At 59.2% G+C, this 114,664-nt stretch carries 105 protein-coding genes, 2 tRNA genes, 1 other RNA gene, 1 pseudogene and 1 riboswitch (1 of these 110 cut by a window edge); of the genes and pseudogenes, 62 read left to right on the top strand and 47 right to left on the bottom strand.

Annotated elements, in window-relative coordinates; all coding sequences use genetic code 11:
- Positions 1–168: pseudogene (locus KP703_RS05805) on the bottom strand (IS5/IS1182 family transposase); the annotation flags it as partial.
- Positions 169–296: 128 nt separating this feature from the next.
- A complete protein-coding gene (locus tag KP703_RS05810; protein ID WP_215754105.1) occupies positions 297–1,280 on the bottom strand; it encodes a hypothetical protein in 984 nt (327 codons plus the stop codon).
- Between the two features lie 249 nt (positions 1,281–1,529).
- On the opposite strand from KP703_RS05810, the gene KP703_RS05815 reads away from it, so the two are divergent.
- Positions 1,530–2,069 (top strand): recombinase family protein, encoded by a 540-nt coding sequence (locus tag KP703_RS05815; protein WP_215754106.1) that lies wholly within the window; start codon positions 1,530–1,532, stop codon positions 2,067–2,069.
- Positions 2,070–2,215: 146 nt separating this feature from the next.
- On the opposite strand, the gene KP703_RS05820 is transcribed toward KP703_RS05815, so the two are convergent.
- Positions 2,216–2,305 (bottom strand) — tRNA-Ser (locus tag KP703_RS05820).
- A 221-nt stretch (positions 2,306–2,526) separates the two neighbouring features.
- Here KP703_RS05820 and rplU point away from each other — a divergent pair.
- From rplU to proB, 4 genes are all read left to right on the top strand, one after another.
- Positions 2,527–2,841: a 50S ribosomal protein L21 gene (gene rplU, locus KP703_RS05825; RefSeq protein WP_006559166.1), complete on the top strand. Its 315-nt coding sequence runs from the start codon at positions 2,527–2,529 to the stop codon at positions 2,839–2,841.
- Between the two features lie 43 nt (positions 2,842–2,884).
- Positions 2,885–3,154: a 50S ribosomal protein L27 gene (gene rpmA, locus KP703_RS05830; RefSeq protein ID WP_043553668.1), complete on the top strand. Its 270-nt coding sequence runs from the start codon at positions 2,885–2,887 to the stop codon at positions 3,152–3,154.
- Positions 3,155–3,258: 104 nt separating this feature from the next.
- On the top strand, positions 3,259–4,275 hold the full coding sequence (obgE, locus tag KP703_RS05835; RefSeq protein ID WP_062271583.1) for a GTPase ObgE: 1,017 nt from the start codon (positions 3,259–3,261) through the stop codon (positions 4,273–4,275).
- A gap of 47 nt (positions 4,276–4,322) precedes the next feature.
- A complete protein-coding gene (gene proB / locus KP703_RS05840; protein WP_215754107.1) occupies positions 4,323–5,453 on the top strand; it encodes a glutamate 5-kinase in 1,131 nt (376 codons plus the stop codon).
- 24 nt (positions 5,454–5,477) lie between these two features.
- Here proB and KP703_RS05845 read toward each other — a convergent pair whose 3' ends face one another.
- Both KP703_RS05845 and KP703_RS05850 read right to left on the bottom strand, forming a co-directional pair.
- Positions 5,478–6,146, bottom strand: coding sequence for a hypothetical protein (locus KP703_RS05845; RefSeq protein ID WP_215754108.1), 669 nt, complete (start codon positions 6,144–6,146; stop codon positions 5,478–5,480).
- Between the two features lie 70 nt (positions 6,147–6,216).
- Positions 6,217–6,489, bottom strand: a complete 273-nt coding sequence (locus KP703_RS05850; RefSeq protein WP_025825221.1) for a DUF2312 domain-containing protein — start codon at positions 6,487–6,489, stop codon at positions 6,217–6,219.
- A 261-nt stretch (positions 6,490–6,750) separates the two neighbouring features.
- Here KP703_RS05850 and zwf point away from each other — a divergent pair, with 261 nt between their 5' ends.
- Both zwf and KP703_RS05860 read left to right on the top strand, forming a co-directional pair.
- The gene (gene zwf / locus KP703_RS05855; RefSeq protein WP_215754109.1) at positions 6,751–8,223 is read left to right on the top strand and encodes a glucose-6-phosphate dehydrogenase; all 1,473 of its coding nucleotides are present in this window, start codon (positions 6,751–6,753) and stop codon (positions 8,221–8,223) included.
- The gene (locus tag KP703_RS05860; RefSeq protein ID WP_062271577.1) at positions 8,220–8,675 is read left to right on the top strand and encodes a hypothetical protein; all 456 of its coding nucleotides are present in this window, start codon (positions 8,220–8,222) and stop codon (positions 8,673–8,675) included. Before zwf ends, KP703_RS05860 begins: the two co-directional genes overlap by 4 nt.
- On the opposite strand, the gene KP703_RS05865 is transcribed toward KP703_RS05860, so the two are convergent.
- A complete protein-coding gene (locus KP703_RS05865) occupies positions 8,672–9,757 on the bottom strand; it encodes an alpha/beta hydrolase (protein ID WP_215754110.1) in 1,086 nt (361 codons plus the stop codon). The two genes, KP703_RS05860 and KP703_RS05865, sit on opposite strands and share 4 nt — an antisense overlap.
- A 45-nt stretch (positions 9,758–9,802) precedes the next feature.
- On the opposite strand from KP703_RS05865, the gene rnpB reads away from it, so the two are divergent.
- From rnpB to KP703_RS05980, 23 genes are all read left to right on the top strand, one after another.
- Positions 9,803–10,216: RNase P RNA component class A (rnpB, locus tag KP703_RS05870), an RNA gene on the top strand.
- 312 nt (positions 10,217–10,528) lie between these two features.
- On the top strand, positions 10,529–11,011 hold the full coding sequence (mraZ, locus tag KP703_RS05875) for a division/cell wall cluster transcriptional repressor MraZ (protein WP_062141681.1): 483 nt from the start codon (positions 10,529–10,531) through the stop codon (positions 11,009–11,011).
- Positions 11,008–12,039: a 16S rRNA (cytosine(1402)-N(4))-methyltransferase RsmH gene (gene rsmH / locus KP703_RS05880; protein ID WP_215754111.1), complete on the top strand. Its 1,032-nt coding sequence runs from the start codon at positions 11,008–11,010 to the stop codon at positions 12,037–12,039. Before mraZ ends, rsmH begins: the two co-directional genes overlap by 4 nt.
- Complete coding sequence (locus KP703_RS05885; protein WP_215754112.1) at positions 12,036–13,043, top strand: hypothetical protein; 1,008 nt, start codon at positions 12,036–12,038, stop codon at positions 13,041–13,043. Before rsmH ends, KP703_RS05885 begins: the two co-directional genes overlap by 4 nt.
- 32 nt (positions 13,044–13,075) lie before the next feature.
- Positions 13,076–15,112 (top strand): penicillin-binding protein 2, encoded by a 2,037-nt coding sequence (locus tag KP703_RS05890; RefSeq protein ID WP_043553659.1) that lies wholly within the window; start codon positions 13,076–13,078, stop codon positions 15,110–15,112.
- Positions 15,109–16,617, top strand: coding sequence for a UDP-N-acetylmuramoyl-L-alanyl-D-glutamate--2,6-diaminopimelate ligase (locus KP703_RS05895; protein ID WP_215754113.1), 1,509 nt, complete (start codon positions 15,109–15,111; stop codon positions 16,615–16,617). Before KP703_RS05890 ends, KP703_RS05895 begins: the two co-directional genes overlap by 4 nt.
- Complete coding sequence (gene murF / locus KP703_RS05900; protein WP_215754114.1) at positions 16,614–17,999, top strand: UDP-N-acetylmuramoyl-tripeptide--D-alanyl-D-alanine ligase; 1,386 nt, start codon at positions 16,614–16,616, stop codon at positions 17,997–17,999. The genes KP703_RS05895 and murF overlap by 4 nt, the downstream gene beginning before the upstream one ends.
- Positions 17,999–19,093: a phospho-N-acetylmuramoyl-pentapeptide-transferase gene (mraY, locus tag KP703_RS05905; protein ID WP_215754115.1), complete on the top strand. Its 1,095-nt coding sequence runs from the start codon at positions 17,999–18,001 to the stop codon at positions 19,091–19,093. Before murF ends, mraY begins: the two co-directional genes overlap by 1 nt.
- Positions 19,090–20,505: a UDP-N-acetylmuramoyl-L-alanine--D-glutamate ligase gene (gene murD / locus KP703_RS05910; RefSeq protein ID WP_215754116.1), complete on the top strand. Its 1,416-nt coding sequence runs from the start codon at positions 19,090–19,092 to the stop codon at positions 20,503–20,505. Before mraY ends, murD begins: the two co-directional genes overlap by 4 nt.
- Positions 20,505–21,668 carry an FtsW/RodA/SpoVE family cell cycle protein gene (locus tag KP703_RS05915; protein ID WP_215754117.1) on the top strand — a complete coding sequence of 388 codons (1,164 nt, stop codon included), beginning with the start codon at positions 20,505–20,507 and terminating at the stop codon, positions 21,666–21,668. Before murD ends, KP703_RS05915 begins: the two co-directional genes overlap by 1 nt.
- Positions 21,665–22,813, top strand: coding sequence for an undecaprenyldiphospho-muramoylpentapeptide beta-N-acetylglucosaminyltransferase (murG, locus tag KP703_RS05920; RefSeq protein ID WP_215754118.1), 1,149 nt, complete (start codon positions 21,665–21,667; stop codon positions 22,811–22,813). The genes KP703_RS05915 and murG overlap by 4 nt, the downstream gene beginning before the upstream one ends.
- Complete coding sequence (gene murC, locus KP703_RS05925) at positions 22,810–24,240, top strand: UDP-N-acetylmuramate--L-alanine ligase (RefSeq protein ID WP_215754119.1); 1,431 nt, start codon at positions 22,810–22,812, stop codon at positions 24,238–24,240. Before murG ends, murC begins: the two co-directional genes overlap by 4 nt.
- A complete protein-coding gene (gene murB / locus KP703_RS05930) occupies positions 24,237–25,184 on the top strand; it encodes a UDP-N-acetylmuramate dehydrogenase (RefSeq protein ID WP_215754120.1) in 948 nt (315 codons plus the stop codon). The genes murC and murB overlap by 4 nt, the downstream gene beginning before the upstream one ends.
- Positions 25,181–26,122 carry a D-alanine--D-alanine ligase gene (locus tag KP703_RS05935; RefSeq protein WP_215754121.1) on the top strand — a complete coding sequence of 314 codons (942 nt, stop codon included), beginning with the start codon at positions 25,181–25,183 and terminating at the stop codon, positions 26,120–26,122. The genes murB and KP703_RS05935 overlap by 4 nt, the downstream gene beginning before the upstream one ends.
- On the top strand, positions 26,119–27,021 hold the full coding sequence (locus KP703_RS05940) for a cell division protein FtsQ/DivIB (protein WP_215754122.1): 903 nt from the start codon (positions 26,119–26,121) through the stop codon (positions 27,019–27,021). Before KP703_RS05935 ends, KP703_RS05940 begins: the two co-directional genes overlap by 4 nt.
- Positions 27,018–28,454: a cell division protein FtsA gene (gene ftsA, locus KP703_RS05945; RefSeq protein ID WP_062141668.1), complete on the top strand. Its 1,437-nt coding sequence runs from the start codon at positions 27,018–27,020 to the stop codon at positions 28,452–28,454. The genes KP703_RS05940 and ftsA overlap by 4 nt, the downstream gene beginning before the upstream one ends.
- Before the next feature lie 84 nt (positions 28,455–28,538).
- Complete coding sequence (ftsZ, locus tag KP703_RS05950) at positions 28,539–30,101, top strand: cell division protein FtsZ (protein ID WP_215754123.1); 1,563 nt, start codon at positions 28,539–28,541, stop codon at positions 30,099–30,101.
- 151 nt (positions 30,102–30,252) lie between these two features.
- Positions 30,253–31,233: a UDP-3-O-acyl-N-acetylglucosamine deacetylase gene (gene lpxC, locus KP703_RS05955; protein ID WP_215754124.1), complete on the top strand. Its 981-nt coding sequence runs from the start codon at positions 30,253–30,255 to the stop codon at positions 31,231–31,233.
- A 91-nt stretch (positions 31,234–31,324) separates the two neighbouring features.
- A complete protein-coding gene (locus KP703_RS05960) occupies positions 31,325–32,314 on the top strand; it encodes an outer membrane protein assembly factor BamD (protein WP_043553647.1) in 990 nt (329 codons plus the stop codon).
- Between the two features lie 147 nt (positions 32,315–32,461).
- Positions 32,462–34,180 carry a DNA repair protein RecN gene (recN, locus tag KP703_RS05965; RefSeq protein ID WP_215754125.1) on the top strand — a complete coding sequence of 573 codons (1,719 nt, stop codon included), beginning with the start codon at positions 32,462–32,464 and terminating at the stop codon, positions 34,178–34,180.
- Positions 34,173–36,275, top strand: a complete 2,103-nt coding sequence (gene ligA / locus KP703_RS05970; protein ID WP_215754126.1) for an NAD-dependent DNA ligase LigA — start codon at positions 34,173–34,175, stop codon at positions 36,273–36,275. Before recN ends, ligA begins: the two co-directional genes overlap by 8 nt.
- Before the next feature lie 194 nt (positions 36,276–36,469).
- On the top strand, positions 36,470–39,139 hold the full coding sequence (gene ppdK / locus KP703_RS05975) for a pyruvate, phosphate dikinase (RefSeq protein ID WP_215754127.1): 2,670 nt from the start codon (positions 36,470–36,472) through the stop codon (positions 39,137–39,139).
- A gap of 59 nt (positions 39,140–39,198) precedes the next feature.
- Positions 39,199–40,026, top strand: a complete 828-nt coding sequence (locus KP703_RS05980; protein WP_215754128.1) for a pyruvate, water dikinase regulatory protein — start codon at positions 39,199–39,201, stop codon at positions 40,024–40,026.
- A 5-nt stretch (positions 40,027–40,031) separates the two neighbouring features.
- Here KP703_RS05980 and KP703_RS05985 read toward each other — a convergent pair whose 3' ends face one another.
- Together KP703_RS05985 and uraD are read right to left on the bottom strand one after the other, a co-directional pair.
- Positions 40,032–40,409 carry a hypothetical protein gene (locus KP703_RS05985; RefSeq protein ID WP_156470197.1) on the bottom strand — a complete coding sequence of 126 codons (378 nt, stop codon included), beginning with the start codon at positions 40,407–40,409 and terminating at the stop codon, positions 40,032–40,034.
- A 118-nt stretch (positions 40,410–40,527) separates the two neighbouring features.
- On the bottom strand, positions 40,528–41,064 hold the full coding sequence (gene uraD, locus KP703_RS05990) for a 2-oxo-4-hydroxy-4-carboxy-5-ureidoimidazoline decarboxylase (protein ID WP_062271543.1): 537 nt from the start codon (positions 41,062–41,064) through the stop codon (positions 40,528–40,530).
- Between the two features lie 246 nt (positions 41,065–41,310).
- On the opposite strand from uraD, the gene KP703_RS05995 reads away from it, so the two are divergent.
- Complete coding sequence (locus tag KP703_RS05995; protein WP_215754291.1) at positions 41,311–41,913, top strand: YigZ family protein; 603 nt, start codon at positions 41,311–41,313, stop codon at positions 41,911–41,913.
- Between the two features lie 48 nt (positions 41,914–41,961).
- On the opposite strand, the gene KP703_RS06000 is transcribed toward KP703_RS05995, so the two are convergent.
- Positions 41,962–42,354 (bottom strand): hypothetical protein, encoded by a 393-nt coding sequence (locus KP703_RS06000; RefSeq protein ID WP_043553642.1) that lies wholly within the window; start codon positions 42,352–42,354, stop codon positions 41,962–41,964.
- A gap of 415 nt (positions 42,355–42,769) precedes the next feature.
- On the opposite strand from KP703_RS06000, the gene KP703_RS06005 reads away from it, so the two are divergent.
- The 6 genes from KP703_RS06005 to KP703_RS06030 all read left to right on the top strand — a co-directional run bounded on the left by KP703_RS06005 (position 42,770) and on the right by KP703_RS06030 (position 49,421).
- A complete protein-coding gene (locus KP703_RS06005) occupies positions 42,770–44,149 on the top strand; it encodes a class II 3-deoxy-7-phosphoheptulonate synthase (RefSeq protein ID WP_215754129.1) in 1,380 nt (459 codons plus the stop codon).
- Positions 44,150–44,255: 106 nt separating this feature from the next.
- Positions 44,256–45,458, top strand: a complete 1,203-nt coding sequence (locus tag KP703_RS06010; protein WP_082779365.1) for a nicotinate phosphoribosyltransferase — start codon at positions 44,256–44,258, stop codon at positions 45,456–45,458.
- Positions 45,455–45,862, top strand: coding sequence for a hypothetical protein (locus KP703_RS06015; RefSeq protein ID WP_061502067.1), 408 nt, complete (start codon positions 45,455–45,457; stop codon positions 45,860–45,862). The genes KP703_RS06010 and KP703_RS06015 overlap by 4 nt, the downstream gene beginning before the upstream one ends.
- Positions 45,863–45,922: 60 nt before the next feature.
- A complete protein-coding gene (gltX, locus tag KP703_RS06020; protein WP_215754130.1) occupies positions 45,923–47,254 on the top strand; it encodes a glutamate--tRNA ligase in 1,332 nt (443 codons plus the stop codon).
- A 37-nt stretch (positions 47,255–47,291) separates the two neighbouring features.
- Positions 47,292–47,933 carry a nicotinamidase gene (locus tag KP703_RS06025; protein WP_215754131.1) on the top strand — a complete coding sequence of 214 codons (642 nt, stop codon included), beginning with the start codon at positions 47,292–47,294 and terminating at the stop codon, positions 47,931–47,933.
- 207 nt (positions 47,934–48,140) lie between these two features.
- Complete coding sequence (locus KP703_RS06030; RefSeq protein WP_215754132.1) at positions 48,141–49,421, top strand: lipoprotein pyruvate-formate lyase; 1,281 nt, start codon at positions 48,141–48,143, stop codon at positions 49,419–49,421.
- 72 nt (positions 49,422–49,493) lie between these two features.
- On the opposite strand, the gene ilvC is transcribed toward KP703_RS06030, so the two are convergent.
- From ilvC to miaA, 4 genes are all read right to left on the bottom strand, one after another.
- Entirely contained in the window at positions 49,494–50,513 is a 1,020-nt protein-coding gene (ilvC, locus tag KP703_RS06035) for a ketol-acid reductoisomerase (protein WP_062141580.1), read from the bottom strand.
- 56 nt (positions 50,514–50,569) lie between these two features.
- A complete protein-coding gene (gene ilvN, locus KP703_RS06040) occupies positions 50,570–51,088 on the bottom strand; it encodes an acetolactate synthase small subunit (protein WP_062141530.1) in 519 nt (172 codons plus the stop codon).
- Between the two features lie 70 nt (positions 51,089–51,158).
- The gene (gene ilvB, locus KP703_RS06045; protein WP_252353879.1) at positions 51,159–52,973 is read right to left on the bottom strand and encodes a biosynthetic-type acetolactate synthase large subunit; all 1,815 of its coding nucleotides are present in this window, start codon (positions 52,971–52,973) and stop codon (positions 51,159–51,161) included.
- A 38-nt stretch (positions 52,974–53,011) separates the two neighbouring features.
- Entirely contained in the window at positions 53,012–54,013 is a 1,002-nt protein-coding gene (miaA, locus tag KP703_RS06050) for a tRNA (adenosine(37)-N6)-dimethylallyltransferase MiaA (RefSeq protein ID WP_215754134.1), read from the bottom strand.
- Positions 54,014–54,043: 30 nt separating this feature from the next.
- Between miaA and serB the strand changes: the two genes are divergently transcribed.
- On the top strand, positions 54,044–54,937 hold the full coding sequence (gene serB / locus KP703_RS06055; protein ID WP_215754135.1) for a phosphoserine phosphatase SerB: 894 nt from the start codon (positions 54,044–54,046) through the stop codon (positions 54,935–54,937).
- Positions 54,938–54,973: 36 nt separating this feature from the next.
- Complete coding sequence (locus KP703_RS06060) at positions 54,974–55,168, top strand: hypothetical protein (RefSeq protein ID WP_062141525.1); 195 nt, start codon at positions 54,974–54,976, stop codon at positions 55,166–55,168.
- Positions 55,169–55,264: 96 nt separating this feature from the next.
- Here KP703_RS06060 and KP703_RS06065 read toward each other — a convergent pair whose 3' ends face one another.
- The 3 genes from KP703_RS06065 to KP703_RS06075 form a co-directional block, all read right to left on the bottom strand.
- Complete coding sequence (locus tag KP703_RS06065) at positions 55,265–55,621, bottom strand: zinc ribbon domain-containing protein YjdM (protein ID WP_062141576.1); 357 nt, start codon at positions 55,619–55,621, stop codon at positions 55,265–55,267.
- 87 nt (positions 55,622–55,708) lie between these two features.
- Complete coding sequence (locus KP703_RS06070) at positions 55,709–55,966, bottom strand: hypothetical protein (protein ID WP_043553626.1); 258 nt, start codon at positions 55,964–55,966, stop codon at positions 55,709–55,711.
- Positions 55,967–56,051: 85 nt separating this feature from the next.
- Positions 56,052–57,062 (bottom strand): mitochondrial fission ELM1 family protein, encoded by a 1,011-nt coding sequence (locus KP703_RS06075; RefSeq protein WP_215754136.1) that lies wholly within the window; start codon positions 57,060–57,062, stop codon positions 56,052–56,054.
- A gap of 55 nt (positions 57,063–57,117) precedes the next feature.
- Here KP703_RS06075 and KP703_RS06080 point away from each other — a divergent pair, with 55 nt between their 5' ends.
- The 4 genes from KP703_RS06080 (at position 57,118) to KP703_RS06095 (ending at position 62,444) form a co-directional block, all read left to right on the top strand.
- A complete protein-coding gene (locus KP703_RS06080) occupies positions 57,118–58,347 on the top strand; it encodes a DEAD/DEAH box helicase (protein ID WP_215754137.1) in 1,230 nt (409 codons plus the stop codon).
- 54 nt (positions 58,348–58,401) lie between these two features.
- Positions 58,402–60,294, top strand: a complete 1,893-nt coding sequence (locus tag KP703_RS06085) for a DUF4422 domain-containing protein (protein WP_215754138.1) — start codon at positions 58,402–58,404, stop codon at positions 60,292–60,294.
- 8 nt (positions 60,295–60,302) lie between these two features.
- Positions 60,303–61,280 (top strand): glycosyltransferase, encoded by a 978-nt coding sequence (locus tag KP703_RS06090; protein ID WP_215754139.1) that lies wholly within the window; start codon positions 60,303–60,305, stop codon positions 61,278–61,280.
- 123 nt (positions 61,281–61,403) lie between these two features.
- Positions 61,404–62,444: a succinylglutamate desuccinylase/aspartoacylase family protein gene (locus tag KP703_RS06095; RefSeq protein WP_215754140.1), complete on the top strand. Its 1,041-nt coding sequence runs from the start codon at positions 61,404–61,406 to the stop codon at positions 62,442–62,444.
- 47 nt (positions 62,445–62,491) lie between these two features.
- On the opposite strand, the gene glyA is transcribed toward KP703_RS06095, so the two are convergent.
- Positions 62,492–63,781, bottom strand: a complete 1,290-nt coding sequence (glyA, locus tag KP703_RS06100; protein ID WP_215754141.1) for a serine hydroxymethyltransferase — start codon at positions 63,779–63,781, stop codon at positions 62,492–62,494.
- A gap of 180 nt (positions 63,782–63,961) precedes the next feature.
- Here glyA and KP703_RS06105 point away from each other — a divergent pair, with 180 nt between their 5' ends.
- The 3 genes from KP703_RS06105 to KP703_RS06115 all read left to right on the top strand — a co-directional run bounded on the left by KP703_RS06105 (position 63,962) and on the right by KP703_RS06115 (position 67,449).
- Complete coding sequence (locus KP703_RS06105) at positions 63,962–65,419, top strand: amino acid permease (protein WP_062141512.1); 1,458 nt, start codon at positions 63,962–63,964, stop codon at positions 65,417–65,419.
- 142 nt (positions 65,420–65,561) lie between these two features.
- A complete protein-coding gene (gene hemB, locus KP703_RS06110) occupies positions 65,562–66,566 on the top strand; it encodes a porphobilinogen synthase (protein ID WP_062271588.1) in 1,005 nt (334 codons plus the stop codon).
- A 157-nt stretch (positions 66,567–66,723) separates the two neighbouring features.
- Positions 66,724–67,449 (top strand): arginyltransferase, encoded by a 726-nt coding sequence (locus tag KP703_RS06115; RefSeq protein ID WP_215754142.1) that lies wholly within the window; start codon positions 66,724–66,726, stop codon positions 67,447–67,449.
- Between the two features lie 9 nt (positions 67,450–67,458).
- Here the strand turns inward: KP703_RS06115 and parC are convergent, their stop codons facing one another.
- The 9 genes from parC to dnaE form a co-directional block, all read right to left on the bottom strand.
- The gene (gene parC / locus KP703_RS06120; protein ID WP_215754143.1) at positions 67,459–69,672 is read right to left on the bottom strand and encodes a DNA topoisomerase IV subunit A; all 2,214 of its coding nucleotides are present in this window, start codon (positions 69,670–69,672) and stop codon (positions 67,459–67,461) included.
- 68 nt (positions 69,673–69,740) lie between these two features.
- Positions 69,741–70,541 (bottom strand): DNA repair protein RecO, encoded by an 801-nt coding sequence (gene recO / locus KP703_RS06125; RefSeq protein WP_215754144.1) that lies wholly within the window; start codon positions 70,539–70,541, stop codon positions 69,741–69,743.
- An 18-nt stretch (positions 70,542–70,559) separates the two neighbouring features.
- Entirely contained in the window at positions 70,560–71,465 is a 906-nt protein-coding gene (gene tsf, locus KP703_RS06130) for a translation elongation factor Ts (RefSeq protein ID WP_062141506.1), read from the bottom strand.
- Between the two features lie 128 nt (positions 71,466–71,593).
- A complete protein-coding gene (gene rpsB, locus KP703_RS06135) occupies positions 71,594–72,403 on the bottom strand; it encodes a 30S ribosomal protein S2 (protein ID WP_043553616.1) in 810 nt (269 codons plus the stop codon).
- A 164-nt stretch (positions 72,404–72,567) separates the two neighbouring features.
- Entirely contained in the window at positions 72,568–73,671 is a 1,104-nt protein-coding gene (locus KP703_RS06140) for an aromatic ring-hydroxylating dioxygenase subunit alpha (protein ID WP_215754145.1), read from the bottom strand.
- Between the two features lie 193 nt (positions 73,672–73,864).
- Entirely contained in the window at positions 73,865–74,236 is a 372-nt protein-coding gene (locus KP703_RS06145; protein WP_215754146.1) for a hypothetical protein, read from the bottom strand.
- A 114-nt stretch (positions 74,237–74,350) separates the two neighbouring features.
- Positions 74,351–75,175 (bottom strand): aminotransferase class IV, encoded by an 825-nt coding sequence (locus KP703_RS06150; RefSeq protein WP_215754147.1) that lies wholly within the window; start codon positions 75,173–75,175, stop codon positions 74,351–74,353.
- The gene (pabB, locus tag KP703_RS06155; RefSeq protein ID WP_215754148.1) at positions 75,172–76,587 is read right to left on the bottom strand and encodes an aminodeoxychorismate synthase component I; all 1,416 of its coding nucleotides are present in this window, start codon (positions 76,585–76,587) and stop codon (positions 75,172–75,174) included. Before pabB ends, KP703_RS06150 begins: the two co-directional genes overlap by 4 nt.
- A 13-nt stretch (positions 76,588–76,600) precedes the next feature.
- Positions 76,601–80,020: a DNA polymerase III subunit alpha gene (gene dnaE, locus KP703_RS06160; protein ID WP_215754149.1), complete on the bottom strand. Its 3,420-nt coding sequence runs from the start codon at positions 80,018–80,020 to the stop codon at positions 76,601–76,603.
- A 91-nt stretch (positions 80,021–80,111) separates the two neighbouring features.
- On the opposite strand from dnaE, the gene KP703_RS06165 reads away from it, so the two are divergent.
- The gene (locus KP703_RS06165) at positions 80,112–81,206 is read left to right on the top strand and encodes a cobalt-precorrin-5B (C(1))-methyltransferase (RefSeq protein WP_215754292.1); all 1,095 of its coding nucleotides are present in this window, start codon (positions 80,112–80,114) and stop codon (positions 81,204–81,206) included.
- A gap of 1 nt (position 81,207) precedes the next feature.
- Here KP703_RS06165 and cobM read toward each other — a convergent pair whose 3' ends face one another.
- The 3 genes from cobM to cbiE are packed head-to-tail and all read right to left on the bottom strand — an operon-like array spanning position 81,208 to position 83,563.
- On the bottom strand, positions 81,208–81,960 hold the full coding sequence (gene cobM / locus KP703_RS06170) for a precorrin-4 C(11)-methyltransferase (RefSeq protein ID WP_215754150.1): 753 nt from the start codon (positions 81,958–81,960) through the stop codon (positions 81,208–81,210).
- Positions 81,957–82,343: a cobalamin biosynthesis protein gene (locus KP703_RS06175; RefSeq protein WP_215754151.1), complete on the bottom strand. Its 387-nt coding sequence runs from the start codon at positions 82,341–82,343 to the stop codon at positions 81,957–81,959. The genes cobM and KP703_RS06175 overlap by 4 nt, the downstream gene beginning before the upstream one ends.
- The gene (gene cbiE, locus KP703_RS06180; protein WP_215754293.1) at positions 82,340–83,563 is read right to left on the bottom strand and encodes a precorrin-6y C5,15-methyltransferase (decarboxylating) subunit CbiE; all 1,224 of its coding nucleotides are present in this window, start codon (positions 83,561–83,563) and stop codon (positions 82,340–82,342) included. The genes KP703_RS06175 and cbiE overlap by 4 nt, the downstream gene beginning before the upstream one ends.
- 127 nt (positions 83,564–83,690) lie before the next feature.
- Here cbiE and KP703_RS06185 point away from each other — a divergent pair, with 127 nt between their 5' ends.
- Positions 83,691–84,497, top strand: coding sequence for a cobalt-precorrin-6A reductase (locus tag KP703_RS06185; protein WP_215754152.1), 807 nt, complete (start codon positions 83,691–83,693; stop codon positions 84,495–84,497).
- On the opposite strand, the gene cobJ is transcribed toward KP703_RS06185, so the two are convergent.
- Genes cobJ through cobG form a run of 4 tightly spaced genes read right to left on the bottom strand, consistent with a single transcriptional unit; the run spans position 84,467 to position 87,811 of the window.
- The gene (cobJ, locus tag KP703_RS06190; protein WP_215754153.1) at positions 84,467–85,225 is read right to left on the bottom strand and encodes a precorrin-3B C(17)-methyltransferase; all 759 of its coding nucleotides are present in this window, start codon (positions 85,223–85,225) and stop codon (positions 84,467–84,469) included. The genes KP703_RS06185 and cobJ overlap by 31 nt on opposite strands.
- Complete coding sequence (locus KP703_RS06195) at positions 85,222–85,947, bottom strand: precorrin-2 C(20)-methyltransferase (RefSeq protein WP_215754154.1); 726 nt, start codon at positions 85,945–85,947, stop codon at positions 85,222–85,224. Before KP703_RS06195 ends, cobJ begins: the two co-directional genes overlap by 4 nt.
- Entirely contained in the window at positions 85,947–86,576 is a 630-nt protein-coding gene (locus KP703_RS06200) for a precorrin-8X methylmutase (protein ID WP_215754155.1), read from the bottom strand. Before KP703_RS06200 ends, KP703_RS06195 begins: the two co-directional genes overlap by 1 nt.
- 2 nt (positions 86,577–86,578) lie before the next feature.
- Positions 86,579–87,811: a precorrin-3B synthase gene (gene cobG, locus KP703_RS06205; RefSeq protein WP_215754156.1), complete on the bottom strand. Its 1,233-nt coding sequence runs from the start codon at positions 87,809–87,811 to the stop codon at positions 86,579–86,581.
- A gap of 126 nt (positions 87,812–87,937) precedes the next feature.
- Positions 87,938–88,183: riboswitch (cobalamin riboswitch) on the bottom strand.
- A gap of 121 nt (positions 88,184–88,304) precedes the next feature.
- On the opposite strand from cobG, the gene KP703_RS06210 reads away from it, so the two are divergent.
- The 3 genes from KP703_RS06210 (at position 88,305) to KP703_RS06220 (ending at position 90,676) form a co-directional block, all read left to right on the top strand.
- Positions 88,305–89,360: an aldo/keto reductase gene (locus KP703_RS06210; RefSeq protein ID WP_215754294.1), complete on the top strand. Its 1,056-nt coding sequence runs from the start codon at positions 88,305–88,307 to the stop codon at positions 89,358–89,360.
- Positions 89,361–89,456: 96 nt separating this feature from the next.
- The gene (gene panC, locus KP703_RS06215; protein WP_215754157.1) at positions 89,457–90,296 is read left to right on the top strand and encodes a pantoate--beta-alanine ligase; all 840 of its coding nucleotides are present in this window, start codon (positions 89,457–89,459) and stop codon (positions 90,294–90,296) included.
- Between the two features lie 29 nt (positions 90,297–90,325).
- Positions 90,326–90,676 (top strand): RidA family protein, encoded by a 351-nt coding sequence (locus KP703_RS06220; RefSeq protein WP_061501652.1) that lies wholly within the window; start codon positions 90,326–90,328, stop codon positions 90,674–90,676.
- A 275-nt stretch (positions 90,677–90,951) separates the two neighbouring features.
- Here the strand turns inward: KP703_RS06220 and KP703_RS06225 are convergent.
- Positions 90,952–91,027 (bottom strand) — tRNA-Asn (locus tag KP703_RS06225).
- A 121-nt stretch (positions 91,028–91,148) separates the two neighbouring features.
- Here KP703_RS06225 and KP703_RS06230 point away from each other — a divergent pair.
- Positions 91,149–92,195: an ABC transporter substrate-binding protein gene (locus KP703_RS06230; protein WP_215754158.1), complete on the top strand. Its 1,047-nt coding sequence runs from the start codon at positions 91,149–91,151 to the stop codon at positions 92,193–92,195.
- Between the two features lie 4 nt (positions 92,196–92,199).
- On the opposite strand, the gene KP703_RS06235 is transcribed toward KP703_RS06230, so the two are convergent.
- Positions 92,200–93,114 carry a DMT family transporter gene (locus KP703_RS06235; protein WP_215754159.1) on the bottom strand — a complete coding sequence of 305 codons (915 nt, stop codon included), beginning with the start codon at positions 93,112–93,114 and terminating at the stop codon, positions 92,200–92,202.
- 26 nt (positions 93,115–93,140) lie between these two features.
- On the opposite strand from KP703_RS06235, the gene KP703_RS06240 reads away from it, so the two are divergent.
- Positions 93,141–93,698, top strand: a complete 558-nt coding sequence (locus KP703_RS06240) for a helix-turn-helix domain-containing protein (RefSeq protein ID WP_215754160.1) — start codon at positions 93,141–93,143, stop codon at positions 93,696–93,698.
- 18 nt (positions 93,699–93,716) lie between these two features.
- Here the strand turns inward: KP703_RS06240 and KP703_RS06245 are convergent, their stop codons facing one another.
- The 3 genes from KP703_RS06245 to gluQRS form a co-directional block, all read right to left on the bottom strand.
- Entirely contained in the window at positions 93,717–94,922 is a 1,206-nt protein-coding gene (locus KP703_RS06245) for a pyridoxal phosphate-dependent aminotransferase (RefSeq protein WP_215754161.1), read from the bottom strand.
- Between the two features lie 4 nt (positions 94,923–94,926).
- Positions 94,927–96,129, bottom strand: a complete 1,203-nt coding sequence (locus tag KP703_RS06250; RefSeq protein WP_215754162.1) for a pyridoxal phosphate-dependent aminotransferase — start codon at positions 96,127–96,129, stop codon at positions 94,927–94,929.
- 195 nt (positions 96,130–96,324) lie between these two features.
- Positions 96,325–97,206, bottom strand: a complete 882-nt coding sequence (gluQRS, locus tag KP703_RS06255; protein WP_215754295.1) for a tRNA glutamyl-Q(34) synthetase GluQRS — start codon at positions 97,204–97,206, stop codon at positions 96,325–96,327.
- A gap of 220 nt (positions 97,207–97,426) precedes the next feature.
- Between gluQRS and KP703_RS06260 the strand changes: the two genes are divergently transcribed.
- Positions 97,427–97,990 carry an HNH endonuclease gene (locus tag KP703_RS06260; protein WP_043553596.1) on the top strand — a complete coding sequence of 188 codons (564 nt, stop codon included), beginning with the start codon at positions 97,427–97,429 and terminating at the stop codon, positions 97,988–97,990.
- Between the two features lie 6 nt (positions 97,991–97,996).
- Here the strand turns inward: KP703_RS06260 and KP703_RS06265 are convergent, their stop codons facing one another.
- Positions 97,997–98,263: a hypothetical protein gene (locus tag KP703_RS06265; RefSeq protein WP_062141565.1), complete on the bottom strand. Its 267-nt coding sequence runs from the start codon at positions 98,261–98,263 to the stop codon at positions 97,997–97,999.
- A gap of 183 nt (positions 98,264–98,446) precedes the next feature.
- On the bottom strand, positions 98,447–98,659 hold the full coding sequence (locus KP703_RS06270) for a heavy-metal-associated domain-containing protein (protein WP_062141467.1): 213 nt from the start codon (positions 98,657–98,659) through the stop codon (positions 98,447–98,449).
- A 203-nt stretch (positions 98,660–98,862) separates the two neighbouring features.
- On the opposite strand from KP703_RS06270, the gene KP703_RS06275 reads away from it, so the two are divergent.
- Positions 98,863–99,543 carry a hypothetical protein gene (locus tag KP703_RS06275; protein ID WP_215754163.1) on the top strand — a complete coding sequence of 227 codons (681 nt, stop codon included), beginning with the start codon at positions 98,863–98,865 and terminating at the stop codon, positions 99,541–99,543.
- Between the two features lie 54 nt (positions 99,544–99,597).
- Here KP703_RS06275 and hpnR read toward each other — a convergent pair whose 3' ends face one another.
- Together hpnR and ndk are read right to left on the bottom strand one after the other, a co-directional pair.
- Positions 99,598–101,154, bottom strand: a complete 1,557-nt coding sequence (gene hpnR / locus KP703_RS06280; RefSeq protein WP_062141462.1) for a hopanoid C-3 methylase HpnR — start codon at positions 101,152–101,154, stop codon at positions 99,598–99,600.
- A gap of 437 nt (positions 101,155–101,591) precedes the next feature.
- Positions 101,592–102,014: a nucleoside-diphosphate kinase gene (gene ndk, locus KP703_RS06285; protein WP_043553592.1), complete on the bottom strand. Its 423-nt coding sequence runs from the start codon at positions 102,012–102,014 to the stop codon at positions 101,592–101,594.
- A gap of 133 nt (positions 102,015–102,147) precedes the next feature.
- On the opposite strand from ndk, the gene KP703_RS06290 reads away from it, so the two are divergent.
- Positions 102,148–104,040, top strand: a complete 1,893-nt coding sequence (locus KP703_RS06290; RefSeq protein ID WP_215754164.1) for an ABC-F family ATP-binding cassette domain-containing protein — start codon at positions 102,148–102,150, stop codon at positions 104,038–104,040.
- Positions 104,041–104,046: 6 nt separating this feature from the next.
- Here KP703_RS06290 and KP703_RS06295 read toward each other — a convergent pair whose 3' ends face one another.
- Positions 104,047–105,249, bottom strand: a complete 1,203-nt coding sequence (locus tag KP703_RS06295) for an MFS transporter (RefSeq protein ID WP_215754165.1) — start codon at positions 105,247–105,249, stop codon at positions 104,047–104,049.
- Between the two features lie 160 nt (positions 105,250–105,409).
- Between KP703_RS06295 and KP703_RS06300 the strand changes: the two genes are divergently transcribed.
- From KP703_RS06300 to KP703_RS06320, 5 genes are all read left to right on the top strand, one after another.
- Entirely contained in the window at positions 105,410–106,576 is a 1,167-nt protein-coding gene (locus tag KP703_RS06300; protein WP_215754166.1) for an AI-2E family transporter, read from the top strand.
- 72 nt (positions 106,577–106,648) lie between these two features.
- The gene (locus tag KP703_RS06305) at positions 106,649–107,326 is read left to right on the top strand and encodes a response regulator transcription factor (RefSeq protein WP_062250936.1); all 678 of its coding nucleotides are present in this window, start codon (positions 106,649–106,651) and stop codon (positions 107,324–107,326) included.
- Positions 107,323–108,795, top strand: coding sequence for an ATP-binding protein (locus KP703_RS06310; protein WP_215754167.1), 1,473 nt, complete (start codon positions 107,323–107,325; stop codon positions 108,793–108,795). Before KP703_RS06305 ends, KP703_RS06310 begins: the two co-directional genes overlap by 4 nt.
- An 84-nt stretch (positions 108,796–108,879) precedes the next feature.
- The gene (locus KP703_RS06315) at positions 108,880–109,230 is read left to right on the top strand and encodes a hypothetical protein (protein ID WP_215754168.1); all 351 of its coding nucleotides are present in this window, start codon (positions 108,880–108,882) and stop codon (positions 109,228–109,230) included.
- Positions 109,231–109,947 carry an SIMPL domain-containing protein gene (locus tag KP703_RS06320; RefSeq protein WP_215754169.1) on the top strand — a complete coding sequence of 239 codons (717 nt, stop codon included), beginning with the start codon at positions 109,231–109,233 and terminating at the stop codon, positions 109,945–109,947.
- A gap of 136 nt (positions 109,948–110,083) precedes the next feature.
- Here KP703_RS06320 and infC read toward each other — a convergent pair whose 3' ends face one another.
- The 4 genes from infC to KP703_RS06340 form a co-directional block, all read right to left on the bottom strand.
- Positions 110,084–110,605: a translation initiation factor IF-3 gene (gene infC / locus KP703_RS06325; RefSeq protein ID WP_043553587.1), complete on the bottom strand. Its 522-nt coding sequence runs from the start codon at positions 110,603–110,605 to the stop codon at positions 110,084–110,086.
- A gap of 171 nt (positions 110,606–110,776) precedes the next feature.
- Positions 110,777–112,708, bottom strand: coding sequence for a threonine--tRNA ligase (thrS, locus tag KP703_RS06330; RefSeq protein WP_215754170.1), 1,932 nt, complete (start codon positions 112,706–112,708; stop codon positions 110,777–110,779).
- Between the two features lie 45 nt (positions 112,709–112,753).
- Positions 112,754–113,659: a glycosyltransferase family 9 protein gene (locus KP703_RS06335; protein ID WP_215754296.1), complete on the bottom strand. Its 906-nt coding sequence runs from the start codon at positions 113,657–113,659 to the stop codon at positions 112,754–112,756.
- Positions 113,660–113,673: 14 nt separating this feature from the next.
- Complete coding sequence (locus KP703_RS06340) at positions 113,674–114,555, bottom strand: hypothetical protein (RefSeq protein WP_252353880.1); 882 nt, start codon at positions 114,553–114,555, stop codon at positions 113,674–113,676.
- Between the two features lie 107 nt (positions 114,556–114,662).
- On the opposite strand from KP703_RS06340, the gene KP703_RS06345 reads away from it, so the two are divergent.
- On the top strand, positions 114,663–114,664 hold a 2-nt sliver of the coding sequence (locus KP703_RS06345; protein ID WP_215754171.1) for a glycosyltransferase family 4 protein. 1,210 nt of this gene lie beyond the right edge of the window; just 2 of its 1,212 coding nucleotides fall inside the window; only part of the start codon is in view: it crosses the right edge, with 2 bases visible at positions 114,663–114,664; its stop codon lies beyond the right edge, outside the window.

The following is a 114,664-nucleotide window of genomic DNA, read 5'->3' on the forward strand; positions in this document are numbered from 1 at the left end:
AAACGGCGGACGTCCGCCTTTACTTCCGTCTGAATAGGCCAGAGCCAGCTCCAGATCAGGGCGGAACACCTCAAAATCCACAGTCCGGGAAAAGGCCTCCAGTTGATCGCCAAGCCCGCTCAGCCGAGCAAGACGCTCTTCAACATCAAAGAAACCAGATTGCTTCATCTTCCTCCATCCCCAATCAACGCCAAAAAAATGGAATCACACAGAACAACTCAGAGCCAAGGGGTTTTTCGAACCCTCCATTTGCAAAATGCAAATGGAAACTATCATCCTATTATGAAGATAAGTTTTCATGAATTTTTGACTGCCTTTGACGGTTGATTTTTGCCTTTGATAAACAAATAAACTAGCAATCCAACCACAATAGAATTCAAAACAATTGGGGGAACATTATAAAGCAATGGCGTTCCATATAATGAATAACCTAGATAATGTGAATTTTCTATTGTTAATGTAGATACTGCTTCAGCGGAGGAAACACAAATAACGGAATAAAAAGAGTAAATTGTTGTTTTTTTCAGCATGCTTATGTTTTTTATAATTGTTTTTTCCGAGAAATACACAAACAAAAAAGAGAATGAGAATATATATACTATGCAAAAAATACTTCCCCATCCCTCTTGGAATACTATTATTCCCCACGATAAACGTATTTTTTCTTTTTCTATCTCATTTATTTTTTTGCTTTTGTTTTCAAGAGAACTCATTCCTTCGATTCTTGCATCAATTTTTACATCTGGAGCCTGAATTTTACTATCGTCTCCTGTTTGATTAGTGGAAAAAAGAACATCTATATAAAACGAATCTTTAGGATTTATTAATGTCGGCATCATTTGAAAAGTTTGATTGTCTAATTTCTTCCATTCTACGTTAATACACTCTTTACATTGTCCAGATTTGATATCTGAAATTTCCCATGGCTTTTGAACCGTTAGAGTAATCGGTTTGAATGTATTTTTTGTATCGACCGCATGATCGCCTGTATTATTAAAAAATATTACATCTGTTCTTATGATCTTTAAATCGTCTAATGGTTTTGTAAATTCATGCGGTAATCTTTTTGCTTCTATTTTTGTTAATGCAAATGGATTTGTTGGCCCTATTTCCTCATATTCTAAATGAATAGGATTACCGTCACTATTTACACTTGTTAAATGCTCATAAATTGGCGCTGAAATGGAAGAAAAAACAGTTGCAAAAAAACCTATTATTGAGCAAATAATTGGATGTCTTTGAATGAAATTTTTATCTTCGTAATTATCCCGATTTGGCATTACATTTCAACTCACATAATAAATTTACGCAAAAAACCAGACATTCCATTATTTTCTAAAAATTTTCTCTTTTTGTCTATAGACAACAATCTATCTGAAAATTCTCGCACACCCTATAGTGATATTCCTTTTGGGTACTCCCTAAAGGAACATTACCACAACCTACCGTATTATGTCCCATTAGGGTGTATAATTGAATTAGGGAGCGGTTAGTCCCGCCATCCCTATAACCCAAAAGGAACAAGGAATATGAAATATGGCTATGCACGAGTAAGCACAACTGACCAAAACTTAACCATCCAGGAAATCGCACTCCAAAAAGCAGGATGTGAAATTATCAGGGGTGAGAAGGTCTCAGGAACAAGCCGAGAAGGCAGAAATGAATTGGATACCCTTTTGCAGTTTTTAAGGGCTGGTGATTCTTTGGTTGTCACTCGCATCGACAGACTAGCCAGATCAATAGGCGATCTTCAGGATATTATGAAGATACTCGAATCTAAAAAAGTATCACTCATTTGCACTGAGCAACCCATAGACACCAGCAATGCTATTGGAAAAGCCTTCCTCAATATGTTGGGAGTCTTTGCTCAATTCGAAACAGAATTAAGAAAAGAACGACAGATGGAAGGCATCGCTAAAGCCAAAGCCGAAGGTGTCTATAAAGGTCGGAAACAATCCTATGACCATGAACGAGTGAAAGACCTGAAGGCTCAGGGCCTCGGTGTCGCTGAAATCATGCGTCAGACTGGAGTATCAAAAACTCACGCCTATAGGATTCTGGCACACTGAACACCATCAACAACATCTGCATTTGTTGTTGAATTGCTGTTTTGTTGTTACCACTTGACAAGACAAAAAATATATGCAGAGACCCGCAGAAATCTGCGATTCTTATTGAAAAATCTCTGTATATACAGTAACTTACGTTTGTCCGATGGCGGAGAGACAGGGATTCGAACCCTGGGTACTATTGCTAGCACAACGGTTTTCGAGACCGCCCCGTTCGACCGCTCCGGCACCTCTCCGTTGGGCGGCTTATAAGCAGGGTTTTTATGGTGCGCAAGCAGAGATCCCCGGCTTTAGCAAGTTCTTGTTGACGAGCGGGGGAGACTCCCCGTAAAAAGCCGCACCACTCCACACAGATGGAGCCATGCCGCCAATGCGGCCAAGGAACAAAAAGCGACCAGACCCTTCGCCTGCGCCTGTGCCGCGGAAGGTCAAGAGATCGGAAAGAGAGACAGGTTTTATGTTCGCAGTTATCCGCACCGGCGGCAAGCAGTATCGGGTTGAGCCCAACATGGTGCTCAAGGTTGAAAAGCTGGAAACCGAAGCTGGCGCTACCATCACCTTTGATGAAGTTCTTGCCGTAGGTGGCGAAGGCACCACCACCATTGGCGCCCCCACCGTTGCTGGCGCAAAGGTGACGGCAACCGTCATCGCTCAGGACCGCCTCAAGAAGGTCATCATCTTCAAGAAGCGCCGCCGGCAGAACAGCCGCCGCAAGAATGGCCACCGCCAGCCGGTTACCGTTCTGCGCATCCAAGAGATTAACGCCGCCTGAGCCCCATAGGGTTCGGCTGGTAAGACCAAGGAGGACTTAGGTCATGGCACAAAAAAAAGCAGGCGGTTCATCCCGTAACGGGCGCGACAGCGCCGGACGCCGTCTTGGCGTCAAAAAATTTGGTGGCGAACAGGTTATCGCTGGCAACATCATCATCCGCCAGCGCGGCACGAAGATGAAGCCGGGCGCTAACGTTGGTGTTGGTCGTGACCACACCATCTTCGCTCTGGTTGACGGCAGCGTGCGCTTTGAGCGTCGCGCCGAAGGCCGCGTGCACGTTTCCGTGGACGCGCTGCCGGCAGCTGCTGAATAAGTATTCGGTAAGCTCCACCACGCGTTTTTCCCGTGGCCGGAATGGCAAGGGGCCGGTCCTCACAGGATCGGCCCTTTTTCATGTTCAGGCGTTGAAAGTATCCCATGAAGTTTCTTGATCAGGCAAAAATCTACGTCCGCTCCGGCGATGGCGGAGATGGTGTCACCGCCTTCCGCCGGGAAAAATATATCGAATTCGGCGGTCCGGACGGGGGCAATGGCGGCCGTGGTGGCGATGTTATTTTTGAAGCCGTCCCCAACCTCAACACCCTGATCGACTTCCGGTACACCCAGCATTTCCGCGCCCGTAAGGGTGGCAACGGGGCCGGGTCTGACCGTACGGGTGCTGCTGCGCAGAACGTGGTCATCAAAGTGCCTATCGGCACGCAGATTTTTGATGATGACCGGGAAACCCTGCTGGCTGATCTGGATGAAGCGGGAAAGACCATCACCCTCTGCCGGGGCGGCGATGGCGGCTATGGGAACGCGAATTACAAAAGCAGCACCAACCGCGCACCGCGCCGGTCTGATAAGGGCTGGCCGGGTGAAGAACGCTGGGTCTGGCTGCGGCTGAAGCTGATTGCCGATGTCGGTCTGGTCGGCCTGCCCAATGCCGGGAAGTCCACGTTCCTTTCAGTTGTATCCGCCGCACGGCCTAAAATTGCCGATTATCCCTTCACCACCCTGCACCCCCAGCTGGGCGTTGTGCGCCTGTCCATGACAGAAGAATTTGTGGTGGCGGATATTCCGGGGCTGATTGAAGGTGCGCATGAGGGCACTGGTCTGGGTGACCGCTTTCTGGGTCACGTGGAACGCTGCGCCATTCTGCTGCATCTGATTGATGGCGCAGCAGGTGATGTTGTGGATGCCTGGCGCACCATTCGGCACGAGCTGGATGCCTACGGCGGTGGACTGGCCGATAAGCCGGAAATTATTGCCCTGAACAAAAATGACGCCATGACTCCGAGGGAAGCTTCTGCCCGCAAACGGGCGCTGGAAAAAGCCAGCGGCGCTCCGGTTATGCTGATTTCCGCTGCCACGCGGCAGGGTGTTCCGGAACTGCTCCGGGCCATTCAGACACAGGTCACAACCATCCGTAAGGATGAAGAAAACCCCGCTTAAGCCTGCAAGCCCCTCCGGGGGTCACGACATAGAATGGATTGTTTTCCATGACCGGACGCCCCACCAGCCCCTCCCTTTCTTCCGCCCGTCGGCTTGTTATCAAGATCGGCAGTGCGCTGGTGGTGGACCCGGATAAAGCCGCCCCACGGCAGGCCTGGCTGGCCAGTGTGGCGGAAGACATCGCCCAGCTGCGGCGTCAGGGCACGGACGTGACCGTTGTCTCCTCCGGGGCCATTGCACTGGCCCGCCATACGTTGGGGCTAACAAACGGTGCACTCCGCCTGCCGGAGAAACAGGCCGCTGCTGCCGTTGGGCAGATCCGTCTGGCTCAGGCATGGAGCAATGCTCTTTCCGAACAGGGCCTCACGGCCGCTCAGCTGTTGCTGACACCAGAAGATACCGAGGACCGCCAGCGTTACCTGAACGCCCGCGCCACGCTGGATACCTTGCTGGGTCTGGGCTGTGTGCCGGTCATCAACGAGAACGACACCATCGCCACGGCAGAAATTCGCTTTGGGGATAATGACCGCCTCGCCGCGCGCGTCGCCCAGATGACGGACGCGGATCAGCTCGTTCTGCTTTCCGATATTGACGGTCTCTACACCGCAGACCCACGCACAAATCCGGATGCTCAGCACCTGCCGGTGATTGAGACTCTAACCCCGGAAATTGAAGCCATGGGGGGCGAACCGCCTCCCGGCTATTCTTCCGGCGGCATGCGCACCAAACTTCTGGCTGCGGGCATTGCCACCCGCTCCGGCTGTGCTATGGCCATCGCACTTGGTAAACAGAACCACCCGCTGCGCGCCCTGCTGGACGGCGCACGCTGCTCATGGTTCCTGCCGCAAGCCTGCGCGCAGACAGCCCGCAAACAGTGGATTGCCGGAAGCCTGACCCCAGCTGGTGAAATCATGATTGATGACGGGGCAGCCGACGCCCTGCGTCATGGTGGCTCCCTACTGCCCGCAGGTGTACTGGGCGTCAAAGGAGAGTTCACGCAGGGTGATCTGGTTGTGGTGGTGGATAATGGCGGCCGCGTTCTGGCGCGTGGCCTATCCTCTTATGATGCCGATGATGCCCGCCAGATTGCCGGACATCGCTCCACAGAACTTCACGATATTCTGGGCTGGCAGGGACGAGACGAGATCATCCATCGTGATGACCTCGTGATGGTCTGAGGGAGGGGACATCCCCTCCGGTTGTTAGAAATCAGCAGGCTTGCGGGGCGGCCAGTTCAGCACAGGCTCAGCCCGCCCTGTCTCTTCACCATAAGACCGATTAACCCGCGGCTCTGCAGGCTGCTCGGCGTTCCGTAAAAAATCAGGACGATAAGGCGGCTGGTCAGCATCGGGCGCACGGTAACGGCGCATGGCATCCGCCAGCGGCTCTTTGCGCCCGGACGCATCTTTCTGCGGCTCATGCCAGGGCATGACACGGCGGGTCGCACCATCCCGCGGCTCCGGCTCCAGATTAGGAGCCGGTGGAGCCTCCCGGCGCGGTTCATACGCATCGGAAACCTTGGGGGTGCGCAGAGGCGTCAGCACAGGGGCTGACAGAATGGGAGAGGGTCGGGTTGGTTCCGGCGGACGAATTTCTTCCACCTGCACACCGTCCGGCACGGACGGACGGCTCAGCACCTCATCCCCTGCCGGACGCGTAGCCTGCCCCTGCCCTGCCGCCAGACGCATGGCCAGAGCCCGCACCTCGGCCTGCATTTCCTGAATTTGCAGTTCCAGCTCCGCCAGACGGCCTTTTACGCCAAAGACAGCAAAAGGCATCATCAGGAACGCCAGCCCGAAGACGATAACAACCGCTATCACCAACAACTGCGCCCAGAGCGGCATCCAGTCTGGAAACACGACAGACATCATTTCCTACAGACCCCACATGTCAGGATTCCATGCCGTGCCAGCGGCAACCCGCTGCCCGGCACGGTCTTCATTACATTCCAAGGGCGCGACGATAGATATCAAGCAGAGTTTCCTGCTCTTCCACTTCACTCGGCTCCTGCTTGCGCAGGCGGATGATCTGCCGAATGACTTTGACATCAAACCCGGCGGACTTGGCTTCGGTAAAGATATCCTTGATATCGCCAGCAAGTGCTTTGCGTTCTTCTTCCAGACGCTCGACCCGCTCGATGATGCTTCTCAGCCGATCGGCGGCAATGCCACCCACAGCGGCATCGTCACCACCGGAAAATCCTTCGGTATCCATGCTCAAGTTCCCCCGTTTACAGACCGTGTTCAGGGCCTGACTGCGGCAGGCCTTTCGCCCGCCACGCCCGAACACCAAAGGCGCGGGCTTATCGCGAGCCGCCCGCGCGGTCAATTACCTTGACAGCCAGAAGCCTTATGGACAAACCCTCTGCCACAACGCTTTCCCGGCTGCCCCGTTCTCAAAGCACACTCAGGGGGAAGAAAGTCTTTGTTTGGGGCTTTTCAAGGGCACCCACGATCTTGCGGGAGTACTATGGCCATGGCGCATATTAATCGGATTGACCCTTTCGATTTCATTATTTTCGGCGCCACGGGCGATCTGACAATGCGCAAGCTGCTGCCTGCGTTTTTACGGCGGTTCCATGCGCAGGACTTTCAGGAAGATGCCCGCATCATCTGTGTGGCACGCTCCGCCCATTCCCCGGATCAGTACCGCGAACAGGTGCTCAAGGCCCTCAGCGAATTTGCCCCGGCTGCTGCACGGGATGCGGACACGCTGAACAAATTTCTTGCCCTGGTGCAGTATGTTGCTCTGGATGCCACCAAAGAAGGCAGCGACTGGAGCGGGCTGGAAGAACATCTGAATGACCCGCAACGCACGCGAGTCTTCTATCTGGCCACCAGCCCCGCTTTGTATGCTCCGCTCTGCGCCGCCCTTGCGGATCATTCCCTGATTACGCCCGTTACGCGCGTGGTGCTGGAAAAGCCCATTGGCGTCAGCATGGAAACAGCAGCGGAAATCAATGACGGCGTGGGCCGCTTCTTCCCGGAAGAGTCGATCTACCGCATTGACCATTATCTGGGGAAGGAAGGGGTTCAGAACATTCTGGCCCTGCGGTTTGCCAACCCGGCGCTGGAAAAGCTATGGTCTTCCGATGCGATTGCCCATGTGCAGATTACGGCGGCTGAGACAGTCGGCGTCGGTAAGCGCGGCCCCTATTATGACGAATCCGGGGCGCTGCGTGACATGGTACAGAACCATCTGCTGCAGGTGCTGTGCATGGTGGCAATGGATGCCCCGGCCTCGCTCCAGGCGGATGACCTGCGGAACGAAAAGCTCAAGGTTCTGAACGCCCTCCGCCCGATGACGCCCGATATGGTCCGCCACAACGTCATCCGCGGGCAGTATACCGCCGGCCGTATTGATGGGCAGGACGTGCCGAGCTACGCCGAAGATCTGGGGCAGGACCGCGCCAGTAATACAGAAACCTTTGTGGCCATCCGCACAAAAATCCGCTCCGCGCGCTGGGGTAACACCCCGTTCTATCTGCGCACGGGCAAACGGCTTGCCGCCAAGACGACGGAAATCGTGCTGCAATTCCGCCCGCAGATGTGGCCCATTTTCACCAACACGCCCTCACCGGGGCGGCTGGTGATTCGCATTGCGCCGGACGAAGGGCTCTCACTGGTTCTGGCCACCAAGGACCCCAGTGCAGGCGGTTTCCGGGTGCGGAATGGGGTTCTTGATATGTCGTATGAAAATCAGTTCACCATCGAATATCACGATTCCTACGAGCGCCTGCTTCTGGATGCGGTGCGCGGCAACCCGGCCCTGTTCATCCGCCGGGATGAAGTGGAAGCCTCCTGGCGCTGGATTGAACCGATTCTGGACTCCTGGCGCCATGCCCTCTCGCCACTGGAACCCTACCCTGCTGGCAGCTGGGGTCCTGCTTCAACCCGCGCCCTGCTGGCGCGTGACGGTGCCCTCTGGCATGAAGATATGCTGACATGAGCTCAAACTCTTCCAAACCCTCCCCCTTGTCCCAGCGCGGCCCCTTCCGCAAACGGACGTTGCGCCAGCATGTCCTGCGCCGTCTGGCACTGGTCGTGCCTATTTCCGTGCTGATGATTGTGCTGGCCAAAACCGGGGTTATCGACACCCTGACCGACCGCTACACCTTCCGACCGGAAAGCTGGTTTGATGATACCGCTCTGGTGCGCCACCTGCGCGTAGTGGTGACGCATAACGGCATGACGAACATCAAGCCGGATTGCCTGCTGTTTGTGGTGAATGGGAATGACCCGCCAACGGGCTCCCGCATTGACGTGATGCAGAAAACATCAGGCTCCTGCCCCGGCCCCAAAGGCGAACTGCCAAAGCTGTTCACCCTGCGCATTGACCGGATGAACCACGTCATCATGTCAGATCAGGGTTCCCCCACGCAGTTCCACCCGATGCCCTAAGGGCCTTCTGAGGCAAAGGCTTTCCGCAAGGCCCGCCCACCAAACCGGAGCGCGGCCTTGCCCTGGGGCATGAGGGCATAAAAATTCAGGAAGCCATGCACCGCACCGCGATAGCATTTATACTGCACTGGCACGCCCGCCTGCCGTAACGCCTGCGCATAGGCCACGCCTTCATCCCGCATCGGGTCACATTCCGCCGTGACAATCACGGCAGGTGTCAGGCCGGACAGATTGGGATTGAGGCCGGGCACAAAGCGCGGGGCAACCCAGTCTTCCTCCCGCGCGATATACTGATCCCCATACCACTGCATGGACGCACGAGAGAGAAAATACCCCTCTGCATACAGATCATGCGACGGGAAAACCTGTGCACCATAGAGGGATGGGTAATACAGCAGTTGTAACGCCGGGACTGGCCCTTCCCCCGCTGCACCATCCTGCGCCAGAACGGCAGCCAGATTTCCCCCGGCACTATCCCCCGCCACAGCAACCTTGCCGCCCCAGAAGCGGGCGGACGCACCAGCCAGCCAGCGCAGGGCCGCCTGACTGTCATCCGCCGCAGCGGGATAAGGATGTTCCGGGGCCAGCCGATAATCCGGCAACAGCACCGCCGCTCCGGACACCCGTGCGAGACGACAGCACATGCCGTGATGCGAATTCAGCCCGCAATGCACAAAACCGCCGCCATGCAGATACAGCACAGCGCCCCTCACCCGCCCATAGGGCAGATAAAGCCGGGCCTGCATGGGGCCAGTTGCACCGGGCACGGAAATGGTCAGAACTTTCCTGATACCCAGCGCAGAAAGACGGGTTGGGAAAGACGGCGTATCCATCGCCTTGCGGAGCACGGCCAGAAATTCTGCCCGCCCTGCGCCTTCATCCCGGAGAGTCTTTGCCACAGGCTGAAATTTTTGGGATGGTCCGGCTTTACTACGCGCCCCCTGCCAGCGGATCCACCCCAACAGAATGCGGGAGTAGAAATTGGGACGAGCGGGAATACCCTGAGCGGTCTCAGGCTCTGCAGAAACTCTCATGACACCAGCATACTGCATTCTTGCGCCATGCCGAGACGATTCCGTCATGCTTGCCCCTTGACCTGCTGTGCCGCCCGACGCAGGGTGGCGCCGCCAGACGGTCGGACGGTCGCTGTTCTGCATGATGTGCAGGAGGGAGGAAAGTCCGGGCTCCACGGGAGAACGGTGCCAGCTAACAGCTGGCGAGGGTGACCTTAGGGAAAGTGCCACAGAAAACAAACCGCCTTCCGGGCGATGATCCGTGGGAAACCATGGGCCAGAGCTGGAGGTAAGGGTGAAACGGTGCGGTAAGAGCGCACCGCTCCTCTGGCAACAGAGGAGGCAGGGTAAACCCCACCGGGAGCAAGACCGAATAGGAGCGGCGGAAACCTGCAAGGGTTTCAGGGGTTCTCCCGCCCCGCTGCTCGGGTTGGTTGCGTGAGGCATGTCGCGAGGCATGCCCCAGACGAATGACCGTCCAGGCTCTTCGGAGCTGGACAGAACCCGGCTTACAGACCGTCTGGCATTTTCTGTTTCTGCCTCATTTCATTACGCCGGGCACGGTGTTCTGCCGATATCTGCGCATATATGCAGAACATTTGAAGAACATGACGTGGCAAAGTTTTGTTGGTCTCTATTTTACCATTGCTTTCACGGCATCAAACAGTTCTGCGCAACTACTTCATAAATGGCGGTTTTCTGCTGTTTTTTCTGCCTTTTTAATTTGCGTCCCATAAAATCCCATGCTATCCCACATTACACCATGAAAGTGGTGGAGGCGGCTTCGTTCCCCGCTGTTCTGCGAACGGAAAGGCCTGAATCAGAAGGACATCGTCTTACGTGAGTGTGTTTCTCGGCACGCATGAGAATCGGTTTGACGCGAAAGGTCGCGTTTCGATTCCTGCCGGATTCCGCACTGTTCTGAAGGCGCAGCATACGGAAGGCGATTCACTGGTGATCCTGCGACCATCCCATACAATGCCCTGCATTGAAGCGTGGCCTGCCGGAGCCTTCTCACGCCTGACCCAGCCGCTTGATCGGCTGGATATGTTTTCTGATGAGCATGATGACCTTGCCGCCGCCCTGTACGCGGATGCCTACCCGCTTGATCCGGACCGTGAAGGCCGCATTATTATTCCCGATTTTCTCCGTGAGCATGCAGGCATTACGGAAAGCACGACCGTTGCCTTCATGGGCGTAGGCCGCACCTTTCAGATCTGGGAACCCGAGGCCGCCCGCCAGCGCCGCGCCGAAGCCCGTCAGCGGTCCCGCCGCATCAGCATCCCCGCTGCGCGTGATGGACAGGAAGGAGGGTCTGCATGAATGCCCTGACCACCTCCTCCACTCTGCATCCGACCTCCGGCGCACCTGCTCCGGGCCATGTGCCCGTGATGCTGGCCGAAGTGCTGGAAAGCCTGAAACCTGCTGATGGCGATGCCATTCTCGACTGCACCTTTGGCGGCGGCGGTTATACATCCGCCATTCTGAAAAGTGCTGACTGCGCCGTATGGGCTATCGACCGGGATCCGGACGCCATTGCACGCGGACAGGCCATGGCCGCCAGCTTTACCAACGCAGAAAGCCAGTCCCGCCTGCATATGCTGCATGGTGAGTTTGGCAGCATGACGGACCTGACAGAAGCAGCCGATGCCCCGGCTTTTGACGGCATTGTGCTGGATCTGGGCGTCTCCTCCTTCCAGCTGGATGAAGCCGAGCGCGGCTTTTCCTTCCGCATGGATGGTCCGCTGGATATGCGCATGGCAAAAAGTGGCCCCTCCGCTGCGGATATCGTGAATAAGGCACCGGAAAGCGAACTGGCCGACATTTTCCACTTTTATGGCGAAGAGCGCCACGCCCGCCGCGTGGCCCGCGCCATTGTGGCCGACCGTGTGGAAACGCCGTTTGAAACAACCGCGCAGCTGGCCGGGCTGATCCGCCGCGTGGTGCCGTCCGATCGTTCAGGCATTGATGCCGCAACCCGCTCCTTTCAGGGCCTGCGCATTGCCGTTAATGACGAGCTTGGCGAGATTGAACGCGGCCTGACGCAGGCGCTTGATCTGCTGGCCCCCGGCGGCCGTCTGGTTGTGGTCTCCTTCCATTCTCTGGAAGACCGCATCGCCAAACGGGTGATGGGTGCTGCAACTGGCAAAACCACAAGTTTTTCACGCTATGACCCGCGTGCAGCATTGACGAAGGGGGATGAAGCCGCCTTTATCGCGCTCACCGGGAGGCCCCTCCGTCCAGGTGACGCTGAATGCGCCGCCAACCCGCGTGCCCGCAGTGCCCGCCTCCGCGCTGTGGAAAAACGCTCGACCGATGTTTCCTCCTTCGGCAAAGGATTGATCCCATGATCCCCCGGCCCTTTACCTGCTGCTGCGCTGTCCTGGCCATTGCCTCGGGATTTTTCCTTTATACAAAGAAGCATCAGACCACGCTTCTGGATCAGCAGATTTCCAAAATCGTGTCTGATACAGAGCGCGTGCGCTCCCAGACAGCCATGCTGCGTACGGAATGGGCCCTGGAAAACCAGCCGGAACGGCTAACCCGTCTGGCGGAACATCATCTGGTGGGTCTCCACACCATGGACCCCGCACAGTTTGTTCGCATGGCGGATCTTTCTGGCCGCCTGCCCGCACCGACAGTCAAGATCCCGGCTGAAGATCCGCGCGCTGGCATGACAGCCGCAACACTGGCCTCTGCTCAGCCGACCGCGCCTGGGACGGCTGCGCATCCGGCTGTTGTCGCAGTTGCCGATGCCAAACCGATACGCCCTGCTCCGCATCATGATCGTAGCGTGGAAGGCGACGAAGCTCAGGCACCCCGCGCTGCTATGACCGTTGCGGAAGAAACGCCGGCACGCACGGCTCCGGTTATCCGTCCTGTTGCGCATCATGACCGTGCACCGCGTCCGGCTCTGGATGATGCGGACGATGCCACTGTCCGCACGGCACAGCTTACCGCGCCGGTTCCGGCAGCCCGGCCTGTGGCTCCGCGCCGCGCTGCAACGCAGCTGGCGGATGCCGCTCGCGTCAACCCGCCTGTAACCCGCACGCCTGTCACTGTCGCCAGTGCCGCAGATGCACCGCAGCCTGTGCGCCACGCTCAGACTACTCCGGTCCCGACCCGCGTTGCGGCAGTCACACCCAAACCCAGCGTGACGGACAGCGACAGCGATTCTCAGGTCCGGCATCCGCTGCCTGTCACGGTGGCAAGCTGGCATGCAACCCGGCAGCATCGGTCTGCAACGCCCTCCGCAGGCTATGTTGAAGCACGGGCAACGTCCTCCTACAGCAGTGGCTCTTTGCTGAGCCACAGTAGTGATGCGTTGCCAGCCCCGGTCCCGATGACCAACTAATTTTCCAGACGATAAGGTGACTTCAACCCGATATGGCCGTTCCGCCGCACGATTATGATACCCCGCCCCCCGTGACGCGCACTGTGCGTGTTACGGGTGAGGATCTTCGTGCGCGTGCCCATCGGGACCAGATGCATGTCAGATTGCTGGGGGTTGCAGGCGGATTTTGCCTGCTTTTTGCTGTTGTTGCCGTCAAACTGTCCATCGCGACAGTTCTGCACCCCATGGCACCGGAAAAGCGGCAAATTGCCTCTCAGGTTCCGGAAATTCCCAAAATCGACCCGAAAGGCAGTCTGGCCGGAGACTTCTCTCTCCCGCAGGTGCATCGGGCATCTATTGTGGACCGCAATGGCCAGACGCTCGCGCTGTCTTTGCCGGTTGCGCAGGTTTACGCCAACCCGCAGGAACTGATTGATCCGCAGGACGTCACCAAAAAACTGAAAACCGTCTTGAAAGATCTGGACGAGGAAGAGACAACCCGCAGGCTCTCCCTGCCCAAACAGTTTGTGTATATCGCCCGTAATATTACGCCCCAGCAGGAACTGGCCATTAACAGCATGGGTATTCCGGGGATCTATTTTGAGGCCGGTGAACGCCGCCACTATCCGCTGGGCCACATGGCCGCGCAGATTATGGGCACCGTGGATATTGATGACCACGGCGTTGCCGGCGTTGAGCGTTACTTTGACAAACGCCTGATGAGCGACCATCGCCCGCTACGGCTCTCACTGGACGTACGCGTTCAGTCCGTGGTGCGGGATGAACTCGCCAATGCCATGAGCACCTTCCAGGCCATTGGGGCCTGCGCCATTGTGATGGATGTCCGCACGGGTGAAATCATCGCCATGGTCAGCCTGCCTGATTATGACGTGAATGAGTTTTCGCACGCCACGAATGATGCCCGTTTCAACCGCGCCGTCACCGGCCTGTATGAACCTGGCTCAACCTTCAAGCTACAAACGGCTGCCATGGGGCTGGAAACCGGCACCATTCATATCTGGGACCGTTTCTCCTCCACGCCGATCCATATTGGTCGCTTCACCATTTCGGATATGAAGAACGACCATTTCGCACCGTGGATGACCCTGCCGGAAGTGATGGCGTTTTCCTCCAACCCGGCCGCAGCTCATATCGCGCTGGATGTAGGTGGCACGCGGCAGGCGCAATGGTTCCGCGATATGGGCTTTTTTGCCCCCGTGCCGATTGAACTGCCGGAAGCCGCCCGCCCGCTGGTGCCGCACCAGTGGGGGATTTCCACCACCATGACGGTCGGGTTCGGGCACGGTATGGCCGAACCACCGCTGGCCATTGTGCGCGGCACGGCGGCCACGGTGAATGGCGGCATTCTTGTCACCCCTACCCTCTTGGAAAAGGAAGAAGGCCCGGCTCCCACGCAGGAAGCAGCCCTTGCCCAAGGTGTGCAGAACGCCGCACTGGAACAGGCGGAAGCTGACACCAGCATGGATCAAACCACCGTCGGGAGTGACGGTCTGGCTGTGCCGCAGGGCCAGCGGGTTATTTCTGAAAAAAATTCTGCGCTCCTGCGCCGCCTGCTGCGTCTGGACGTCACCGGCGGCACGGGCCGTACGGCAGAATCACCCGGCTATTTTGTCGGTGGGAAAACCGGCACTGCAGAAAAAATCGGTCCGCATGGCGGCTACCTGAAACACGTCAACATCTCGGCCTTTACCGGTATTTTCCCGATGAACGCGCCGCGCTACGCCGTGTATGTTATGCTGGACAGCCCCAAGCCCACGCCGCAAACCCATGGCTGGACCACCGCAGGCTGGAACGCGGCCCCGACCGTTTCCAAAATTGTCTCGCGCATTGGGCCAATGCTGCAAATCTTCCCCGATACGGCACACGCAGCCCAGATTGACGCCAGCATGGCGCTGCCTATGCACCCGGCGGTGCCGCGTGGCGTGCGCCCACTTGGCCCGGGTAATGACCCCGGAGACCCGCGCAAGGCGGAAGCCGAACATCGGGCGGCCAAGGCTGCAGAACAAAAAGAACGCGCAGCCCAGAAAGCTGCTCTGAAAAAACAGGCTCAGGAGGTGATGGACGAATGACCACACGCCTTTCCACCCTTCTCAAGACGATGAGCCTTACGGCAATCGGACCGCAGGGTGATCCGGTCATTACCGCCATCACGCCGGACAGCCGTGCCGTCAAACCCGGCACACTGTTTGCCGCCCTGCCCGGCGTTAAGCTCGATGGTCGGGCTTTTATCTCGGCTGCTGTGCAGAACGGAGCCGCTGCTGTGCTGGCGCCAACCGGCACGGTCTGGCCTGCGGATGCGGCACCCTGTCCGCTGGTGCTGGCAGACAACCCGCGCCATGTTCTGGCCGTTCTAGCCACAACACTGGCTGGGCGTCAGCCGGCATGCCTTGTGGCGATTACCGGCACCAACGGTAAAACCAGCACCACGGATTTCCTCCGCCAACTCTGGGCCTTGCAAGGGCTAAAAGCTGCTGGCGTGGGCACGCTCGGCCTGACTGGTGTGAACGGTCTGGGCATTACTATGCCGTCTCTCACCACACCGGACCCGGTGGCGCTGGCCAACGGTCTGGCAGCCCTTGCGCTGGCTGGGGTTGAGCATGTGGCGCTGGAAGCCTCCTCCCACGGGCTGGAACAGGGGAGACTGGATGGCCTGCATCTGTCCGCTGCCGGGTTTACCAACCTGACACGCGACCATTTGGACTATCACGGCACAGTGGAAGCCTACCGTGCAGCCAAGCTGAAACTGTTTGAGACGGTTCTGCCGGAAGGCGGTCTGGCTGTTGCCAATGCCGATATGGATGCTCAGACACTGGCAGAGCTTCGCGCAATTGCCACGAGGCGCAAGCTCACTCTGCGGCTGACCGGCGAGAACGGCACAACTCTGCGGCTGCTGCGCCACACGCCTTTACCCTCAGGGCAGGAGCTGGAACTGGACGTTTGCGGCCAGCACCAGACTGTCACGCTGGCGCTGCCGGGCCGTTTCCAGACAGACAACGCCCTGCTGGCCGCTGCCCTTGCGGCACCCGATGAGGCATCCCTGCCCGCCATTATCGCTCTGCTGCCGCATTTGCAGGGTGTGCGTGGACGTATGGAGCGCGCAGTGGTTTTGCCCAATCGGGCCAGCGCCTATGTGGATTATGCCCATACACCTGACGCCCTTGGCCGCCTGCTGGCCTCTCTGCGGCCGCACGCTCGGGGCAAATTGATTGTGGTGTTTGGCGCGGGCGGTGACCGTGACCGGGGCAAACGCCCGCTCATGGCGCAGGAAGCCGCACGCGGGGCAGATATCGCCATTATTACGGACGATAATCCCCGCACGGAAAACGCCGCCGCCATCCGCGCGGAAGTGCGCACCGGCGCGCCCGATGCGCTGGAAATTGGCGGGCGCAGGCAGGCCATTGCTGAGGCTCTGACCATGCTCGGCCCGGATGATGTGTTGGTTGTGGCCGGCAAAGGGCATGAGCAAGGGCAGATTATTGGCACGGAAGTCCATCCGTTTGATGATGCCGCCGTGCTGCGCGAACTGGCCGGAGCTCAGACCAGCGACACCTCAAAACAGGCAAACCCGGCATGACGGCTCTCTGGACACGCGACGAACTGGAAGCTGCCACCGGTGGCAGGTTTGCCGGCCCTGGCACGCCGGTTGTGACTGGCATTTCCATTGACACCCGGACACTGGCCCCCGGTGATCTGTTTGTCGCCCTGAAGGGCGACAACAGCGACGGGCACGCGCATATCGCCATCGCTCTGGATAAAGGGGCAGCCGCGGTGCTGGTGCATGACACCACCGGATGCACGGACCCACGCTTGCTCGTGGTGACGGACACCATGGCTGGCCTTCAGGCTCTGGCCCGTGCCGCACGGGCGCGCTTTACCGGCAAGATGGTGGCAGTTACCGGCAGTGTTGGCAAAACCACCACCAAGGAAATGCTGCGGCTGTGCCTCGGAGCCCTCGGCCCAACCCACGCTGCGGAAGCCTCCTACAATAACCACTGGGGCGTGCCACTCACGCTGGCGCGGATGCCGCGTAATGCAGCGTTCTGCATCAGTGAAATTGGCATGAACCATCCGGGGGAAATCCTGCCGCTGGCCAGCATGGTGCGCCCGGATATTGCCGTCATCACCACCATTGGCTCGGCGCATCTGGGCTATATGGGCAGCGTGGACGCCATTGCGCAAGAAAAGGCGGAGCTGATTACCGCTCTGCCGACCGGCGGCGTGGCCATTGTGCCGGATGACGCCCACGGCCAACCGTTTTTTACCGCTGCCGCCCAGCAGGCTAATGCCACCCTGTGGCATACCGGCCTGAAGCGGGACAGCTTTGTGCATCTGTCCGGCCTGAAGGCCCTCGAAGGCGGTAGCCAGTTTACCGCCCACGCAGGCAGCCGTTCTGTGTCGGTTACGCTCCACGCACCGGGCACGCATCTGGCCCGCAACGCGCTGACGGCACTGGCCGTGTGTGCGGCTCTGGGTGGGGATCTGAGCAAAGCGGCTCAGGCTCTCACCAGTTTCCGCCCCGGCAAAGGGCGCGGTGCGCTAGCGCAGATTGCCGGTGGGGACGTAACCCTGCTGGATGAAAGCTATAATGCCTCCTCCGCCTCCATCCGCGCGGCGCTGGATGTGCTTCGTCATCTCCCGGGTACACGCCGCATTGCCGTTCTGGGCGATATGCGTGAACTGGGCGATTTTTCCATCTCCGAGCATCAGGCGCTGGCTCAACCCGCCGCCGACGGTGCCGACCTTGTTTTCTGTTGCGGACCCCACATGAAATCCCTTTTTGATGCCCTGCCCAAAACGGCGCAGGGTGCCTGGGCGCAAGACGCCGCCACTCTGGCTCCTCTGGTTTGCGCGGCTCTGCGCAAGGGGGACGCCGTTCTGGTTAAGGGCAGTCTGGGGAGCCGCATGCGGGATGTGATTACGGCTCTGAACAGCCTGAGCGCCGTGGAGCCTGCCTGATGTTGTATTTTCTGGTCTCTCACCCGCTGACAGACGCGCATATCCCACTGCTCAACCTGTTCCGCTACATCACCTTCCGGGCCGGGGCAGCCTGCTTTACAGCACTGGCCATCAGCCTGATGCTGGGCCGCCCGCTTATTGCCATGCTGCGGCGTATTCAGCGCGGCGGTCAGCCCATCCGTGCCCTTGGGCCGGAACGGCATATTCTGGAAAAAAGCGGCACCCCCACCATGGGCGGTGTGCTGATCCTGATTGCCCTGTTTGGCTCCACCCTGCTGTGGGGTGACCTTGAAAATGGTTTTGTGTGGGCCGTCATGCTCACCACACTGGCGTTTGGCGCGGTAGGCTTTGCGGATGATTACCGCAAGCTGGCCCGCCGCAATACAGATGGCGTCTCCAAACGGATGCGGCTGGGGTGTGAGTTTTCGGCGTCGCTGCTGTGCGGCTGGTTCCTGCAAAGCCTGATGCCGGATGACCTGACCAACCAGCTCGCCTTCCCCTTTGTGAAAGACCTGCTGCTGCCGCTGGGGTTTGCCTACCCCATCTTCGCCATGATCACCATTACCGGCTTCGGCAACGCCGTAAACTTTACGGACGGGCTGGATGGTCTGGCCATTGTGCCCGTGGTCATTGCCGCTCTGGTGTTTGCCATCCTGTCCTACATTGTCGGCAACCATGTGTTTGCGGATTATCTGCAGGTCCATGCTGTGCCGGGGACCGGGGAACTGGCGGTTTTCTGCGCTGCACTCGTGGGGGCTGGCCTCGGCTTCCTGTGGTTTAACGCCCCTCCGGCTTCCGTCTTCATGGGCGATACCGGCTCTCTTTCTCTGGGTGGTGCGCTGGGTGCTCTGGCTGTGGCCATCAAGCACGAGCTGGTCCTGTGCATTGTTGGCGGCCTGTTTGTGGTGGAAACGCTCTCCGTCGTTATTCAGGTGTTCTGGTACAAGCGCACCGGGCGGCGTGTGTTCCTGATGGCCCCGATCCATCATCATTTTGAAAAGAAGGGCTGGGCCGAGCCTAAAATTGTCATCCGGTTCTGGATTGTTTCCGTCATTCTGGGGATGTGTGGTCTGGCCACGCTGAAATTGAGATGAGCAATTTTCCCGCCACTCTTTTTACCGGCCAGCATTTTGCTGTGCTGGGGCTGGGCCGGAACGGTCTGCCCGCCGTGTGTGCCCTCGCACAAAGCGGGGCCACAGTTCAGGCGTGGGATGATGGCGAGGCTGCCCGTGCAGCGCTCGCCAAAGCTGTAACAGCCCTCCCGCAAGACGCTGCCGCCCGGATTAGCTGCGCGCCGATCGAGAGCCTGACTGGCGCCGATGGTCTCGTCCTCTCCCCCGGTATTCCGCATGTGCTGCCCAAGCCGCATCCCGTCGCCATCATGGCGCAGGAGGCTGGCGTGCCGATCCTGTCCGATGCGGAACTGCTGTACCGGGCGGTCCGCAAGGCAGGCAGCAAGGCGCGGTTTGCTGGCATTACCGGCACCAATGGCAAATCGACCACCACCACGCTGCTGGCCCATATTCTGGCCGAAGCCGGTGTGCCGGTTGCCGCTGGCGGGAACCTTGGGCCCGCCGCGTTAGCACTCCCTCTGCTGCCCGATAACGGCGTGTATGTGCTGGAAATGTCCTCCTACATGCTGGAACGACTGGACACGCTGCATTTTGATGCCGCCTGCCTGCTGAACCTCACCCCGGACCATCTGGACCGCCACGCAGGCATGGAAGGCTATGCTCGCGCCAAAACCCGCGTCTTTACCCATCAGACCGCGCAGGATCTGGCGGTCATTGGCGTAGATGATGACTACTGCCGTGACATTGCCAAAACCCTTCAGGCAGGCCCCGCGCAATGCGTGACTATTTCCGGCACCAACCCGGACTGTGATGCGTACGGGCAGGCCAACGCCATCTGGCAGGCAGGCGCGTGCCTTGCGCACCTTGGCCCCTCTCTGCCCGGCAGCCATAACGCGGAAAACGCTGCCGCTGCCTGTGCCATGGCGCGCTTTCTGGGCGTGGCGGACGCCGCACTCGCTGCGGCTGTTCTCTCCTTCCCCGGCCTGCCTCATCGCCAGAAGCTCGTGGCAGAGCAGGCCGGCGTGGCCTTTATTGATGATAGTAAAGCCACCAATGCCGATGCCTCCGCGCGTGCCCTGGGCTGTTATGACCGGCTGATCTGGATTGCTGGCGGAATGGCCAAAGAGGGTGGCATTGCCTCGCTCACGCCCTATTTCCCACGCATTGTGCATGCGTTCCTCATCGGGCGGGATGCCGCACAACTGGCGGAAACGCTGGCAGCCCACGGCGTGGCGTTCACACTTTCCGGCACGCTGGAAAACGCTGTACCCGCAGCCTATGACGCAGCCCGAAACACGGGCACGCCCGTCGTGCTGCTGTCCCCCGCCTGCGCCAGTTTTGACCAGTTTTCCGGGTTTGAAGCCCGTGGGCTGCGCTTTCTGGAACTGGCCCGCGCGGTGACGGAACAGCCGCAAACAGGAAAGGCCGACTGATGGCAGGCTCCCGCATTGATGACTCCCGGTTTGGGCGCTGGTGGCGCAATGTGGACCGGACGACGCTTATCTGCGCGTTCATCCTGATCGGCTTCGGCTATATCCTGATGCTGGCCGCAAGCCCGGCGGTTGCGGTGCGTATTGGCGCCTCCCGCAACATGTTCATTTTCAAACAGGTGATGTTCCTTACAATCGCGGGTCTGATTGTGGTGAGTGTCTCCATGCTCTCCCGCAAGACAGTGCTCAGGCTTTCCCTTGTGGGGGGCGCGCTGATGCTGGGGGCAACGGCCCTCACGCTGGTGCATGGGATTGAAATCAAAGGCGCGCGACGGTGGATTGCCCTGCCGCTGATGTCGCTCCAGCCCTCGGAATTCCTCAAGCCCTGCTTTGCCGTGGTGACCGGCTGGTTGCTCACGCAGCGCCGCGTTTCCCGCTATTTTCCGGGTATGCTGCTGGCCTTCGCGCTGTTTGGCGTCATTCTGATGCTGCTGAAATCCCAGCCCGATATCGGGATGCTCACAGTCATCACCACAGTGTTCATGACCCAGCTTTTTGTGGACGGGCTGAACCTGATTCTGGTTGGGCTGGGCATTGGCGTTATGATTGGCGCAGGTATTGCCGCCTTCTTCCTGTTCCCGCATGTGCGCTCCCGCGTGGAGCGCTTCCTGCATCCCAACGTGGGCGACCATTACCAGATTGATACCGCGCTTCGCGCCTTCGGCAATGGCGGCCTGACAGGCCGTGGCCCCGGTGAAGGCCGCGTGAAGGATCTGCTGCCTGATGCCCATGCGGACTTTGTGTTTGCTGTGGCCGGGGAAGAATATGGCCTGATTGTCTGCATGCTCATCATCTGCGTGTTCGGCGTGATTGTGGTGCGCACCCTGCTCCGGCTGATTCGGGAAGATGACCCGTTCATCGTCATTTCCACCACCGGACTGGTCACGGGTTTTGGCTTGCAGGCCTTTGTGAATATGGCGTCCTCCTTGCATCTCATCCCCACCAAGGGCATGACGCTGCCTTTCATTTCCTATGGCGGCTCTTCCGCTATGTCCGTGGCATTGGCCATGGGCATGGTGCTGGCTCTCACACGGCATCAGCCGGGTGAACGGTTGCCACGCAGCGGAGGCTTCATGACCACTCTCAGACAATGGCGGCCCGTATGACCCAACGCACTATCGTCATTGCCGCAGGCGGCACCGGCGGACATTTCTTCCCGGCTGAAGCGCTGGCCGATGCTCTGGCTGAACGTGGCCACCGGCTGGTTTTGATGACCGATGCCCGCGCCGGTGCGCGCACGGCAGGCGTCTTCTCTCGCGGGCCGCAATATGTGCTGCCCGGTGCCGGTGTGGCCGGACGCGGCCCGATGCGTGCTTTCAAGGCAGGCCTCACCCTGCTGAGCAGCGCATGGAAGGCCCGCTCCATTCTGCGCAGCGTCCAGCCGGACGCCGTAGTGGGGTTTGGCGGTTATCCCTCCGTGCCGCCGCTGCTCGGCGCGCGCCTGCTGGGCCGCAAACATCCGGCCCTGATTATTCATGAAGGCAATGCCGTTCTGGGCAAGGCCAATGCTGTGCTGTCCCGCTTTGCGGATGTCATTGCCACGTCTTTCCCTTCCGTCGCCAAACTGCCAATTGGTGCGCGCACGGCCTTTACCGGCATGCCGGTGCGCCCGGCTATTGCCGCACTGGCGGGTGAAGGCTGGACCATGCCGGATCAGACCATCAACCTGCTGGTCTGGGGTGGCTCTCTGGGTGCCAGCGTGTTTGCAAAAGTGGTGCCCTCCGCCCTTGGCAAGCTGCCCGAAGAGCTGCGTGCCCGCCTGCACGTTACGCAGCAGGCGCGGAAGGATGATGTGGACGCCACGCGCAAGGCCTATGCCGATATGGGCATTACTGCCCGCGTGGAACCGTTCCTGAATGATGTGCCTGCGCTGTTGCAGAGCGCGCATCTGGTGATTGGCCGGGCTGGTGGCTCTTCCGTTGCGGAGATCACCACCGCTGGCCGCCCCTCCATTCTGGTGCCTCTACCCATTGCCGCGAGCGATGAGCAGACCGAAAACGCCCGCGCCATCACCACAGCGGGCGCTGGCTGGATGATCCGCCAGCCGGACTTTACCGCCGCCACACTGGCAGACCGCCTGAATGACCTCCTTACGGCCCCGGAAGAGCTGGCGCGCGCAGCGGCCGCCGCAGCCTCACTCGCCCGCCCGGATGCCGCCACCCGCCTGGCCGATGTTATAGAAGAATGCTTGCACCTTTCCCCCTCGCCCGCCTATCCGACACCTCCCAGCCAGACGGAGTTCAGCGCATGAGAGCCCTGCCCCTTTCCATCGGAACCATTCATTTTGTCGGGATTGGTGGCATCGGCATGTCCGGCATTGCCGAGGTGCTGTCCATGCTGGGCTATTCCGTACAGGGGTCGGATATTGCAGAAAACGCCAATGTCAAACGGCTGCGCGCTGCGGGTATTCCCATCAGCATTGGTCACGCTGCGGAAAATCTGGGGGAAGCTCAGGTTGTCGTCATTTCCACGGCTGTCAGCCGGGATAACCCGGAAGTGGTGGCAGCCCGTAGCCGCCTGATCCCGGTAGTGCGGCGTGCGGAAATGCTGGCCGAGCTCATGCGCCTGCGCTGGTCCGTCGCGGTTGGCGGCACGCACGGTAAAACCACCACCACCAGCCTGATTGCAGCGGTGCTGGAAGCCGCGCGGCTGGACCCCACCGTGATTAACGGCGGCATTATTGAGGCCTACGGCACCAACACCCGCATGGGCAAAGGCGACTGGATGGTGGCGGAAGCGGATGAGAGCGATGGCTCCTTCCTGCGTCTGCCCTCCGTGATTTCCGTTGTGACCAACATGGACCCGGAACATCTGGACCACTGGGGTTCCGCCGAGGCCATGGAAGCAGCGTATGACCAGTTTGTCTCCAACGTGCCGTTCTATGGCTTTGCCGTGCTGTGCATTGACCACCCCGCCGTGCAGCAGATGATCCCCCGCATGTCCGACCACCGGATTGTCACCTACGGGTTCTCCCCGCAGGCAGACGTGCGGGCTGAAAAGCTGATTACCGACAAGATGGGGGCGACGTTTGAAGTCACCCTGACCGACCGCTCCACCCGCCGCACCCGCAAGGCCGGACCGTTCCGTCTGCCCATGCTGGGTTCCCATAACGTGCAGAACGCGCTGGCCGCCATTGCCGTGGCGACCGAGATGGATATCAGCGATGATGTCATCCGCTCCGGTCTGGCCGCCTTCCGGGGTGTGAAACGCCGCTTTACCCGCACCGGTGAATGCAACGGCGTGACGGTGATTGATGATTACGGCCATCACCCCGTAGAAATTGCTGCCGTGCTGAAAGCTGCGCGACAGGCCGGAGCCAATAACGTAATTGCGGTCATGCAGCCGCACCGTTATTCGCGCCTGAAAATGCTGTTCCCTGATTTCTGCACCTGCATGAACGATGCCGATACCGTCATTGTTTCCGACGTCTATGCCGCAGGCGAACAGCCGGACCCGGACATGAGCCGCGACAAGCTGATTGAAGGCCTGCGTGAACGCGGCCACCGCTCCGTGGTGCCGCTCTCCAGCCCCGACCATCTGGCGGAAATGATCAACGCCATCGCCAAACCGGGAGACTATGTTGTGTGCCTCGGTGCAGGCACTATTACCAACTGGGCGCAGGCTCTGCCGGAACAGCTTAAGGCGCTGCACGCAGCCGATGGCGGGCGCGCAGCATGAGCCTGTCTTCCGCCTCCATGACGGATCTGGTGCAGCAGGCATTTGCCCAAACCCGTGGCCGCCTGACACCGCAGGCCCCGCTTGGCCCGCGCACATGGTTCCGCGTGGGCGGGGCAGCGGAATGGCTGTATCAGCCTGCGGATGCGGAAGATCTTGCGTCAGTCATGCAGCGCCTCTCTCCAGAACTTCCCGTAACGGCGCTGGGTGCCTGCTCTAACGTTATTATCCGCGATGGCGGGCTGGATGGCATTGTCATCCGTCTGGCGCGCGGGTTCTCCGACATCACGGTGGAAGAAGACGGGCTGGTGGTCGGCAGCGCCTGTCTGGATGCCACCGTGGCCGAGTATGCTGCACAGGCCGGTCTGGCCGGTCTGGAATTTCTGGCGGGAATTCCCGGCTCCATCGGCGGGGCCGTGCGGATGAACGCCGGGGCCTATGGGTCCGATATCGCCACCGTGCTGGACTGGGCAGAAATCATCACGCGCGATGGCAGTCTGATACGGCTGGATGCTGGCGCACTGAAGTTTGGTTATCGGCGCTCCGGCCTGCCGGAAGGGGCTTTGGTTATCCGCGCCCGCCTGCGTGGCACGCCGGACAAACAGACCGATATTTCCGCCCGCATTGCGGAAATCCGCGCAGCGCGTGAACTCTCCCAGCCAGTGCGGGCCAGAACCGGCGGGTCCACCTTCCGCAACCCGGACCCGGATATTTCCCTCCATAAGGCATGGAAACTGATTGATGCCGCTGGCTGCCGTGGTCTGAAGCGCGGGGACGCGCAGGTGAGCGAGAAGCACTGCAACTTCCTGATCAATCTCGGTCAGGCCACCGCCGCCGACCTTGAAGGTCTGGGCGATGAGGTGCGGCATCGTGTCGCGCAGCAGTCCGGCGTCCAGCTGCATTGGGAAATCAAACGCATCGGCAAGGCAGAAGGACCCTCCGCATGAGCAACAGCAAACGGATTACCGTTCTGATGGGCGGGATTTCTTCTGAACGTGAGGTTAGCCTCGCCTCCGGCAAAGGGGTGGTCGAAGCGCTGCGCAGCCTTGGCCATACCGTCAGCACGCTAGACCCCGGGGCCGATCTGGCGGCACTCGTCACCACGCTGACCGAACAGAAGCCCGATGTGGTCTTCAACGCCCTGCACGGACGGTATGGCGAAGATGGCTGTATTCAGGGTGTGCTGAACTGGATTGGTGTGCCTTACACCCACTCCGGCGTGCGCGCTTCCGCCACAGCCATGGACAAGGCCGCTGCCCGCGCTGTCTTCCTTTCCGCCGGACTGCCGGTGGCCGAAGGCAAGCTGGTTGCCATTGAGGATCTGGCGAAAGCTGACCCCCTGCCCACACCGTATGTGGTCAAACCGGTGAGCGAAGGTTCTTCCGTCGGGGTTTCTATTGTCCGGTCCGGCTCCAATACGCGGCAGGAAATTGTCGAAAACTGGCGCTATGGCCCGCATGCGCTGGTGGAAGCCTTTATTCCCGGCAAGGAAATCACGATTGGTGTGCTGGGAGACCGCGCCCTGACCGTGACAGACATCACCCCCGCGCCCGGCGGCGGGCATGATTTCTATGATTATGACGCCAAATACACCAGCGGCGGCTCCAGCCATGTTCTGCCTGCGGCCATTGATGACGCCGTGAGCAAACAGGCCTGCGCAATTGCCGTTGCAGCGCATCAGGCGCTTGGCTGCTCCGGTGCCTCCCGCTCGGATTTCCGGCTGGATGATACCGGCCCCGGTCCGGCCCGGCTTGTGCTGCTGGAAGTCAACACCCAGCCGGGGATGACGGCCACCTCTTTGCTGCCGGAACAGGCCGCCTATTGCGGCATCAGCTATCCGGAACTGTGCGGCTGGCTGGTTGAGCAGGCAACCTGTCCACAATGAGAATCCCCTCTTCCCCTTCTGATCGTCCGTCACGCTTCGGGCTGTTTGCCCGACGGCAGAAGCGGCTGATCCGCCCCTTGCTTGGCGTGCTGTTTCTGGCGGCGCTGGGGGGAGGAGCCTACCTGTATCTCCAGCAACCCGGCGCGCAGGAACGCCTGGCCCCCCTTCGGGAGAAGGTTCTGAGCGCTGCCCCACTGCGGATCACCAAAATTCAGGTGCAGGGCGCGCAGCTCACCAGCGATTCCGCCATTCACAAAGCACTTGGCGTGTCCGTCGGCGAGCCGGTACTGAATTTCAGCGTTTCCGATGCACGGGACCGTCTGAACGCCCTGCCCTTTGTGGATCATGTCACTGTTGAGCGGCATCTCTCGGGCGAAATTGACGTCACTATTACAGAGCGTCCGCCCTTTGCCGTCTGGCAGCATCAGGGGCACTTTGAACTCATTGACCGGCAGGGCAAACGCGTGCCGGATCAGGGCATGACCGGCAAGGATGCCGAAGCCTTTACCAAGCTACCTCTGGTAGTCGGTGATGGCGCGAATGATGCCGCCTCCGCCCTGATTGATGCACTGGCACAGGAACCCTCCGTGCGCGACCATGTCACGGCTGCCGTACGGGTCAGCGACCGCCGCTGGAACCTGACCTTGCGGGATGGTGCGACGGTCTTTCTGCCAGAAGGCGAGGAAGTTCCTGCCATTCACCGGCTGGCCAAGCTGGATGCCTCCACGCATCTGCTGGACCGGCCTGTGGTGCTGATTGATATGCGCCTGCCCGACCGCCTGACCATTCGGGAGCGCCCCCCGCAGCCCACTCCGGCCCCCTCCGGCACAGATGCCGCATCGCCTCCATCACAGCCCGGCAGCACGTCCCCCGCTGGCCGGCAGGGAAGTCCTGCATGACGAACCGCACGCGCCCGTCCTTCTCGCTCAATTCCGCTGCGCAGTCCCGCCTGCGCAAGAAGGCCAGCACGACATCCGCCTCCTCCAGTCTGCGGATGAGCGGGGATGACACCATTCTGCCGCTGCCCCCGTCCGAAACCAACAAGCGTCCACGCACCTGGCGGAATGGTTATTCCGCCGTGCTGGATATTGGCTCCACCAAAATCACCTGCCTGATTGGCAAGGGAGAGCCAAACGGCAGCCTGAAAGTCATCGGCTGCGGCTGGCGGCGCTCCGCCGGCGTGCGGAACGGCGCCATTACAGACCTGCAGGCAGCAGAAGCCGCCATTCGCGCCACCGTCGGGCAGGCGGAACTGATGGCCGAACGGACGATTGACCGGGTGGTGGTCAACCTCTCCTGCGGGCATCCAGCCAGCCGGTTGTTCAACGTGCGCTGGCCGGTTGGCGGGCGTGTGGTAACGGAAGCTGATATTCGCCGCGTCGTCACGGAAGGCCGCGTTCAGGCCACCGTGGAAGGGCGGGATGTGGTGCATACCCTGCCGATTGATTTCACGGTAGATGATACGGAAGGCGTGGCCGACCCGCGCGGCCATCTGTGTGACACCCTGAAAGCGCGGCTGCATATTATTGATGCCGCCTCTACCGCGTTGCTTAATCTTGAAACCGTCCTGAGCCGAGCCGAACTCAAGATGGAAGCGCTGGTGTCTTCTCCCCTCGCCTCTGGCCTGTCCGTGCTGGATGCGGATGAGCGGGAGTTGGGTACTACAGTTGTAGAGATGGGTGGCGGCACAACGTCACTCGCCGTGTTTGGAGAAGGACAGATTCTCCATACTGCTCAGATCAGCGTCGGCGGCCTGCATGTCACGCGTGATATTGCGCGGGGCCTGAGCACATCTTTAGAAAATGCAGAACGGCTCAAGACAGTTTACGGCAGTGCCGATCTGTCTTCGGATGTCGAAGATGAAATTCTGACCGTTGAGCTTCTGGGCAATGACGTTCCTCATTTTGAACAGATTTCCCGCGCACAACTTGGCCGTATCATCCGCCCCCGCATGGAAGAAACACTGGAGCTGGTGCGTGAAAAACTGGATGGTGCGGGGCTGGGGAATGCCGCCAGTGGCCGCATTGTGCTGACAGGCGGTGCCTCTTTGCTAGACGGCATGCGTCCGCTGGCAGAACGTATTCTGGGGGCCTCGGCATCCAAAGGCCGCAGTGGCGGGCCGGCCTTTACACGGTCCGTGCGGCTTGGACGACCTAAGCATATTCTGGGTCTTCCGGAAAACACGGCTGCCGCCGCGGGGTTTGCTACAGCGGCTGGCCTGCTCTCCTGGGCAGCCAGTGCAGAGCGCCCCTTCGGCGATGTCGAGTTCCGCGAAGCACCGCCCTCAGGCATGTTACAAAGACTCGTCGCTTTTATTCGTGACAGAGTTTGATATACTTAGAGAAATATTGATAACTTCGCTCTAGCATCCATCTGAAGACTTCGTTAGTTTGCCGCAGCTGCCCGGGAGAGCCACATGACACTGAACCTGACCGTTCCACCTCAGACACATGCTGATTTTTCACCGAGAATTACGGTTTTCGGTGTTGGGGGCGGCGGCACGAACGCAGTTGACAACATGATTGCGTCCAGCCTTCAGGGTGTGGAATTTGTTGTTGCTAACACGGATGCACAGAGCCTTGCCAAGAGCCGTGCAGACCGCCGCGTGCAGCTTGGCCCGCACCTTACCCACGGTCTGGGTGCTGGCGCAAAACCGGAAGTTGGCCGTGGTGCAGCGGAAGAAGCAGCAGACGAGCTGGCCCGGTATCTGGATGGCTGCCACATGGTGTTCATCACCACCGGCATGGGCGGCGGCACCGGCACCGGGGCAGCTCCCGTTATTGCCCGCATGGCGCGTGAGCGGAATATTCTGACGGTTGGCGTTGTCAGCAAGCCGTTTGATTACGAAGGCAAACGCCGCGCCCGCATTGCGGAAGAAGGCATTAAGGAACTGCAGCAGTACGTTGATACGCTGATTGTGATTCCCAACCAGAACCTGTTCCGCGTGGCCAGCGAGCGTACAACTCTGCGTGAAGCCTACAAGATGGCTGACCATGTGCTCTACATGGGCGTGCGTGGCGTGACCGATCTGATGATGGCCCCCGGTTACATCAACCTCGACTTTGCCGATATCCGCAGCGTTATGGCGGAAATGGGCAAGGCCATGATGGGCACGGGTGAAGGCGAAGGTGAAAACCGCGCTGTTGAAGCCGCCGAGGCCGCCATTGCCAACCCGCTGCTGGAAGACACCTGCATGTCCGGCGCGCAGGGCCTGCTGGTCAACGTGACCGGCGGTGAAGACATGACGTTCTTTGAAGTGGACGAAGCCTGTAACCGTATCCGCCGTGAAGTGGCGGAAGACGCGAATATGATCTTCGGCTCCATTATTGATGAGAACATGAACGGCAAGATCCGCGTGTCCGTTGTGGCAACGGGGATTGATATCGGCACGCAGGCAAATGACCGCCCGCATCTGGTCGCGGTGGATGGTGAAGCACAGGCTGAACAGCAGACACTGGCAACTGGCACGGGTCCGTCCGTCATGGCCAATCCGGCACAGCCCACCTCCACCATGCAGCAGCCTGCCGCGCCGCGTATGGATGCCGGCATGCAGCAGCCCCGTCCTGCCGCAGCGCCTGCTCCGCAGTCTTATCAGCCGCAGCAGGGTGGGCAGCATGTCTCGCCGCCGCCCGCACACAGCGTGCCCGGCCAGATCAACACGGCTCCGGCAGCACAGGCTCCGGCTCCGGCGCAGGCTCAGCCGCAGCGTCCGGCGGCCTCCCCGCGGGCCGGTCTGTTTACGGAAGCCCCGCGCTCTCCGTATCTGCCGGAATCCAGCCAGCCGTCCTCACGCAGCCTGTTTGGCCGCGTAACCGGTGCTTTCCGTCGCGCTGGCGGTGCTGAAGAACAGCGGAGCGAACCGGCTATTGAACCGCAGCGTCCGATGGTCAGCCCGGCTGGTCAGCAGGGTGCAAGCGTGCGCCCGGCTGATACAGATGATGCAGGGCTTGAAATCCCGACCTTCCTGCGCCGCCAGTAAAAAAGCGCAGTTTTCTGCCGCGCTGCTCGTCCCGGGCAGCGCGGTTTTTTTATGTAATAGACGGCAATAATGATTGACTCGCCAGAACAGCAGGCGGGCTTTAGCGTTAACCTGCACGTCTTTTAAACCGCGCAGGAAAGAAGCCAGAGCCATGGACAGTCTGCTTATGGAACCCACAAACCGCTCCGCCACGCTGGAGCCCGTTTCTGGCCCTGCCCAGCCCTCTGCAAAACATCTGCCTGCGGTCCAGCACACCCTGCATCACGCCATTTCCTGCGTGGGCACGGGTTTGCACACAGGGGCGCGTATTACGCTCACCCTTCAGCCTGCCCCTGCCGGACATGGCGTTGTGTTCAAACGCTCGGATCTGAACGCAGCTCTTCTGCCTGCACGATTCGATTATGTGGTCGACACACGCCTCAGCACGGTTCTGGGAGATGTGACCAACCCGGCCAATCGCATTGCCACCATCGAACATCTGATGGCGGCGCTGAACGGCTGCGGGATTGATAATGTTCTGGTACTGGTCGATGGGCCGGAAATTCCGGTATTTGATGGTTCTGCTGCGGATTTTGTCTTTCTGATGGACTGCGCTGGCCGCGTGGCGCAGGAAGCGGTACGGCACCGGATTGATGTGCTGCGCCCCGTGCGGGTTGAACAGGGCGATGCGTTTGTTGAACTCAGCCCGGCCCCTGTCCAGAACCTGCATCTGGACCTGAGCATCGATTTCCCGGCGGAAGCTATCGGCAAGCAGACCTTCTCCACCGAGTTGACTCCCGCCACCTTCCGGCAGGATCTGGCGCGCAACCGCACCTTCACGCTACGGCAGGAAATTGAAGCCCTGCATAAAGCCGGTCTGGCGCGGGGTGGCTCGCTGGATAACGCCATTGTTGTGGATGGGCATGAGATTCTCAACCCGTCCGGCCTGCGCTGCCCGGATGAGTTTATCCGCCACAAGGTGATGGATGCGGTGGGTGATCTGTATCTGGCAGGAGCCCCCCTGCGTGCCCGCTTTACCGGCCACCGCTCAGGCCATTGCCTGAACAATAAGGTGTTGCGCGCCCTGTTTGCAGATCCCTCTGCATGGCGCTATGTCCCTGCCCATGCGAGCTTTTCCCTCGCAGCAGCGTAAGATGCATAACCCCAAAATACAAAGAGCCTCTTCATTCTCTTTTCTTGAGCGCCATGCGTGCTATAAGACAAGTTCAATTTGAAGAGCCGGAATGTCTGTGAGCCTCATTAATTCTCTTTCCGTTCGCTGCCGCATACGCCGCCTGGCTTCGGCTGGTCTGCTTTTGGGCTTGTCCGGGTGCAGCCTGTTTGGCGGAGGGAAACCCGCTCCGGCTCCTAAACTGGCATCACCGGAAACCCTGTATAATAACGGGATTGATGCTCTGCGGACCCAGCGCTATACGCTAGCCTCTGCCGAGTTTGAGGTGTTGCAGCAGAATTACCCCTATTCCGGCTACATTGCGAACGCCCAGCTGATGGAAGGGTATTCCTACTACCTTAAAGGGAAATACCCTGAGGCCGTGCAGCAACTGAACCGCTTTATTGGCCTGCACCCTACCAGTGCCGATGCAGCCTATGCCTATTACCTGCGCGCTCTGTGCTTTTATGAGCAGATTGCAGACGTGAAGCGTGACCAGCAGGGCACCGTGGAAGCCATGGATGCGCTGGAAGAAGTCATCACCCGCTTCCCGCAGTCTCAATATGCCCGTGATGCTCAGCTGAAAATTGACCTGTGCCGTGATCATCTGGCCGGTAAGGAAATGCTGGTTGGCCGTTACTACCAGCAGGAACGCAATTACGAAGCCGCGATCAACCGCTACCAGCGCGTGATCCAGGATTTCCAGACAACTAACCATGTGCCGGAAGCGCTTGAACGCATGGTCGAAGTCTATCTGGACCTCGGCCTGACGGATCAGGCCCGTAAGTCCGGCATCGTGCTGGGTTACAACTATCCGGGCAGCAAATGGTATCGGTACGCCTATAGCAACCTGAAGCGTTACAAGCTGCTCAGCAGCAACTTCCCCATCCCGGGTAAAGTGATTAACGCGCAGCCCAAGCCGCCTGCTGAAACAACGCAGCCGCCCACGGCAGCCGGAACTGCTCCGGCTCCTGCGGCCATGGATATCAAGGCCGCACCGGTTCAGCCTGTTAAGAAACAGCGTATTGAACCGCAAGTCGATCAGGCGCCGGTCCTGCGTTAAGCAGAGCGGAATGAGACAAAAACCAGACCCACGCCGGAGCCACAGCCTCCGCGTGGGTTTGTTGTTTTTATAGGCAGACAAAGCGGCGGATGAAGGCTATAAGCCGCAAGAACGTATAGTGAACAGTCTTTCAGACCGGACATCATCATGCTGACAAACCTTTCCATCAGGGACGTCGTGCTGATTGAAGCACTGGATCTTTCCCTGCACGCCGGTTTTACGGCCCTGACGGGTGAAACCGGGGCGGGTAAATCCATCCTGCTGGACAGTCTCGGGCTGGCTCTGGGTGAGCGCGCCAATGCCGGGCTCGTCCGTGCCGGGGCACAGGAAGCCCGCGTAACAGCCAGTTTTGACATCCCGCAAACTCATACAGCCTACGAACTGCTGAAAGAACAGGGCATTCCGGCCGAAGCGGGCGAACCGCTGATGCTGCGCCGGATTGTCTCTAAGGAAGGCCGGTCCCGCGCCTGGATTAATGACCAGCCGGTTGGCATTACGCTCATGCGCCGGGTGGCGGTCTCTCTGGTGGAAATTCAGGGCCAGCATGAGCAGATGGGGCTGGCCGATTCCAGCACCCATCGCGGCCTGCTGGATGCCTATGGTGTGTCCGGCAGCCTGCTGAAAGATGTAGCCCGCGCGTTTGACACCTGGCAGACCCTGAGCCGGGATCTGGAGGCTGCGCGCAAAAGCCTGCATGACGCCGCGCGGGAAGAAGAGTGGCTGCGCCATACGGTAGAAGAACTCAGCACGCTCAACCCGCAAACGGGGGAAGAAGAGCAACTGGCCGTGCAGCGCCACAGCCTGCAACAGTCAGAACGACGGGGCGAAGCTATTGCCGCCGCTCTTTCAGAACTCACGCCACGTGACAGACGCAACAGCGGCCCGGCTGCGGCCCTCCGTGGAGCAAGCCGCGCACTCCAGCGCCTGCTCCCGGCCCCCACCGCAGAAAAAAACGCGATCGATCCTCTGGAAACCCGCACGAACGAGGCGCTGAACGCGCTGGAAAGTGCGGAAAACGCACTGGCTGAGGCAGAAAATCTTCTGTCCCGTCTGGCAGACGATTCTGAAGCCAATCCGCGCCTGCTGGAAGAAATTGAAGAGCGTCTGTTTGCCCTGCGCGCCGCCGCCCGCAAACATGACGTGACGGTGGATGATCTCCCCACCTTTCTGGCCGACCTCTCAGCCCGCCTGACGGCACTGGAAACCGGAGCCACCCAGCTGGATGCGCTGGAGCAGGCCGTCAAAGAAGCGCGTGCTCAATATGAAGAAGCCGCAACCCGCCTTTCTGCTTCGCGTGAAAAAGCTGCCCGCAAGATGGAACAGGCGGTCACCAAAGAACTGAAACCTATCAAGCTGGATAAAGCGCGGTTCTTCGCCCAGATCCAGCCGCTCACGCCGGAAAACTGGAGCCGGCAGGGCATGGAACAGGTGATGTTCCTGATTGCCGCCAACCCCGGCCAGCCGCCCGGCCCGCTGGCAAAAGTGGCCTCTGGCGGTGAATTGTCCCGCCTGATGCTGGCGCTCAAACTGGTGCTGGCCGGCCAGTCCGGCATCGGCACTCTGGTGTTTGATGAAATTGATGCGGGTGTTGGCGGGGCCACTGCCGCCGCCATTGGCGAACGCCTGCACCGGCTGGCGCGCACCGTGCAGGTGCTGGCCGTCACCCACAGCCCGCAGGTTGCTGCCAGTGCCGATGCGCACTTACGCATTGGCAAAATTGTGCGTGACGGGCAGACTGCCACTCACGCAGCCCCCCTCAGCCACGCAGAACGACAGGAAGAAATTGCCCGTATGCTGGCCGGGGATGTGATTACCGATGCCGCCCGTGCCGCTGCCGCCAGCCTGCTGAAACATGAGAATGACTGACTTCCCGGACCTCACCTCCCTCGACGCCACACAAGCCAAAGCCGAACTGACCCGGCTTGCGGACCTCATTGGCCGTTACAATACCGCCTATTATGCGGAAGACGCGCCCGAGGTGAGTGATGCGGAGTATGATGCCCTCCGCAAGCGTTACGATGCCCTGCTGGCCCTGCACCCCGAGGCTGAACCGGAAAACAGTGCAGCCCGCACCGTGGGCGCCACGCCTGACAGCGCGTTTGGCAAGCACCGCCATCTGGTGCCCATGCTCTCGCTGGATAACGTGTTTGATCAGGACGAATTTGAAGCCTTCATCAGCCGCGCCACCCGCTTTCTGGGGCTGAGTGAAGAAGACGCAGGAAAACTGGCTTTTGTGGCAGAGCCCAAAATTGACGGGCTTTCCATCAGCCTGACCTATGAAAACGGCGTGTTTGTACGCGGCACCACGCGAGGCGATGGGACTGAGGGCGAGGACGTCACCACCAATCTCCGCACCCTGAAAGATCTGCCGGAACATCTGCACGGTCCTGCGCCGGAACTGATCGAAATTCGGGGCGAAGTCTTTCTCTCAAAAGAGCATTTCCTCGCACTCAATGCCGCGCAGGAAGAGCTGGGCCGCAAACCGTTTGCCAACCCCCGTAACGCGGCCGCAGGGTCTCTGCGCCAGCTGGATGCGCGCGTCACGGCACGGCGACCGCTTTCGCTGTTTGCATACGCCATGGGGTTCTGCTCGGAAAAAGTAACGCTCAGTCACTGGGACTATCTGGAACAGCTGAAAGCGTGGGGGTTCCCGGTCAATCCGTTATCTCGACGTCTGGAAGCTGCCAGCGGCGCGGAAGCATTTTTTGACACGGTCAGTCAGGAACGTGCGGCGCTGGCCTATGATATTGATGGCATTGTCTACAAAATCGACAATCTGACCTTACAGGAACGTCTGGGTTTTGCCGGTCGCGCGCCACGCTGGGCTGTTGCGTGGAAGTTTCCGGCGGAACAGGCTGTCACAACCCTGAAAGCCATTGAAATTCAGGTTGGCCGCACGGGCGCGTTGACGCCGGTGGCCCATCTGGAACCGGTCAATGTGGGCGGCGTGCTCGTCACCCGTGCGACTTTGCATAATGAAGATGAAATTGCCCGCAAGGATGTGCGGCCCGGTGACAGGGTGCAGATTCAGCGGGCCGGGGATGTCATCCCACAAATCCTGTGTGTTGTGCCCCCTGGCGCTGACGCGCCGCCCCGGCAGGAACCGTTCCATTTCCCCGACCACTGCCCGGCCTGCGGCGCACTGGCGGTCAGACCGGAAGGCGAAGCCGTGCGCCGCTGCACCGGCGGCCTCACCTGCCCGGCCCAGATTGTTGAACGACTAATCCACTTCGTCTCCCGCACGGCATTTGACATTGATGGTCTTGGCGACCGCAGCATCCGGGAATTTTACGATGCCGGGTTCCTGCATACGCCGGGGGACATCTTCCGCCTGCATGAGCATGCCGATGAGATCAGGAAGCGGGATGGCTGGGGCGAGCAGTCTGTCCGCAACCTCATGCAGGCCATTGAGGCCCGGCGCACCATTCCTCTGTCCCGCTTTATCTATGCGCTGGGCATCCGCCGCGTGGGGGAAAGTAATGCCCGCCTGCTGGCCCGGCATTACGGATCTTATGAGAACTTGATGGAGCAACTCCGCAAGGCCGCCATCATCGGGTCGGATGAGCGGCTGGAGCTGGGGTCCATTACCGGCATTGGCAGCGTGATTGCGGATGATCTGGTCGCCTTCATGCAGGAAGATCACAATCTCGCAACTTTGGCCGACCTGCGCGCCTCTCTGACCATTACGGAGGAAGAGGCCGTCTCAGGTGGGGCACTGGCTGGTAAGACCGTGGTGTTTACCGGCACCCTGCACACCCTCACCCGGCAGGAAGCCCGTGCCATGGCCGAACGGATGGGGGCAAAAGTCTCTGATTCCGTTTCCAAAAAGACAGATCTGGTCATTTTGGGAGAAAAAGCCGGGTCAAAAGCCAAGAAGGCAGAAGAGCTTAAAATTGCCACTTTGGATGAGGCCGGCTGGAACGCCTTTTGTGCAGGTGAGCAGACTGATTTTTCTGCCTGACATGCCAAAAAGAGTCGTTGCCCGGACAAAAAATCTGCGCCATGCTATCGGGTAGCGAAGGGGTGGAATTCGTCGTCCAAAATAAAAATAAAATTTCGACCGCAGACCTGCCTGTTTTCCCGTTAGTTCCCCCTCCCCCTCTCGTACGGGGTAAATAAGGCTTCTGCGTTCGCAACAACAAAGTGAACGGCAACATGACCAAGTGGATCTACAGTTTCGGCGCAGGCCAGAACGACGGCAACGCCGGAATGCGCAATCTCCTCGGCGGTAAAGGCGCGAACCTCGCCGAAATGTCTAACATCGGCCTGCCGGTGCCGCCCGGATTTACCATCACCACTGAAGTCTGCTCCGCCTTTTATGAAAATGGCCGTAAGTATCCGGATGACCTGAAGGCGCAGCTGGATGACGCCATGGCCCGCGTGGAAAAGGCGATGGGTCTGCGCTTTGGTGATGCGGACGCACCGCTGCTGGTGTCCGTGCGCTCGGGCGCCCGTGTTTCCATGCCCGGCATGATGGACACGGTGCTGAACCTCGGCCTGAACGACCAGACGGTTGAAGGGCTCGCACGCTCTTCCGGCGATTCCCGCTTCGCGTGGGACAGCTACCGCCGCTTTATCCAGATGTACGGCTCAGTCGTGCTCGGTGTCTCTCATCATCGCTTTGAAGATCTGCTTGAACAGACCAAGCGTGAACTCGGCAAGCATGATGACACCCAGCTGACAGCCGAAGAATGGCAGATGGTCCTCAAGGGCTATAAGGACATCGTGCTGAATGAAACCGGCACCCCGTTCCCGGAAGACCCGCAGGACCAGCTCTGGGGCGCGATTGGCGCCGTGTTCGGCTCCTGGATGAACCCGCGCGCCAACACCTACCGCAAGCTGCATGATATTCCGGCAAGCTGGGGCACGGCTGTTAACGTGCAGTCCATGGTGTTTGGCAACATGGGTGAAGACTGCGCCACCGGCGTCTGCTTCACGCGTGATCCGTCCACGGGTGAAAACGTGTTCTACGGCGAATATCTGATCAACGCGCAGGGCGAAGACGTGGTGGCCGGTATCCGCACCCCGCAGCCCATGGCGGCTGAACGCGCAACGCCTGACCAGAACCCGATGGAAAAGGCCCTGCCGGAAGCCTATCAGGAAATGCTGAAGGTGCGTGACCTGCTGGAACGTCACTACAAAGACATGCAGGACATCGAGTTCACCGTGCAGAGCAATACGCTCTACCTGTTGCAGACCCGCTCCGGGAAGCGCACGGCCGCCGCAGCGCTGCGCATTGCCATCGACATGGCGCAGGAAGGCCTGATTACCAAGGAAGACGCAATCTCCCGCGTGCCGCCTGCGTCTCTGGACCAGCTCCTGCATCCGGTTCTGGACCCCAAGGCTGAGCGCAAGCAGCTTGCTCGTGGCCTGCCGGCCTCCCCCGGTGCTGCCACCGGTGTGATCGCGTTCTCCGCAGAAGATGTGGAAGACCGCGCCAGCAAGGGCGAGGACGTCATTCTGGTCCGTATCGAAACGTCGCCGGAAGACGTACACGGCATGCACGCCGCCCGCGGTGTGCTGACCACCCGTGGCGGCATGACCTCTCACGCTGCCGTTGTGGCGCGTGGCATGGGTCGTGTTTGCGTAGCCGGTGCTGGCAGCATCATGGTAGATTACAAAGCACAGACCCTGACCGTGAACGGCCATACGCTTAAAGCGGGTGACTGGCTGACGCTGGATGGCGGCACGGGTGCCGTCTATCTGGGTCGTGTACCGACCATTCCGCCGACGCTGTCTGGTGACTTCTCCACCCTGATGGGCTGGGCTGACTCCGTGCGTCGTCTGGGCGTGCGCGCCAATGCGGAAACGCCGGAAGATGCCGAAACGGCCCGCCGCTTTGGCGCGGAAGGCATTGGCCTTTGCCGCACGGAGCACATGTTCTTCGGCCCGGACCGTATCGGTCATGTCCGCCAGATGATCATGACGGAAGAAAAAGACGCCCGCGCCAAAGCGATCGGTGCGCTACTGCCGTTCCAGCGGGACGACTTTGCCGCTCTGTTCCGTATCATGGCCGGGCTGCCCGTCACCATCCGTCTGCTGGACCCGCCGCTGCACGAGTTCCTGCCACATGGGGAAGCCGAACTGAAAGACGTTGCGAAGGCTCTGGGTCAGGACGTGGAAGCTCTGCGCGCGCGTCGCTCAGCCCTTTCCGAATCCAACCCGATGCTGGGGCATCGTGGCTGCCGTCTGGGCATCAGCTACCCGGAAATCTACGCCATGCAGGTGCGGGCCATTACGGAAGCCGCTCTGGCCGTCTCTAAGGAAACCGGCAAGGCTGTGATCCCGGAAATCATGATCCCGCTTGTTGGCACCAAAGCCGAGCTGGATCTGGTCCGTAAAGCCAGCGAAGCCGTGATTGCGTCCGTTCTGAAAGAACAGAACGCAACGCTCGACTATCGCATCGGCACCATGATCGAGCTGCCGCGTGCAGCCATCACGGCGGATAAGATTGCGGAAAGTGCTGACTTCTTCTCCTTCGGCACCAATGACCTGACGCAGACGACACTCGGCCTCTCCCGTGATGATGCCGGGTCCTTCCTGCCTGAATATGTGGAAAAAGGCCTACTCCCGCAGGACCCCTTCATCTCCATTGATCAGGAAGGCGTTGGCGCTCTGGTGCGCATGGGCGTTGAAAAAGGCCGTGCCACCAAGCCGGATATCAAGCTGGGCATCTGCGGTGAACATGGTGGTGACCCGCTCTCCATCTCGTTCTTTGAATCCGTGGGGCTGGACTACGTCTCCTGCTCTCCCTTCCGAGTACCCGTCGCGCGGCTGGCGAGCGCACAGGCCGCTCTGGCTGCGCGTAAAGCTGTCAAAGCCTGAACAACAAAAGCGTGGCTGCCTCCTTCACAGGGGGCAGCCACGGCCTTGTGTGACCAGACATGCAGCAAAATACCATAACCCTTCATCTTGTTTCTGAAGCCACTGGCCAGACGCTGGATGCTGTCGCACGGGCCTGTATTGCCCAGTTTCCCAACACAGATGTGCGGCTGCGCCACTGGAACCTGATCCGCTCGCGCCTTCAGCTCCGCCGCGTTCTGCGCCATATCGCGCTGGACCGCGGCCCGGTGATGTCGTCCCTGACAGACCCGGCCTTACAGGCTGATATGGAAGCCGGGTGCGCCAGCCTTCAGGTGCGCCTGCTGGACGTACTGGATAATGCCGTGACGTTCCTGACTGAAGAAACGGGCGAGACCGCCACCCGGCATCCCGGCGGCCAGTATATTATGGACGAGAACTATTATCAGCGGATTGAGGCCATGCATTATGTGCTGGCCCATGATGACGGGCAGGAAACAGATGACCTGAACGACGCTGATCTGGTGCTGGTTGGGGTCTCACGCGTTTCCAAAACGCCAACCTGTTTCTATCTGGCCAACCGCGGCATCAAAGCCGCCAACATTCCGCTGGTCATGGGCATTGAGCCACCGCCAGCCCTGTTCAAGCTGAAATGTCCCGTCATTGGTCTGACGATTGACCCGGAAACGCTGATTGAAATCCGCCGGACCCGTCTTTCCCAGATGATGCCGAACAGCCGCCACCTCGAGCCCTCAGCGGACTACGCGTATATCGACCTTGAAAAAGTGCAGGAAGAACTGCGCTGGGCCCGTCGCCTGTGCCGCCACCATAACTGGCCGGTTATTGACGTAACCCGACGCTCTATTGAGGAGACGTCAGCCTCCATTCTGGATCTGACGACGCCTCAATAAGCTGTTCAGTCTTCCAGTTCGGACGCTTCCAGTCGCTGCACGCGAATGGCCTGCCCCTGGGCATTGTAATAAATAATGCTGCTGCCCCGGCGTTCGGCATAGCCATCAGGCTTGCCGTCCTGAGTCCAGAACAGCAGTCGGTTGGCATCAGCCTGTTCCTGCACCTTGTCCCCTGCCGGGCGATAGCGGAACTTGCTGAAATCCTTATGCGCACGCGGCAGCGGCGGCTTGGCGGCCAGATGGTGCATATCGGGGCCTTTATGGCCTTCTTCACCACCGTCATCGTCATCATCCGCCAAAGCGGGAGAGACTGTCAGCACTGGCAAAGCAACAGTCCACAGACCAGCAAACAGAACACACCCTTTACGGAACCACTGTGCCATAGCGCGTTGACCTCCCGCGTCCAAACTGCCTCAAACCTGCCGATCTTTGCCCGGTTTTAAGCCAGTGCGCAATGCAGGAGCGCCATAGCACATAACCGCCCGGAGACGATTCCGCAGATCAGTCGCTCTCTTTTGCTGCCAGCTTCTGGAAAATGGCTTCAAACTCAGGATCTGCAAAGCGCCCGACTTCCCGGAACGCAATAGCCTCTTCCACTTCCGGCTCATGCCGCAGGCGCTGTTCCAGCAGCTTCATCACACCCTCCGCCGTGTTGCCCTCGGCATAGAGAATGAAGGGCATATCAAACCGTTCATGATACGACTTGTTCAGGGAACGGAACTGCGCAAATTCTTCAGGCGACAACTGATCGAGCCCCGCAGGCGCGGTTGTGCCGGAGATAATCTGCTCACGCGGAGAGGCCACCGCCACCACACTGTCCAGCCCCGGATAAGACCGCAGAACCCGCAGGCGTGCCTCTTCCGGCGCGCCACGCACCATAGCCATCATCGTGCTTTTCAGGCCCGAATAGTCTGAAAACGGCCGGCATTCATAGGCTTCTTCCGCTGCCCAGGGGGCGTCTTTGAAAACAGACCCGAATGTCGCAACAAACTCAGAGCGGCTCATGGCGTTGATCACGCGCATTACGGACTCGTTCATACAGATTATGTCTCCGTTTCAGTCCTGCTCTGGCAGGTCTGGCATATTCCATTCTTCCCCATCCGGTGCAGGGCCGGCCTGAAGCAGTCCCTACCAAGATGGGAGGCTAAGAGAGAACAAACAACGCCTGCCAGCACCTATCGTTCATGCACAGCATGCACGACGCGACAGATGCCCTTTAAATGCCTGATTTTTCGCCTGCGCGGGCCTTGTCGGCCTTCTGGCTGGCCCTTTATCATGCGCGCCATGACGGAAACACTCACCGGCCCGTACACCTTGGAACGGGAGATCAAAAAAAGCCGGTTTGTGGCCAACGCTGCACCTGTGCACACTATTGAAGACGCAAACGCGTTTATTTCAGCCATTATCGCAGCAGAACCGGACGCCACCCACCATTGCTGGGCCTGGCAGGTTGGGCCGCATTGCCGCTGCCATGATGCCGGTGAGCCCTCCGGCACGGCGGGGCGTCCTATTTTACAGATGATTACGGCGCAAAAGCTGGATCTGGTCGCCATTGTCGTCACCCGCTGGTTTGGCGGGGTCAAGCTTGGCGCGGGCGGCCTTGTGCGCGCCTATGGCGGCACAGCAGCCGAATGTTTGCGGGAAGCCCCGAAAGAAGAGCTGATTGAGCGGATCCGGCTCAGTTTTCACTGCCCGTTTTCGCTTCTGTCCCTCATGCAGGCCCGCATGCAGGACTGGACGGGAACAGAGAGTGCGCCCCCTGAGTTTGACAGCACGGGTGCACAGATTGTGCTCACCCTGCCTGCGGAACAGCAGGAGATGATCACACATCGCATTCAGGATTTAACCAGTGGTCAGACCACGGTGACAGTCGTGGAGGAGGACTAGAAGCCCCGCCCGCACTTCTATGCAGGCAGGCTTCACGCCGTAACCAGATTAGCGGGGCGTAACCCAGCCGTTCCCGGTGGAATCCCCGAGCTGGCCAGAGCCATAAGGGCCACTGCTTTCATACGCAGAGCCATAGCGGGACAGGTCAGACCCCGTCACGGCATCACGATGCACTTTTGCCAGATGGTCAGGGTCAGCGCCGTGATTGAATTCCATGGACGGCGCATCCTGATAGCCCGGCGGCAGGCTACGGTGACCATGCACAGTCTTCTTTTCGGCAGATTTCTTGCCGGACTGAGAAGACGCGTCATCCCCGAAGGAAATATTGTCATCAGGCGTCAGTGCCGGGTCAGCATGAGCAGCGGACAGGCCCGTCGCCAGACTGAAACCAAGGCAAAGCCCGGTGAGCAGAAGTAAAGATGGTTTACGCAGCTGCGCCATTGCGCGTCACCCCGCGAAAGAAATGAACCATAACCTGCACTCAGAGACACTGGCGCGGGCGACAAGTTCTCAGTATCGCACCAACCCGCAAAAAAATCCAATCAGCTTTCATCACATCCTGTTCTGCGGGCCACCACCCGCCAGACCAGAGCTATCATGCTGGAAACATTGGAAGTCTGCCGTTCCGGTTCACTCCCGGAACAGCCATACGCCAGCCACACGGGCGCCATTCCCCATACGCAATACGTATTGCAGTCATTAAAGAACGATCCCATTTTCCCTTAAGAAAATTTGCGTATTGCGGCGGTTTTWGACATAAARGCACCCCTTCACGCTTACTGAACGTGTAAGGCCCTTCCTTTTTCCATCAGGCCTTCCCTTTTTTATCTCCAGTATGAACAGACAGGATCGACCCATGAGTGCCTCGCTCAACCAGCCCCACCCGACGTCTAAAGCCTGGATGCCGGATAGCTGGCGGTCGTTTCCAGTCCGGCAGATGCCCACCTATCCGGATCAGGACGCCGTCAAAACGGTTGAAGGCCGCCTGAGCTCCTATCCGCCGCTGGTGTTTGCCGGTGAAGTACGCCGCCTGCGTGCGCAGCTTGCAAAAGCTGCCAAGGGTGAAGCCTTTGTTCTGCAGGGCGGCGCCTGTGCGGAAAGCTTTGGTGAATTCAAAGCCGATGTGGTGCGCGACACCTTCCGCGTTCTGCTGCAGATGGCGGTTGTGCTGACCTTTGGTGCCAAAGTGCCGGTCATCAAACTGGGCCGTATGGCTGGCCAGTTTGCCAAGCCGCGCTCCTCCGACACGGAAAAACAGGGTGATGTGACGCTCCCGTCCTACCGTGGCGACATCATCAACGGACCGGAATTCACGGCTGAAGCCCGCATCCCGGACCCGCTGCGTATGGAAACCGGGTACTTCCAGTCCACCGGCATCCAGAACCTGCTGCGCGCCTTCTCTCGCGGGGGCTATGCCAACCTGCATGAAGTGCATCGTTGGAATCTGGGCTTTGTGGAACGCTCTCCACTGGCAGACCGCTACCGCGTGATGGCCGAACGGATTGGCGAGACGCTCTCCTTCATGCAGGCCTGCGGGATTGACGCAGCCTCCGCCCCGCAGGTGGATGAGACGGAATTCTACACCTCGCATGAAGCCCTGCTGCTGCCATATGAGCAGGCGCTCACCCGCATCGATTCCACATCTGGCGAATGGTATGACTGCTCCGCACATTTTGTGTGGATTGGTGACCGCACCCGCCAGCCGGACGGCGCACATGTGGAATTCCTGCGCGGCGTACGCAACCCCATCGGCATCAAGGTTGGCCCCACCACCACCATTGAAGATCTGGAACAGCTTCTGGAAATCCTGAACCCGCAGGATGAAGCCGGGCGCATTACTCTGATCTCCCGCATGGGCGCTGAAAAGCTGGGCAACCACCTGCCGCAGCTGATGCGCGCTGTGAAAGGCACGGGCCGCACCGTGACCTGGCTGACAGACCCGATGCACGGCAACACCACCTCCACCTCCCACAAGGTGAAGACGCGCTCCTTTGATGCTATCATGAAGGAAATCAAAGGCTTCTTTGATGTCAGCAAGGCTGAAGGCGTGCATGCCGGTGGCGTGCATCTGGAAATGACGGGCCAGAACGTGACGGAGTGCGTGGGTGGTGCAAACTGCCTGACGGAAGATGATCTGGGCAGCCGCTACGAGACCTTCTGTGACCCGCGCCTGAATGCGGAACAGTCTCTGGAAATCGCTTTCCTGCTGGCGGAAGAGCTGACAGGCAAACGCTAAAATCTGACTGACTGGTCTGTGATCACAGAACCGGGGGGTGCCTTTACCGCACCCTCCGAACAGACCATCATCCGTGCACCAAAAACCGGAACGGAGCGCTGAGAGTATGACGCATTCCCCCCAGGGCACGGATGCGCCCGGCCTGACAACGGCTTACACATCGGCCCCGCTGCCCGACGCGACCATTCATGCGCGGACGGATTCCTACTTCAATCGCACGCGGGAAATTGTCTCCCATTTTGGCGATTGTCAGGTGACGTATGCCTTCTTCATCCGCCGTCCGGTCATTTCCGCACCGGGGCTGATGCTGGAATGGCTGAAAAACGTCATGGCGGAACGCAACAGCCCCTATTCGGTTGATCTGGTCCACCCGGAAGGCGACTGGGTCGGCGCGGGGGAACCGCTGGTCTATATCACCGGCTCTTTCACCCATCTGGCGGACCTGGAAACGCTGCTGCTGCAAAAACTCGGCAGCCCGTGCGTTGCAGCCCATCGGGCTTATCAGATTGCCATTTCCTTACCCCAGACCAGATTTCTGGCCATGGATGCCCGCCACTGTGCCGGGTTCGAGATGCAGGAACTCATGGCTTATGCCGCTTCCGTTGGTGGCCGTGCCGCACAGCGCGACGGCGCGACGGGCTTTGTGGGCACCGCGAATGACGCCGTAGCGCCCTTCTTCGGCACCAGAGACGGCGCAGGCACCATGCCGCACGCCCTCATTGGTTATGCAGGCTCGACTGTTCGCGCAGCGGAAATGTTCCACGAGATGTATCCCGACGCGACGCTGGTCGTGCTGGTGGACTATTTCGGGCAGGAAATTACGGATGCGCTGGCCGTCTGCCGTCGCTTCCCGCACCTTGCGGCAGAAGGGCGTCTGGCCATGCGGCTGGACACCCACGGTGGCCGCTTTCTGGAAGGACTGAACCCGCAACTCTCCTACGCCGTGCTGGACCGGCACGCACCGGAGTCGTTGCGCCGCTATCGCTCAGATTCCGAACTCCGCTATCTGATTGGCACAGGCGTCTCCGCTGCTGCCGTCTGGCGGATGCGGGATGCGCTGGATGAGGCGGGCTTCCCGCAGGTGAAGATTATCGCCTCCTCTGGCTTTGGCGTGACCAAATGCGCCTGTATGGCGGATGCGCGGGCACCCATTGATATTGTCGGCACCGGATCTTTTATCCCCGACCGATGGAACGAAACCTACGCCACAGCCGATATTGTCTCCTATAACGGCGTGGAACGCGTAAAAATCGGGCGTGAGTTTCTGCTCCCGTCCGCACAGAAGACACAGAAAGGCAAAGAGGCATGACGGACACCCCCTCCCCCGAGGACAAAACGTGGCGCGTGCGCATTCTGGATCTGTCCGGCGGTGCGGAAGATAATATTTCTGAAGAAGTCGGCGGCTTTCATGATCTGGCCCACGCCAACGCCTTTGCCCGCACCTATGTGCGGGACAGCGTGGAGCGGTGCCGCATGCCCGGTTCTTCCGCCAAGGATGTGCTGACAGCCTGGATGAGCTTTGGGGAAGACGCCCTTGTGATTGATGCCGGAGACAGTGGCTGGTCTTCCGCCAACGAGCTGGATGACTTTGCCGCCACCCGCGCCACACCCATGGAACGCGACTGGCGCGCTCTGGACCCCCGCCGTCTGGTGGAAGATGAAGACGCCGACGAGGACCTGCCCGGCGAGCCGGAAGAGCCTTCTTTCCACTAAACCCATTCTACACTCTGGCGGAGGCTGGTATTTCGCCTCTGCCCACGGCATAGAGACCCCATGAAGCTTCGTTTTGCGCCCAGCCCCACCGGCATGCTGCATGTCGGCAATGCCCGTCTTGCTCTTGCTAATGCTCTGTTTGCCCGCCGCCACGGCGGCAGCTTTCAACTCCGTATTGATGATACGGACACCGAGCGGTCCCGCGAGAGCCACGTTGAGGCCATCCGTACGGATCTGACGTGGATGGGCATTACGTGGGATGAAACCTTCCGCCAGACCGAGCGGCTGGACCGCTACGCGCAGGCTATCAAGAAGCTGAAGGCCTCTGGCCGCCTCTATCCCTGCTTTGAAAGCGAATATGAACTCGCCGCCAAGCGGGAAACGCAGATCCGCCAGCGCCGCGCCCCCGTCTATGACCGCGCCATGCTCAAGCTGACGCCAGAGCAGCGTGCCTCCGCAGAAGCCAACGGCAAGGTGCCTTACTGGCGCTTCAAACTGTCCGATACGGTTGTCCGCTGGCGCGATCTGGTGATGGGCGATTGTCAGGTCAAACTGCCATCCGTGTCCGACCCGGTTCTGGTCCGCACCGATGGCACGGTGCTCTACACGCTGGCCTCGGTGGTGGATGATCTGGAAACAGACGTCACCCACATCATCCGTGGTGAAGACCATGTGACCAATACTGGCGTGCAGCTTGATATTGCAGAAGCCCTCGGTGCCCGCCCCGACCATTTCCGCTTTGCCCATCTGCCGCTGCTGCTGGATGAAAACGGCGGCAAGCTCTCCAAACGCTTTGATGCGCTCTCTCTGCGCACCCTGCGGCAGGATGGCATTGAAGCCGAAGCGCTGATTTCCTATCTGGCCCGCCTCGGCAGCTCGGATGATCCGGTTCTGCTGCCGTTTGCCGAGCAGGCTGCGGTGTACGATATTTCTCACATCTCCCGCTCTGCTGCGCGCTTTGACACGCACCAGATGCTGGGGCTGAACCACAAGCTGCTGGGCCAGCTTCCGTTTGAGGCAGTGAAGGACCGTCTGCCCGAAGGCGCGACCGAAGCCTTCTGGCTGGCCATCCGCGGCAATCTCGATCTGCTGTCCGAAGCGCGCCTGTGGCACACCGTAACCGATGGCACGCTGATCCCGCCCGTGCAGGAAGACGAACAGGACTTCCTCAAACAGGCTGCGGACCTGCTGCCTGCGGAACCGTGGGACACCACAACATGGAAAGCCTGGACGACCGCTCTGCGTGAGCAGACAGGCCGCTCCGGCAAAGCTCTGTTCCGCCCGCTTCGTCTGGCTCTGACGGGTGAGGAACATGGTCCGGAACTCAGCGACCTGCTGCCTCTGATTGGCCGCGCCCGCGCCCTTTCCCGTCTGGTTCCCGGAAACGCCTAAAAGCCCATCAAGGCTCAAGCAGAAGAGGATGTGTCCCATGACATCAGGCTCCCACCCTCTTCTGCATACATCCGCACCCGATTCGACGAGCCTGATACCCAGCCCGTCGGATGCGCTGCTGATTATTGATGTGCAGAATGATTTTCTGCCCGGTGGCGCGCTCGCTGTGCCTGAAGGCGATGCCATTCTGCCCGTTATCCGAAAGCTGCTCCGGCTCCCTTTTGGCCTGATTGTCACCTCGCAGGACTGGCACCCGGCGCAGCACATCTCTTTTAAAACAGCGACCCCGGCTGGCAAATGGCCGCCCCATTGCATCGCACACACGCAGGGTGCCGCACTGGCCGCTGCCCTGACCCTGCCGGCCAACACACTGGCCGTCTTCAAAGGCACGCAGGCCGATCAGGACAGTTACTCCGCGTTTGGCGGGAGAGACGCGCAGGGAACATCACTGGCCACCCTGTTACAGCATCACGGCATTGCCCGGGTTTTTGTGTGCGGACTGGCGCTTGATTACTGCGTGCAGGCTTCCGCGCTGGATGCCCGCACAGCAGGCTTTCAGACTGTGGTCATTACAGACGCCTGCCGGGGCATTGCTTCAGACCTCACGCCAACCCTCGCCAGGCTGCAAGATGCTGGCGTAACGCTGTGCTCTTCCGCCCCCCTCATGCCTCGCCTCTAACGGCTGCCTTTCTGGCTCCCACACGGCACAGCTGGAATACGGCGTGCTCCCGCCTGACACGAAGCGTATGCCCAGCTCCTGGCCGCCAGCTCCCTCGCACTTTCCAGATTAAACACTTTCCTGCTTTCGGGCCGTGACAGCCTCAGGAACATCAGGCACTCTTTCATCAGTTTTGATCAAATCAGTGTTCGACAGTCCGGAAGCCGTATGTTGCCGCCTCTCTCCCGCCGCTCTTTTGGTCTTGGCCTGACCGGCCTGCTGGCCGCCCCACGTCTTGCTCAGGCGTCCACGCCCATCATGACTTCTGATGTGCCGCCCCCTACGCTGGAAGTCCTGAAGTGGGCTCCCGCCACACGGGCTGCCCTGCAAAGTGTGATGGATGCACACGGCCACTATTCCGAAGGGTATGATGCCAACCAGCGCCCCTATGCGGTGTTTGACTGGGACGAGACCGCCATTGTCGGCAATGTGCAGGAAACCCTGTTCCATTTCATGCTGGAGCATTTCAGTTTCCTGCTGCCTGCCGAGCAGTTCCGGCACCTTCTACATGTAGGCGGCTCAGACCATCCTCTCCCTGCCCTGTTTAAAAATCTCGCTGGTCAGCCCATTATTTTTTCCGAACTGATACAGGACATTCTGGAAGACTACCGCGCTCTTGCCGCGCATTACGGCCATATGCCGCACCCGCTGCCGCGTGAAGAACTGGCGGATGATCCTGCCCTGCAGGCCTTCCGGGCCAGAATGGCGCTGTATCATCAGGCCCTGCGCGCCACACATGGAGAGGAAGTGGCTCAGCGCGGGCTGATCCGCCTGCTGGCAGGCCAGACCGTGCAGGATGTTGTCGCCCTCACCCGTGCGGCCAATGAGAGTGCGCTTGGCCAGTCCATTGAGCGCGTCACGTGGAAAAGCCCGGCCACTCGCCCCGGCAGAACCGGCCCGCTCAGCGTGACCATCACGCAGGCCCTCCGCCTGACACCGGAAATGGCGGACCTGTTCCAGATTTTGCAGGAACAGGGCATTGACCCGGTCATCTGCACATCTTCACTGGAAGAAAGCGTCGCCATTTTCGCAACGTCAGCTGAATATGGCTACAATTTACGCCGCGAGCATATTTTTGGCGCGCGCCTCACCCAGCATAAAAAACTGTATGGCACGACTGAGGAAGCGAATTACCCGTTCCCGTTCGGGGTTGGAAAAACAACAATCCTCCGCACTCATCTGGCCCACCGCAAACAACCGCCGTTGATTATTTTTGCGGGGGAAGACAGCTCGGGCCACCTGCTCTCAGCCTTTCCGGAAACGCGGCTGTGCTGCTTAATTAATCGCAAACAGACTGCGGACATGCAGCCGTTCTTGAAAGACGCCGTGAAACAGCGCGGCACCGCAACCCCACGCCTTGTGCTGCAAGGGCGCGATGAAAATACCGGGGAATGGCGTCCGGATGAAGCCAGTATCTTTCTGGGGGAAACCAGCCCTAGCCTGCCTTAAGGCATAGAAAAAGGGCCTGCCGGATTAACCGACAGGCCCTTTTTTGAAGCAAACCAGAAGTTGGCTGTCTTCTTAGTTCTTGGTTTTGTCAACCAGACGGGATTTTGCAATCCACGGCATCATGCCACGCAGTTTTGCACCAACAGCTTCAATCTGGTGGGCATCGTTACGCGCACGCGTTGCTTTGAAGCCAATGTTGCCTGACTGGTTTTCCAGAATGAAGTTCCGGACGAACGTACCGTTCTGGATGTCCGTCAGAATGCCTTTCATGGCCTTCTTGGTTTCCGGCGTAATCACGCGCGGACCGGACACATATTCACCATACTCAGCCGTGTTGGAGATGGAGTAGTTCATGTTGGCGATACCGCCTTCATAAATCAGGTCCACAATCAGCTTCGTTTCGTGCAGGCATTCGAAGTAAGCCATTTCCGGGGCGTAACCACCTTCAACCAGCGTTTCAAAGCCTGCGCGGATCAGCTCGACCAGACCACCACACAGAACAGCCTGCTCACCAAACAGATCGGTTTCAACTTCTTCCTTGAAGCTGGTTTCGATCACGCCTGCACGGCCGCCGCCAATAGCAGAAGCGTAGGACAGAGCGATATCCAGAGCGGAACCGGACTTGTCCTGAGCAATTGCCACGAGGCAGGGCACGCCGCCGCCACGCTGGTATTCAGAACGCACCGTGTGGCCGGGGCCTTTCGGAGCGATCAGGAACACGTCCAGATCCGGGCGGGCTTCAATGATGCGGAAGTGGATGGCCAGACCATGAGCAAATGCCAGAGCGGCACCCTGCTTCAGGTTCTTTTCCAGAGACTCCTTATAAAGAGCGCCCTGCCCTTCATCCGGCGTCAGCACCATCACAACGTCAGCCCATGCGGCGGCTTTGTCCGGCGTCATGACCGTAAAGCCAGCCTGCTGTGCCTTTTCAATCGCGGAAGAGCCTTCACGCAGGCCGATCACGATATCCTTAACGCCGCTGTCTTTCATGTTGTTGGCGTGGGCGTGGCCCTGACTGCCGTAACCGATAACAGCAACTTTTTTGGATTTAATCAGATTCACATCAGAATCGCGGTCGTAATACACACGCATTGTCATATCGTTTCTTCCTTATTCTGTCAGAGCGCGGACGCTCTGCTCTTTCACCTTCAGAGGGACTGAATCGTCTGGGGGCCGCGGCAGATTGCGGCGACTCCGGTACGGGAGACCTCAACTAGCCCAAGCGGACGCATCAGCTCGATGAAACTGTCAAGTTTATCGGTAGACCCCGTCAGCTCGAACACGAAGGACGAGGCCGTTGTATCCACCGCCCGCGCCCGGAACGCCTGCGCAATGCGCAGCGCCTCGGTACGGGGTTCGCCAGAGGAGACGACTTTGATCATCGCCATCTCACGCGCAACATGCGGGCCATCTGCCGTCAGATCTGCCACGCGGGAGACCGGCACCAGCCGCTCCACCTGCGCCTTGATCTGCCGGATATCGGCCGGGGTGCCGGTGGTCACAATGTTCACACGGGACTGCTTACCATGCTCATCCACCGGAGCCACCGTCAGGCTGCGGATATTGTAACCACGGCCGGAGAACAGGCCGACAATACGGGCGAGTGCCCCGCTTTCATTATCGACCAGAAGAGAGATGACCGCAGAGCCGGGAGCTTCCTGCTGCATTGAAAAAATTCCTGAAAACACGCCAGAACAAGCCGTGCGCTTCACACGGCGAAGAAGGAAGGAGGGGCAATCAGACGAGCATCATGCCCTCACGCGTGACCTTCGCCCCGCGTTCTTCCTGGTCCGGACCAAGGATCATCTCATTATGCGCCGCACCGGACGGGATCATGGGGAAGCAGTTTTCCCCCTCCGTCACGCACAGATCCACAACCACCGGACCATCATGCTCCAGAGCAGCACGAATGGTGTCATCCAGCTCTTCCATCCGCGTGGCCCGCAGGCCTTTGGCATGGAAGCTTTCTGCCAGCTTCACAAAGTCCGGCAGGGCATCACTATAGCTTTCGGAATAGCGAGACCCGTGCAGCAGTTCCTGCCACTGGCGCACCATGCCCATATAGTGGTTGTTGATAATGAACAGCTTAACCGGCAGGCGATACTGCGCGATGGTGCCCAGTTCCTGAATATTCATCAGGGTAGAGGCCTCACCGGCAATATCCAGCACCAGCGCCTCCGGGTGCGCAATCTGCGCGCCAACGGCTGCGGGCAGGCCATAGCCCATGGTCCCCAGACCACCGGACGTCAGCCAGCGGTTCGGGTCATCAAACCGGAAGAACTGAGCCGCCCACATCTGATGCTGGCCAACTTCGGTGGAGACATACGTGTCCCGCCCAGTCTCACGCGCCAGCTCATAAATCCGCTGGATGGCCTGCTGCGGCTTGATGACAGCATCCGGGGCCTGATCCTGCGAGAACCGCAGGCAGTCCAGCGCACGCCATGCTTCAATCTGCTCCCACCATGCGGCGAGATCGGCCTGATGGGCGTAAGCAGGTTCTTTTTCCCACTCTTCGATCATCATTTCGATAATCCGCCCGGCGTCGCCCACAATCGGCTGATCAACAGGGATGATCTTGTTGATCTGGGACGCATCAATATCGGCATGGATCTTGAAGGAATCCGGGGAGAACGCATCCACCCGGCCCGTCACGCGGTCATCAAACCGGCTGCCCAGAGCAATCAGCACGTCACAACCATGAGTAGCCAGATTGGCCTCATACATACCGTGCATGCCCAGCATACCCAGATACTGCTTATCGTTCCCCGGATAGGCCCCAAAGCCCATCAGTGTGGAGGTGATGGGGAAACCCGTCAGCTTCACCAGTTTACGCAGGTTTTCACAGGCCTTCGGGCCAGCGTTGATCACTCCGCCACCTGTATAAAACAGCGGGCGATGCGCCTTTTTCATAGCAGCGACGGCACGTTTCACGGCGTCACGGTCCGGTTCAGCCGTACCTTTGGCAACGCGCATTGGCGTCTGGCTGGCTTCAACATACGGGGCATCACCCACCGTGATGTTCTTGGGCAGATCAATAAGCACCGGGCCGGGGCGGCCAGAGCGGGCAATCGTAAACGCTTCATGCACCGCAGGGGCCAGATCTTCCGGCCGGCGCACCAGATAATTGTATTTCGTCACCGGACGGGTAATGCCTGTGGTGTCAGCTTCCTGAAACGCATCATTCCCAATCAGGGAAGACGGCACCTGCCCGGAGAGGCAGACCAGCGGAATGGAGTCCATCAGGGCGTCCAGCAGGCCGGTCACCGCATTGGTGGCACCGGGGCCACTGGTCACCAGCACAACGCCCACCTTGCCGGTAGAGCGGGCATAGGCTTCCGCTGCATGCACGGCGGCCTGCTCATGCCGCACCAGCACGTGGCGAATACGGTTCTGTTTGAACAGGGCATCGTAAATCGGCAGCACTGCGCCGCCGGGATAGCCGAAAATAACTTCCACACCCTGCTCATCTAGCGCGCGCATAAGCACTTCCGCGCCCGGAAGGGTCTGCGGTTTCTGTGCATCGGGTGCTGAAGAGGCGGTTTGCGGTGTCATCTTATCCTGTTCTCCCATGGAGGGGCTGGGCCGCATCTTTAGGGAACCTGTTGGCAACCGTCAATCCCGGAAAGAATAAAAGAAATAATTTCGCGCCATTTTCTTTCCGAAAATTTCTCAAAATCCGGCATACACATATCAAGATCGTATGTGAAACCAGATTGCGTCAGGGCATGATGCGCAAACCACGTCGCCTGACGCCGCGTATAACGGCCAGTTGCAAGGGTCGCGAGGCGGATCGCCTCCTCTTCCGACACCTCTCCGCGCAACATGGCCGCAAGTTCCGGCACGCCATGCGCCCGCATGGCTGGCAGGGCTGGGTCCAGTTTTTGTAATAACAAAGAGCGCACTTCTTCCACCGCGCCATGCTGCATCATGGCTTCAAACCGCAGAGCGATTCTCGCACGCAGGTCTGGCCGGGGCGGCAACAGACGCAGGGCAATAAACCGACACGGCGCAGGTGGCAGCCCCGGCTGAGCCTGCCACCATGCCAGACTCCGACCCGTCCCCCGCCAGACCTCCCACGCACGGGAGACACGCTGCGAATCAACCGGCTGCAAGCGGGCTGCCATCTGCGGGTCAACCTCCGCCAGTCGGGCATGCAGAGCGGGCGCGCCTTCTTCCGCGACTAATGCGCGGGCTTCCGTCCGGGCTGCTTCCCCACAATCGGGGATTTCCGCCAGCCCGTCGGTCAAAGCGCGCATATACATCCCGGTGCCACCGCATAGAATGGGCAGGCGGCCCGCAGCCCATGCCTCTTCCATGGCGGCAAGCGCCTGCGTGCGCCACCAGGCCACGCTGCCTTTTTCCGCTGCGGGGAGAACACCATAGAGGCGATGCGGCACTGCCTGCTCATCCGCCGCGCTCGGGCGGGCCGTGAGCACATGCAGGTCTTTGTACACCTGCATGGAATCCGCATTGATAATGGTGCCGCCAAGTTCCTTCGCCACCGCAAGTGCGAGAGCTGATTTGCCCGAACAGGTCGGTCCGGCAATGATCAGGGCCGGGGGTTGGGTTGTCTGGTCTTCCGCTTGCTTCATGCGGGCATTCCTGTCACACACCGATCTGAAATGATGAGCTTTGTTCTGACACTTGTCGCACAACGCGACGCCACCACCCTTGATAACGCCACCATTGCCCTCGCGCGGGATGCTCTGGATGGCGCACGAGACATAACCGTTCTCTCACCCGAAGAAGCGGTTGATATCCCCTGCCCCACCACAGCAGCAGAGCGCCTGCCTGCCCTGCATGCTGCATTGGAAGGCCGGGCGATTGATGCGGTCCTGACACATCAGGCCAGCCGACGCAAACGCCTGCTGGTGTCGGACATGGACAGCACGATCGTGGCGAATGAAACGCTGGATGATCTGGCTGCGCATGCGGGCATTGGTGAGAAAATTGCCGCCATTACCACCCGCTCCATGAACGGTGAGCTGGATTTTGCCACAGCCCTGCGCGAACGCGTCGCCTTGCTGAAAGGCTTTCCATCGGCCCTGCTGGAAAAGGCGTGGAAAGACGTCACCCTGAACGAGGGTGCTAAAGAAATGGTGCAGACCATGCACGCGCACGGGGCGCATACAGCCCTTGTGTCCGGCGGCTTCACCTTCTTCACCTCCCGCGTGGCCGGTCTGTGCGGCTTTGATGAAGACCACGCCAATACGCTGATTGTGGATGAGGCTCAGGGTCTTCTGACGGGTGAAACCGGACACCCGGTTCTTGGGCCGGATACCAAGCTGGCTCTGCTGGAACGTCTGGCCGCTGAGCATGCCATCCCGCTCGTGGAAACACTAGCGATTGGGGATGGAGCGAATGATCTGCCGATGCTGAAAAAAGCCGGGCTGGGGCTGGCCTTCCATGCCAAGCCGGTTGTGCGCAAAGCTGTGGCTGCACAGATCAACCAGACATCACTCAGGACAGCCCTGTTCGTACAAGGCTACCCTGTCTCGGCTTTTTCAGGCACATAAGACGAAGACTTAGGCCCGGAGGGAGGAAACCACACCATGCAGCTTGACCCGCGTGATTTTTCTTCCTTCCCCATTGCCCGCACCATTTTGGTGATCGTCGGCTGTGGCCTGCTAATCTACTGCTTTCAGTATTATCTGATCCTGCCACCAGACTCTCCCGAGCATGTCATGCGCCATGTGGCCGCCCTGATTGTCGGGACACTTATTCTGCTCGGCACAATCTGGGTCTAAAAAAACGGCCCTAAACACTCAGCCAGAAAATTCTGTGCTGGCATTCGGGCCGCTTCTTTCATCTCGACGCAACAGGCAGGTTTCCCTGCCTCAGTGTCAGGATTTCTTCACGAACTCAGATTTCAGGTTCATGGCCCCGATGCCGGGGATCTTGCAGGCAATGTCATGCCCGTCTCCGCCATCTGCCAGACGGATGCCTTTAACCTTCGTGCCGCCTTTGACCACCAGAGAAGATCCTTTGACCTTCAGATCCTTGATCACGGTCACAGTATCCCCATCCGCCAGCACATTGCCGTTGGCATCGCGGATTTCCGCTGTGCCTTCTGCGCCATCAGCCTCGGCGGCCTGATCCTGCTGGCTCCATTCATGCCCGCATTCCGGGCAGATCCACAATGCGCCATCCTGATACGCATAGGCGGAACCGCATTTGGGGCACTTAACGTCACTATCCATCATCAACCTCGTTGTTATGGAGTGTCCTAAAGCACGGATCCTGCGCCTCTCCTACCCCTGACGGGCCCGGACGCGTGGCTTAGCGTGTTACTGTTTGTCTGACGTGCGGCCTGTCCACAGCCAGAGTGCGAGCGGCGGCACAAAGAAATACAGAGCAACCGCTACAATCAGCAGCCGCAGTTCAAACAGCAAATCCGTATGCAAAATGCTGCGGCAGAAAATATTGGCCAGCCCCAGCATCAGGACGACGCAGGCAAACCCGCCCAGATTGGCCAGAAAAGACCGCCCGGCATTAATCTGCACAAGGGTTCTGAACACCACGCCACCCGGTTGCTGTTTGTTCATGGCTTTTCCTTTTGGTTCTGCTTTGTGTGTTTCTCTTAAGCGCCTGCCGTCGGGAAGTCACTGACCGATCTGGGAAACGCTGCCCCTAGAAACCCAGTCGCCGATGCATTTCCGCCACCAGTTCCGAAGTATCATCCAGCGGCGTGACAGCCCATGGTGCCAGACCTTGCGCGGATACATCATCATCCAGCATCCGGATGCGCCCCGCTGCTTCCAGTCCTTGCAGGAAGCGGGTAATCCGCCGGGAGCGGCCCGGCAGAGGGAACACAAACACGCTGGCCGGTCCGGCCACAGCTTCGGACACCATGGAGACACTATCCATGGTCACCACAAGGCTGTCCGCACAGGCCACCAATCCCCGATAAGGATTGTCTCCCTCGCCATTCCAGACCGTGCCCCCTGCGCCTTCTACCAGGTCCGTCAGCACTCGCAGGGCATCCGGGTCCGTCCGGCGGGAGGGCGTGACAATCAGGCTTCCGCCCTGCTGCCTTACAGCCTGCGCCAGCAGCGCCCCCAGCTTACGGGCTTCCGGCACGCCAAACTTAAACCGCCCGTTGGAGCCACCCACCAGCCCGGCAATCAGCGGGCGCGGGAGACCAGCAAAACGCAGCATCCATTCTTGCCGTGCCTGCGCCAACACCTCCGGCGTCAGTCCATGCAGAGCCGTGCGGCCCAGCAGCACATTGGGGCCGGAAATTTCGTCATGCTCACACGCCACAATCAGATCAAACCGCTCCAGAGACTGACGCGGATTTTGCACCTGCACCACAGGGCGGCCCGGCGCACGCAAGGCCGCGCCAATCGCACCACCTTTGCCACCAATGCTGATCACCACATTCGCCTGCGCCAGTTCCGGCATGGGCCCCAATAACGCGCCGGAGGCTGTGCGCAGAAAAGGACGCGCCAGGACCGGCGGACCGGCGAGCATCAGACGTGCCAGACGACCGGGGCTGACAGCCTGAAAGCAGCTTTCCCACCCGGCCCGGCTTGCCAGCCCCAGAGCCTGAGAGCGCATCCCGGCAAAATCTTCTCCCACCACCAGAGCGGAGACAGGGTTTGAACCCGGCACCTTTCCGGCATATACGTCTTCAGCCATCAGGCTCCCCTGCTTTTTTTCGTTTCAAACCCGGTCAGGACGGATACCACACAGCATGTCCAACAGCTTTGAGGCAATGGGCCTTCTGCCGTCTTTGTGCACATGGGCCGCACAAGCAGGCATGGAAGAGCCGACGCCTATCCAGCAAGCCGCCATTCCCGCAGCCCTTGCGCAGAAAGATATTCTGGCCATTGCCCCAACGGGCACGGGCAAAACCGCCGCCTATGCCCTGCCGATGCTGCAACAGCTTCTGGAAAGCAAACGCGCGCAGGATGTGCTGGTACTGGTGCCCACGCGAGAGCTGGCCTTGCAGACAGCCCGTGTGTTCCGCACCTGTCTGGGTCAAAAAGCCGATAATTCCCGCCAGAAAGCAGGCACCGTTGCCGTCGTGCCGCTTTATGGTGGCGCAGACAGAGCGCATCAGGCCGAGCGCCTGCTGCATGACGGCCCGCGCGTGCTGATTGCCACCCCCGGCCGCCTGCTGGATTTTGCCGATGGCGGGGAAATTATGCTCGCCTCCTGTACCCGCGTGGTGATGGATGAAGGGGACCGTCTGTTCTCCCCCGAGTTTTTTGAAGAAAGTGCGGCGATTGTCAGCCAGCTGCCGCCTGTCCGGCAGACGCTGTTTTTCTCCGCAACGCTACCAGCAGCCCTCAAACAGACTGTGCAGCAACTCCTGCGGCGGCCAGAAGAAATCCACATTACCCGTGCGGCAGAAAAGCGCGGTCCCATTCGTCAGGGCGCACTCTTTATAGAGCCTGCACAAAAAACCGGTTTCCTGCGACAGTTCTTCATGCGGGACCGCACCAACCGGGCGATTGTTTTCGTCAAAACCAAAGCCGAAGCGGATCAACTGGCCGCAACGCTCAAAAAAGCCCGCGTTCAGGCTGCCCCGCTGCATGCCGATCTCTCTCAGGCTCAGCGCAACGCAACAGTGGCCAGCTTTGCAGCCGGCAAAATTCTGGTGCTGGTAGCGACCGACATTGCCGCTCGCGGGCTAGATCTGCCCTCCGTGAAAAACGTGGTGAATTATGATCCGCCAGATCAGCCGGAAGCCTACCTGCACCGTATCGGCCGCACAGGCCGGGGTAACCAGACCGGTTCGGCTCTGACGCTGTGCTCGGCAGCCGAGCGTAAAAAGCTGCGTCAGATTGAACTGGGCGCGTCCGTCCGCCTGCGTATTCTCTCGCAGGAACAGGCGCTGCCGGACGCTGCGGAACCTAAACAGGCATCCGGAACGCCACGCGGCGGAAAACCCGCTCCTCGTCGCACATCCGGCACTTGAACGCAGGCCCAAAACAGTGGACCATAATCTCATGATTTGCACGAAGAGCGCCCGATGAGCACACGTCAGACTGACCTAGGCCCGGTTCATATTTATGTCTGCCATCATGCTGCGGGCATTACGTTTGAAGATGACGTGTTTCGCCCCATTCAGGTGGGCCGGGCTCTGGCCAATACGCACCTGCCCATCCGGGGGGATGACACGGGCGACACGATTTCCAGCAAAAACCGGGAATATTGTGAGCTGACAGCCCTGTACTGGGCCTGGAAAAATGACCCGGATGCCGCATGGATCGGCTTCATGCATTATCGGCGGTTTCTGGATTTTKCGTGCACAGGCCTCAAGACCGACCAGTTTGGCTGCATTACCCTGCAGGACATGACGCCCCAGACACTGAAGCAGATGGGCCTGAACGCCGCCACGGTCCGCAAGACGATTGAAAACACGCCCAATGCCTGCGCCATTCTCCCAGAGAAGTGGTCCGTGCGGAATGTCGGCTTTACGTCGTTCTACCAGCATTATGTGGAAGCCGATTACCACTTCGCGCATGATCTGGCTCTGACCCGCGCCGTGATTGCCGACCTGTACCCGGATGATCTCCCCGCGTTTGATACGGTCATGGCGGCGGATGAGGGCTACTTCACCAATGTCTTTGTCTTCCGGCGGGACCTGTTTGACACCTATTGTACGTGGCTGTTCGCCATTCTCTCAGAAGTGGAAAATAGGGCCGACCTGACCAATTACTCCGCACAGGCGCGCCGGATTTATGGCTATCTTGGCGAGCGGCTGTTCAATGTGTTCATGGCCTCCCCGCATGTGCCCAAAGAGGGCGTGATTGAACGCGCACGCTGCTTCTTTGAAAACACAAAAACCGGCAAGGAGGTCATCCTCCCCAAAAGCCCGCCAGCCCCGGCGGCAAACGCCGTTACCATTGTCACCGCTGCGGATGAAAATTTTGTTCCGCATCTGGCCGCGTTGCTGGAATCCATCAAGGCCTCCTTCAACCGGGACCATTTTCTGGAACTGGTTGTGCTGGATGGGGGTATTCCGCCCCTTAAGCGCAATCTTCTCAAACGGCAGTTCCATATAGACCTGCCCGCCAGCAAAGGCAGCCTGACCTTTCTGGATTGCCAGCATATGTATCGCGGCATTAGCACGCATATGCATTTCTCGCCGGCCACGTTCTACCGGCTCTCGCTGGGGCAGCTTCTCCAGCACCATCCGCGCGCCCTTTATATTGATTGCGACACCATTGTTCTGGCCGACCTGTGCCGCCTGTGGGACACACCGCTGAATGGCGCAGTGATTGCAGCAACACCGGACCTGATCATGAAGAATTTCGTGAACGCAGGTATCCGCTCCATGGAAGAAACCGGCGCACTCCCCGCCAGCCGCTATCTGAGCGAATATCTGGGGCTGCAGGGCCGGGGCGATGCCTATTTTCAGGCCGGTGTCATCCTGTTTGATCTTGATGCCTTCCGGGCCGCCAATATTTCCAATGCCGCCATCAGGGATCTGAGCAACCGGCGCTACTGGTTCCTTGATCAGGATATTCTGAACAAATATCTGATCGGCAAAGTCAAAATGCTGGATACGTCATGGAACTGTGTAAACAGCATCCGCGAGATCTTCCCGCATCTGAATGCCGACTGGCGCGCCAAGGTTCTGGAAGACCTCAAAAACCCGAAAATTGTGCATTATGCCGGGTATGAAGCCAAACCCTGGAACAACCGCAACGCGCCTCTGAGCTTCTTCTATTGGTTCTTCCTGCGGAAAACCTTCTGGTATGAAGCCATTTTCCATGGCGGCACGGCCCCGGGGGATGAACCGGCCCCCTTCCGGCACAGCCTGTTGCGCCGAGTGCTGACACGGGGCTGGCATCTCCTGCCGCGCCCCCTACGCAGACCTTTGTCCGGGGTTGCGTCACGCATCAAGCAAGCGTTGTAAGGCCCGATATGCCTTCTCAACCTGCTCCATCAGCCGGACAAAATTTATGCAAGGTGACAGCCGTCATTGTCACCTGCAACCGGCTACCCATGCTCAAAACAGTTCTGGAGCACACGCTCGCACAGAATTTTTCAGCCGTGGTGGTGGTCAATAACGCCAGTCAGGATGGCACGCGGGACTGGCTGGAAACCCAGATGGACCCGCGCCTGCATTGCGTGCATGAAACCGTAAACAGCGGTGGTGCAGGCGGATTTGCACGCGGCATGGACTATGCCGCCCGCCAGACAGACTGTGACTGGCTTGTCTGTTTTGATGATGATGCCTGGCCGCAGCCTGACGCCCTCAGAATCTTTCAATCCTTGCCGTTGCCCCCTACGGTGGGCGGGGTAGCCGCCGCAGTCTATTTCCCCAACGGGACCGTATGCGACATGAATCGCCCCGGTCTGAACCCGTTTGCCAGTATTGGGAAATTTTGCAGCCTTCTGAAAAGCCGCAGACGTACCTTTGCCATAGATCCAGCCGCCTACCAGCAGACCAAACCTTTGCCAGTCGATTATGCATCCTTTGTGGGCTTTTTTGTGCGTGCCGCTCTGGTGCGTGGCCCGCTGGGATTGCCGCAGAAAGACCTGTTCATCTATGCGGATGATATTCTCTACGCATGGAAGTTACGCAGTCTCGGCCTGAAAATTTTGTTTGTACCGGCCATCCGGTTTTCTCATGACTGCAAGACCACTGTCAGCTTTGCGCGCAACCGGTGGAAAATCTACTACATCGTCAGAAACCGAATTCTTTTTTACAAGAAAATTGCCGGATGGCTTTTCCTGCCGTTTGCCCCACTGCTGCTCCTCAGCACGCTGAAGCTTTACTGGAAAAACCGGACAACTCCACGTATCCGCTCCCTGATGCTCGCTGGCCTGCGGGACGGTTTGCGCAATGATACCAGCCGCGCACATACCAACATTGTGACCCTTGCCGACGAGTCCTGAGACAGATGGGATTGCAGCATGAGCCAAGGGGGATAATACTTCCTCCGCCATGCTGTGTCTTACCCCCTCATCTGGCGAAAACGCCCTCCTGATTTTCGGCTGCATAACAGGCTGGGTTTCGTCATGAGTTGTGCGTCCCGCCGCCAGAACACGCAACAGGGACGCATCCGTCTTCGTACCCTCTCAGAAACACTCCCCCCGCCGCAGCTTCCCCTGCCGCATTTTGATATCGCCCTCCCGCCGCCGGATCTCAGCCACTGGCAAGAGGGAAATTGCGGTATTCCCGGCGCCTATCATTTTGAAGCCACACACCCCGGCCCGCACGTCGCGATAACAGCACTCATGCATGGCAATGAATATGCCGGGGCCTATGCGCTGGATCATCTTCTGACCCACGCCGTTCGTCCGGAACGGGGCCGACTCACTCTGATTTTTCTGAATCTGGACGCCTATGCGCGGTTTGACCCGTGCCGCCCGACCCTGTCCCGCTTTATTGATGAGGACATGAACCGGCTTTGGCAGCCAGACCTCATTGCCTCGGCACATACATCGCATGAAATGGACCGTGTGCGCGCCGTAGCACCAATCCTCAACACGGTTGATGCCCTGCTGGATCTGCATTCCATGCTGTGGCCGGCAGACCCACTTTTTTTGAGCAACATGACAGAAAAAAGCCGCGTGCTGGCCTCAGCACTTTCGGCTTTTCAAACCCCTCCGCCGCTGGTGGTGCAGGATAGTGGGCATGAGGATGGCCCCCGGCTGATTGATTACGTGCGCTTTGCCTCCAACCGCACAACCGCCAAAGCCTGCCTGCTGGAAGCCGGTCAGCACTGGCAACCCGCAGCCGCCACACTGGCTCTGAGCGTCTGTCAGACTCTTCTGGAACAGATGGGCACCGTCTCGCCAAGTGGCAGCACCAACAGCACAGCTAGCCGCCAGAAGGTGCGGCATGTCACGGTGACAGATAACGTACAGGCTCTCACGCCCCGTTTTGTATTTGTCAAAACGTTTCGCAGTGGCGATATTATTAAAAAAGCGGGAACTTTGCTGGCATTTGACGGATCTGAAGAAATCAGAACCCCTTATGATAACTGCCTGCTGGTCATGCCCAACCTCAGGCCGATGCGCGGGCATACCGCAGTGCGGCTGGCCCGCTATACCTGAAGAACCCTGAGGCCGGGGCCGAAACCCCCGCCTCAGAATTCCAGAGTTTAGCGGTTATAGATCGGGAAGCGGGCGCAGAGTTCACGCACGCGCTCATGCACGGCGTTTTCAACTGCGGCATCACCTTCCCCGCCGGAAGCGGCGAGAGCGGTCAGCACTTCGTCAATCATTTCGCCAATCTGGCGGAACTCCGCTTCACGGAAGCCACGGGCCGTTGCTGCCGGGCTGCCCAGACGCACACCGGAGGTGATGGCAGGTTTTTCCGGGTCAAACGGGATGGCGTTCTTGTTGGCGGTAATGCCTGCGCGTTCCAGAGCGTGCTCGGCAGCTTTACCGGTCACTTTCTTGGGCCGCAGATCAACCAGCAGCAGGTGCGAGTCCGTGCCACCCGTCACAATATCAAACCCACGTTCCACCAGAACTTCGGCCAGAACATTGGCGTTCTTCTGGACGGCTTTCTGGTATTCCTTAAATTCCGGCTGAAGCGCTTCACCAAAGGCCACGGCCTTACCGGCGATCACATGCATCAGCGGGCCACCCTGCAGACCGGGGAACACAGCGGAATTGATCTTCTTGGCCAGTGCTTCATCGTTGGTCAGGATCAGACCACCACGCGGGCCACGCAGAGTTTTATGCGTGGTGGAGGTCACCACATGCGCATGCTCAAGCGGGTTCGGATACAGGCCAGCGGCCACCAGACCAGCAAAATGAGCCATATCGACCATCAGGAACGCGCCAACTTCATCCGCAATACGGCGGAAGCGGGCGAAATCGATGATGCGCGGATACGCAGACCCACCAGCCACAATCAGGGTCGGTTTGGTCTCACGAGCCAGACGCTCCATTTCCTCGTAGTCCAGCAGGCCGTCGTCTTTGCGCACGCCATACTGGACAGCGTTGAACCATTTGCCGGAATAGTTCGGGGCAGCACCGTGCGTCAGGTGGCCACCAGCTGCCAGACTCATGCCCAGAATGGTGTCACCCGGTTTGGACAGCGCCATGAAGGCGGCCTGATTGGCATTGGCGCCGGAGTGCGGCTGCACGTTGGCAAAGCCTGCGCCAAATAGGGTTTTAACGCGCTCAATAGCCAGTACTTCGATCTTATCGACCTCGGAGCACCCGCCATAATAACGGCGGCCGGGGTAGCCCTCCGCATATTTGTTGGTCAGTACGCTGCCCTGAGCCTGCAACACGGCTTCAGACACCATGTTTTCGCTGGCAATCAGTTCAATGCCGTCCTGCTGCCGCTTCAGCTCACTGGCGAGCGCTGCTGCAACATCCGGATCCGTCTTTGTAACCGGCGCATGAAAAAAACGATCCAGATCCGTCTGGCTCATCAGGAGCTCCTCATTTCATCTCGTTCAACCGGCCTGTGCACTGTCCTGTAAGTGCCAGGCCGTTCGTTACGTTTAAAACACATCTTGCTAAGAGAGATACTCTAACCTCTCTATGGGACGAAGACCACCAATTGCTCTATACGTCGTTTTCTTCACGGTCGAGACAGGAGAGAAAAGTCTATGACGCAAAGGCCTGCATCTTCCGCAGCGTCATTCATTACGCGCTGCATGCCTTTGGATAAGCTGGAATCCTCGCAAGGCCTCAAGCGTGTTCTTGGTCCGGGCAGCCTTGTTGCCCTTGGCGTGGGGGCTACCATTGGCGCTGGCCTTTTCTCTCTGACAGGCATTGCCGCGTCTGAAAATGCCGGACCGGCCGTTATCCTCTCGTTCCTGATTGCGGCCATAGCCTGCGGATTCGCAGGGCTGTGCTACAGTGAACTCGCCAGCATGATCCCCATTGCCGGCAGCGCCTACACCTACGCCTACGTCACGCTGGGTGAGCTGATGGCGTGGATCATCGGCTGGGATCTGGTTCTGGAATACGCAGTGGGTGCCGCTACGGTGGCGGTCAGTTGGTCACGCTATGTGGTCTCGTTGCTGGATTCGTGGGGCCTTGTGCTGCCTCCACGCCTGACAGCCTCCCCTTTTGAGACCGTGCAGATGCCAGACGGCAGCCTGACAGTCGGGCTAATGAACCTGCCTGCCGTCTTCATCATCGGGCTGGTCTCCATGATCCTCATCCGCGGCATCTCCCAGTCTGCCAAGGTCAATGCCGTCATCGTCGTCATCAAGCTGCTGGTGATTGCTGCCTTTATCGGGTTTGGCATTTCCTACATCCACCCGGCCAACTACCACCCCTTCATCCCGCCGAATGACGGCACGTTCGGCCATTATGGCTGGTCTGGCATCATGCGGGCCGCTGGCACGATCTTCTTCGCCTATGTCGGGTTTGATGCGGTTTCCACCACAGCGCAGGAAACCAAGAACCCGGCGCGGGATATGCCCATCGGCATTCTGGGCAGCCTGCTGGTCTGCTCGCTGGCCTATATCGCGTTCTCCTTCGTCATGACCGGTCTGGTCAATTACAAGGACATGCTGGGTGATGCCGCCCCGGTTGCCACCGCCATTAACCGCACGCCCTACCACTGGCTGCAACTGGCAGTAAAAATCGGCATTATCTGCGGCTTTACCTCTGTGCTCATGGGCATGCTGCTGGGCCAGAGCCGGGTGTTTTTTGCGATGTCACGAGACGGCCTGCTGCCGCCCATGTTCAGCCGCACGCATCCGAAGTTCCAGACGCCCTGGCTGTCCAACATCTTCTTCATGATCATCACCTGCCTGCTCAGCGCCTTTCTGCCCATTTCCGACCTTGGGCATATGACGTCCATCGGCACTCTGCTGGCCTTTGTGCTGGTCTGTGCGGGCGTGATGGTGCTGCGCCGCAAATCTCCGGATGCTCCCCGCGCCTTCCGCGTACCGGGCGGGGATCTCATCCCTGTGCTGGGCATTCTCAGCTGCTCCGCCGTCATGATCTCACTGGACAAGCTGACATGGATCCGGCTGGTCGTGTGGCTGGCCATCGGCATGGCCATCTATCTGGGTTACGGGCGCTATCGCAGCGTTCTTGCGCGGTCCTGACCCCCGCGCGCATGGGGTTGCATAACGCGGGAAGCGGCGCATACTCGCTTCCCGCTGTTCACCCCCGTCGGGTTTCTGCCTGATCTGGCCTCGCATTGCCCGGCCCATCAGGCCCGCCCGACACGCAATGGAGATCCCGCCCATGCTGGCTGGTCGCTTCCCTCAGGCCCGCCCTCGCCGTAACCGGTTTGATGATTTCACGCGCAGACTGGTCGCTGAATCCTCTCTGGGCATCAACAATCTGATCTGGCCGATTTTCTTCATGGAGGGTACCAACTCCGTGACAGATGTGGCCTCCATGCCCGGCGTACAACGCGTCACGCTGGACCGACTTGCTGCCCATGTTGAACCTGCCGCCAAGCTGGGTATCCCCGCACTGGCCCTGTTCCCCATCACACCGCCTGAAGCCCGGAATGAAACAGGCTCTGAAGCCCTGAACCCGGACAACCTGATGTGCCGGGCCGCGCGCCTTCTGAAAAAAGAATTCCCCAATGTGGGTCTGATTGGCGACGTGGCGCTGGACCCCTACACCAGCCATGGTCATGACGGCATTATCCGGAATGGCTATGTGGTGAATGATGAGTCCGTCACCATTCTCGCTCAGCAGGCTGTTAATCAGGCTGCTGCCGGGGTGGATATCCTTGCTCCGTCCGACATGATGGACGGACGCATTGGCAGCTTCCGCACGGAACTGGACAAGAACGGGTTTGTTGATACCCGCATCATGTCCTACGCCGCCAAATATGCCAGCGCCTTCTACGGTCCGTTCCGTGATGCTCTGGGCTCCGGCGACCTGCTGAAAGGCGACAAGAAAACCTACCAGATGGACCCCGCCAACAGCGATGAAGCTCTGCGTGAAGTGGAGATGGATATTGCCGAGGGTGCGGACATGGTCATGGTCAAGCCGGGCCTGCCGTATCTGGACATCATCCGCCGCGTGCGGGACACGTTTGCCGTGCCGACCTTCGCTTATCAGGTCTCCGGTGAGTATGCGATGCTGATGGCCGCCATCCAGAATGGCTGGCTGGACCATGAGCGCGCTGTAATGGAAAGCCTGCTGGCCTTCCGCCGCGCTGGTGCACATGGCGTGCTGACGTACTTTGCGATTGAAGCCGCAGAGCGCATCAAACAGACATACGGCGTCTGAACAGCAGCCGAAGCCCCGCGCTTCGGCTTCCGCCCGCATCGCCTTTCTGTGAAACCTCTTTTGGCCGGAAAGCCAGTGCGTTACGGGCGGCGTTCCTGTTACAGTCTGGCAGGCTGTTTGTTTTACCAGCCTGCCACTCCTTTTCCGGACATGACGTATGGTTTCTACACTGCGGCAATCGCAGTTTTTCTACACCACAGCGCCCCAGCCCTGCCCTTATCTACCGGGACAGATGGAGCGGAAGGTGATTGCGGATCTGGCCGTCCCCAATGCGGACGCCCTGCATAACCGCCTCTCCCGCGCCGGGTTCCGGCGCAGCCATACGCTGGCTTATGCGCCTGTGTGCGCCACCTGTTCGGCCTGCACGCCTATCCGCATTCCCGTGCATCGCTTTGAACCCGACCGCACGCAGCGGCGCACCCTGCGTCACAATGCCGATTTGCAGGCCAAACGTCTCCCGCCCATCACCACGCCCGAACAATACGCCCTCTTCCGCCGCTATCAGACAGCACGCCATACGGACGGTGACATGGCCACCATGACGGGAGAAGACTATCGCAGCATGGTGGAAGACACACCCGTGGAAACCATGCTGTTTGAATTTCGAACAGAAGCGGGTGAACTGATGATTGTCAGCCTGATTGACCGGCTGGAAGATGGGCTGTCGGCTGTCTACAGCTTTTACAATCCGGACCTGCCCCGTCGTTCACTCGGTAGTCTGGCCGTGCTGTTCCTTATTGAGGAAACCGCACGCCTTGGCCTGCCTTACCTGTATCTGGGTTACTGGATTCAGAAAAGCCGGAAGATGTCCTACAAATCCCGCTTCCAGCCTGCCGAAATCCTGACCCACGGCGTCTGGCACACGCTGGATGCTGAGGCGTAATACTCCTGTTCAGGCTTTCTTGAGCGCCCAGGAGGGGGCTTCCTTACCCACAGCGGCGCGTTTCCCTACCCAGGTCTGAAGGTCAGCAAACGGACGCAGGCGCACGTTGCCGGGCCATAGCAGACCATCCTCAGCTTTAAAGACGACCGCATTCTTCAGGGACTCACTGGCTTTGGCATATTTCTGCAAGCCGACTCCCAGACCACGCCCCATGACCGGCAGTTGCTCCAGCGGGAAAATCAGGAAGCGGCGGTTACTGCCCAGCACGGCAACCTGATCACCTTCTGCAGGCACGCAGAGCTGTGCGCTTTCCTCGCCCTTCAGGTTGAGCACCTGACGGCCTGAACGCTTTTCCGCCACCATGCTCTCTTCGTCCACCAACATGCCGCGCCCGGCGCTGGAAGCGACAAGGCGACGCGCACCGGCCTGCACCGGGAACACGGTAATCACGTCTTCATCGTTCGAGAGATCAAACAGCAGACGCACTGGCTGGCCATCGCCACGCCCTCGCGGCAGGTCCGCGCCTTTCACGGTAAAGGCGCGCCCATCAGTGCCGAAGAAGCACAATTTATCTGTGCTCTGGCAAGGCACCGCAAGGCGCAACCCGTCGCCTTCCTTGAACTTCTGGTTCTCCAGATCAACAGCATGACCTTTCACAGCCCGCACCCAGCCTTTCTGAGACAGGATGAGGGTCAGAGGCTCACGCTCCACCGTTTCCACTACGGAGATATCAATGGGGGCCGGAGCGGACTGGAGCGTGCTGCGCCGTTTGCCCAGCTGACCTTGCCCGAATTTCTTGACCATGCCCTCAAGTTCACGCCCGATACGGGACCAGCGCTTCTTCTCGTCACCCAGCAGCGTTTCCAGTTCGGCCTTCTCGGCTGAAAGCGCGTCATGCTCCTTGCGGATTTCCAGCTCTTCCAGCCGGCGCAGGCTCCGCAGCCGCATATTGAGCACAGACTCGGCCTGCAGATCGGTCAGTGAGAACGTGGCAATCAGGCTGGCCTTCGCATCATCCTCTTCACGAATAATGCGAATGACCTCATCCAGATTCAGATAAACTGCCAGGAAACCTGCCAGAATTTCCAGCCGACGCAGGACAGCGTCCAGACGGTGGCGGCTCCGACGCTCCAGCACCACATGGCGATGGTCCAGCCAGGCACGCAGAACGTCTTTCAGGCCCATAACACCCGGTGCGCGGTCCGCGCTCAGCACGTTCATGTTCAGCGGGAAGCGGCTTTCCAACGTGGTCGCCCGGAAGAGGGTTTCCATCAGCACTTCTGGCTCAATGCCGCGTGTTTTTGGCTCCAGAACCAGACGGATTTCATCCGTGCTTTCATCCCGAATGTCGCCCAGAAGCGGCAGCCTCTTCTGCTCCAGAAGATCGGCAATCTGCTCAATGAGACGAGATTTCTGCACCTGATACGGAATTTCGGTGACAATAATCTGCCAGGTGCCAAAACGCCCCTGTTCGACTTCCCACCGCGCCCGCATGCGGAAGCCACCACGCCCTGTCTCATAGGCTTTCAGAATGGCATCCGAATCTTCAACAATCAGGCCACCGGTCGGGAAGTCCGGCCCCGGCATCAACGCCAGCAGTTCAGCCGTGGTGCTTTCTGGTTTACGGGCCAGCAGTGCAGCAGCCGCACAGACTTCGGCAGCATTATGCGGCGGAATGCTGGTGGCCATCCCCACAGCAATCCCGGCCGCACCATTGGCCAGCAGGTTCGGGAAAGCCGCCGGCAGCACAACCGGTTCCTGCTCTTCACCATCATAGGTCGGGCGGAAATCGACGGCATCATCTTCAATACCGTCCAGCAGAGCCTTGGCGACTTCGGTCAGCCGCGCTTCCGTGTATCGCATGGCGGCGGCGTTATCGCCGTCAATGGAACCGAAGTTCCCCTGCCCTTCGACCAGCGGGTAGCGAGCGGCAAATTCCTGCGCCAGACGGACAAGCGCCTCATAAACCGAGGCATCCCCATGCGGATGGAATTTACCAATAACGTCACCCACCACACGGGCGCATTTCTTAAAGCCGGAGGACGGGTCCAGCTTGAGCTGGTGCATGGCGTAAACAAGCCGGCGATGCACCGGCTTGAGGCCATCCCGCACGTCAGGCAGCGAGCGCGACATGATGGTGGACAGCGCATAGGCCAGATACCGTTCACTGAGCGCATCCGCCAGCTTGGTATCCTCAATATGGCCTTCAAATGTCTCGCTCATTTCCTGCTCCCCAGACCCAATGCCGGCTCTCATACAGCCTGAGACATAACGCTGTGACGCGTTTTGTTCTAGTCTCCTTCTTCTTCAGACGTCTCATTCGGCTGTCCGGCAAGACGCGCCACACGATCCACCAGCCGCTCCCGCGCCGCAGGCAGGGGACGATGCCGCTGCCCGAAGGCGTCCCGCGCCAGAAAATGACCTGTCAGCCGCAACCCGGCCAGCCAGTCCTCCGGTGTGCCGGTTTCCTCCTCAGACAGCAGAAAGGACGGAAGCGGCAAAAGCCTGTCTTTCCATTCCCCGGCACCGTCTTCAGACACCGCTTTTCCTGTTTTGGGGGATACATAGGCGAGGCCCGTTGTGGCGCCTGTCACTGCGCAGGCGGAAAAATCGAGACCAAAGCCAAGTTCCGTCAGCAAAGCGCATTCCCAGCGCACCACATCCGGCAGCCCTTCCCGCTCGGACACGGCGGGGTCAAACCCCAGAAAACTGAGAAGTTTTACCGTTTTGGCAAACAGTATCGGGCACGGCTCACCTTCCGGTAAAGCCGCATCGGCCAGCACACAGACGGACTGGACCATGGCCAGCGTGAGCGGCGCATCCAGCAACCGGAAGCCGCAGCCATACAGTAATTCACCCGAAAGCCGGACGATGCCGCCGGCAGAGCGAGCCTGAAAACGGGTTTTAACCAGATTTCCCGGCTGCCATAACGCGCTGCCTGCACGGGATCTGGCCCCATAAACCACACCGCGCACCAGCCCGTTTTCTTCTGTCAGCACATGCACACGGGCGTTATTTTCGCCCAGCAAGGCCGCAGAAAGCACAAGGACGGGAGCCTCCCTGTCGAAGGAAGTCCCGCCCTGTTGCATCATCGTGCAGAAACGCCTGACTTAGACGCCGGAAACCTTGGCCACTTCAGCAGCAAAGTCGTCGGCTTCTTTTTCAATGCCTTCGCCCAGCTGGAAGCGGTCAAAGCCAACCAGCTTCACGCCAGCTTTCTCCAGAACTTTCTTCACGCGGCTTTCACCGTCATGCACCCACACCTGCTCCAGAAGAACAACTTCTTCATAGAACTTGCGGATACGACCTTCGACCATCTTTTCGATGATGGCTTCCGGCTTGCCGGAGTCTTTCGCTTGGTCGATCAGCACAGCGCGTTCACGCTCAACTTCAGCCTGATCAAGGCTGGTCACGTCCAGAGCGGACGGACGCGTTGCAGCAACATGCATGCCAATCTGACGGCCGAGCTGGGTAATGGCGTCAGAAGCAGACGGAGCTTCCAGAGCAGCCAGAACACCAATCTTGCCAACGCCCGGGCGCAGGGCACCGTGCACATACGTTGCCACAACGCCAGACGGCACCGTGAACACGCGAGCACGACGCAGGGACATGTTCTCACCAATGGTGGCGATCAGGTGCGTCAGTTCGTCAGCAACGGTGCGGCCGCTGGCCAGCGTTGCTGCCTTGATAGCTTCCAGATCGTCACCGACCTTAAGAGCAACCTGAGCAACAGATTCAACAAAGCTCTGGAACGCTTCGTTACGGGCCACAAAGTCCGTCTCGGCGTTCACTTCAACCATGGCTGCTTTTTTGTCTTCGGATGCAACAGCAACCAGACCTTCAGCAGCGGTACGGCCGGACTTCTTGGCAGCAGCAGCAAGGCCCTTGGTGCGCAGCCAGTCAACGGCACCTTCAATTTCACCGTTGGACTCGTTCAGAGCCTTTTTGCAGTCCATCATGCCTGCGCCCGTTTTTTCGCGCAGTTCTTTGACCAGTGCAGCGGTAATGGCCGCCATAGTTCATCTCCTTAAAAACCGGAACGCGCCCCTGAGGGCGCGCACAGGGCTGTCATGCCTGTGTGCAGGCATCTATCGTATCTGAAAAACCGGCCCGGCAGATCATGCGCGGGCCGGCCAGCAAAACTTTAGTTTGCAGCAGGTGCCGGAGCAGCAGCAGCTTCAGGCGCTGCAGCCGGAACTTCTGCTTCCAGAGCCGGGTCAACCGGCAGTTCTTCAGCAGCACCGAAATCCTGGCCAGAAGCGCCCAGTTCAGCGGAGATCCCGTCCAGAACGGAAGAGGAGACCAGATCGCAATACAGGGAGATGGCGCGGATGGCGTCATCGTTACCCGGAACCGGGAAGGTCACGCCCTTGGGGTCGGAGTTGCTGTCCAGAATCGCCACAACCGGAATGCCCAGCTTGTTGGCTTCTTCAACAGCCAGCTTTTCCTTGTTGGTGTCGATGATGAACAGGATGTCGGGCAGACCGCCCATTTCCTTGATCCCGCCGAGGGAACGTTCGAGCTTGTCACGTGCGCGGGTCAGCTCAAGAATTTCTTTCTTGGTCAGACCGGACGTGCCGCCGTCCAGCGTTTCTTCAATCTGGCGCAGACGCTTGATGGAACCCGTAATGGTCTTCCAGTTCGTCAGCATGCCACCCAGCCAGCGGTGGTTGACGTAATACTGACCGCAGCGCTTTGCAGCTTCAGCAATCGGTTCTGCAGCGGCGCGCTTGGTGCCAACAAACAGAACGCGGCCACCACCGGCAACAGTATTGCGGATTGCCTGCAGGGCGCGGTCAAGCAGGCCAACAGTCTGCTGAAGGTCGATGATGTGGACCTGGTTACGCACACCGAAGAGGTATGGCTCCATCCGCGGGTTCCAGCGGCGGGTGTGGTGACCGAAGTGAACACCAGCTTCAAGCAGCTGGCGGAGTGTGAAATCTGGCATCGCCATGGGGCGTATTCCTACCTTATCTGGTTAATCCTCCGCGAAGCACGGCCCCTTTACTGTTCAGGGCACCAGAAGGTGTATGGCTTCGCGTGCGTAGTCCCGGCCTGGGCCAAGCGATGCCGATATGGCGGTTTTYGCTGGCCCTTGCAAGGCAAAAATGCGGGTTATCAGCCCTCTTTGACAGGTTTGGCGTTTGCGTTGGGCACGCCTTTGCGGGCCAGAAGAGCCCGCAGAGCCTTCACAATAGGGAAGACTTCAATATTGTGGTCGCCCCCAAGCTCACGCCAGGCCTTCTGTTCCAGTTCCACAATTTCACGGTCTTCTTCAAAGATACGGTGCGTGAAGATCCCCAGAACCGGCCAGGCCATATCCAGCAAAAAGCCCCATTTGGGCTTTTTGACGGAGAGCAGACCAAACGTCTGGGTGCCCAGCTGGTCAGACCCGAGCGGCACATAGGCCACCCACAGGTCCATCACCAGATCACCATCTTTGTCATGAATTTGCAGAGTCTGGTACGGGTAGGTGGTGCGGATGGAGACAATTTCCTCCACCGGCTGTTCCTGCCCTTCAATCTCACGATGCTTGCCGAAAATCAGGGCTTCGGCCAGCGGCTGATTGCCACCCTTACGGGCAAAGCTATACCGGGCTTCCTGAAAATTCTCGCCCTTGTCCTGCCCCATGAAGCGGGCCGTGATGGACCCCATCTGCCGCCGATGCAGGAACTGATGGTTCATGTCCATCAGGTTTTCATGCATGAAGGTGTAGTGGCATTTCAGACGCGGATGGAAACGGCGGGTCTTGAATTCCGGATTTTCAACCTGCGCGATATCAGGCATCGGCACGCTGTCCGCCAGAGCAGGGTCTCCGGGGAACACAAAAATCAGACCGCTTTTTTCCCGGCAGGGATAAGACTTAACAGGCCGCCCCACCCCTTCCTTATTAAGATAAGGCACCGTGACGCACTGGCCCGCACGGTCAAATGCCCAGCCATGATAGCAGCATTTGATGCAGTCACCCTCGACCTTCCCCTTACTCAGGGGCACCTGCCGATGGGCACAGCGGTCTTCCAACGCATAAACCGGACCATTTTCCGGACGAATCAAGGCAATGGGGTGCCCTGCATACCGGGCAGGAAAAGTCTTCCCCGGGCGCACCTTGTGCGACCACGCAATGGGGTACCAGAAATTCGGATCACAATCGATCTGCCGCAGATCATACTCCGGGGCAGAGACCTGTTCAGCCGGTTTTTCTTTGACTGCTTCTTCCTGCATGGGTCACCTCTCACATTACCAGAGGCGAATGCGCAAAAAACGGCACCACCTCACCGGGTCATGCCGTCTAGGATTGGTCTTTCCCCCAGGATCAGACAAGCCCCACCTCTGCATGCCAGATTAGCAAGGGGTTAGCGCATTATAAAGAAGGAGCCCTCTGCTCCACCGGGGAACAAAGGGCTCCAGAATATTTTTATTTAGGCGAATGCGGCAGGGGGTAGTGCTTACGGGGTTTGGTCGGCTGATCCGGCTTTTCGGTTTTGGGGCCCGGCGTTGTGGTGCCGCGGTTCGTCGTCGCGTCCTGACCATTGCCACCATTGGACGGCGGCTGCGTCCCGGGCTGTTCAGCCTCGGTACGGGGGTTGTTCCAGAGTTTATGAGACGGCTCGACCCGATTGCCGTTCTCGTCCTTGGCCGCAGGCGGCACCTTACCAACCTGAGACGCCGCAGAATTTGCGGTCGGCGCGCCGGGAACCGAATCACTCTGCGTTGTCTGCGCCAACGCAAGCGTCGGGGCCATCAGCATGGAAACAGCCAGAGTCATGGAATACAGTTTTGAAGACATGGGATATCCTCCCGTTCAAGATGTAGATACGCACTCCTGCCTCTAACGAGGCCTTTCCGGAAAGGTTGCCTTTCCTTATTTACAGAGCACACCTGCCAGAACGGAAAGGCGGCCTCACGCTCCCCCACATGCGGGCAGCGGTATGTCCAGCGCAGCACATAGCCTGCTCAGACCGGCCGCGGACTGCCGGACAGAGGCACCATCAAACGCCTTCACCTGTCGCACACTCAGACTGTTAATCAGGTAAAGTCCCTCTGCGGCCTTCAGTCGCGCCAGAGAGAGAGGATCTTCCCGCAACAGCCCCGCCTGCAACAGCACGGCCCGCGCAACTCCCGGCAATGCCCCCTCCCCCACCGAAGGCGTAAAAAACTCGTCCCCCTCCTGAATCACCACCGTGCTGATGGGGGTTTCCGCCACTCTTCCGCGCACGTTCAGCAACAGGGCTTCATCACACCCAGCCCGCATGGCCTCCTGCCGGGCCAGAATATTAGGCAGATAATTCAGGCTTTTCAGACGATTTAAGGGGGATAACTCATCACGCCGAATGGTTTGGCTTGTCATGAGGGAGACCGATGACACTGTTGCCTGCCCTGCCGTAGCCGTCATAAAAACGGTAGGTTCTCCCTGCTGTAGCGGCAAAAGCCCTCTCGGAGCCACACCCCGTGTGACTGTCAGACGGGCAGAGCCGTTTTGCACATCCGTTGCCAGCAAAAGCGCCTGCGCGGCCTGCGCCACTGTCACCGCATCAGGAACTGCCAGCCCAAGCACCGCTCCTCCATGCTGCAAACGCTGCATATGCAAATCCAGATGGCATACACGTCCATTGTGCACGCGGAGCGTTTCAAACAGGCCATCCCCCAGCGTCAGCCCACGGTCAGCCAGACTGACATGCGCCTGCGCAGCCTCACACAGATGCCCATTCAGCCAAACCAGACTCATGCCTCATCTCCAAAAAGTGCCCGGAAAGGAGCCAGTTTCAGGCGCATTTCTTCATATTCCTTTTGAGCGTCAGAAAGGATGGTAATCCCCCCACCTGCGGCCAGTGTCAGAGAGTCCGTTCTCCGGACAAGGGTTCGAATAATCACGGAACTTTCCAAACGACCATCTACCCCGACACAGAGCACGCTCCCGCAATAAGCCCCACGCGGAGAGGCTTCCAGTTCTTCAATAATTTCCATAGCCCGATGCTTGGGGGCGCCCGTCACAGAGCCGGGTGGCAGGGTAGCACGCAGCAGGTCAAACACATCCCGCCCGGCCTCCAGTTCTCCCCGCACTTCAGACACCAGATGATGCACATGGGCAAAGCGTTCCACCCTGAGAAATTCCGGCACGCTCATGCTCCCAACCCGCGCCACACGGCCGATATCATGCCGCATGAGGTCCACAATCATCAGGTTTTCAGCCCGTTCCTTGTCATCTGCGCTCAAACCAGCCGCAAAAGCGTCATCCTCTTCCGGCGTCTGCCCGCGCGGGGCTGTACCCTTGATGGGCCGGGATGTCACAACGCCCTGCGCGTCACACTGCAAAAACCGCTCCGGTGACGTGGAATGTAACGCGTATCCCGCCCCGCAGGACAAATACGCCCCAAAGGGGGCCGGAGCCTTCTGACGCAGAGCCAGATACAACGCCGTATTTGAAAATTCTTTTGGGAACGCAGAAAAACAGCGCCCCGTGATATTCACCTGAAAAATATCCCCGGCGGCGATATATGCTTTAGCGCGCTCTATGGCCTCGCAATACGATGCGCGGGACTGATCGAGACGCAACTGCACCCGAGGCACATCTGGCAAATCAACCGAGCCCTCAGGCACAGCCTCCCATGCCGTGATATGCGCCGTAACCTGCTGGTCCCCAGCGGTATCCTGATCCCCCTCCAACACAACGCCCGCGATAAACGCACGTTTTGAAAGACGATCCCACACAAAGGCATGATCGTAAAAACCGGAAGCCCAGTCCGGCTCATCCTGCGCAGAGTGACGGGGCGCAATATGTTCCAACTGCTGCCCGAGACCGTATCCTGCAAACCCGACCCATCCACCGGAAAATGGCAGCTCGGGCATTCCCTCTGGCCCATCTGCGCGGATAACAGCAGACGGCATGGCCTGCCGTAACCGGGCAAACAATGCATCTGGCGTAAAGGGAACAGGCGGTTCGGCATTCTGAAAAATCTGCCCACCCTGCACCACAAGAATCTGACGCGGCGTTCGGCAAAAAATCTGCCAGCGACTGCGGCCTTCTACCGGTCCGCCGCTATCCAGAAACGCACACCACGGCGCATCTCCCCATGCTGCAAACACAGCCTCTGGCTCACGCCAGGCCAGTTCCTTTACCCAGACCCGTGCCGTGACCATATGTTTTGCAACCTCAGACCTGTTCTACGCGGGAAATACCTTCCAGCATTTTGAGCCTTTGCCCCAGAAGCGGTGTAACCCGATACCCACCGCGCAAACGGATTTCCACATCACAGGTTTCTGCAACGCCCGGCAGCAGGACAATCCGGCTGGAACCGCCTTTCTGTTCAGTCAGAATTTCATTCAGGCGCGGTAACGCGCCTTCCTGCTCTACCCAAATCCGCAACTCACTTTTTGCCTGCGCTGCGGCCTGCTCAAGCTCCACAATATCCGTCGCTGTAATGCGCATTGCCTCGCCTTCCAGCTTCAGGTCCGCCGTCACCAAAACAGCAGTGCCAGCCGTAAGACTTTCACGCACACGGGTCAGAACTTCAGAAAACACGGTCACTTCACAGCCACCGGAGGAGTCTGAAAGCCGGACCCATGCCATCTTGTTGCCGGTGCGGGTCGGGCGTTCCTTACGGTCCACCACACAGCCCGCAATGCGCACACGGCCTACCCCGGCTTCCGCCGCTGAGAGCAGACCAGAACAGCGCGTCACATCCAGCCGACGCAGCACGGTGCCGTAGGAATCCAGCGGATGGGCCGTCATATGGAAGCCAATCGCTTCGGCTTCCATGGCCAGACGCTCGAACTCCGGCCAGTCCTGACATTTTGCAAGACGTAGCGGCTCAACATGGCCACTGCCGCCAAACAGGCCAATCTGGCCAGACGCAGCCTCCTGCGCCTGACTTTGTGCACGCCGTAAAATGGTATCTGCCGAGTTAAACGCCAGCGCCCGGTTTTTATCCAGACATTCAAACGCCCCGGCTTTTGCCAGATTTTCCATTTGCATGCGATTGATCTGCTTGGGGTCAATCCGCATGGCAAAATCTGCCAGATCCTTGAACGGTTTGTTCCCACGCGTTGCCACAAGAGCTTCCATCGCGCTGAACCCAACCTTTTTGACGGCTGCCAACGCATAACGAATCCCATGGGTGCCATCTGGCAACGTCTCGACCGAGAAGTCCGCTTCGGATTTATTCACATCCGGCGGCAGAACCTTAATGCCCATCCGCTCGGCTTCCTGCCGCAGAGCCGCCAGCTTTTCCGTCCGCTCACGCGCCAGAGACATACAACCAGCAAGGAACGCCACCGGATGGTTGGCCTTCATCCACGCTGTCTGATACGAAACGAGTGCGTAAGCAGCGGCATGGGATTTATTGAAGCCGTAGTCAGCAAATTTCGCCATGAGGTCAAACACCTCAACGGCTTTATCCCGATCAATCCCGCGCTTGACGGCCCCTTCCGTGAAAATCTCGCGCTGGGTATCCATTTCCGCACGGATTTTCTTACCCATGGCACGCCGCAGCAAGTCAGCACCGCCGAGGCTGTAGCCCGCCATTTTCTGGGCAATCTGCATCACCTGTTCCTGATAGACCATGATGCCATAGGTCTCTTCAAGAATATCGCGGAGTTCCTCGTGCGGCGGTTCCCACGCTTCCCCGTGCTTTCTGCGGCAATAATCAGGAATATTCGCCATTGGGCCGGGACGATACAGCGCCACAGCCGCAATCAGATCTTCCAGCCGGGTGGGACGCATCTGTTTGAGAACATCACGCATCCCAGCACCTTCAAACTGGAAGACGCCGGCCGTATCGCCGTTACTGAGCATGTCGTAGGTGGCCGGGTCGTTCAGCGGAATACGGCTGAGATCAACCTCAATCCCCATTTTCTTGAGGAAGCCAACGCCCCTTTGCAAAATGGTCAGCGTGGTCAGCCCCAGAAAGTCGAACTTGACCAGCCCCGCCTGCTCAACAAATTTCATGTTGTACTGCGTGACAAGCATGTCGCTTTTCGGGTCTCGATAGAGCGGCACCAGCTCTACCAGAGGCCTGTCGCCAATCACCACACCGGCGGCGTGGGTACTGGCATGGCGGAACAACCCTTCAATCTGCTGGCCAATTTCCAGCAGGCGGCGCAACGCTTCATCATTGTCGCGCATTTCCTGAAGTTTCGGCTCTCCGGCAATAGCTTCCTTCAGTGTGGTCGGTTTAGCCGGGTTGTTTGGAATAAGCTCCGCCACCCGGTTGACCATGCCGTACGGCAGACCCAGCACACGCCCCACGTCACGCACCGCAGCACGCGCCTGCAACTTACCGAAAGTGATAATCTGCGCCACACGGTCTGGCCCGTATTCCCGGCGCACATAGGCAATCACCTCGTCTCGCCGGTCCTGACAGAAATCGATATCAAAGTCAGGCATGGAAACACGTTCGGGGTTTAGAAACCGTTCGAACAGCAGGTTGAAGGGGATCGGATCGATATCTGTAATGGTCAGCGCCCATGCCGCCAGAGAGCCTGCGCCCGACCCACGCCCCGGCCCCACCGGAATATCGTGTGCCTTCCCCCACTGGATGAAATCCGCAACGATCATGAAGTAACCGGGGAACCCCATGCGGGAGATAATATCCAGCTCAAACGTCAGCCGGTCTTTATATTTCTGCCGGGTTTCCTCATCCATGGTCATGCCGGAAAGGCGTTTTTCCAGCCCTTCCCACGCCATCGCGCGCAGCGTTTCGTCTTCCGTCGCTCCTTCACGCACTTTTGGGCAAACTGGCAGCAGCGGCTTGCGGGTTTCAACTTTAATCGCGCAACGCCGGGCGATTTCCAGCGTATTGTCACAGGCATCCGGCAAATCAGCAAACAGAGCGCGCATCATTTCCGGCGGTTTGAACCAATGTTCCGGCGTCACACGCCAGCGGTCCCGCTCCGCCATGGTCCGACCCTGCGCGATACAGATCAGCGCGTCATGCGCCTCGTACATTTCCGGGCGCGGGAAAAAACATTCATTGGTCGCCACCAGCGGCAGGCCAAACTCGTCCGCCAGCGCCAGCACACCCGGCTCCACCGCTTTTTCCACCGCCAGATTGTGGCGATGCAGCTCGACAATCAGGCGGTCACCAAAGGCTTCCTTCGCCTGCGCCAGCCAGCGTTCCGCCTCGTCCTTCTGCCCATCGGCCAGCATCTGGAAGACCGGCCCGCGCGTGCCGCCCGTCAGCAACAGCAGCCCTTCCGAACGCTCACACATTACCTCCATGCTGATCACCGGATCAGCCGGGTCGGACTCTCTAAAGCCTGTGGAAGACAGATATTGCAGGTTGGCCAGCCCTACCTCGTTCTGCGCGAGCATAACAATCGGCTCAGACGGAGATCCGGGCTTGTCGTTACGAGACGGCAGGCCAAGCTGGCAGCCAATAATCGGCTGAATGCCGCTTTTGCTGGTATACTGGGAGAATTCCAGCGCCCCGAACAGATTGCCCGAATCCGTGATAGCCACGGCGGGCATTCGCATCTCTTTGGTCAGAGAGACCATCTCCGGCACACGAATGGCCCCCTGACTAAGGGAGTAGGCGGAATGGACACGGAGATGAACGAAATCGGCGTAAGACATGCGCCTTTCTATCACATCCTGCGGGGCCTTCGTCACCTTACAAATGCTTATCTGGATACCGCCCCGCGCCCGGATGCTTTACAACCGCCCTATGGAACATACGGGAACAGAGCTACGCCGGGGCTGGACCACCGGAAGCTGCGCAACAGCCGCCGCAAAAGCCGCATGGCTGATGCTCCTGGGGCACGAGCCTCCGGCCAGTGTGACCATCACGCTCCCTAGCGGCCAACGCCCCACCTTTACGCTCTGCCGCACTGGTCTGGACCACGGGCATCCCTTTGCCGAGGTGGTGAAAGATGCGGGTGATGACCCGGACATCACCCACGGGGCCGTTATCCGCGCCACGGTTCGCCGCCTGCCTGCGGGTTCCGGCGTGCAGTTTCGGGCTGGCCCGGGTGTTGGCATGGTCACACGCCCCGGCCTGCCCATTCCCCCCGGTGAGCCAGCCATTAATCCCACCCCGCGCGCCATGATCCGCACAGCCCTGACCGAAGCCAACGAGGGCACCCTTCCTGACGCAGAGGTCACGCTTTCCATTGAGGATGGGGCCAGACTGGCGGAGCGCACCCTTAACAGCCGCCTTGGCATTACCGGCGGCCTTTCTGTTCTGGGCACAACCGGCATTGTCGTGCCGTTTTCCTGCGCTGCATGGATCGACAGTATTCATCGCGGCATTGATGTCGCCCGCGCAGAAGGCCTGCCGCATATTGCAGGCTCTACCGGCAATGTTTCAGAAAAGGCTGTACAGAAAGTCTATGATCTGCCCGATACCGCGCTAATTGAAATGGGGGATTTTGTCGGCGGTATGTTGAAATACCTGCGCCGCCACCCCGTACCACGCCTGACCATTGCGGGCGGCATTGCCAAAATGACCAAACTTGGTCAGGGCAAGCTGGACCTGCACTCCAAACGCGGACAGGCCGACATGGCAGCACTTGCACAGCTTGCCGCAACAGGCGGCGCACCTGCATCCGTAACAGACGCCATTGCCGCCAGCCCCACCGTAGCCGAGGCTTTCCTGTTAGCTACAGCCGCACATATCCCGCTCGGCACCCTCATCGCACAATCCGCCTTGCGCACGGTTCTGGAGACCCTTGCCCCAGCCCCCTGCGCGGTGGATGTGATGGTGTTTGACCGCTCAGGCCAATGTGTTGGACAGGCTGGCCCTTCCCTGCCCCAAACCTGATTTAACTCCGGAAACGCCGCCGATAATCCGGGTCATACAAAGCGCTTTCCCGAAAGTCTTTTTCCGCCAGAGCAGGTCCCACTAGCACGAGAGCTGTGCGTTCCACCGGGTTTTGCGCCAGTTCTGCTTCAATCGTGCTCAGTGTGCCGCGTAACACGAGTTGATCCGGCCATGTCGCCCGCGCCACAATGGCGACAGGGCAATCTGCCCCGTAAAAAGGCGTCAGTTCCTGCACGATCTTTCCCAGCGCATGAATGGCCAGATGAATAGCCAGCGTCGCACCTGTGGTCGCAAACGCCGCCAGTGTTTCACGCTCCGGCATAGCGGATGCCCGGCCCGTCATACGCGTCAGCACAACACTCTGGGCCACACCCGGCATAGTCAATTCCCGCCCCAGAACAGAGGCCGCAGCCGCAAAGGCGGGTACACCCGGCACCATGCTCCATGGAATCCCCAGCCGGTCCAGCCGACGCGTCTGTTCCGCAACGGCACTGTAAATGGACAAATCGCCTGAATGCAGGCGGGCTACATCGTGCCCTTCCGCATGAGCTTTGGCATATTCCGCTTCAATCTCATCCAGAGAAAGCGGGGCCGTATCCACCAGCCGCGTGCCCTCGGCGCAAAATTTCAGCATATCCGGCGGCACAATGGAGCCTGCATACAGGCACACCGGGCAGCGCTCCAGCAGATCGCGCCCCCGAAGCGTCAGTAAATCCGCAGCCCCCGGGCCGGCCCCAATAAAATAAACCGTCATTTCGTTTCCTCTCCTTCCGCCACCGCACAGGTTATGCCCGCATGCGCTTGCCGCAGCACGCGCAACCACACTCCAGCTCCAGCTCCAGCTCCAGCCAGTGCACAGCCTTCTGCCACAGAGGCAAAACCTCTTTCCTGCAAAGCTCTTTCTGAAACTGTTTGGCAAATATTCTGCACGCCCCGCAATGCGTCATCCGAAACCCAGAACAGAGGGACGCCAAGCAGCGAGGCCACGTCCTCCGGTAACGCTTCACCGTGCCGAAAGCCCGGAACTGCCAGATATGTCAAAGCAGTGGCCTTATTCTCTTGCACCACCTGCCGCACAAAAGTCGCTGCCTCGGTCGCGCTGGCCGAGTTGCTCCATCCCATCCCGGCCACGCTCATGGAAGATCTTCCGGTTTCGACACCACCCACTGCGTCACACTCATAGCCGGACGGAAGCCGTGCATCTGCCCAACCCCTTCCATGCGGGAGACTGCCAGACGGGTCAGTGTGCCGCCCCATTCCTGCACCGCCTGCATCAGCCGTGCTTCCGTTTCCATCACCACGGCATTAACCACAAGTCGACCGCCGGGTTTGAGAGCCTCCCATGCGCCTTCCAGAACATCAGCACGACTTCCGCCTCCGCCAATAAAAATAGCATCCGGGCGTTCCAGATTTTCAAAACCCTGTGGCGCACGCGCTTCCACAACCTGCAAATCGGGCACACCCAGCTTTAGAGCGTTCCGGGCGATCCGTGCAGCCCGTTCCGGCACGGGTTCAAGCGTGATGGTGCGGCAGGACGGGTCTGCCAGCATCCACTCAATCCCTACAGAGCCAGAGCCGCCCCCCACGTCCCACAGCAATTCCCCGGCACGCGGGGCAAGAGACGAAAGCGTCACGGCACGAATTTCGCGTTTCGTCATCTGCCCGTCATGCTCGAAGCAGGAATCCGGCAGGCCCGAAGTCAGAGAAAGGCTAAACGTCCGGCTGTCCGGTACAATCTCCAGCGCCAGAATAGTCAGCCTGCCGGGAGTGACGGGCACACCGTGCCGCGCCTCAAAATCATACCGCCGTTCTCTTGGGCCGCCGAGCGCTTCCAGCCCATGGCAACGTGTGCGCCCAAAGCATGACTCCGTCAGCCATTCCGCAACCTGAGCCGGAGACTGCTCATCCGCACACAGCACAATCAGCCGCGCTCCGGGCTGCAAAAATGGCCTCATACGCTGCATAGGCCGCCCGCACAAAGACACGACCCGACAATCCTGCAAGGCCCAGCCAAGACTCGCACAGGCCAGAGACATGGACGAGGCCGCAGGCAAACACAGCATTTCCTCCGGGGGCACATACCTGGCCAGCGTTGCACCAACGCCATAGAAAAACGGATCACCAGACGCCAGCACCACGACCGGCATGCCCCGACGGGCCAGAACAGCCTCTACACCTTTTTGAAAAGGTGACGGCCAGACCAGCGTTTCTCCCTGAATATTCTCAGCCGCCAGTTCCAGATGCCGTGCGCCCCCCACAACATACGACGCATGAGAGAGCAGTGTGCGGGCAGCAGGACTCAGGCCGTCCAGCCCGTCCTCCCCAATACCGATCAGCGTCAGCCAGACATCAGACATCACATCTCTCTCCCCGGTTCCGCGCTGCCCTCGTCACGCTCATCCTCTCTCGGAGCCTCCAACTTGCAGAAACCCCATGCCGGTCGCTATGGAAAGACCCATACGTTCCTTCAGGATACAGCACGCCATGCCCCTCTCTGCTGCCTCTGCACCCCTGCCCGTGCTGATTCTGGGCGGCACGACGGAAGCCTCGGGCCTGTGCCGTCTGCTGGAACATGAGGCTATTTTTGCCCCCACACTCTCTCTGGCTGGCGTGACCAAAAACCCGCATCTGCCCAATATCGCTGTGAGGATTGGCGGATTTGGAGGCGTGAAAGGACTGAAAGACTGGCTGCATCATCATGCTATTCAAGCTGTGATTGACGCCACGCACCCGTTTGCCGCCACCATGAGCCAGCATGCCGCCAAAGCCTGCGCAGACCTGGAGCTCCCGTTGCTTCGGCTGGAACGCCCGGCGTGGCTCCCCACTGCGGAAGACCAGTGGCACAGTGTCCCCAGCCTGACCGTAGCTGCCAGCCTGTTGGCGGCCCCCGCAGGTTATGGCCAGCACCCCTTGCGGGTTTTTCTGACAACCGGACGCAAGGAGGTCGCACCGTTCTGCGCTGCCCCGCAACACACCTATCTGCTGCGCTCCATTGATGCACCAGACCCAACCAGCCTGCCCCCGCACACCACATGCCTGTCCGCGCGCGGACCGTTTGATTACGCGGCAGAACTGGCGGTGATGCAGGCGCATCATATTGATATTCTGGTCACCAAAAACTCTGGCGGAACGGCAACCTTTCCAAAACTGGAAGCGGCTCGCACCCTGCATTGCCCGGTGATTATGGTTGAGCGCCCGCCACACCCTGCCTGCCCGAGAGTAGACACGCCGAAAGAGGCTATGGCGTGGCTGCAAACGCATCAGACCGCCTCAACCTTGCGCGACGTATAAAACCACACGCTCCCGTCTGGACGCGGGATCAGATGACTGGCTACACAGCCAATCAGCACCAGCGTGCTCATATCCGCCCATGTGGCATCAGCTTCTGCCAGAGTGGACAAACGTACGGCCTCATCTTCCCGCCCCATGGCCCGCGCAAAAGCAACCGGGATTGATCCCGGCAGGCATCCGCGCAAATGGTCCAGAGCCTCGCCCAACTGCGTCGGGCGTGCTTTGGAGCGCGGATTATACAATGCAATCACAAACCCGGCCTCTGCAGCCAGAGACAGCCTGCGCAAAACAACAGACCAAGGCTTGAGGTTATCAGAAAGCGACATCACACAGAAATCGCCCCCCAGAGGCGCTCCCAGCCGTGCCGATGCAGCCAGAACCGCGCTGACACCGGGGACAACCGTAATCTCAAGCCCGCGCCATTCCTGCGGCCCATGGTCTACGGCCTCAAACACGGCGCTGGCCATGCCGAACACGCCTGCATCCCCACCGGACACGACAGCAACATGCCGCCCCTGCATGGCCATTTCCAACGCATGACGCGCCCGCTCAAGTTCCACCCGGTTATCCGAACTGTGCCGCACAACTGATGCAGGCGCCTCAACGCGCTCCACATACGGCCCATAGCCAACCAGATCCGTCGCCCGACTGAGCGCCTGATTAGCCTGTGGCGTGCGCTGTAGCACATTGCCCGGTCCCAGCCCGATAATGCTGACAGACCCCGTCATCGGACACCCTTTCTGCCAGGAACCAACGCCAGTGAAAAATAGGGCGCAGGCCCTTCCTGCTCTGCCAGAGGCAAACACCGCGCCTCTGGCTGTGTGCCGCGTTCCACATAAACAGCTTCTGGCAAACGCCCTGCCTGTGTCAGCGCCTTACGTAATTTTGGCATATTGCGGCCAATCTTCATCACCACAGCGGCATCGGCCTTTTCCAGCCAGTGCGCCAGATCCTCTTCCGGCATGGTGGCGGGCAGCACGCACAACACATCATCCCCATGCGTCATAGGCCGCGCCGCCTGTGACCAGCATCCGCTCATGGCGGAAATGCCCGGCACAACCTGCGTTGCAAACCGGCTGCGCAAGCGGTCAAACAGATACATAGCTGAGCCATACAGAAAGGGATCACCTTCGCAGAGCAGAGCCACATCCTTCCCCTGTTCCAGAACGGTGGCCAGATCCTGCGCGCAGCGGTCATAAAACGCGTTCATGTCCGTATGATATGCGGGATCTTTGACGGAAATCTCGGTTGTAAACGGATACGCCAGCCGGATTTCCTGCGTGGTTGGGGCAATATGCGCCTGTGCAATACGCCGGGCATGACCCTGCGTGTCATGCCGACAGAAATACGCCACCGCCGGTGCTGCTTGCAGGACTTTCACTGCCCGTAGCGTCATCAGGTCCGGGTCACCCGGCCCGACACCCACCACATGCAACGTGCCGTGCGCCATCACTCAACCTCACTTGCAAGTGCGTTCACGGCCGCCGCGGCCATGGCGCTGCCTCCCAGCCGCCCGTGCACAACCAGCCATGGAACATCGTGTCTTTTTGCAAGAGCGTCCTTGGATTCCGCAGCGCCCACAAAGCCGACTGGCAAACCGATAATAGCCGCAGGCTTCGGTGCACCGGCATCCAGAAGTTCCAGCAAGTGGAACAACGCCGTGGGGGCATTACCGATTGCTACCACGGCCCCGGCCAGTTTCTCCCCCCACAAATCCAGCGCGGCAGCGGAGCGCGTATTGCCAATCTCCTTAGCCAGTTCCGGTGTGCGGGTATCCCGCAGGGTACACACGACCTCATTCTCCGCAGGCAGACGGGCACGGGTAATACCATGCGCGACCATCTCGGAATCACAAAGAATAGCACAGGATTTTTTAAGGGATGCTCTTGCTGAAGAGACGAAATCCTCCGTCATCGCCACAGACTGCGCCACATCCACCATGCCGCATGCATGAATGATCCGGACGACGATTTGCGCCTGCTCAGGCGAAAAGCCGCGCAGGTCCGCTTCTGCCCGGATGGTGGCAAAGGAGCGTTTATAAATAGCGGCTCCATCCCGAATATAATCATAAGCCTGCATATTCAAACGTCTCCTTTAGGCAGAGCCTGCAAAAAAGCTCTTACATCTTCAGTTTTTGGCAGAATACAAATCGGCTCATCGCTGGCCGTGCCCTGCAGCACCATGCCATAGCCCTCACTCCCGGCAACCAGCGTGACCGTTGCGGCACCGGGATGCGCACAGCCCTTACGACAGCCCGATACATGCAGATCGGCTTTATCCGGCAGGAACGGCGCAAGGACCAGCGCATCGCGCCCCACATCTCCAGCAGCCTGCGCACATCCCGGCGCGCCAATGCAGGCATAAACGCGCAGGCGTGCATCATCAGGGTGCGTGATCATTCCAGAAATTTCAGGATTTTTTTTCAGACCGGCAAAAACAAGCCCAGACCATGCCGTCATCCGCAACACGCCATCTCCTTGCTGCGCAACGTGCGCACAGGCGCGAAGCGTTGTAGCCGTCAGACGCCCTAGCGGCGCTACGGCAGCATAAGCTGAGCCTGTCAGATGGCCTGCCCGCGCGGCAAGAAGGCTTCCGTTCTGCATTTCTGCCCCGGCGGCTGACACGCCCCTAAGTCCAATTTCTGCAAACAGCTGTTTCCCGATAGCTGGCTCGCGAAGAGGCCGCTGCGTTTCACCGCGTTTTACAAAAGCCTCCGCCAGAGCAAGGGCTATCTGCACGCCCTCATGCACGGTCTGCGGCTCTGAGCAGCTACTCCCACACACCACGCGCCAGCCAGCCTCTGAGGATGCCGTGCTTTCAACAGCCTGAAGCATAATATCGGCACGCAGAGATCCTGTCGGGAAAAATCCGCCGCCATCAACGCAAAAACCAAATTTATCAGGCAGGGCAGAAAGAGACGGATGGTCTATCAAGCCGCTCCGTAGAGCGTCAGCACACAGCATAGTCTCTGTCGCACAGGCAGGATCTATCCCCGCCAGAGGAGAAACCTGAAGAGCAAGGCGTCGCTCGGTTTCCGGGTCAGCCTGTCCCAGACCAGCCGCAATCATACGCTGCGGGAAAGCGTGCGCTGCTTCCAGACTAAAGCCGCGCAGTTGCACGTTGCCCCGGTTGGTCAGGCTGATCTGTCCATTGCCGTCCTGTTCCGCAACATCTGCCAGCAGATGGGCCTGCGCTGCTGTCATCCGGCCCAGAGGCGGACGCACGCGCACCAGCCAGCCGTCCGCCGCCTGCATGGGCGCAAACAGGCCGGGACACCATCCTTTGACCACAGGTGCAGAAAATGCGGCCGACATGAACACCCTTCAGGCAACACACCGCACAAAGCGGCATGGGGGTGCAGTTCCAAGGCCGCCCGGACAAGCCAGACGGTAGCGCGCATCGCAACGCGCCATCACGCACTGGACACCCCGCCAGGCATGACACTCCAGAAATCAGATGGCAGGTCTCCTGGCTGATGACACAAAACCACCGGTTTTCCGGGGGCTTCTCACTCGTTCCATACCTTCCCGGAGAGGTCTCCAGTGGTACAACACCCTGTGGCAGAGTGCTGGAACAAGCCTGATGTCACATACAGTTGCGGGGGCAGCGACGGCCAAGAAACAGCGGAGTTCTCACCGTACTTCCCTTTTCATCCCAAAGCGGGAACCATCGCGTCCTGTTAAGCAGGCTCTCCGGGAGATGTCAAAACACTGTGTACGCAGCCCTGCACTCTTGAAACAAAGGCCCTGAGCCGTCAGCTCTCAAGGGGCTCATACCTTACCCGCCACACGCACGGAGAACAGAATGATGCAGTATCGCCAGCTCGGTCGGTCCGGCCTGCGTATTTCCGCCTTTACCCTTGGCACCATGACATTCGGGGGCAAAGGCTCTTTTGCCAAAACCGGCAATACCGATACAGCGGGGGCCCGCCGCCTGATTGACCTGTGTCTGGATGCTGGCATCAACATGTTTGATACAGCAGACGTCTATTCCACCGGAGAGTCTGAAACCATTCTGGGAGAAGCCCTGAAAGGTCGCTCGCAGGAAACTCTGGTGACGACCAAAGCCCGCTTTCGCATGCAGGACGGTCCGAATGGGGAAGGCTCTTCCCGCCTGCATCTGATTGCCGCGTGTGAAGCCAGCCTGAAGCGTCTGGGCCGGGACCATATTGATCTGTACTATCTGCATGAATGGGACGGCCTTACCCCACTGGATGAAACGCTGGAAGCGCTGGATACCCTGACCCGTGCGGGCAAAATCCGCTATGCAGGCGTTTCCAATTTCTCCGCATGGCAGGTGATGAAAACGCTTTCCGTCGCTGAACGGAACCGGCTGATTGCCCCTGTCTCCCAGCAGATTTATTACTCCCTGCAGGCGCGGGATGCGGAGTATGAACTACTGCCCGCCGCTGTTGATCAGGGGCTTGGGGTGCAGGTCTGGAGTCCGCTGGCAGGTGGCCTGCTGTCCGGCAAGTATCGCCGTAACCAGCCCACCCCGCAGGGCCGCCAGCTTGAAGATTTTGGTGAACCGCCGGTGCATGACAAGGAAAAGCTGTTCGATATTGTCGAAGTGCTGATTGCTGTTGGCGAAGAGCATGGCGTATCCGCCGCCCAGATCGCTCTGGCATGGACCATGCACCGGCCGGCTATTACGTCCGTCATTATCGGCGCGCGCACGGAAGACCAGCTAAAAGACAACCTGAAAGCTGCCGAACTGGTGCTGTCGGAAGACCAGTTGAGCCGCCTCAATCAGGCCAGCCTGCCGCCCCTGCTTTATCCATACTGGCATCAGGCCAGCACTGCCGCCAGCCGGTTGAGCGCTGCGGACCGGGTGCTGCTGGAACCGTTCCTGAAAACACAGTAAGACGGGCGCAGGCCGGACAGCCGCCCTCCTCGGTTTTCTCGTGCATAAACCGTGCGGGCGGCTGTCCTTCCCTTTTATCGCAAACCGGGATGCGTCATGAAGCTTGTGAGAACCAGACACGAACTGGCCGAAATTGTCACGCAGTGGCACCATGAGGGTGAAACAATCGGGCTGGTGCCCACCATGGGGTCTTTGCACGAAGGCCATCTGACGCTGGTGCGCGCACTGGACGGCAAAGCCACCCGCCGGATTGTGACGATCTTCGTCAACCCGATCCAGTTCAACAACCCGGATGATTTCCAGCTTTACCCCCGCGGTCTGGAGGCCGACGAAGCGCTTCTGGCAGAAACCGGCGTGGTGGACGTTCTGTACGCCCCGGATGAAACGCAGATCTACCCGCCCGGCTTTTGCACCCGTATCAGCGTGTCCGGCCCTGACCGGATGCTGTGCGGCGGAGACCGGCCCGGCCATTTTGATGGCGTTGCAACAGTTGTCACCAAGCTGTTCATGCAAACCCGTGCCGACATCGCGGCTTTTGGGGAAAAAGATTTCCAGCAGCTCTGCATTATCCGTCGGGTGGTGACGGATCTCGACCTGCCTCTCACTATCCTGCCGGTTCCCACCGTGCGGGAAGCGGATCATCTGGCTTTATCCTCACGGAATAAACGCCTCACCCCGGCCCAGCGGGAACAAGCCAGCCATCTGCCGAAGGCTCTGATGGACTGCCTTGCGGCTCTGAAAGCTGGCCAGCCTGTTACCGCCGCTCTGGAACACTGCACACAGACCCTGAAAGATGCGGGTTTTACCGTGCACTATCTGGATCTGCGCTCTGAAAAATCACTTGGCACTGTTGAAAAGGCTGAGGTCGGTTCGCGACTTTTTGTCGCCGCCAGTCTGGGCGATGTCCGGCTGATTGATAACATGCCGGTGGTCTGAAACCATTTTGCACACACAGGGAAAACCCCATGACGATTACACGCCTTGACCCCGAAGAACGCCTGACAGGCGCAGTAATTTATAACGGACTGGTGCATCTGGCCGGCCAGGTCGCAGATGATGCCTCTGCGGATGCAGAAGGGCAGATGGCGGACATTCTGCGGCAGGTTGATGCCCTATTGGCCAAAGCGGGCACAGATAAAAGCCGCCTGCTCTCCGTGCAGATTTTTCTGGCAGATATGAACGACATGGCGGGCATGAACCGGGCATGGGATGCCTGGCTGGACCGTGACAACAAACCTGCCCGCGCCACCGTGGAAGCCAAACTCGCCAACCCGGACTGGCGCGTGGAACTGACCGGCATCGCCGCTCTGCGCTGAGGCTGACAAAAAGGCTGCTTTCTTCCGGGTGAAACGGAAAAGAGCAGCCTTTCTGGTTTCATAAACACATAGCGCCGCCCACAGCGGATTTGCCATGACGGATGCTTTGAACGGATTTTTTGGGAAGCATGAAGAGCGCAGCAGTCTGGGACTGAAACGGTCAGCCAGAACGCGTTCCACTGGAATCAGAACAACAGACCTCTCGACGCAAACTGCATAGCAAAATGCCATAGCTTACAGCGTAAAAATCTATTTTGAATTTTAAGAAGAAAGGCTGGCTCCCGAAGTAGGACTCGAACCTACGACCCAGCGATTAACAGTCGCTTGCTCTACCAACTGAGCTATTCGGGATCAGCGAGGCATCGTATAACCGTGATCCGGGGGTGCCGTAAACCCCCTTTTTTCATTTTTTTTGTGTTGCATGTTTTTATGAGCAGACGACGCTGAAAACCCCGCGTGGTAAGAAAGAAGCATGAGCGCACAAGGACCTTCCTCCGACCCGGCCTTCCGCCGCCGAATTGTTCTGACCAGCCTTGCCGGGCTGGCCATAGCGGGAGCCGTGGGTGCGTTTGAACACCACGCGCATAATCGGCCACCACGCAAGCAGCCGGATGGCCAGTATCGCAAACTCAAGCTGATCTGGCCGCACTCGGACACAGCCCCGGTGCTGGCCGTGGCGTATCAGAAGGGGTTTTTTGCCCGCTACAGTCTGGATGTGGAAAGCGTTTCCACCCCGCAAAATGGGAATGAGGCACTGGATGCGTTGGCGGCCGGTAAAGCGGACTATGCCGTCGCGCCTGCGTTAACCTGGCTCCCTCGTCTGTATGGCGGTCTGCCTGCCAGCCTCATACTGGGCATTCAGCCCGGCACGTTCCGCCTGCTGGTGCGGCGGGGGGCAAACATCACCCGGCTGGACCAGCTTGTGGGTCGCACAGTGGCCATGCCGGATAAGAATGCTGCGGATAAATTTTTCTTCGCCATCATGATGCGCCGCAAGGGCATTAATGCCATGGGCGGCATTACCTGGACTGATATGCCAGCAGACCAGATGGTTGACTCCGCCCGCGCGCGCACCATTGATGCCGTCGTGGCGCATGACCCGCTGGCCTGGCAACTGCTGAACGGCCATGCGGACCTGTTTTCTGAACTGGTTGGCAGCAATACGGGCCATTATGCGGACCGCACCAGTCTGATCCTTGGAGCCTCAAAGGCCGCGCTGGACACGGACCCGGATGCTGCAACCGCGTTGACTCTGGCTCTGCGCGATGCCGCAAAATGGGCCAATCAGCACCGGGATGAAGCCGCGACACTCGTCGCCGATGACTCCGCAGATGTCAGCACCGACGCCATGCGCGCCATGCTGCATCATCAACCCGCCATCAGCCCGGTGACGGGTCATGCACTACGCGAGCAGATGGCCCAGTATTGTGATGAATTGCAACTGATCGGCCTGCTCCCCGATACAGAAGCTGCCTCTGCGATTGCCCGGCGTTCGACCCGCAATGTGCTGAACGGCTGATTTGTCAGGGCAGTTCAGGGTCTTTCTTACGACGCGGCAACCGGATTTCACTCGCCAGAACCCCCAGCACAATCAGCCCAGCGCCCGCTATGGCCAGTGGCGGCAGACGCTCTCCGGCAATACGCCCCACAAGTCCGGCCCAGACCGGCTCCCCTGCGTAAATAACCGTCGCCCGCGTGGCGGAAATGGTTTTCTGCGCCCAGTTCATAGCGAACTGGATCACCGCACTCATCACCCCCAGCCCCACGCCGGACGCCACCCACACCCATGAGAAAGCCGGGATATGTTCCCCCGCTACCGGCATGAAGGCCAGCGCCAGAATGCCAGCCACCAGCAACTGCACAATGGTCACGCGGCGACTATCCACGCGCAGCGCGTAGCGGCTGATCAGAATGATTTCACCCGCTATGGAGACCGCACCAAGCAAGGTCGCAATCTCACCGGGGCTGAAGCTCAGGCCGCTGGCGGCGTCCGGCCCGGTCAGGCAGATCAAACCGACGAAAGCAATCAGAACGCCCACCCAGCTCATCATATGCGGCCTGCGTTTGAGCACGGCCCACTGCAAAAACGGCACCATCGGCACGTACAAAGCCGTGATAAAAGCGGACTGACTGCTGGAAATGGTTTTCAGGCCCAGCGTCTGGAAGGTGTAGCCCAGAAAGACGCCAACCCCGATCATGCACCCGGCCTTCAGCTCATACCGTGTCATCCCCGCCAGCGATTTGCGGAACAGCAGCAAAGACATCAGGCCTGCCGTAAGAAACCGTACGCCCACAAAAAACAGCGGGCCAGTATGCTCCATGGTATGGTGGATGATCAGGAACGTTGCCCCCCACAGCATGGTGATCAGGACAAGTATGATCTCCTGTTTCGACAGGAACTTGACGTGAGAGCCAGAGGCGGGTGGAGTCTTGATCATAGTTAGCAGCGTATATGGGCACTATAATGCACAATCAACCCCCACGATCTGATGTTTTGAAATATGTGGGGACAAATCTGCGTCGCCTGCGCAAAGACGCTGGCCTCAGTCAGGAAGCTCTGGCCAATGCATCCGGCATCAGCCGCCGCATGATTGTGAGTCTGGAAGCCGGGACCGCCAATATCAGTCTGGGCAGTCTGGACCGTCTGGCAGAAGCACTGGACACAACCTTTCTCAAACTGGTGAGCAATCCGGACCGCGAATTACGCCGCATTGAGGAAGTGATGTGGCGGGGTAAAACACCCTCCAGCAAAGCAACCTTGCTTGGGGCAGCCCCCGCCCGGCAGGATACGCAGCTGTGGCTATGGTCTCTTGCACCGGGGGAACGCTATGTGGCGGAACCCGACCCGGAAGGCTGGCATGAAATGATTTTTGTGCTGGAAGGGACACTCACCATTGAGTTCGATACAGAGACTCAGCTTGTGAATGCTAATGATTTTACAATTTACAACAGCGCCCAGAATTATGCCTACCTGAACGCAGGCAAGAAAACCGTGCGCTTCCTGCGCACGGTTTCATCCTGAAGAAAAAGGGCGACCTGTTCAGCGCAGATTGCTAACAAAACGCTCCAGACGCTGACAGGCTTCCATCAGGTCGGCATCGCTGGTGGCACAAGACAGACGCAGGTAGGGCGACTGCCCGAAGGCACTCCCCGGCACGGCGGCAACATACTCTTCTTCCAGCAGCGCCAGCGCGAAATCATGATCCGTTTCCAGCCGGGCACCGCCCACGCTGGTCCGCCCCAGACACCCGGCCACACCCGGGTACGCATAAAATGCGCCTTCCGGCATGGCACAGGTCAGACCGGGAATGCGACGCAGAGCATCCACCACCATCTGTCTGCGGCGGCCATAGGTTGCGGCCATTTCCTGCACCAGATCCGCCGGACCATCCAACGCCGCCGCAGCAGCAGCCTGCGCAATGGTGCAAATGCCGGACGTGGCATTACCCTGCACCCCCCGCATGGCGGCAATCAGGTCTTTCGGCCCACCGGCAAAACCGACGCGCCAGCCTGTCATGGCATAGGCTTTGGACACACCATTCAGCGTGATAATGCGGTCTTTCAGATCGGGTGCCACAGCAGCCAGTGAGGCTGAACGCACACCGTCAAACACCAGATGCTCGTAAATCTCGTCCGACAAAACCCAAAGATCAGGATACTGACGGACGATTTCAGCAATCGCCTCCAGCTCCTGCGCCGTCATCACCGCACCGGTCGGGTTATTGGGAAAGTTCAGCACAAGCCAGCGCGACTTCGGCGTGAGGGCCGCAGCAAGAGCCTCGGCTTTCAGCTTGAAGCCATCTTCCTCACGGCACGGCACCGTGACCGGCACACCGCCAAACATGCGGGCAATTAGCGGATAGCTGACCCAATAGGGTGCAGGCACAACCACTTCATCACCGGGGTTCAACGTCGCCATAAAGGCGTTGAAAATCACCTGCTTGCCGCCATTGGAGACCATGATCTCATCCGGCGCGTAATCCAGACCGTTTTCCCGCGTGAACTTGCGGGCAATAGCGGCTTTCAGGGCCGGTGTGCCGTCAACCGGCGGATATTTGGTCTGCCCGGCCAAAGCCGCCGCATGGGCAGCTTCCACCACGGCAGGCGGCGTGGGGAAGTCCGGCTCCCCCAGTGCCAGAGAAATAACCGGCTTGTCTTCCGCCCGCAGCGCACGGGCACGACGCGCCATTTCAATAGTGGCAGGAGCGGGCAGCCCCTCCAGCCGACGGGCGAAAGACCGGGCCATACTCTTAAATCAACCCTTTGCAGAAGCGCTGGATGCGGGTGCAGGCTTCACGCAGGCTTTCCGTATCCGTGGCGTAGGAAATGCGCATGTAATCCGGATACATGAAGGCCGAGCCATGCACGGCTGCAACGCCTTCTTCTTCCAGCAGGGCCGTGACAAAATCCTCATCCGTTTCCAGCTTGCGGCCACCGGGGGAGGTTTTGCCGAGGCAGCCTTTGACGGACGGGAACACGTAAAACGCCCCTTCCGGCTTGTCACACTCCAGGCCTTCGGCCTCGTTCAGCATGTCCACAACCAGATCGCGCCGCGCCTGATAGGTTTTGACCATTTCACAAATAAAGTCCTGCGGGCCGGTCAGCGCTTCAACAGCCGCGGCCTGTGCGATGGAGCAGGTATTGGAGGTGGACTGACCCTGAAGCTTGTTCATCGCTTTGGTCAGTTCCACCGGCGCACCGGAGAAGCCAATGCGCCAGCCTGTCATGGCATAGGCTTTGGACACACCATTCATGGTCACGGTGCGGGAACGCAGCAGCGGCTCCACTTCCACAAACGTGGCCGGACGGAAGCCGTCATAGGTCAGTTTGGCGTAAATATCGTCCGTAAACACCCAGACATGCGGATGGCGCAGCAGCACGTCGCACAGCGGGCGCAGATCTTCCGCAGAGTACGCGGCCCCGGTGGGGTTACAGGGAGAGTTCAGAAAAACCCATTTGGTACGAGGCGTAATGGCAGCTTCCAGCTCTTCGGCTGTCAGCTTGAATCCATTTTCCCGACGGCACGGCACAATGACCGGCACGCCTTCGGCCAGCGTCACGATATCCGGGTAAGACACCCAGCACGGAGCCGGGATAATGGCTTCATCGCCCGGGTTGAGCGATGCCATCATGGCATTGTAAATTACCTGCTTACCGCCGGTGGAGACGATGATTTCTTCCGGCATGTAATCCAGACCGCTATCCAGCCGGAAGCGGTCCGCCACGGCTTTACGCAGCGCGGGCGTGCCAGCCACATCGGTGTAGCGGGTCTGGCCGTCTTCAATCGCCTTCATGGCGGCGCGGGCAATATTGTCAGGCGTGCGGAAATCCGGCTCACCAGCCGAAAGGCTAATGATATTTCGCCCCTGCGCCTTAAGCTCACGCGCTTTGGTCGAAATAACAATCGTCTGGCTCGGGCTGATCCTGTTCAGACGGTCAGCAACAATGCTCATAATCCCAACACTTCCTGACACATTATGCCATCGGCCCCGCCTTGTGCTGCCGGAACAGAGCCTGATGGAGATAAAAAACCGGCAAGGGCCAACACACTAATGCGCTTCTGCCTCCGGCGGAACCGGCGAAACCGCGTCTGTCGTCAAATTTTATGAAAAATCATTTAAAAATGACTGGAGGAAATCTCAGACGGCTCACCCAAAAACGCCGGGATACCCGGCAGCCTGCCGCACCTCTTCCGGTGTCATCCCTGCGTCCCGCATCGCACGAACAGCTTTGGCTCCATCCCGTTTGGAAAGACGCCGCCCCTCCGCATCACACAACAACGGATGAAACAGATAAGCCGGTGCGGGCCAGCCCATAAGGGCCTGTATCAACCGGTGCAAGTCCGTCGCGGGGCGCAGATCCTCCCCGCGTGTGACCAGCGTGACGCCCTGTGCGGCATCATCATGCGTGACACACAGATGGTAAGAGGCAGGCACATCCCGTCTGGCCAGCACAACATCCCCAAACAACTCCGGCTGGCAATAGACAGTGCCGCGCTCAAGGTCTGTATAAGTCAGCGGCCAGTTGGATGAAGCCTGTGCCCTGACCCGCTCCAGCGCCCGCGCCATATCCAGCCGCAACACATGCGGCTTTCCCTCCGCCAGAGCGGCGGCCCGTGCGTCTAGCGACAGATGGCGGCAGGTGCCGGGGTAGCGCAGACTGCCATCGGGCGCGGCATGCGGGGCGGACATCATGCCCGCAGACTCCCGCGCAATGTCAGACCGGGTGCAGAAACACGGATACAGCACCCCCATCTGGTCAAGCTGCTCCAGCGTTGCACGATAGGCGGCCATATTGGCAGATTGTCGCAAAACAGGACGGGCAGAGCGTAAGCCGAGCCACTCCAGATCTTCCAGCAGAGCCGTGGCGTAACTCTCCCGGCAGCGTTGCGGGTCAATATCTTCCATCCGCACAATCCAGATGCCGTTCGGCTCTTTATGGGTCCAGCCTGCCAGAGCAGATGCCACATGCCCCAGATGCAAAAAGCCGGTGGGGCTGGGAGCAAAACGGGTCACCCATGAGGACTCCATCATGAGACACACCTGAGGAGAACAGCACGCATAAAACTCTCACAAAATGATAATAATACTGTTTTGTTAAATACTTAGGCCATTTCTTGCGGGAAACCAATCTATCTGCAATACTCAGCCCAACACTGATCTCGACGACGCACTTCTGACGGCGTTCTGTTACGAGTTTTTACGCCAGCTTTTGGAAGTTGCGCCCTCACCTGCACCAAGGAGGCGCGTCTTGGCTGACGGCAGTACGATAAATTTCCCTGCTCTGGTGTTGAATGCGGATTTTCGTCCGCTCTCCTACTTTCCACTCTCTTTATGGTCCTGGCAGGATACCATTAAAGCTGTGTGCCTCGACCGGGTTTCGGTGCTGAGTGAGTATGATGCGGAAGTGCATTCCCCCCACCAGACCTTTCGCCTCCCCAGCGTGATTGCGCTGAAGGACTATGTGCCGTCTGCCCGCAAACCGGCCTTTACCCGTTTTAATGTTTTCCTGCGTGACAATTTTTCCTGCCAGTATTGCGGGGACAAGCACCCCACGCAGGACCTGACGTTTGACCACGTCATCCCCCGCTGCAAAGGCGGTCGCACCACGTGGGAAAATGTCGTGACGGCCTGCGGGATCTGTAACCTGCGCAAAGGCCCGCACCTGCCCCACAGCATCAATATGCTGCCCCGGCAGCGCCCTGTGCGCCCCACCTCATGGCAGTTGCAGGATAACGGTCGGGCCTTCCCGCCCAATTACCTGCATGAAAGCTGGCGTGACTATTTGTACTGGGACACAGAGCTGGACAGCTGAGCGCCTTTATTTGGTGTAGCTGTAACCGTATTCATCCGCCTGCTTCTGCAGGTCCGGCGCATCTTTCAGATTCAGCGGCAGCGGGTGCGCGCCTTTTTCACCCAGAATGAAGTTGTGGTTACTCATACGCTGGCAGGTATTGGCCGCCAGCGGGAAACTGAGGAACATCGGGCCTTTCATCTGATTTCTCAGGCAGGACACATCCGTATCCAGCAAAGGCTTACGGCCTATTTCAGAAGAACATCCGCCCAGCAGCGTAAGGCCGGTGAGCATAATTCCAAAGCCGATTGTCTTCTTGTTCCGTCTCACAACCACGCTGACCTTTTCCTCGCCACTCTGCGCCGACATCCAAACGCCGGATAGGGCTGCCTACCCTGCCATGCCTTGCGTTGTGCGCCTAGTATAAGGCTTGGCAAATCGCCCCCGTGCGGACCGCATGACAGAGCCGGTTTTGCTTTATCCGACGTCGAAACCCGCCCCAAGAATGGCGTTCTGCAAGGAGGAAATCCCTGCTCTTGCAGGATCATACACAATTTTCACCTCGCCCGTGGCAAGGTTGACGTCTGTGCTTTGCACCCCATCCACAGCAGCCAGAGCCCGTTTTATGGCGGAGACGCAACCATCACAGGTCATGCCTTCCACCATAAAGCTTGTTTCTGTGGTTGCCATTGTCACGTTATCCCTTGTTGAAATCTGATTTCTGGCTACTTGCCGCCAGAACAAACCGCATTCTAGACCATCCGCTGCCCTTGCCAAAAGCCCTGCTCCGGCCAAACGTGTTGATTCCTCTTCAGACGGGGCCAGAGTTACAAGAGCGGTCTTTTGCGGGTGCCCCCTCGGCAGAGCACGTTGTGCAGAGTAAGATGCTCCCCATGCCGGATATGCCCTCTCTTTCTGCCGCGTTGCAGCCTCAGCCTGAACCCTGCTGGCGGGATACGCCGGTGCATCGCCTGATGTTGACAGCCCTGCTGAAAGAACTGGACGCCACACTCCTCAGCACATCCAGCGCCACCCGGACGTTGGAAGACTGGAGCATGCGGCATCATCTGGCTCCCACCCCGATAGTACGTGCCATCTGCCAGAAAACCCCTCCTCGCCCTTGCCCGGCAGCACTGCGAGATGCCCTACGCCTGCCTGCAGAGGCCGCGCCAGACACCCTGCGTTACAGACATGTCCGGCTAATGTGTGGAAATCTCACGCTCTCGGATGCAGAAAACTGGTATCTGCCCAGCCGCCTGACGGATGAGATGAATAGAGAGCTGGATACCACTGAGACCCCGTTCGGGCGCGTCACAGCCCCTCTGGCCTTTACGCGCCGCCTTGTGCAGGCCGAGCGCGTGTGGTCTCCGCTGCCGTTGGGGTGGGAACTTACCCCCCTGCCGACAGGCTCAGATCAGCCTTTGACTTTTCCGCCTGTCCTGTTCCGGCATCATGCCGTGCTGTCCCGGCAGGATGGCACGCCCATCAGCGCGGTGATTGAAAGCTATACAGCCGGAGCCTTCTGCTTCCCGCCGCCGGCCATGCCAGACGTGCCTCAAACCTCCGCCCCATAAAAAAAGCCTGAACCCACAAAGCAGGTTCAGGCTTTAGCTATCAGCTATCAGCTATCAGCTATCAGCGGCGCAGGCATCCTCAGTCATGCGGGTCTTATCAACAAACTGCTCTGTTGCATCATCCAGCGCACGCGTCTTGCGGCCACCAGGACCATGCACATACAGGTCTTTCCGGTCCACGGAATCCACCACATCCGGTTGAATGGGCATCAGATAGCGGGCCTTGCGCATATGGTCGGCCAGCTGAAGTTTGGGGTTGAAGACGGAATTAAACTTCCACAGCATTTTCAGGAAGTTTGTCTGCCCCTTCAGCAGCAGGCGGCCTGCAATCCCGGCCGTATCTTTCAGTGCTTCCCAGCCCATATGTTTGGTGTTGAGCACCTGCTGGGTCTTCACCAGTTCTTCATAAAATTCCGGCAACGGCAGCTTGGTGGGCAGCACCGCATGCTGAATATCAAACAGGCGGTAATCGCGCGTCGTCAGGCGACGCGCTTCCTTATGCCAGATTTCCGTGCCCGGATAGGGCGTCGTGACGGAAATATTGACGATTTCCGGAATTTCCAGACACCACTGCCGCACAGCCTCAAAACGACCGCGATCCCAGTCCGGGTCGGCAATAATGTTAATGGCGACAATCAGCCCCAGAGAACGGGCGTAATCCAGCGCTTCAAAGTTCTTGTCCAGCGAGACACGCTTACGGAACTGCTTCAGCCCTTCCTCATCCACCGCTTCCATACCGATGAAGATGTAGGAGAGGCCGATCTCACTCCAGACCTTGAACACTTCCTTGTTGCGCAGCAGCACGTCGGCCCGCGTTTCCAGATAGTATTCTTTCTTGATGCCGCGCTTCTTGATTTCATTGGCAATGGCCATGCCGTGCTCTTCGTGCACAAAGGCCACATCATCCACAATGAAGATGCCGGGCTCCTTGATCTCCTCCAGTTCGTCCGCAATCACGGTCGGGCTGGCGGTACGGTAGGAGCGACCATAGAATGTCCATGCGGAGCAGAAGGTACAATCCCACGGGCAGCCACGCGCAAACTCAATAGAAGCTGCCGGGTCCAGCGTGCCGATAAAATACTTGTTGCGATGCCGCAGCAGGTCACGTGCCGGGCGGATATCGTTGAGCGATTCCACAAACACGGGTGACGGGCCTTCCCCCGTCATGGTGACAACACCGGGGACGGTCAGCAGATCTTTCCCATCTTCCAGCGCGCGCAGCAGCAGACCGATGGAGGCATCGCCCTCCCCTTTGAGAATGCAGTTCACAGCCCCTTCGGACAGAGCCAGCACATCCCGCGCAATGAAGGAGACGGAATGCCCGCCAATAAACTGGAAAATATCGGGGTAGCGTACCCGTGTGGCGCGGCACAGATCGATAATTTCCGGTACATTGGCCAGATAGTTGCCGGAGAAGCAGACAACATCAGGCTTAAAGCTTTCCAGAAGCTCCCAGTAATCCTTATGGGTTTCAACCTGCAGATCAATAATCTGCACGTCATGCCCGGCATCTCGCGCAGCGCCTGCCACCAGCTCCAGCCCGAGCGGCTCCAGCCGGAGAAAAACCTTGGTATACATGAGGGCGCTGGGATGAACCGCCAGGACTTTCATGACATTCCTTTCCTATACGGGCGGCCACAGAAAGGCATGGCCTCTACCGGTTTGTCAGAATTTTTGAGTGTCGGATCATAAAGGATCAGCCGTCCACAACCTTGGTGCTGACACCCCACCACCCATGCGTGGAACAGATGTCTTCAGGCACGTTTCTAGGCAGGAAATAACCCATAACTCTTTGTTATAGAATTATTTTTTCATCATTTCAGTTTCCGTTTAACCCCTCTTTTCGGGCTATCCGGTCTACTCATAACTTTTATGTGCTTTACGCAGGTGTCATCTTTCGGGCGGACTCATACGCCCCGTACACATCTGGCCCGTCCAGTTCCCAGAACGCTGTAACGCGTAGCGGGTTCCGGTCCGGGCCAGAGTGTCTCATGCCAGCGCGCTCATGCCCTCAGGCAAAAAGCGCGCTCCTTACATGAAAGACCTTCTCAGGGAAGGATTTCGGTTTCCGCGAAGAAGAAGCGGATTTCATTGGCAGCGTTCTCGGCACTGTCGGAACCGTGCACGGAGTTGGCTTCAATGCTTTCAGCAAACTGAGCACGAATGGTGTGTGCTTCAGCTTTCTTCGGGTCCGTGGCACCCATGACGTCGCGGTTCTTGGCAACGGCGTTTTCGCCTTCCAGAACCTGCAGAACGACCGGGCCGGAGATCATGAAGGACACCAGATCGTTGTAGAACGGGCGTTCTTTATGCACAGCGTAGAACGCACCGGCCTGAGCCGGGGTCAGCTGCACGCGCTTCTGCGCCACAATCTTCAGGCCAGCGTCTTCAAACACGGCATTGATCTTGCCGGTCAGGTTACGACGGGTGGCGTCGGGTTTGATGATGGAAAGAGTACGTTCTGTCGCCATGTGCGGTCTCCTCATTCATAATCGGGCCGCACAATAACGCGGCCTTTCAGCCTGCTCCTCTAGAGCATATTCGCGCAGGCTGGTAGGTACTTCGCCTGATCAAAATAAGATTCCAGCCAGAACGAGACCCCCGTTGAGCCTTCTTGTCATTTCCGACCTTACACTCCGCATTGCTGGCCGTACCCTTCTGGACCATGCAGACCTCTCCATAGAACCGGGCCGCAAGGTGGGGCTTGTGGGGCGGAACGGGGCCGGAAAGTCCACCCTGCTGGCAGCCATTGCGGGGGATCTTGCGCCCGATGGCGGGGAGATCCGCCTCTCCTCCCGCGCCCGCATGGCGCGTGTAAAGCAGGAAGCCCCGGCCGACGGGGCCTCGCTGCTGGACACGGTTCTGGCGGGCGATACCGAACGCACCGCCCTTTTGACCGAGGCCGACACCGCCACAGATCCCGTGCGCATTGCGGAAATTCATGAGCGTCTGCGCGCCATTCAGGCCGATAGTGCTCCGGCCCGCGCGGGCTCAGTGCTGGCGGGACTTGGCTTTAGTGCGGAAGCCCAGCGCCGTCCGGTGTCTGACTTTTCCGGCGGCTGGCGGATGCGTGTCTCTCTCGCCACCGCCCTGTTTCTAGAGCCTGACCTGCTGCTGCTGGATGAGCCGACCAACCATCTGGATCTGGAAGCGACTCTCTGGCTGGAAGGCTGGCTGACCCGTTTTTCCGGTGCGGCCCTGATTGTCAGCCATGATCGCGGGCTGCTGGATTCGTGTGTCGATGCCATTGCCCATCTGGACAAGGGAAAGCTCAGCCTGACCCCCGGCGGCTATGAGAATTTTGTCCGAATCCGCACGGAGCAGGCGTTGCAGCAGGCCCGCGCTGCCGAGCGAATCGCCGCCCAGCGCGCCCATATGCAGTCCTTTGTGGACCGCTTCCGGGCCAAAGCCACCAAGGCACGACAAGCGCAGGCCCGCGTGAAGGCTCTGGAAAAGCTGCCGGTGATTGAAAGCGTGGTGGAAGACACCCCCACCCGCTTCGCCTTCCCGGAGCCGGAACAGCTAGCCCCGCCCATGTTCACGGCCAACCGGGTCACCATTGGGTATGGCACCACGCCCATTCTCTCCAACCTGTCCTTCCGGCTGGATATGGAAGACCGGATTGCCTTGCTGGGCGCGAACGGGAACGGGAAATCCACCCTCGCCAAGCTGATTGCCGGGCGTCTGGAACCCATGTCCGGCTCGGTTGAGCGCAACTCACGGTTGAAAATCGGCTATTTCGCCCAGCATCAGGCGGAAGAACTGGTGCTGCACCAAACCCCGATTGACCACATGGAACGCGCGCTTCCCAAAGCCCTCCCGCCTGTGGTCCGGGCGCAACTGGCGCGGTTTGGTCTGGATGCGGACCGGGCGGAAACCCCGGTCAAAGATCTCTCCGGGGGTGAAAAGGCTCGCCTGCTGCTGGCCCTTGCCACGCGTGATGCCCCGCAACTGCTGATTCTGGATGAACCGACCAACCATCTGGATCTGGATGCGCGTGATGCGCTGGTTCGCGCCCTCTCAGAGTTTGAAGGCGCCGTGCTCCTCATCAGTCATGATCCGCATCTGGTGGAGATGGTGGCCGATCGGCTCTGGCTTGTCGCAGACGGCAAGGTGACGCCGTTTGACGGTGATATGGCGGATTATCGCCGCTGGCTGATTGAGCAAAACCGTGCGTCCAACCGCAGTTCCAAGCAGGACACCTCCGCACAGGCCAGCCGCAAGGATGACCGGCGGGAACGCGCTGAAGCCCGCAAGGCTCAGGCTCCCCTCCGCAAGATCATTCGGGATGCCGAAGCCAAACTGGCTAAGCTGGCGACAGAACGCGCGAAAATTGAAACCACTCTGGCTGACCCTGCTCTTTATGCAGACGGCAAGGCCGATGAGGTCACGCGCCTGAACACGCGCCTCGCCGCCATTGGTAAGGAACAGGCGGACCTGGAAGAACGCTGGCTGGAAGCCGAAGCGGAAATCGAAAGTGCCGCTGCGGAAGACTAAGCCCCTTTAGCCCGCTCTGGCAGCTTCTTTCCCTGAGTCCCGCTTCTCACTCCAAAGAGAGAGCAGGAACAGGACAAGGCCGATGCAGGAGAGGATCATTCCGGCCCAGCCGGTTGCTGCGTCCCCGTAGCCCGCCACCAGCACAAGGCCGCCAAGCCAGGCCCCCAGGGCATTGGCCATATTAAAAGCCGCGTGATTCATGGAGGCCGCCAGTGTCTGGGCGTCTGCCGCCACATCCATAAGGCGCATCTGCATGGCAGGAGACAGCGCAATCCCACCGCCGAGCATAAAGACGGCAAGGGCTGTCAGCGGAATATTGGACGCCACCAGAGCAAACAGGCCCAGAGCCGCCGCATTCCAGATAAACGCGCCAATGGTGGCCCATTTCAGGTTCTTATCCATGACAATGCCGCCAACCCATGCACCAACAAACATGCCCATCCCCCACAGGGACTGGAACAGCGGCACGGCCCAGATCGGCACATGCGTCACCTGCTGCAAGGTCAGAGAAAAATAGGTGTAGACGCAGAACATCCCGCCACAGCCCACAGCCACCGTGCCAATAACAAACCATACCTGCTTGCGGGTAAAGGCTGCCAGCTCACCCAGAGCTGAACGGGCGCGGTTGGGTGAGTCATAGGGCACAAAAAGCTGAATCATGACGCAGCAGATCGCGCTGATCAGCCCGATAAGCAGATAAGACAGTCGCCAGCCAAAATAGGTACCCGCGTAACTGGCAAAAGGCGCGCCGAGGATATTGGCAATGGTCATGCCCGCAAAAACACGCCCGACAGCCCGGCCGCGATAGCCACGATCCACAAGTCCCGCTGCAACCAGAGCCGACACCCCCATAAAGGAGCCATGCGGCAGGCCAGTAATAAAACGGGCAATCTCCAGCATGTGCAGAGACGTCGCACAGGTGCTCAGGCAGTTTGTCACAGCAAACCACGCCATCAGCACAACCATCAGGGAGCGGCGTGAAAAGCTGGCCCCCACCACAGACACCAGAGGTGCCCCAACCACAACACCCAAGGCGTAAGCGGAAATCGCCCCACCCGCCTGTGGCACGGTAACATGAAGACTGTCCGCCATCTGGGGCAAAAGCCCCATCGCTGCGAACTCGCCCGTTCCGATTGCAAATGTCCCCACCGCAAAAGCGAGAATGGCTTTTGAGGCCGCCTGAAGGCCTCCGTCGTTCCCGCCTGACATCTTTACCCTAACTCCCTAACGTCCAAATGTTTTTGAATAGTCTCAATAGGAACATTTTATTACAGAACAGACAAAAATATGTACTGTCCCCTGTTCTCTGTCACCAAAATCCAGATCAGCCGTTACATAGTCCTTCCTAATCCTGAAAGACCTGCCTTCCATGACGTCCGCTTCTGCCTCTCCCCCTGATTGTAACACTCCCCCGGCGCAGACTGAGGGCGATCAGGGTTCAGCCCAGCCGCCCGCCTGCCCCCTCACCGACGACAATACGGATAACAGCACCGGCTGGCTGGGCAGCATTACCCATATTCTGCGCCTTACGCTGGGACTGGCCGTTATCGGGCTGATGGTGTGGCTGCTGGGTGACGTGCTGACCATTCTGTTTGCGGCCACCCTGTTTGCGGTTGTGCTGCATGGTCTGTCCAAAATTCTGGTCAAGCACCTACGCCTGCCCTATGGCTGGTCCCTCACAGCGGTTGTCGCCGCTCTGATCGCAGCGGTTGCGTTGCTGATCTGGGGCAGTGGTCCCGCAATTGTCAGCGAGGCCGCCAAACTGCAGGACGCCCTGCGCCAGCAGGAAGCCTCTCTGCGCGCAACCTTGCAGACCAGCCCCACCGGCCAGATGATCCTGAACTATCTGCCAGCCTCCCTCGGCGGCAATCAGGGTGGTAACGGCAGCAGCCTTGCTTCGCTCGGGTCGCGCATTGCAGGCTCCATGACGGGCATTCTCGGCTCAGCCTTTGGCGCGGCAGGTACGATTGTGGTGATCCTGATTGCCGGGCTGTATTTCGCCATGGACCCCGGCCTGTACGCCAACGGCGCGCTCCGGCTGGTGCCTGTGGCTCAGCGCCCCAGAGCCCGTACGCTGATGCTCCACGCCAGCCAGACCCTGTGGGCCTGGGTGGCCGGACAGTCTCTGGACATGCTGGTGGTGGGTGTTCTCTCCGGCGTTGGCCTCTGGTTTATCGGCGTGCCGCTGGCTCTGGCGCTGGGTGTACTGGCGGGGCTGTGTAACTTTATCCCCTATATTGGCGCGATCATGGGTGCTGTGCCTGCCCTGCTTCTGGCTTTGTCCCTGGGCACGCGGGAAACCATCATGGTGGCCGTGCTTTACAGCGTCATCCAGTTTTTTGAAGGGAACGTGCTGGCTCCCGTCATTCAGCGCCATGCCGTGCAGATGCCGCCTGCCATCACCGTGCTGTCCCAGACCCTCTTTGGCGCCATTCTGGGCTTCCCCGGCCTGATTTTCGCCTCTCCTCTGACCGCAGCCCTCCTCTCCATTTTCGACGGATTGACGCCACCTCTCTCAGATGACGAACGCGTATAAAAACTCCGTCGTGACAAACCGGTAGGAACACCGTAAGAATTTGGTAATCACTTCCGGAGTCTGGGTCCCGAAATGCGCATTCTTCTTGTTGAAGACGACCAAACAGTCAGAACTTTCATTGCTAAAGGCCTGTCCGAATCCGGGCATCTTGTTGAACAGGCTGAAAACGGCAAGGATGGTTTGTCACTCGCCACCAACGAGAATTTCGACATCATCATTCTCGACAGGATGCTTCCTGGCGGGGTGGACGGCATTCATATTCTCGAAACGCTCCGGCGGCAGGGCAACGTAACCCCTGTCCTGCTGCTGTCTGCTCTGGCGGAAGTAGACGAGAAGGTTGCCGGCCTGAAAGCCGGTGGGGATGACTACGTCACCAAGCCTTTCTCCTTCAGTGAACTGCAGGCGCGTCTTGAAGCCCTTGTCCGGCGCAACCGGAACGAGGCCCAGCCGCAGACCCGCCTGATGGTCGGGGATCTGGAAATTGATCTGCTTGCCCGTGGCGTCAAACGCGCTGGCCAGAAGATTGACCTCCAGCCACGGGAATTCAGGCTGCTGGAATTCCTGATGCGCCATGCCGGGCAGGTCGTGACCCGCACCATGCTGCTTGAAGGCGTGTGGGATTATCATTTTGACCCTCAGACCAATGTAATCGACGTGCACGTCTCACGCCTGCGTCAGAAAATTGATAAGCCCTTTGGCCGTCCGCTGGTCCACACCATCCGGAACGCGGGGTATATGCTGCAGGAATGAGCAAGCCCGCTACCATTGCGTCCAGCCGCCCACACTCAGGCTTTTTACGCCTGCGTTCGGTCAGCTTACGGTTTGCACTGGTTTACGGTACGCTTTTTGTCTGCTCTGCCGTGCTGTTTCTCTCTTTTATATGGTGGGGAACAGTTGGCCTGCTTGAACACCGGGTTGAGCAGGCCATCACGACCGATTCCCGCGCTCTGATGAATATCTGGGCAGAAGGCGGCCCCACTGGCTTGAGCATGATTATTGATGACAGGCTGGAACAGGACATTGATGACAATGCCCTGTATCTGCTTGTCAATAAAGATAACAAATGGGTCGCAGGCAATCTGGCGGAATGGCCGCGGCAGATTACCAGCAACGATCACTGGTTCACCATGCCAGTCCAGCGCTCCTATACGCAGGATATGGCCAAGGTCCGGGCGTATGCCCTGCCCGATGGCTACCACCTGTTGATAGGCCGGGATATCAGCGGCCGTACGCTGCTGCGCAAGATGCTGACCGACACGCTCCTCTGGGCGTGCATCATGGTCACTCTGCTGGCAATTGGCGGGGGCTGGCTGATCCGCCGCCTGTTCCGCCACGTCATCCACTCCATCAGCCGCACCACGCAGGCCATTACGCATGGCGATATGTCACGCCGCATGCCGGTGCAGGGCTCGGATGATGAGCTGGATGAAATCGCCATCACCATTAACGAAATGCTGGAACGCATCAGCCGCCTGATGGATGGGGTGCGTCAGGTTTCCAACGCTATTGCGCATGATCTGCGTACGCCCATTACCCGCGCCCGGACGCAGCTGGAAGATGCGGCGCTGCATGCAAAAAATGAGGATGAACTCCGGGCCGCTATTGAACAGGCTGTTGGCAATCTGGACAATGTCACCTCCATTTGTCAGGCCCTGCTACGTATTGCCCAGATTGAATCCGGCGCGCGCCGCTCTGCTTTTGTCCTGTTTGATCTCACCCCGGCCCTTCAGGACGTGTGCGAACTATATGAAGCTGTGGCGGAAGACCACGGGCTGACCTTTGTGCAGCACCTGCCAGACCATCTGCCCTTTTTTGGGGACCGCGCCATGTTCCAGCAGGCTGTGGCCAATCTGCTGGATAATGCCGTTAAATTTTCCCCACCTCATGGCACCATCGCCCTTTCAGCTGAAGTCCACTCCACAGCGCGGCGCTCAGACGGCAGCCGAGGCAAGCTGCTCAGCCTGAGTGTGGCGGATGAAGGTATTGGAATGAGTGAGGCCGATATGGCCCGCGCCTCTGAACGGTTCTTCCGGGCGGAGCAGGCCAGAAACACCCCCGGCTCCGGCCTTGGCCTGTCACTGGTGCAGGCTATTGTGCAACTGCATGACGGGAAGTTAGAGCTGGCGTCCAACGCGCCTGGACTCATCACCCGCATTGAAATTCCGTTGCCGGATGCGGAAACTGTCCCGCCCGCACAGCCCATTCCCGCCAACCATTAATTCCTTCAGGTTTGGCATAAATAAACCATTACAAGCGCCTATTTGCCTTGAAAAAGACATTAGTCCTCTTAAAAATTCTTATGAATGAGACGTTCTCTGCCTCTCGCCCTGGTGCTGACGTTAGGGAGTATCGAGACCACAGCCATTTCCACCCGGCTTTCAGCACAAGCGGTTCTCCCCCCATCACCCCCGGTTGAGGGGCGACGGATCATGCCTGCGCTGCCCTCACCCAAACCTGTGGTGATTACCTCGGACAGTGTTGCCTTTTGCTTGCGGCTGTCTCGTGTCATTGAGAGTTATAATAACGGTGCGTTGCCACGCAGGGTCAGTCAGTTGCGGGAAGAAGGGACAGACCTTTGCCGTCAGGGACTGGTCCGCTCCGGGCTTATCCGCCTGCGGCGCGCCCTCGTCAGTCTGAAAAGGACAACGCCTTAAATGCGCCTCCCCTCTCGCCTCACCAGCCTTAGCGCTCTGGCCCTCGCTCTGACCGCTATTACCCCGGCGCTTGCTCTGGCTCAGAACAAGCCGGAAGACAGCTATACCCGTCTGGAAATCAGCGGTTCCGGCTCTGTCAAGGCGGCTCCTGACCAGCTCATTGCCCGCTTCCGCGCGGAAAGCCGCGATAAAACAGCCGCCGCTGCCCAGAAAGCCGTAAATACTCTGGTGCATCATGCTGTTGAGCAATCTGCCAAAACAGCCGGGGTCAAAGCCGCTGTGCTGCAATATTCCGTCTCAGAAAATCGGCCAGACAAAGCCCCGGCATCCTGGACCGCCTCGCAGGCACTCACCTTTACTGCGCCCGATGGCTCCGGTCTGCTGCCGCTCACGGGTGATCTTCAGGGTGAAGGACTGATGCTGGAAGATCTTTCCTGGTCTCTTTCGCCGGAGAACCAGAAGAAACTGATGCTGGACGCTGAGAAAAATGCTGTCGAGGATCTGAAAAAACAAGCCGACACGCTGGCAGCCTCTCTTGGGCTGCATGTGGTGCGCTTTGCCACTGTCTCCATGTCCAGCGGCGGATTCCCGCGCCCTGTCATGATGATGGCCATGGCGGCCCGTGGGCCTGCAGACAGCGCCCCGCCACCGTCCAGCACGGCAGAAGTTCAGACTGTACGGGCCACTGCCAACGCCACGGTGCTGCTGGCACCGTAACGCTGAGGCGTGGGCATCGAACCTGCGCGGGCATGTCGTCCCAATAAAAAAAGCGCCTGTGCGAGGATAACCCGCACAGGCGCTTTTTTGTGTCTGGTAAGGATGCAGGACGATGCCCTGCAACCCCAATCAGAGCTTAACGGGGTGCGAGCACCATGATCATCTGCCGGTTTTCAAGGCGCGGCATCTGCTCAACTTTAGCCTGCTCATCCATCTCGGTCCGGATACGCTCCAGAACCTTGATGCCCAGTTCCTGATGCGCCATTTCACGGCCACGGAAACGCAGGGTGACTTTCACCTTGTCGCCATCACCCAGGAAGCTTTTCACAGAACGCATTTTAACCTGGTAGTCATTTTCGTCGATATTCGGACGAACCTTGACTTCCTTGATCTCAATGACCTTCTGCTTTTTCCGGGCTTCGTTGCGCTTTTTCTGCTGCTCGTACTTGAACTTGCCGTAGTCAAGAATCTTGGCAACGGGCGGTTCTGCGTTCGGGCTAATCTCAAGAAGATCAAGTCCGACGCCATACGCGCGAGCCAGTGCATCGCGGGTCGACATGACACCCGCCATCTCGCCTTCTTCGTCAATCAGACGAACCTGCGGTACGCGGATCTCTTCGTTAACACGTGGTCCCTCGCGGGTGGGCGGCGCGGGAATAGGGGGTCTGGCTATGGTCAGCTCCTGTCATGGATAAAAAAACTAAACAGAAGCACCTCCCGGTGCCTCCGCTTACAGTGTTATTATGTGCGCAATTCTTAGCCGTTTATCAAGCATATCCGGCCAGAAAACAGACTCATTCCAGCCCTGCCAAAAACAAGGAGCCGAGTCTCACGCTTTTTTGCGCAGATCTGGCGGCGTTGCTTCCTTGGCAATGCGGGTCACAACCTCATCAAACCCAAAGGTTTCCTGATCTTTGCCACCGAGCCGGCGCATGGCCACGGTCCGCTCTTCCGCTTCCCGACGGCCGACCACCAGAATAATCGGCACGCGGGCCACGCTATGCTCACGAATCTTGGAATTGATCTTGTCATTCCGCACGTCGGCTTCCGCAGCCAGACCGGCCGCACGCAGGGCAGCAGCCACTTCTTCCGCATAAGGTCCGGCATCACTGACAATAGACGCCACCACGACCTGCACCGGAGCGAGCCAGAGCGGGAAGCGGCCTGCATGCTGCTCGATCAGGATCCCAAGGAAGCGCTCAAAGGAGCCGAGAATAGCGCGATGCAACATGACGGGGCGATGACGGGCAGAATCTTCGCCAATATAGCTGGCATCGAGTCGTTCCGGCAGCACAAGGTCAACCTGCAGGGTGCCGCACTGCCAGTCACGCCCAATGGCGTCACGCAGCACGAACTCCAGCTTCGGACCATAGAACGCGCCCTCACCCGGATTATACTCATACGTCACACCGGCCACTTCACACGCTTCCTTCAGCGCGCTTTCAGCCTTGTCCCATGTTTCATCGCTGCCCGCCCGCTGTTCCGGCCGGTCTGCAAATTTCACACGGACATGCTCAAAGCCCAGATCCTTGTAGACTTCATGCAGCATGCGCACGAACTGCACGGTCTCATCGGCAATCTGGTCTTCCGTGCAGAAGATATGCGCATCATCCTGCGTAAAGCCACGCACGCGCATCAGACCATGCAGCGCACCAGACGGCTCATACCGGTGGCACGCGCCGAACTCGGCCATACGGATCGGCAGTTCACGGTAGGACCGCAGACCGTGGCGGAAAATCTGCACATGGCAGGGGCAGTTCATGGGCTTGAGGGCGAGGGTCTTATCCTCATCCTCAACAGTCGCCACAAACATGTGGTGGCGATATTTGTCCCAGTGGCCAGACGCTTCCCACAGTCCACGGTCCAGAAGCTGCGGCGTGCGCACCTCCTGATACCCGCCACGGGTCTGCGCCCGGCGCATATAGTCCTGCAGCGCGCAATACAGACGCCAGCCTTTATGGTGCCAGAAGATCTGCCCCACAGCTTCTTCCTGAAAATGGAACAGGTCCATTTCCCGGCCAATACGGCGATGATCGCGGCGTTCGGCTTCTTCCAGCTGGTGCAGGTGGGCGTCCAGTTCCTTCTGGTCGCGCCAGGCCGTGCCGTAAATACGGGTCAGCATGGGGTTGCGATGGTCACCGCGCCAGTAAGCGCCAGCCACCTTCATCAGTTTGAAAGCCGTGCCGACATCCTTGGTGTTGCGCAGATGCGGGCCACGGCACAGATCCAGCCATTCACCCTGACGGTAGATGGAAATATCCTCATCTTCCGGCAGATCACGGATCAGCTCGGCTTTGAAGCGCTCACCTTTTTCTTCAAAGAAGGCGATGGCTTTATCCCGCGGCCAGACTTCCCGCACGAACGGCTCGGCATTGGCCACAATTTCCTTCATCCGCGCTTCAATGGCAGCGAAGTCTTCCGGCGAGAACGGCTCGTTACGATAGAAGTCGTAATAAAAGCCGTTTTCAATGGACGGCCCGATGGTGACCTGCGTGCCGGGGAAGAGAGACTGCACAGCTTCGGCCAGCACATGGGCGGCGTCGTGCCGGATCATCTCCAGAGACTCCGGGTCCTTCCGGGTAATGAAGCGGACGGCAGCATCCTCGGCCACAGAGCGACCAATATCCTGCAGCGCGCCATTGACCTCCATGGCCAGTGCCGCTTTGGCCAGCCCCGGCCCGATGGCTTCGGCAATGGCCGTGCCCGTGACCGGCCCGTCAAAACTGCGAACGGATCCGTCAGGCAAGGTGATGGCAGGCATGGAAGAACTCCGGAGATCAAATGGTTGTAAAGGCTTTTAATGGCGTCAGGAGAGCGCGGCTGCAACCCTGTTGACGGAAAGTGTCGCCAGATCCCGCGCAGAAAGCACACAAACCTGCCCCGGCACGCGCCCGAGGGGGGCTGTGAGGGCGGGATTACTGTCCGCAGAAAACAAGACCACGCTCGGGCAGCCCATGATAGCGGCCAGATGCATCGGCCCGGTATCATTCCCCACAGCAACCTGCGCCCGGGCCGCCAGACCGGCCAGTTCCGGCAGAGTGGTCCGGCCGGTCAGATCCAGCGCCTGCGGGCAGACCTGCCTGATCGCCTCCGCCAGGGGTTTATCGGCCCCGCTCCCCACAACAACAGGGCGCAGTCCCCGGCTTTCAAACCGGGTTGCCAGTTCTGCATACCGGCGCACAAGCCAGCGCTTGGCCGGGCGATGGGGGGACGCTCCGGGCACAATCAGGCCATAGGGTGCATTGAAGTGCGGCCCCAGCCCTGCCAGCCATGAAACATCCGGCAGAGGTACATCCGTAATCCCTGCCCCCAGCAACTGATCGCGCTGGCGGGCGCGGGTGTGCATGTCATTCCGCCGGGGATTGGCGTGCACCAAGGGAGAGCGCCCTACATGCCCGCACCACATCTTCGGGCATCCGGCCAGCACATAATAGCGGGCCGTGCGGCTGGAGGTCTGAAGGTCATACATCCGGTCATAACCGCGCAGCTGTTGCCGCAACGCCAGCAAGGCCGGAAGGTTGCCCCATGAAGGACGCTGATCGACCTTAACCGCATCAAACCACGGGGAAAGACGGGCGAGTTCCACAAAGGGTGAGGTCGTCAGTAAGGTTATCTGTGCTGTGGGGTGTGCTGCCCGGATAGCCTGAAACGGCCCGAAGCTCTGCACAAAATCCCCCAGCGCACCGAGCCGGATGACCAGAATACGGCGCAAACTCTGGGGTTGTGTCACGGCGAATCCGGGTCAGCGGCCAGAACGGCCAGATCCTGCCGGGCCAGATCGGCCTCATGGCTGTCAGGGGAGAGGTCCAGCACATGCTGCCAGTCCGCCTGTGCGCCGGTGGCATCCCCTACCTGCTCCCGAATAATCCCGCGCTCCAGCAAAGCCGCAGCATCGTCCGGCATCCGCTGCAAGGCCAGCGTAATATGCTGGGTGGCTTTATCCAGTTGCCCGAGCCGCCGCTCTGCTGAAGCCAGCAGCACAAACGCCTCGGTGGGAGCTTCTGCGCCCCGCGCAACCAGCGCGGTCAGATCCGTCACCACAGCCCCGGTATTGCCCTGCTCAAGCAGGGCGCGCGCTTTGGCAAGCCGCAAATTCGTATCCCCGGGGCGAATGGACAGGCCATAATCGACGATATTCAGCGCGCCGGGCGGATTACCGGCAGAAAGCCAGGCTTCTGCGGCTTCTTCCGCCATCACAGACCGCAGGCTGGCAGAGCTTTCCGGGCCGGAGGGCGGCGCTTTGCGCACCAGATCATCCAGCTCCTGCGCAGCGTCCAGTTCATCGCCCAGTTCCAGCAGGGCCAGAGCATGGCAATGCCGGGCTTCCCTGTCCCCGCCGTGCTTCATCCAGTCCTGTGCGTAGTCCCGCGCGCCGAAGGGGTCTTCTTCCACCATGCTCATGCACTCGGCCAGAGCCCATGTCTGCGGCGCTTCTTTGCCCCCGTGGCCAGTGCTCGTTCCCGTCCCCGCCTGCCCGACTGCGGGATGAGGGCGGATGGTGGCCGCGCTGGCCGGAACACCGGCCAGCAACAGGCCTACTCCGAGTGTCGCAGCAAATGGTGCGCAGCGCGCCGGAACAGACCGGGCAGAGAAGGACAAGTGCGTCATCTCTCTTTCCATAGCGCGGATACAGGCCGGGTGGTCAAGTCGGGCCAGAAATGCGGATGTTCGCGGAAGAGTGTCTGTTGCCAGAAAACCATGCTAACAGCCCTAATAT

It is taken from the genome of Acetobacter sp. P5B1, from assembly GCF_018811985.1.
Classification (GTDB): domain Bacteria; phylum Pseudomonadota; class Alphaproteobacteria; order Acetobacterales; family Acetobacteraceae; genus Acetobacter; species Acetobacter cerevisiae.

Excerpts from the sequence above, each read along its gene's own strand:
- KP703_RS05810 (WP_215754105.1), bottom strand. The coding sequence starts at position 1,280 with ATGCCAAATCGGGATAATTACGAAGATAAAAATTTCATTCAAAGACAT.
- KP703_RS05815 (WP_215754106.1), top strand. The coding sequence starts at position 1,530 with ATGAAATATGGCTATGCACGAGTAAGCACAACTGACCAAAACTTAACC.
- rplU (WP_006559166.1), top strand. The coding sequence starts at position 2,527 with ATGTTCGCAGTTATCCGCACCGGCGGCAAGCAGTATCGGGTTGAGCCC.
- rpmA (WP_043553668.1), top strand. The coding sequence starts at position 2,885 with ATGGCACAAAAAAAAGCAGGCGGTTCATCCCGTAACGGGCGCGACAGC.
- obgE (WP_062271583.1), top strand. The coding sequence starts at position 3,259 with ATGAAGTTTCTTGATCAGGCAAAAATCTACGTCCGCTCCGGCGATGGC.
- proB (WP_215754107.1), top strand. The coding sequence starts at position 4,323 with ATGACCGGACGCCCCACCAGCCCCTCCCTTTCTTCCGCCCGTCGGCTT.
- KP703_RS05845 (WP_215754108.1), bottom strand. The coding sequence starts at position 6,146 with ATGATGTCTGTCGTGTTTCCAGACTGGATGCCGCTCTGGGCGCAGTTG.
- KP703_RS05850 (WP_025825221.1), bottom strand. The coding sequence starts at position 6,489 with ATGGATACCGAAGGATTTTCCGGTGGTGACGATGCCGCTGTGGGTGGC.
- zwf (WP_215754109.1), top strand. The coding sequence starts at position 6,751 with ATGGCGCATATTAATCGGATTGACCCTTTCGATTTCATTATTTTCGGC.
- KP703_RS05860 (WP_062271577.1), top strand. The coding sequence starts at position 8,220 with ATGAGCTCAAACTCTTCCAAACCCTCCCCCTTGTCCCAGCGCGGCCCC.
- KP703_RS05865 (WP_215754110.1), bottom strand. The coding sequence starts at position 9,757 with ATGACGGAATCGTCTCGGCATGGCGCAAGAATGCAGTATGCTGGTGTC.
- rsmH (WP_215754111.1), top strand. The coding sequence starts at position 11,008 with ATGAATGCCCTGACCACCTCCTCCACTCTGCATCCGACCTCCGGCGCA.
- KP703_RS05885 (WP_215754112.1), top strand. The coding sequence starts at position 12,036 with ATGATCCCCCGGCCCTTTACCTGCTGCTGCGCTGTCCTGGCCATTGCC.
- KP703_RS05890 (WP_043553659.1), top strand. The coding sequence starts at position 13,076 with ATGGCCGTTCCGCCGCACGATTATGATACCCCGCCCCCCGTGACGCGC.
- KP703_RS05895 (WP_215754113.1), top strand. The coding sequence starts at position 15,109 with ATGACCACACGCCTTTCCACCCTTCTCAAGACGATGAGCCTTACGGCA.
- murF (WP_215754114.1), top strand. The coding sequence starts at position 16,614 with ATGACGGCTCTCTGGACACGCGACGAACTGGAAGCTGCCACCGGTGGC.
- mraY (WP_215754115.1), top strand. The coding sequence starts at position 17,999 with ATGTTGTATTTTCTGGTCTCTCACCCGCTGACAGACGCGCATATCCCA.
- murD (WP_215754116.1), top strand. The coding sequence starts at position 19,090 with ATGAGCAATTTTCCCGCCACTCTTTTTACCGGCCAGCATTTTGCTGTG.
- KP703_RS05915 (WP_215754117.1), top strand. The coding sequence starts at position 20,505 with ATGGCAGGCTCCCGCATTGATGACTCCCGGTTTGGGCGCTGGTGGCGC.
- murG (WP_215754118.1), top strand. The coding sequence starts at position 21,665 with ATGACCCAACGCACTATCGTCATTGCCGCAGGCGGCACCGGCGGACAT.
- murC (WP_215754119.1), top strand. The coding sequence starts at position 22,810 with ATGAGAGCCCTGCCCCTTTCCATCGGAACCATTCATTTTGTCGGGATT.
- murB (WP_215754120.1), top strand. The coding sequence starts at position 24,237 with ATGAGCCTGTCTTCCGCCTCCATGACGGATCTGGTGCAGCAGGCATTT.
- KP703_RS05935 (WP_215754121.1), top strand. The coding sequence starts at position 25,181 with ATGAGCAACAGCAAACGGATTACCGTTCTGATGGGCGGGATTTCTTCT.
- KP703_RS05940 (WP_215754122.1), top strand. The coding sequence starts at position 26,119 with ATGAGAATCCCCTCTTCCCCTTCTGATCGTCCGTCACGCTTCGGGCTG.
- ftsA (WP_062141668.1), top strand. The coding sequence starts at position 27,018 with ATGACGAACCGCACGCGCCCGTCCTTCTCGCTCAATTCCGCTGCGCAG.
- ftsZ (WP_215754123.1), top strand. The coding sequence starts at position 28,539 with ATGACACTGAACCTGACCGTTCCACCTCAGACACATGCTGATTTTTCA.
- lpxC (WP_215754124.1), top strand. The coding sequence starts at position 30,253 with ATGGACAGTCTGCTTATGGAACCCACAAACCGCTCCGCCACGCTGGAG.
- KP703_RS05960 (WP_043553647.1), top strand. The coding sequence starts at position 31,325 with ATGTCTGTGAGCCTCATTAATTCTCTTTCCGTTCGCTGCCGCATACGC.
- recN (WP_215754125.1), top strand. The coding sequence starts at position 32,462 with ATGCTGACAAACCTTTCCATCAGGGACGTCGTGCTGATTGAAGCACTG.
- ligA (WP_215754126.1), top strand. The coding sequence starts at position 34,173 with ATGACTGACTTCCCGGACCTCACCTCCCTCGACGCCACACAAGCCAAA.
- ppdK (WP_215754127.1), top strand. The coding sequence starts at position 36,470 with ATGACCAAGTGGATCTACAGTTTCGGCGCAGGCCAGAACGACGGCAAC.
- KP703_RS05980 (WP_215754128.1), top strand. The coding sequence starts at position 39,199 with ATGCAGCAAAATACCATAACCCTTCATCTTGTTTCTGAAGCCACTGGC.
- KP703_RS05985 (WP_156470197.1), bottom strand. The coding sequence starts at position 40,409 with ATGGCACAGTGGTTCCGTAAAGGGTGTGTTCTGTTTGCTGGTCTGTGG.
- uraD (WP_062271543.1), bottom strand. The coding sequence starts at position 41,064 with ATGAACGAGTCCGTAATGCGCGTGATCAACGCCATGAGCCGCTCTGAG.
- KP703_RS05995 (WP_215754291.1), top strand. The coding sequence starts at position 41,311 with ATGACGGAAACACTCACCGGCCCGTACACCTTGGAACGGGAGATCAAA.
- KP703_RS06000 (WP_043553642.1), bottom strand. The coding sequence starts at position 42,354 with ATGGCGCAGCTGCGTAAACCATCTTTACTTCTGCTCACCGGGCTTTGC.
- KP703_RS06005 (WP_215754129.1), top strand. The coding sequence starts at position 42,770 with ATGAGTGCCTCGCTCAACCAGCCCCACCCGACGTCTAAAGCCTGGATG.
- KP703_RS06010 (WP_082779365.1), top strand. The coding sequence starts at position 44,256 with ATGACGCATTCCCCCCAGGGCACGGATGCGCCCGGCCTGACAACGGCT.
- KP703_RS06015 (WP_061502067.1), top strand. The coding sequence starts at position 45,455 with ATGACGGACACCCCCTCCCCCGAGGACAAAACGTGGCGCGTGCGCATT.
- gltX (WP_215754130.1), top strand. The coding sequence starts at position 45,923 with ATGAAGCTTCGTTTTGCGCCCAGCCCCACCGGCATGCTGCATGTCGGC.
- KP703_RS06025 (WP_215754131.1), top strand. The coding sequence starts at position 47,292 with ATGACATCAGGCTCCCACCCTCTTCTGCATACATCCGCACCCGATTCG.
- KP703_RS06030 (WP_215754132.1), top strand. The coding sequence starts at position 48,141 with ATGTTGCCGCCTCTCTCCCGCCGCTCTTTTGGTCTTGGCCTGACCGGC.
- ilvC (WP_062141580.1), bottom strand. The coding sequence starts at position 50,513 with ATGCGTGTGTATTACGACCGCGATTCTGATGTGAATCTGATTAAATCC.
- ilvN (WP_062141530.1), bottom strand. The coding sequence starts at position 51,088 with ATGCAGCAGGAAGCTCCCGGCTCTGCGGTCATCTCTCTTCTGGTCGAT.
- ilvB (WP_252353879.1), bottom strand. The coding sequence starts at position 52,973 with ATGACACCGCAAACCGCCTCTTCAGCACCCGATGCACAGAAACCGCAG.
- miaA (WP_215754134.1), bottom strand. The coding sequence starts at position 54,013 with ATGAAGCAAGCGGAAGACCAGACAACCCAACCCCCGGCCCTGATCATT.
- serB (WP_215754135.1), top strand. The coding sequence starts at position 54,044 with ATGATGAGCTTTGTTCTGACACTTGTCGCACAACGCGACGCCACCACC.
- KP703_RS06060 (WP_062141525.1), top strand. The coding sequence starts at position 54,974 with ATGCAGCTTGACCCGCGTGATTTTTCTTCCTTCCCCATTGCCCGCACC.
- KP703_RS06065 (WP_062141576.1), bottom strand. The coding sequence starts at position 55,621 with ATGGATAGTGACGTTAAGTGCCCCAAATGCGGTTCCGCCTATGCGTAT.
- KP703_RS06070 (WP_043553626.1), bottom strand. The coding sequence starts at position 55,966 with ATGAACAAACAGCAACCGGGTGGCGTGGTGTTCAGAACCCTTGTGCAG.
- KP703_RS06075 (WP_215754136.1), bottom strand. The coding sequence starts at position 57,062 with ATGGCTGAAGACGTATATGCCGGAAAGGTGCCGGGTTCAAACCCTGTC.
- KP703_RS06080 (WP_215754137.1), top strand. The coding sequence starts at position 57,118 with ATGTCCAACAGCTTTGAGGCAATGGGCCTTCTGCCGTCTTTGTGCACA.
- KP703_RS06090 (WP_215754139.1), top strand. The coding sequence starts at position 60,303 with ATGCCTTCTCAACCTGCTCCATCAGCCGGACAAAATTTATGCAAGGTG.
- KP703_RS06095 (WP_215754140.1), top strand. The coding sequence starts at position 61,404 with ATGAGTTGTGCGTCCCGCCGCCAGAACACGCAACAGGGACGCATCCGT.
- glyA (WP_215754141.1), bottom strand. The coding sequence starts at position 63,781 with ATGAGCCAGACGGATCTGGATCGTTTTTTTCATGCGCCGGTTACAAAG.
- KP703_RS06105 (WP_062141512.1), top strand. The coding sequence starts at position 63,962 with ATGACGCAAAGGCCTGCATCTTCCGCAGCGTCATTCATTACGCGCTGC.
- hemB (WP_062271588.1), top strand. The coding sequence starts at position 65,562 with ATGCTGGCTGGTCGCTTCCCTCAGGCCCGCCCTCGCCGTAACCGGTTT.
- KP703_RS06115 (WP_215754142.1), top strand. The coding sequence starts at position 66,724 with ATGGTTTCTACACTGCGGCAATCGCAGTTTTTCTACACCACAGCGCCC.
- parC (WP_215754143.1), bottom strand. The coding sequence starts at position 69,672 with ATGAGCGAGACATTTGAAGGCCATATTGAGGATACCAAGCTGGCGGAT.
- recO (WP_215754144.1), bottom strand. The coding sequence starts at position 70,541 with ATGATGCAACAGGGCGGGACTTCCTTCGACAGGGAGGCTCCCGTCCTT.
- tsf (WP_062141506.1), bottom strand. The coding sequence starts at position 71,465 with ATGGCGGCCATTACCGCTGCACTGGTCAAAGAACTGCGCGAAAAAACG.
- rpsB (WP_043553616.1), bottom strand. The coding sequence starts at position 72,403 with ATGGCGATGCCAGATTTCACACTCCGCCAGCTGCTTGAAGCTGGTGTT.
- KP703_RS06140 (WP_215754145.1), bottom strand. The coding sequence starts at position 73,671 with ATGCAGGAAGAAGCAGTCAAAGAAAAACCGGCTGAACAGGTCTCTGCC.
- KP703_RS06145 (WP_215754146.1), bottom strand. The coding sequence starts at position 74,236 with ATGTCTTCAAAACTGTATTCCATGACTCTGGCTGTTTCCATGCTGATG.
- KP703_RS06150 (WP_215754147.1), bottom strand. The coding sequence starts at position 75,175 with ATGAGTCTGGTTTGGCTGAATGGGCATCTGTGTGAGGCTGCGCAGGCG.
- pabB (WP_215754148.1), bottom strand. The coding sequence starts at position 76,587 with ATGGTCACGGCACGGGTCTGGGTAAAGGAACTGGCCTGGCGTGAGCCA.
- dnaE (WP_215754149.1), bottom strand. The coding sequence starts at position 80,020 with ATGTCTTACGCCGATTTCGTTCATCTCCGTGTCCATTCCGCCTACTCC.
- KP703_RS06165 (WP_215754292.1), top strand. The coding sequence starts at position 80,112 with ATGGAACATACGGGAACAGAGCTACGCCGGGGCTGGACCACCGGAAGC.
- cobM (WP_215754150.1), bottom strand. The coding sequence starts at position 81,960 with ATGACGGTTTATTTTATTGGGGCCGGCCCGGGGGCTGCGGATTTACTG.
- KP703_RS06175 (WP_215754151.1), bottom strand. The coding sequence starts at position 82,343 with ATGAGCGTGGCCGGGATGGGATGGAGCAACTCGGCCAGCGCGACCGAG.
- cbiE (WP_215754293.1), bottom strand. The coding sequence starts at position 83,563 with ATGTCTGATGTCTGGCTGACGCTGATCGGTATTGGGGAGGACGGGCTG.
- KP703_RS06185 (WP_215754152.1), top strand. The coding sequence starts at position 83,691 with ATGCCCCTCTCTGCTGCCTCTGCACCCCTGCCCGTGCTGATTCTGGGC.
- cobJ (WP_215754153.1), bottom strand. The coding sequence starts at position 85,225 with ATGACGGGGTCTGTCAGCATTATCGGGCTGGGACCGGGCAATGTGCTA.
- KP703_RS06195 (WP_215754154.1), bottom strand. The coding sequence starts at position 85,947 with ATGGCGCACGGCACGTTGCATGTGGTGGGTGTCGGGCCGGGTGACCCG.
- KP703_RS06200 (WP_215754155.1), bottom strand. The coding sequence starts at position 86,576 with ATGCAGGCTTATGATTATATTCGGGATGGAGCCGCTATTTATAAACGC.
- cobG (WP_215754156.1), bottom strand. The coding sequence starts at position 87,811 with ATGTCGGCCGCATTTTCTGCACCTGTGGTCAAAGGATGGTGTCCCGGC.
- KP703_RS06210 (WP_215754294.1), top strand. The coding sequence starts at position 88,305 with ATGCAGTATCGCCAGCTCGGTCGGTCCGGCCTGCGTATTTCCGCCTTT.
- panC (WP_215754157.1), top strand. The coding sequence starts at position 89,457 with ATGAAGCTTGTGAGAACCAGACACGAACTGGCCGAAATTGTCACGCAG.
- KP703_RS06220 (WP_061501652.1), top strand. The coding sequence starts at position 90,326 with ATGACGATTACACGCCTTGACCCCGAAGAACGCCTGACAGGCGCAGTA.
- KP703_RS06230 (WP_215754158.1), top strand. The coding sequence starts at position 91,149 with ATGAGCGCACAAGGACCTTCCTCCGACCCGGCCTTCCGCCGCCGAATT.
- KP703_RS06235 (WP_215754159.1), bottom strand. The coding sequence starts at position 93,114 with ATGATCAAGACTCCACCCGCCTCTGGCTCTCACGTCAAGTTCCTGTCG.
- KP703_RS06240 (WP_215754160.1), top strand. The coding sequence starts at position 93,141 with ATGCACAATCAACCCCCACGATCTGATGTTTTGAAATATGTGGGGACA.
- KP703_RS06245 (WP_215754161.1), bottom strand. The coding sequence starts at position 94,922 with ATGGCCCGGTCTTTCGCCCGTCGGCTGGAGGGGCTGCCCGCTCCTGCC.
- KP703_RS06250 (WP_215754162.1), bottom strand. The coding sequence starts at position 96,129 with ATGAGCATTGTTGCTGACCGTCTGAACAGGATCAGCCCGAGCCAGACG.
- gluQRS (WP_215754295.1), bottom strand. The coding sequence starts at position 97,206 with ATGGAGTCCTCATGGGTGACCCGTTTTGCTCCCAGCCCCACCGGCTTT.
- KP703_RS06265 (WP_062141565.1), bottom strand. The coding sequence starts at position 98,263 with ATGCTCACCGGCCTTACGCTGCTGGGCGGATGTTCTTCTGAAATAGGC.
- KP703_RS06270 (WP_062141467.1), bottom strand. The coding sequence starts at position 98,659 with ATGGCAACCACAGAAACAAGCTTTATGGTGGAAGGCATGACCTGTGAT.
- KP703_RS06275 (WP_215754163.1), top strand. The coding sequence starts at position 98,863 with ATGCCGGATATGCCCTCTCTTTCTGCCGCGTTGCAGCCTCAGCCTGAA.
- hpnR (WP_062141462.1), bottom strand. The coding sequence starts at position 101,154 with ATGAAAGTCCTGGCGGTTCATCCCAGCGCCCTCATGTATACCAAGGTT.
- ndk (WP_043553592.1), bottom strand. The coding sequence starts at position 102,014 with ATGGCGACAGAACGTACTCTTTCCATCATCAAACCCGACGCCACCCGT.
- KP703_RS06295 (WP_215754165.1), bottom strand. The coding sequence starts at position 105,249 with ATGTCAGGCGGGAACGACGGAGGCCTTCAGGCGGCCTCAAAAGCCATT.
- KP703_RS06300 (WP_215754166.1), top strand. The coding sequence starts at position 105,410 with ATGACGTCCGCTTCTGCCTCTCCCCCTGATTGTAACACTCCCCCGGCG.
- KP703_RS06305 (WP_062250936.1), top strand. The coding sequence starts at position 106,649 with ATGCGCATTCTTCTTGTTGAAGACGACCAAACAGTCAGAACTTTCATT.
- KP703_RS06310 (WP_215754167.1), top strand. The coding sequence starts at position 107,323 with ATGAGCAAGCCCGCTACCATTGCGTCCAGCCGCCCACACTCAGGCTTT.
- KP703_RS06315 (WP_215754168.1), top strand. The coding sequence starts at position 108,880 with ATGAGACGTTCTCTGCCTCTCGCCCTGGTGCTGACGTTAGGGAGTATC.
- KP703_RS06320 (WP_215754169.1), top strand. The coding sequence starts at position 109,231 with ATGCGCCTCCCCTCTCGCCTCACCAGCCTTAGCGCTCTGGCCCTCGCT.
- thrS (WP_215754170.1), bottom strand. The coding sequence starts at position 112,708 with ATGCCTGCCATCACCTTGCCTGACGGATCCGTTCGCAGTTTTGACGGG.
- KP703_RS06340 (WP_252353880.1), bottom strand. The coding sequence starts at position 114,555 with ATGACGCACTTGTCCTTCTCTGCCCGGTCTGTTCCGGCGCGCTGCGCA.